This window comes from Curtobacterium sp. MWU13-2055 (assembly GCF_023242305.1).
GTDB lineage: Bacteria > Actinomycetota > Actinomycetes > Actinomycetales > Microbacteriaceae > Curtobacterium.
In genome coordinates, this window is the sequence record NZ_JALLIO010000009.1 from 56,853 (window position 1) to 169,256 (window position 112,404).

A 112,404-nucleotide genomic window follows, 5' to 3' on the forward strand; every position below is an offset into this window, starting at 1 on the left:
TGGAACCCACGTTCACCGCACCCCCTGCTGCTGCAGCCACATCTCGATCAGGCCGAGCTGCCAGAGCGCGTTCGCGCCGATCTCGGTTCGCGTGCTGTTCGGGTCCTGGAGCATCCGCTCGACCGTACCCGGGTCGAACAGGCCGCGCTCACGTGCTTCCGGCGCGTGCAGTGCCGTGCGCACCCGCTCCAGGTACGGGCCCTCGAGCTGCCGGATCGCGGGCACCGGGAACGACCCCTTGCTGCGGTCGATGACGCTGTCGGGGACGATGCCGCGCGACGCCCGCTTCATGACGCCCTTGCCGCCGTCCGACAGCTTGAGCGCGGGCGGGATCGCGCCGGCGAGCTCGACGAACTCGTGGTCCAGGAACGGCACGCGGGCCTCGAGGCCCCACGCCATCGTCATGTTGTCGACGCGCTTGACCGGGTCGTCGACGAGCATCGTCATCGTGTCGCTGCGGAGCGCAGCATCGACGCTCGTCTCCGCGCCCGGAACCGCGAACGCAGCGTCCACGAACGCCGACGGGGTGTCGTCGTCGCTCTTCCAGCGCTCCCCGAGCAGCCCCTGCAGCGCCGGCCACCTGCGGTCCATGAACACGGAGCGGTAGGCCTCGGCCGCCTGGTCGCGGGGGACGTCGGCCAGCGGCGGGTACCAGTCGTAGCCGGCGAGCACCTCGTCGGCACCCTGGCCGGACTGCACGACCTTGACGTGCTGCGAGACCTCCTGCGACAGCAGGTAGAACGCGACGCAGTCGTGACTGACCATCGGCTCGCTCATGGCGGCGACCGCACCGTCGATGCCGTCGAGCAGGCGCGTCGAGGGGATGTGGATGCGGTGGTGGTCGGTGCCGAAGTGCTTCGCGACCTGGTCCGAGTACTCGAACTCGTCGCCGGACTCACCGCCAGCGGCCTCGAAGCCGATGCTGAACGTGGCGAGGTCCTGCTGCCCGGCCTCGGCGAGCAGTCCGACGACCAGGGACGAGTCGATGCCGCCGGACAGCAGCACGCCGACGGGGACGTCGGCCACCATGCGGCGCTCGACCGCGGTGCGGAGCGACCCGATGAACGCCTGCTCCCAGTCCTGGTCGGTCCAGTCGGCCCTGGCGGGGTCGCGTTCGAACCGCGGCTCCCAGTAGACGGTGTCGCGGGACGTACCGTCGCGCTCGATCACCCGGACGGTGGCGGGCGGGAGCTTGCCGACACCGGACAGGATCGTGCGGGGTGCGGGCACGATCGAGTGGAAGCTCATGTAGGAGGCGAAGGCGACGGGGTCGATGGACGTGTCGATGCCGCCACCGGCCAGCACCGCGGGCAGGGACGACGCGAAGCGGAGACCGCCAGGTACCTGTGCCACGTACAACGGCTTGATGCCGAGCCGGTCCCGCGCGAGCACGAGTCGGCCGCTGGCGTGCTCCCAGATCGCGATGGCGAACATGCCGATCAGGTGCTCGACGAAGGCCGTGCCCCACTCGGCGTAGGCGACGGCGATGACCTCGGTGTCCGACGTCGAGAAGAACTCGTGCCCCTTGCCGCGCAGCTCGTCACGCAGCTGCTCGTAGTTGTAGACCATGCCGTTGTAGGCGATCGTCAGTCCGGCCCGGGGCAGCACCATCGGCTGCGCACCGGCGGTGGACAGGTCGACGATCGACAGCCGTCGGTGTCCGAGCGCGACCGGACCGCGCGCCCAGAGCCCGTCACCGTCGGGGCCGCGGTGCACCATGCACCCGGTCATCCGCGCCACTGCTCCGACGTCCGGGGCCGTGCCGTCGAACCGGATCTCGCCCGCGAGTCCACACATCAGCGCTCTCCCTCGGCCGCCGCCTTCGCGGCGGATCCCACGATCCAGGTGTCCTTGGCGCCGCCGCCGCGCGACGAGTTCACGACCATGCTGCCCTCGGGCGCCACCCGGGTCAGCGCGACGTCGGCCAGGTGCGCGTCGTCCGCTCCGGTCCCGGTCAGGTAGACGAACGCGCGCAGGTCGACGTGCCGTGGGTCGAGGCCCGCCGGTCCGATTGTCGGGTGCGACGACAGCTGCACCACTTCCTGTCCGACCCAACCTGCTGGGTCGGCAGCGATCTCGCGCCGTCGTTCGGCGACCTCCGGGGCACTCGCGCTCGGCCCGATCAGGACCCCGCGTCCGCCTTCGCCGTCGACCGGCTTCGTCACGAGTTCGCCGACCCGGTCGAGCACCGACAGGCGTTCGCCCTCGATGCTCGTGCGGTACGTCGGCACCGACTCGAGCAGCGGCTTCTCGTCCAGGTAGTACCAGATCAGGTCCGGCACGTTGACGTACATCGCCTTGTCGTCGACCAGGGCGTTGCCCGGGGCGTTCGACAGGTGGACGTGTCCGGCCTCGGCCACGTCGAGGATGCGGGCGCCCAGCTCCGGCGCGTGGTCCGCGGTCAGGGCCCGCACGTCGCGGTCGATCCGCAGGTACAGCCCGTCGAGCACGTCGCCGGTCGTCGCGTCGACCACACGTCCGTCACGGACGTCCAGGTCGGACCCGGCCAGGAGGCGCAGCCCGGCTCCGTCGGCCAGCCTGCGGTGCTCGAACCACGCGCCGGCGGCGGGGCCGTCACTGACGAGTGCGAGCACCGGGTCCGGGTTGCCGGTCACCGCGGTCGCGTTCGTGCGCAGGGTCTCGCGCAGGCGGTCGGTCACGCCGTGCGGGTCGCGCAACAGCGCCGGACGTGGAGCGTCCGGCACGACGTCGTCCATGAGCTCGCGGAGCGCGATGCCGTACGCGACCCCGGAGGGCGAACGCACGTTGTCCTCGAGCACCCGCCAACCGCCGAACTCGTTCCGCACCAGGTCGAAGCCGAGCACGGGTGCCCGCACCGCGTGACCGGGCAGGCGCGCAGCGTCGGGGTCCCAGCCGTTCGCACCGACGAACTGGTGCTCGTCCATCACCCCGTCGGCCACGATCCGCCGCTCGCCGTACACGTCGCGCAGGAACAGCTCGATCGCCCGTGCGCGCTGCCCGAGGCCGCGCTCCAGCTGCGACCACTCGTACGCGCTGATCGTCCGCGGCACCAGGTCGCACCCGAACGCCTGCACGCCGCCGTCCACGACGAAGCCGACCTCGTGCTCGCGGGTCCAGGCGTCGCGTGCGGCGCAGTGCTCGTTCGTCGTGTCGGCGTCCCAGGCGGTGAAGTACGTCGCCAGGTCGCGGAACGCCGGACGGGGGCGGGCACCGGGGCCGACCGCTTCGTCGCCGGCGCGCACGCGGTACCCGGGGACCGCGACCGCCGGTCCCTCGTCGCGCCCCGACGGGGTGCCGGCCGTGTCCTCGACCACCAGGGTCACGACGTCGTCGAGCTCCCCGCGCTCGGCGTACGCGGTGCGCTGCCGATCGGTGGAGTTGCCGCGGGCCAGGGTGTCCTCGAGCAGGTCCGTGACGGTGCCCCAGTCGCCGAGCTCCTCGAGTTCCGGGCGCAGGCGGGACACCAGTTGCCGGACGGCGACCTCGGCGGGCAGGCGGTCCGGGTGCTGCCCGAGGCCGAGCAGTTCGCCGCTCAGCCCCGTGCGCGCCGCCTGCCACATCGCTGCACGGTGCAGGGGCTCGCTGCGGGGATGCCACTCGGCGCCGGACTCGACGGCGACCTCGGCCTTCCGCACCGCGGCCCGGAACAGGCCGGCGATGAGCACCGCGTCGTCGACGATCGGGGTGGCGTCGCAGACCCGGAGTTCGAGCGTCGGAGCGTGCGACGACGGCCGCACGTCGAAGTACGCCATCTTCTTGTCGGCGATCACCCCCGACGCGATCAGGTCGTCGAGCACCTTGTCGTACTCCGCCGCGTTCGACACCCGCCCGAAGCTGCCGGCCGACGGCCACCGCTGCCAGATGATGCTGCGGAACGACGAGTACCCGGTGTCCTGCCCGTTCCAGAACGGACTCGACGCGCTCAGGGCCAGCAGCACCGGCAGGACCGGGGCGACCCGCTGCGCGATCTGCACCGCCAGGTCACGGTCGCTCACACCGACGTGCACCTGGAGGCCGCAGATGAGCTGCTCGTCGACGAGCATCCGGTACTGCTCCTGCATGCGGCCGTAGCGCCCGCCGCTGGTCAGCTCGAAGTCGGCGTACTCGGACCGCGGCGCCGTACCCACCGACGCGATGGTCACCCCGGCCGGTACGATCGCGGCGCTGAGCTCACGGCGCAGGTCGACGATCACCCGCCGCAGGTCGTCGAGGGTGCGCACCACGGGGGTGTTCGTCTCGATGGTCGTGCGCTGCAGTTCCGCGCCGAAGCGGTCGGCGGGCAGCTTGGGCAGAAGGCGCGGGGCCTTCGCGGAAAGTCGGCCGGACTCGAGGTCGATGAGGTGCAGCTCTTCCTCGGCGCCGAGCGTCAGCTCTGCACTCATGGCTGGAACCTACGCGCGGTGGCTGTGGTGCGCGCCGCGGCACACCGCCCGACGCATGCTCGTAACATATGTCATATATTGGATCGATGACTGCACTCATCGAGTCCACGGCGCTGACGCGTCGGTTCCCCAGTTCCGCAGGCCGTGACGTGACCGTCCTCGACGACGTCACCTTGACCATCGGCCGCGGCGAACTCGTCACGATCGTCGGGCCCAGCGGCTCCGGCAAGTCGACGCTCCTCCAGTGCCTGTCCGGACTGGACGCCCCGACCGCCGGCACCGTGCGCATCGACGGCACCGACCTCGCCACCCTTCGCGGCGATGCCCTCGCGGCGTTCCGCCGAGACCACCTCGGGTTCGTGTTCCAGTCGTACAACCTCATCCCGGCGCTGACGGCGTTCGAGAACGTGGCGCTGCCTCTCCGGCTGTCGACCGGATCCGTCGATCGCGCCGTCGTCCGGAACGCCCTCGACGCGGTGGGACTGACGGCGGTCGCGCGGCACCGTCCCGGACAGCTCTCCGGTGGACAGCAGCAGCGCGTCGCGATCGCCCGCACCATCGTCACGGCACCCGACGTGGTGTTCGCCGACGAACCGACCGGCGCGCTCGACACCGAGTCCGGGGCCCGCGTGCTGGAACTCCTGCGGGCAGCTGCCTCCGGGCGACGCTCCGTGGTGATGGTCACGCACGACCTCGAGGCCGCGGCGCTCGGCGACCGAGTGCTCGTGCTGCGCGATGGTCGACTGCACCGCGAGCTCGTGGCGCCGTCCGTGACCGACGTCCTCGCGGCGGTGTCCCGGTGATCACGCGACTCGTCCTGGCCGAGGTCCTCCGGGCCTGGCGACTCTGGACCTCGACGTTCGTCGTCATGGTCCTCGCAGCCGTCGTCGCGCTCGTCTGCGCGGGCGACGTCGCGACCGCTGCGGGGATCGCCGACCAGGCGGACGCCGACGCCCTCCGCAACCACGCGCTGGTGTTCGGCGCGATGAACGCCATCGTCGTCATCGGGGCGCTCAACGTCCTCGTGACGTTCTCGATCCGGATCCAGCGCCGGAACCACGCGCTCTGGCAGTTCGGTGGCATCGGCCCGGCGCTGATCCGACGCGTGGTCTTCGCGCAGGCCTCGACGGTCTCGCTCGCCGCGTTCGCCGTGGCCCTCGCCGTGATGCCCCTCACGCTGCAGTCCCTGATGGCCTTCCTCTCCGCCCCGATGCGGAGCACGGGCAGCCCGGCCCTGGAACCCCGACTCGGCGTGCCCGAGGGGCTCATCGCCTTCGCAGCCTTCGAGCTCACCGTGCTGCTGAGTGCGATCGGTGCCGCGCGGGCCGCCTCGAGCACTCCGGCGCTGTTCGCCGTCCGTGAGCCCGAGCTCGAACCACCGCGACCGAGCGTCGGCCGCAAGGTGATCGTGTGGGTGTCCGGCGGGGTCGCCGTCGCGCTGTACGCCCTCAACCTCATGGGCGAGCGCGGGATCTCGATGGTCTTCCTCGTGCCGGTCATGGTCTGCGTGATCGCCGTGGCACCGTGGCTCTGCCGAGCGCTGGTATCCGGGTGGACCGCGGCACTGCCAGGGTCACCCGCCGCGTGGTTCCTCGCGCGCGAGTCACTGCGGTACCACCTCACGCGCAGCCACTCCGCGATCGCCCTGCTCTCCGTGGCGATGCTGCTCGGGTCGCTCACCGGCTCGGCGGGCGTGTGGGACTCCCCCGCGTACTACCTCGGCGGCCTCGCGATCTTCGGCGGGCCGGTGCTCATCGTCCTCTTCACCGGCGCTGCCACCGTCGTGATGACCACGCTCAGCCGACGACGCGACGTGGCCCTGCTCGTCGTGACCGGCGGCACGTTCCGGACGGCGCTCGTCGCGGCGGTCCTCGAGGCCGTCGCCGTCGTGGTCACGGCTGTCCTCATCGCGCTTCCGTTGGCGTTGGCGAGTGGGCCCGCCGCACTGACGACCTGGACGGACCCGCTCCGGCCACTGCCGTTCGTGGTCGCGATCGGGCTCGTCATCATGGTCGTCGCGACGGTCTCGCCAGTGCTGCAGGCCCGGCGTCGAGCGCTCGGCCAGCAGCTCGTGGACACGGCGGTCTGAGCCACTTCCCGCGACTGAAATACCACATAGGGTGGGAGCGGGTCGCACACCGCCGGGTGTTGGCCCGGGCAAAGTCGAAGCCCACCACCGCTGCAACGGTGATGGGCTTCGAGTTGCTCTCCGAGTGGAAAGCCGGGACGGGCAAGAGCCGTTCCCGAGTCTGATCGCTCGGGTCCAGTGTAATCGAGCTCCGGCCCGACCGCACGCCCGTCCCGGTCTACCGCTCCTCGTGTCCGCCGGCGCTGACACCGGAGGTGGTCTCGATGTCCAACGACACCGATCCCAAGCCCAGGCGTCAGGTGTTCTGGCTGGGGGTCGCGGGCTTGCTCGTGAACCTCACCAGACTCCTGGTCGACCTGGTCCGGAAGGACTGAGACAAGGACGCCCCGCATCGGTTCCGACCGGTGCGGGGCGTTCTGACGCGTCCGCACCGTGCGCACCTCGTCGCCTCGTCGCCTCGTGCGAGGTTGCACACTCCGTGCGCCGCTACAAGCACGCACCAAGTGGTCAACCTCGCACCAGCCCGCGAAAGCCGCACCGTGCTGTGGACGCACACCACCCGCCGGACGGGAGGCACGGCGCCAGCCCGCCTCGCGCCTCCCGTCCGCACCTCTTCACTCCGTGCGAGGTTCCACGCACCGTGCCCGGTTACAAGCGCGCACCAAGCGGTCAACCCCGCACCAGTCCGCGGAAGCCGCACCGTGCTGTGGACGCACACCACCCGCCGGACGGGAGGCACCACGCCAGCCCGCCAGGCGCCTCCCGTCCGCACCGTGCGCACGTCGTCACCCCGTGCGAGGTTCCGTGCTCGGTGCGAGGCGCGCGGGCTCGCACGGAGTACGGAACCTCGCACCAGCCGACGCACCGCGCACCGTGCGGGCGGTGCGGGCGGTGCGGGCCGGCGCCTACCCGCGCGTCCGGGCCAGGCGCCGGTTCAGCGCACCGTTCAGCAGCGCCACGAGCAGCCCCACCGCGAACACGAGCGTCCCGAAGCACAGCACCTGCGGCGGCATCCCGGCCTTCGCGGCGCCGTACACGAACAGCGGGAAGGTGACGGCGGGCCCGGCGACGAACGAGGTGATGACGTAGTCGTCGATCGACATCGCGAGCGCGAGCAGCCCGGCCGCGAGCATGCCCGGCGCGAGCAACGGCAGCGTCACGAGCCGGAAGGCCTGGAACGGCGTCGCACCGAGGTCGCTCGCGGCCTCTTCGAGCACCCGCGACGTGCCGGAGATCCGAGCGCGGAGCACCACCACGACGTACGCGACGTCGAACGCCACGTGGGTGATGAGCACGGTCAGGAACCCGGTGCCGAGGCCCACCGACAAGAAGAACGACAGCGACGCCGAGCCGACGACGATCGAGGGCGCCGCGATGTCCGCGAAGACGACGGCGTTCACGGCACCGCGGCCGGGGAACCGGTACCGCTCGAGTGCCAGGGCCAGCGGCAGCCCGATCGCGACCGAGATGATCGCGGCCAGGAACGCGACGACGACCGAGGTGACGAACGCGGCTCCGAGCCCGGACACGTTGACCAGGTTCGCGTACCAGTACGTCGTGAAACCGTTCCACGCGAACGACAGCCGGTTCGTCGGAGCGTCGTTGAACGAGTACACGATCATGTAGACGATCGGGACGAGTGTGATCGCGATGGTGACCCAGTAGACGATCGCGAGCCAGGGTCCGCGGCGGTTCACGCCGTGGCGGTGGACGACGGGCGACGAGGTGGTCGCGGTGGACGGACGAGTCGGTGCGACGGCGGTCATACGAGGTCCTCGAGGTCGTCGGTGCCGGAGACGCGGGCGTAGATGAACAGGATGATGCCGAGCACGACCATGAGCACGGTCGACAGTGCCGCGGCGACGTTGTACTGCTGGTTGCCGGAGTACGCGTCCTGGATCGCCTGACCGATCGTGTAGGTGTTCGTGCCGCCGAGCAGCGCCGAGTTCACCGGGTCGCCGACGCTGTCGATGAACACGAGCAGGACGCCGGCGAAGATGCCCGAGCGGGACAGCGGCAGCGTGGTGTGCCAGAACGCCCGGAACTTGCCGGCGTACAGGTCGTTGGCGGCCTCGCCGAGTCGCGGGTCGATGCGTTCGAGTGCGGCGTAGATCGGCAGCACCATGAACGCCAGGTCGTTGTAGGCGTCGCCGAAGATCACCGCGCCGCCGGTACCGAGGATGTGGAAGTCCTTGCCGGCCAGGCCGATCGCCTGCAGGAAGGTGACGACCGGACCCTGCGACGCGAGCACGAACGCCCACATGTCGGTGCGGATGATGAACGACACCAGGAAGCTCACGAACACGAGCATGAGCAGCGGGTTCTTCCACCGCGGCGAGACCCGGAATGCGATGAAGTACGCCACCGGGTACCCGACGATGATGGTCACGACCGTGGCGGCGGCGCCGTACCAGAGGGACCGGAGCAGGAACGTCAGGTAGGGCACCTGCGGGTCGATGAACAGCGAGCCGTAGATCCCCCAGTTCCACGTGAAGGTGTACCCGTCGTCCGGGTTGCCCGACATGAGCGAGACGATGAGCCCCGACACGAGCGGGATGACGAAGAACACGCAGAGGTAGGCGGTCCCCACGAGCGCGAGCAGGAAGGGCGTGCTGCGACGGCGTCCCCGACGGACCGGCGCCGGACCAGCACCCGGTGTCGGTGCGGCCCCCGGGCCGGCGACCCCGACGGCCGTCATGACTGCACCACCGCGTTGAAGATGCCGTTCCACTCCGAGTACTCGTCGTAGTTCTCGAACACCCGGAACTCGTGCGACCGGCCCAGCACGTCGGAGTCCGGGAACACCAGCGGGCTGTCCGCCACCGTCGCGTCGTCGAGCTCGTCACGGACGTAGGCCTCGGCGCTGGGGGCCGGGCAGACGTAGTTGACCCAGTCCTCGACGATGCCCGCGATCTTCGGCGTGTAGTAGAAGTCCATCCACTCGAGGGCGGCCACCGGGTTCGCTGCCTGCCGGGGGATCATGAGGTTGTCGTGCCACATCATCTGGCCCTCCTCCGGCGTGACGAACTTCAGGTCCTCGAACCCGGACTGCTGCGCCTGGAAGACGTCGCCGGACCACGCCTGGGTGATCCAGGTGTCGCCGTTCTCGAGCTTGTTGATGTAGCTCTGGTCGTAGAAGCCGGTCACGCTCGGGCGCAGTTTCCGCAACCACGCCTGCGCTTTCCGCCAGTCCGCCGGGGTCGACGTCTCCGGGGCGATGCCGTTCGCGAGCAGTCCGAGGGAACCGAGCTCGGTGTTGTCGCTCATCAGCCCGACGCGGCCCGCGAACGCCGGGTCGAGCAGGTCCTGGAACGACGTGATCTCGCGGTCGATGTACTTCGGGTTGTAGGCGATCCCGGTGAAGCCGGTCTGCCAGACGACGGAGTGCTTGTTGCCGGGGTCGTACGTCGGGTCCTTCACCGAGTCACCCGCGTTCGCCGCGAAGTTCGGCAGCCGCGAGTGGTCGAGCTCGCACACGAAGCCGTTCTTGATCATCTGGGTCAGCTCGAACCCGTTGGTCATCACGACCAGGTCGTAGCCGGTGGCGCCCTGCGCCCGCAGGATTGGCGAGACGGTCGCGTAGAACGTCGCGTTGTCCTGGATCACCGCCTGGTAGTCGACGCTGATGCCGGTGGCCTTCTGGAACAGTGCGAGCGACTCGGACTTGCCGTGGTCGGAGTCGATGTAGAGCGGCCAGTTCGCGAAGTTCAGCTGCTTCGTCGCCTTGGCGTCCTTCCAGAACGCGGTCCAGTCGACGGCGTTCTCGGCGCCGGAGGCGGCTGAGCCCTTGATGCTGCACCCCGTGAGCAGCGCCGCGAGCGCGGCGGCTCCTCCGCCGGCGAGCAGGCCGCGTCGGCTGACGCGCGCGGACGTCAGTCCGCGCAGCAGGTCCGGGCCGGGTGCCCCGCCGGTCACGCGAGCGATCCTGCCGTGGCGGGTGCGGACTGGAGGCCCGTGGCGGCGTGGGTGGTGACGGTCTGGTCGGACGCGGGGTGCGCCTCCAGGCCGAATCCGTGGTCGACGCCCCACGTGAGCCAGACCTCGGTGCCGGTGGCGATCCGCGGTCCGCCCTTCGAGTTCTGCGCGAAGACGGAGACGCGGCCGGCTCCGGGGACGTCCACCAGGTACTGCGTGCTGACCCCGGAGAACGAGACGTCGACCACGCGGCCGGGCCCGAGGATGTTGCGGCCGGCTTCGGGGGTGGGCTCCGAGGTGCGGATCTTGAGCTTCTCGGGACGGACGCCGACGACGACGCTGCCCGAGGTCCGGACGGCGCGGTCGGCCGGGACGGCGATGGTGCCCGCCGGGGTCGCGACCACGAGCAGCGGGCCGTCGGTGCCGCGGACCTCGCCCTCGAGCAGGTTCGACTGGCCGAGGAAGTTCGCGACGAACGCGGTCCGGGGCAGCTCGTACAGGTCCTGGGGGCTGCCCATCTGCTCGATCCGGCCGCCGTTCATGACGGCGACCGTGTCGGCCATCGTCATCGCTTCTTCCTGGTCGTGGGTGACGTGCAGGAAGGTGAGCCCGACCTCGGCCTGGATCGTCTTGAGTTCGAGCTGCATCTGGTGCCGGAGCTTCAGGTCGAGCGCACCGAGCGGCTCGTCGAGCAGCAGGAGTGCCGGCCGGTTCACGATCGCGCGTGCCAGCGCGACGCGTTGCTGCATGCCGCCGGACAGGGAAGCGGGGCGCTTGTCGGCCGAGGCGTCGAGCTCGACCAGGTGCAGGGCCTCGCGCGCCTTCGTCATCGGGTCCGGGATCCGTCGCCGCTTCAGGCCGAACGCGACGTTGTCGAGCACGCTCATGTGCGGGAACAGCGCGTAGTTCTGGAACACCGTGTTGACGGGCCGCTGGTAGGGCTTCGTGTCGGTGACGTCCTCGCCGCCGATCGTGATGGTGCCGCTCGTGGGCTCCTCGAGCCCGGCGACCAGTCGCAGCGTCGTGGTCTTGCCGCAGCCGGAGGGGCCGAGCAGGGCGAAGAACGAGCCGGCCGGCACCGTCAGGTCCAGCGCGTCGACCGCGGTGTGGCCGGGGAACGACTTGGTGATCTGCTCGAGTCGGAGATCGGCTCCGGATTCGGCGAACGTGCCGGTCATTGCCATGGTGCCTCCTGCTGCTTCGGAAGGATCGGGGTCAGCCGATGTAGGACATGACGTGCTTGATGCGGGTGTAGTCGTCGAACCCGTACTGGGACAGGTCCTTGCCGTAGCCGGAGTGCTTGAAGCCGCCGTGCGGCATCTCGGCGACGATCGGGATGTGGGTGTTGATCCACACGCACCCGAAGTCCAGGTCGCGGGCGAAGCGCATCGCCCGCGAGTGGTCGGTCGTCCACACCGAGCTCGCGAGCCCGTACTCGACGTCGTTCGCGGCGCGCAGTGCTTCGTCCTCGGTCGTGAAGCGCTGCACGGTCTGCACGGGGCCGAAGACCTCCTGCTGCACGATGCGGTCGGTCTGGCGCAGGCCGGACACGATCGTGGCCTGGTGGAAGTAGCCGACGTCGCCCTGCCGCCCGCCGCCGAGCTCGATCGTGGCGTGGTCGGGGAGCGTGTCGACGAAGGACCGGACCTGGGCGAGCTGGTTCGCGTTGTTCACCGGGCCGAAGTACGGGGTGGCCGTGTCGGCGCCGGTGGTCGCGGTCGCACGTGCCGAGGCGGCGAGCGCCGCCACGAACTCGTCGTGGATGCCGTCCTGCACGAGCACCCGGGTGGCGGCGGTGCAGTCCTGCCCGGCGTTGAAGAACCCCGCGGCGACGATGCCGGCGACGGCGGACGGGATGTCGGCGTCGTCGAACACGATCACCGGGGCCTTGCCGCCGAGCTCGAGGTGGGTGCGCTTCAGGTCGCCGGCGGCGGCGCGGGCGACCTCCATGCCGGCGCGGACGGACCCGGTGATGGACACGAGCTGTGGAGTGGGGTGGTCGATCATCGCGGCGCCGGTGGTGCGGTCACCGACCACGACGTTGAGCACGCCGGGCGGCAGGAACTCGGCGGCGACCTCGGCGAGCAGCAGGGTGGAGAGCGGGGTGGTGTCGCTCGGCTTGAGCACGGTGGTGTTCCCCGCGGCGAGCGCCGGGGCGAACTTCCACACCGCCATGTTGAGCGGGTAGTTCCACGGGGTGACCTGGGCGACGACGCCGATGGGCTCGCGCCGGACGAACGAGGTGTGGTCGGCCATGTACTCGCCGGCGCTGCGGCCCTCGAGGTTGCGGGCGGCTCCGGCGAAGAAGCGGATCTGGTCGACGGACAGCAGGATCTCGTCCTCGACCAGGGTGGCCCGGGGCTTGCCGGTGTCGAGGGACTCGAGGTCGGCGAACTCCGATGCCCGCTGCTCCATGGCGTCCGCGATCCGGAACAGCGCGAGCTGTCGTTCGCCGGGGGTCGTGCGGCGCCAGGTCGCGAAGGCGGTGCTCGCGCTCGTGAACGCGGCGTCGACGTCGGCAGCCGTGGACACGGGGGACGTGCCGTAGACCTGCTCGGTGGTGGGGTCGACCAGGTCGAACCGGGTGTCCGCGCCCGACTCGACGAACGACCCACCGACGAAGTTGCGCACCTCGTGCGTCGTGGTCACCGTTTCCGTCGTGTCCAGCATGGCGGTGATCCTGACACGGATTCCGGCGGCGCGGAAGACGGATTCGGAGGTTGTGGAGAACCGTAACAACGGAAATCGTCGCGAAACACGGTGTTCACAACGGAATCCCTTGCGCGACCCGGGCCTCGCTGCCATGCTGTCCGGCATGGCGGCAGCACCACGACGTCCGGGACCGATCGACGACACCTCGAAGCGGATCATCGAACAACTCCAGGCGGACGGCCGCCGTCCGTACGGCGAGATCGGCAAGGCCGTCGGTCTCAGCGAGGCGGCGGTCCGGCAACGAGTCCAGAAGCTCACCGAGACCGGCGTCATGCAGATCGTCGCGGTCACCGACCCGATGCAGCTCGGCTTCCACCGGCAGGCGATGATCGGCATCCGGGTCAGCGGCGACACCCGAACCGTCGCCGATGCCCTCGAACAGCTGCCGGCGGTCGACTACCTCGTCATGACCGCCGGCAGCTTCGACCTGATGGTCGAGGTCGTCTGCGAGGACGACGACGACCTGATCGAACTGCTCAACGGCACGATCCGGGCCATCCCGGGCGTCGCCGGCACCGAGACCTTCGTCTACCTGCAACTCCGCAAACAGCTCTACGACTGGGGAACGCGATGACCATCTCCGAAACGACCAGCGGCCAGGCCACCGGCCGGTCCACCCGCCTCGGGTCCTACGACCCGTTCGCCCCGGTCGACGACGCCGACCTGCAGCGGAAGTCCCGGGACCACCTGTGGATGCACTTCGCCCGGCACGGTGCGAACCAGGCCGGTGCCGACGTGCCGATCATGGTGCGCGGCGAGGGCCACCACGTCTACGACAGCCACGGCAAGGGCTACATCGACGGGCTCTCCGGCCTGTTCGTCGTCGCCGCCGGCCACGGTCGGAAGCGCCTGGCCGAGATGGCCGCGAAGCAGGCGGAGACGCTGAGCTTCTTCCCGATCTGGTCCTACGCGCACCCGGCGGCCATCGAGCTCGCCGACCGCCTGGCCGAGCACGCACCCGGTGACCTCAACAAGGTCTTCTACTCGACCGGTGGCGGCGAAGCGGTGGAGACCGCCTTCAAGCTCGCGAAGTACTACTGGAAGCTCCAGGGCAAGCCCATGAAGCACAAGGTCATCTCGCGCGCGGTGGCCTACCACGGCACCCCGCAGGGTGCCCTGGCGATCACCGGCATCCCGGCGATGAAGCAGATGTTCGAGCCCCTGACGCCCGGTGGCTTCCGGGTGCCGAACACGAACTACTACCGCGCCGAGGAGATGGGCTTCCCGGGCGGCACCGAGGAGCAGTTCGGCTTCTGGGCGGCCGAGCGCATCCGCGAGATGATCGAGTTCGAGGGCCCCGACACCGTCGCGGCGGTGTTCCTCGAACCGGTGCAGAACTCCGGCGGCTGCTTCACCCCGCCGCCCGGGTACTTCCAGCGGGTGCGCGAGATCTGCGACGAGTACGACGTCCTGCTCGTCTCCGACGAGGTGATCTGCGCCTTCGGCCGGATCGGCACCATGTTCGCCTGCGACACCTACGACTTCGTGCCGGACATGATCACGTGCGCGAAGGCGATGACCTCGGGCTACTCCCCCATCGGCGCGACCATCATCAGCGACAAGCTCTTCGAGCCGTTCTCCAAGGGCGACACGACCTTCTACCACGGGTACACGTTCGGCGGGCACCCGGTGTCGGCCGCCGTCGCGATGGAGAACCTCGACATCTTCGAGGAAGAGGGCCTGCTCGCGAACGTGCGGCAGAACGCCCCGCTGTTCAAGGCCGAGCTCGACACCCTGAAGGACCTGCCGATCGTCGGGGACGTCCGCGGTGACGGCTACTTCTACGGCATCGAGCTCGTCAAGGACAAGGCCACCAAGACGACCTTCGACGACGACGAGTCCGAGCGGCTGCTGCGCGGGTTCCTGTCGAAGGCGCTGTTCGACGCCGGCCTGTACTGCCGGGCCGACGACCGTGGCGACCCGGTCGTGCAGCTCGCCCCGCCGCTGACCATCGGGCAGCCGGAGTTCCGCGAGATCACCTCGATCCTGCGGAGCGTCCTGTCCGAGGCCTCGTCGAAGATCTGATCGTGAGCGGCTACCGGGGCGTCTCGTTCTGGCTCGACCAGCTCGCGTCCACCGGACGCGACGACCTGGCGCCCCGGCCGCCGCTCGACGGCGACACGACCGCGGACGTCGCGATCGTCGGCGGTGGACTGACGGGTCTCTGGACCGCCTGGTACCTGCACCAGGCCGACCCGGGCCTCCAGATCGTCGTCCTGGAACGCGAGATCGCCGGGTTCGGCGCCTCCGGTCGCAACGGGGGCTGGTGCTCGGCGCTGTTCCCGCGATCCGCTGAGTCCGTCGCGCGCGAGCACGGCCGCGACGCCGCCCTCGCACTGCGCGCAGCGATGCGCGACACCGTTGACGAGGTCGGCCGCGCAGCGGCCGAAGCCGGGGTCGACTGCGACTACGTGAAGGGCGGCACCGTCCTCTACGCACGGTCCGCCGTGCAGGAACGCGCGGCGCACGACGAGGTCGCCTCGTCGGCCGAGTGGGGCGACGCCATGACCTGGCGCGCGGCCCGGCCCGGCGACGCCGCCGGATCGGCGGGGGTCGCGTGGACCCCGGACTGTGCGCGCGTGCAGCCCGCCGCACTGGTGCGTGGCCTGGCGGCCGCCCTGGAGGCCCGGGGCGTCCGGATCGCGGAGCACACGCCCGCCTCGTCGTGGGACCACGGGCGTGTGGTCACGTCGCGTGGGACCGTCACGGCCGGCGCGGTCGTCATCGCGGTCGAGGGGTACGGCGCACAGCTCGAACAGACGAAGCGGCGGATCCTGCCGCTCTACTCGCTCATGATCGCGACCGCTCCGCTGCCCGCGGCGGTGTGGGACCGCATCGGCCTGGAGCACGGGCAGACGTTCTCCGACTACCGGCACCTGCTCGTGTACGGGCAGCGCACGGCGGACGACCGACTGGCGTTCGGCGGACGCGGAGCCCGCTACCACTGGGGGTCCGCGATCACCCCCGGCTACGACCGGGTGCCACGCGTCTTCGAGCACCTGCGGAAGTCCCTGGTGGAGTTGTTCCCAGCCGTCACCGACGCCCCGATCACCCACACGTGGGGCGGCCCGCTCGGGGTGCCGCGCGACTGGTGCGCGTCCGTCACCTGGGACGGGCACGTCGGCACCGCCGGCGGCTACGTAGGTGACGGACTCTCCACGACGAACCTGGCCGGGCGGACGCTCGCCGACCTCGTGCGCGGGGTCGCGTCGCCGCTCACCGCGCTGCCGTGGGTGAACCACCGCTCGCCCGACTGGGAGCCCGAGCCGCTCCGGTTCCTCGGGGCGAACGCCGGACTCGTGGCGACCGACCTGGCCGACCGCGAAGAAGCCCTGACCGGACGGCCGAGCCTGGCGGCGCGGCTGATGGCACCCCTGACCGGAGGCCACTGATGGCTGCACTCGATGCCGACGTCGTCGTGGTGGGGGCCGGGGTCGCCGGGCTCGCCGCTGCCCGGGCGCTCGCACTCGACGGCCAGCGGGTGGTCGTGCTCGAGGCCCGCGACCGGATCGGCGGCCGCACCTGGACCGACACCGCGCTCGGCGTGCCCGTCGACCTCGGCGCCTCGTGGATCCACGGTGTCGACGGCAACCCGCTCTGGGCCCTGGCTCCCCGCTTCGGCATCGAGACCGTCGAGTTCACCGTCGGGAGCTTCCAGTTCGACGGCCGGCCGATCGCGTGGCACGGCCCCTCCGGCGCACCGCTGTCCGAGGCCTCGGCCTCGGCGTTCGTCGCGGACCTGCACACCGTCGACGCCGCCCTGGACACCGTCGTCGCACACGCTCCACCGCCCTCGACGTACGCGGCCGCCGTCGACACCGTGCTGCGGTCCCTGCAGTGGCAGGGCGACCGGGCCGCGCGGGTCCGCGAGTACATGGCGCACCGCTCCGAGGACCTCTGCGGCGCACCCGTGACCGTCCTCGACGCCCGCGGCCTCGAAGAGGAACACGTCCCCGGCGACGAGGTGGTGTTCCCCGGCGGCTACGCGCAGTACGCCGCCGCCCTGGCCGAGGGGCTCGACGTCCGGCTGTCCGCGGTCGTGCGGTCGGTGACGCAGTCCGCAACGGGTGTCGTGGTCGGACTCGCAGACGGTTCGTCGGTCACGGCGGACGACGTCGTCGTGACCGTCCCGCTCGGGGTGCTGCAGGCCGGCGCCGTGACGTTCGACCCACCGCTCGCCGAGGCGGTCACCGGTGCGATGAGCCGACTCGGGATGGGCGTCTACGACAAGGTGTTCCTGCGGTTCCCGGAGCGGTTCTGGGGCGAGTCGTGGGTGGTCCGCCAGCAAGGGTCGGCCGGTGTCGACTGGCACTCCTGGTACGACATGTCCCGCGTCACCGGAGCGCCCGTGCTGGCCGCCCTGGTCGGCGGGACCGGGGCCCGGCGCCTCGAGACCCTGCCGGACGCCATGATCGTCGAAGAGGGCGTCGGCGGCCTGCGGCGGATGTTCGGCCCGTCGGTCCCCGAACCGGAGGCGTTCCGCATCACCCGGTGGGCCGACGACCCGTTCGCACGCGGCTCGTACTCGTACCTGCACGTCGGGGCGTCACCGGACGACCACGACCTGCTCGGGGCGCCGTCCGGCCGGGTGCAACTCGCCGGCGAGGCCACGTGGGGCGACGACCCGGCGACCGTGCACGGCGCGCTGCTGTCCGGACTGCGGGCGGCCGGGCGGTTGCTCGGCTCCGAGGTCGACCCGCTCGTGCTCGCGACGCCCGTCGGCGGCTGATCGGCTCAGTCGAACGCGGGGGTGTCGACCGAGCACGTCACGGGCTCACCCGCGGCAGCGGTCTCCGTGGCGATCTCGCGCTTGCCGTCGAGCAGGATCCGGCACGTCGCCGTCGCACCCCGCGCCGGGGTCGCCCGGACCGAGGCGCGCTGCTCGGCGAGGACGATCGACTCGTGCTCCCATGCCGAGTCGCTCGTCGTCGCGGTACTCGTCTTCTGCGCCCCGAGCCGGTGCACCTCCGGGGCGTCGCCGCGCTTCTCGGCACCCTCGACGCGCACGTCGGTGAGCGCGGCCCCGCTCGGCTGGTCGACGCTGACCTCGTAGGTCACGGACCAGGCATCGCCCGTCTGCTGCTGGACGAAGCTGCACCCGGTCGCGAGCACCGCGACGGAGCCGGCGACCACGACGGCGGCGAGGAGACGGACGGTGGGACGGTTGCGTTCGGACATGCCACCAGCCTGCGCACCGAGCGCCCGCGGATCGTCCCCCGGGCGACGCGACCCCGTGCGACGACGGATCGATCCCGGGTCCTCCGAGCGGTTGACATCGGCTCCGTGGTCGGCACGCTCCTCGCTCCGCTCGTGGGACTGCTCGCCAGGTCCGGGCGGGCCACCGACGCGGACGCCCCGCGCCGGCAAGAGCGCGGGGCACCCTGGGCGCAACCCTTGCGCCACACGTCGTGCAGGAACCGAGCCAGGGTCACGAACAACGTCGCGATCCCCAACCACGGCACCTGACGGCGTCGTCGCGGTTCGTCGTCGGAGGACATCCGAACCACCTTCCGTGTCAGCGCCGGCGGACACGAAGAGCAGGGGCGGAGGGACGTGCGACCCGACGGTGATCGAGTTACACTGCTTCCGAGTTCAAGCTCGGGACGCGTTCTGTCCCTCGTTCTCCACTCGGAGAGCAAATCGAAGCCCATCGCTGTTTGCCCAGCGGTGGGCTTCATCCTTGCTCGGGCCACGCTCCGGCGGTGACACAGCCCGCCACCAGCCTACTGATGTTCCAGGTGCCGGTGAGAGTGACACGGGTGTCCTACTGACCGTACCCTCACGGGTCGCACGGGCCCGGAACGATGTTCGAGGGCCACACTCGGAGCCGTGACGACGACGCGGACCACACCCCGGCACGAACACCGCGCGCCGGTGGCGATCGCCGTCCTGGTGAACCTCGGGCTCAGCCTGTTCCTGCCGAGCGAGGTGCTGTTCTTCCCGTCATGGGTGGTCCCGGTGCTCGGCGTCCTGCTGCTGATCCCGCTCGTCGTCTTCAACCCGCGACGACTGACCCGCGAGACGACCTGGTCACGGTGGGTGTCCTTCTCGTTGGCGATCCTGCTCACCGTCGCGAACCAGCTGACCGTAGTCCGGACGATCGAGGTGCTCCTCGGTGGCCAGGCCGACGGCGGTGCCGTGCTGCTCACCGCCCTACAGGTGTGGGTGAGCACGATCATCGCGTTCGGGCTCGTGTACTGGGAGCTCGACCGGGGCGGGCCGGTGGCTCGTCGTCGTCCCGAGCTGTGGACGAGTGACGAGGCCGACTTCCAGTTCCCGCAGGAGACCGACCCGAAGACCGCCGCGTGGCGACCGGTGTACCTGGACTACCTCTACGTCGCGATGACGAACATGGTGGCGTTCAGCCCGACCGACACCATGCCGATGACCGTGCGCGCGAAGATGATCATGGCCTACCAGGCACTCGGCGGGTTCATCCTGCTGGCGCTCGTGATCTCTCGCGCGGTGAACATCATCAGCTGACCAGCGCCTCGGACGCGTCCCAGAGCCGTGCTGCGTCCTCGGTCCGGAGCATCGGGGCCCACGGTGCCCGACGTCCGGCCGGGCCTCCGAGCTGGCCGATGCCGGTCGGCCCGGCGAACCCGCTGTCGAGGTCCGGAGCCGTGGCCGCGAGCAGGGCCGGCTCCGCTGCCGTGGCCGGGGTCCCCACGAGGAGTCCGCGCGCCGACAGCCACCGGATCACCCGGACCTGCGGGGTGTCGACGCCACGGCCGATCTCGGAGCGGGCGGCGAGCAGGCTCGTCGGGGCGACGCCCGGGTGGCTGACCGCACTCGTGACACCCCACCCGCCGGAGCGACTCCTCCGACTGAGTTCGAGAGCGAAGAGGGCGCACGCGAGCTTCGACTGCGCGTACGCCCGCATGCCGTCGTATTCACGCTCGGACTGCAGGTCGTCCCAACGGATCGACGCACGCCGCGCCGCCACGCTCGTCTGCATCACGACCCGGCCCCTCGCTGCGCGGAGCAGGGGCAGCACTCCGCCGACGAGCGCCACGTGGCCGAGGTGGTTCGTGCCGAACTGCAGCTCGAAGCCGTCCTCGGTGGTCCCGCGTTCCGGCGGTGTCATCACGCCGGCGTTCCCCACGAGCACGTCGATCGGCGTGCCGTCGGACCGCAACCGGTCGCCGAGCGCCGCGATCGACGTGAGCGAGGACAGGTCGAGGTCCTCGAGCACGACGGACGCCGCCGGGTGCCGCTCGCTGATCCGAGCCGCCGCCGTCGCCCCCTTGCCGCGGTTCCGCACGGGCATGACGACCTCGGCTCCGGCTCCGGCGAACCGGGCGGCGATCTCCAGACCGATGCCGTCGCTCGCGCCGGTCACCAGGACCCTCCGGCCGGTGACGTCCGGGATGGTCAGCTGTTCGGTCCGCGCCATGGTTCGCCTCTTTCGTCGTGAACGCCGGGGACGACGCTCAGGACGATGGTCCCCGCCCTCCGCATCCGCAACCACGGCCCGACGATCCGTGGATACGCCGTCGTGTCCGGGAGAGGATGGGGCCGTGATCGACCGAGCATCCCTGGCGGACTTCCTCCGCGGGCGTCGCGCTGCACTCCAGCCCGAGGACGTCGGCCTCGCGCGCGGGCAACGGCGTCGCACGACCGGACTGCGCCGCGAGGAAGCGGCCCTGCTGAGCAACATGTCCGTCGACTACTACGCGCGGTTGGAGCGGGAGCGCGGCCCGCAGCCGTCCGACCAGATGCTCGCGTCCATCGCGCAGGGACTACGGCTCACGATCGCCGAGCGCGACCACCTCTTCCGCCTCGCCGGACACGAGCCACCAGCGGCCGCCTGCGGAGGGGACCACGTCAGCCCGGGGATGATGCGCATCTTCGACCGGCTCGCCGACAGCCCCGCCGAGATCGTCACCGAGCTGGGCGAGACACTGCAACAGACGCCGCTCGCCGTCGAGCTGACCGGTGACGCGCGCGGCCGCCGGGGCGACGACCGGAGCATCGGCTACCGGTGGTTCGCCGACCCGGGGTCCCGCGACGTGCACCCGGTCGAGGACCACGCGTTCCTGTCTCGGATGTACGCCTCGGGGCTCCGGGGCGTCCTCGCACGCCGAGGCCCTGGATCCCGCGCAGCGCGCCTGGCTGAACACCTGCTCGGGACGAGTGCGGAGTTCCGCGACGTCTGGGCACGTCACGAGGTCGGCGTGCGACCCCGTGACGTGAAGCGGTACCGCCACCCGGAGGTCGGCCTGCTCACGCTGCAGTGTCAGGTGCTCAACGACCCCGAGAGTTCCCAGACGCTGCTGGTCCACACCGCGGAGCCGGGCAGTGTGAGCGCGGAGCGGCTCCGGCTGCTGTCCGTGATCGGCGCGACGAGCACGCGGCTCTGAACGCTGGGCCGTCAGGCGCCGTGTGCTTCCTCCGACACCGGCTGCCACTCGCGCCAGGTCGCCAGACGGGACTCGTAGTCCTTCTCGGCGATGCCGAGCGGCGCCTTGCCGAAGAAGACGCGCAGGGGCGGCTGCTCGGCGTCGACGACCTTCAGGATCGCCGAGCGGGTCGCCTCGGGCTTGCCGGGGTCGGCGGCCGACGGGCGCTTCGACGCGGCCTCGCGGACGTCGGCGTAGGCGGCGATCTCGTCGCTCTTCTTCGACGACGGTCCGGACCAGTCGGTCGAGAAGCCGCCCGGCTCGATGAGCGTCACGTGGATGCCGAAGCCGGCGACCTCCTGCGACAGGGACTGCGACAGCCCCTCGAGCGCCCACTTCGACGCGTGGTAGGCGCCGACCGTCGGGAACGCGCTGATCCCGCCGATGCTCGACACCTGGATGACGTGCCCGGAGCCCTGCTCGCGCATGATCGGCAGCGCGGCCTGGGTCACCCAGAGCGCTCCGAACAGGTTCGTCTCGAGCTGGGCGCGGACCTCGTCCTCGGTGAGTTCCTCGACCATGCCGAAGTGGCCGTAGCCGGCGTTGTTCACGACGACGTCGAGCGAGCCGAAGTGCTCCGCCGCACGCTGCACGGCCGCGAAGTCCGCGGCACGGTCGGTCACGTCGAGCTGCAGTCCGAGGAACGTGTCCGGGTACTGGTCGACGAGTGCTTGCACGTCGTCGGTGTCGCGGGCCGTGCCGGCAACGGAGTCTCCACGTTCGAGGGCGGCTTCCGCCCACTCGCGGCCGAAGCCCTTCGACGCTCCGGTGATGAACCAGGTCTTGCTCATGCTGTCTCCTCCTGAGATCTGACGCGATCAGGCAACGCTCCCCGCTTCCGTGGCACCTGGAGGTCCGGGTGACGGACGCGGCAAGCGGACACCGGCGTACCGTGCTCAGGGCCGCGGTGCCGCGAACTCCAGGTTGACGTCGTCGGGGTCCTGCACGGACAGGATCACCAGGCCGAACGGCTGCAGGTCGGTGACGTCGCCGTGTTCGATGCCGGCCGCGTCCAGCCGCTCGACGGCGGCGTGCAGGTCGTCGACGGACCCGACGCGGAACGACACGTGGTCGAGGCCGACTCGGTCGGGATCGAACCGGTCCTCGGCGGGGGCGACCGGTCGCAGGCCGAGCGTCTGCCCGCCGAACGTGAACGAGCACCCGCCGTAGGTCCGCCACGGGTCGTCGTGGACCGTCGGGTCGTCGATCTGGTCGCTGAAGTCACTGCCGGGCGGCATGCCGAACAGCTGCTCGTAGAAGGCCTTGCTGCGGCGGATGTCCGTGACCGTGAGGCGCACGTGCGAGAAGCCGAGCGGCGTGACGATGGGTTCGCTCATCACCCCACCCAACTCTCGAAGCTTCCGTGCCCCGGGTCCGCCACCGGACGAACAGAAAACCCCCCGCTGAGCGGGGGGTTTTCGAGGTAAGCACGTCAGTCCAAGCCTGACGCTCGTGACCTCGACGCTATGACTTCAGCGGCACGCAGTCAACCGAGCTCCTTCAATCGATTGATGATCGGCGCGGGGCTCGCTCCCGGCGCGTCCCCCGGCCAGCGAGAACGACGACACCCGTCACGCACACGACCACGCCACCCAGCAACCAGTCCCGAACCGACGTCAATCCGGCGTTGGCTGCAACGGTACCGACCATCACGATCGCGAGCAGCGGGAAACACAGGCCGACAAATCTCGGCAGGTACTTTCCTGCCAACCAAGCCATCCCGAAGAATGCCGCGACCGCTGCCGCGATGAAGAAATCGATCATGTTCCTGGCCTTTCTGTGGTGGATGACCGCGGAGAACCGATCGTTCGGCGCAACCGAAGGCTTGTGCGAAGGTCGACCGGCCACACCGTGAGGCGCGCGACATGACGGCCTCGAACGTTGAAGACTTGGACTCCCGCGTGACGGAACACCCCACTCCAACGGGAGAAGTCAATGGCTTCCTCGGGGATCAGCCACACGGATCGGAACGCGACCCCTCGACGCGCTACGAGCCATCGCACGCCGCGCTGATTCGTGGCGACGTCGATCCTTCCGAACCGAGAATCCGCATAACGCCAGATCAGCAGGTACGCCGCTGTCAGTGCGAGGGCTGGTCCGAGGCCGACCGCGACCCAGGACACGACGGTCAACCCGGCGAGGACTCCAGCGCTGCCTCCCGCCATCAACCAGCCATGTTGTGGGCGTCCCAGGGACGAAAACCCGGCGGGATCCACGTCGGTGAGGGCGTGGAGCATGTGCAGTCCGTTCGAAACACTCGTCAACGGGAGCAGCCTGCCCTCTGTTATCTGACCGCCGTCACCACGGATCATCGCGCGGAGCGACGCGCGGCGCAGCGGGATGAGGAGGAGAGGACGGCGGAGTGCGTAGGCCGACACCGCGCTGGCGGCGACCACCCGATGCTCTCGTTGCGCCAAGCCAGCTTGGAAGACGAGCTCCCCCGAGCTCCCGAGCGCTACGACGAAACGACGGTACTTCAGCCACGCGAAGAGCGATCCGTACGCAATGCTGCACACAGCAGAAGCGGTCAGGATGACGGCGAGCCACCACCCCCCGATCCCTCGAAGGTCGTTGAACGTCGGAAGGATTCCTCGTGCCGACCCGAGGAACGATGCCAATTCGGCGACCAGCGAGTAGAGACTCGGGATGAACCACAGGAACGCCCCCGATGCCACACCGATGAGGACGAAGTCCCACCCCCGCAGGACGGGTGAGATCACCGACTGGGCTTCGGCCCCGCGATGCGGCTGATCCGGCTGAGGTTTGCGCCGGACCGGCGATGCTCCTGGCGCCGACCGCGACGCCCGATGGTGAAGGCGTTGTATCCTCGCCGCTTCACGCTCGCTGATGCTGGGGATTACCTCTCCGGCACCATCGGAAGCATTGACCGAGATCCGCACGTCCGAGACGCGAAGGAGACGTTGTGCCAGCGACTGACTCTGCGACACGGACGAAACAGATCGCCAGGGAAGCAGCTTGTCCTGTCGTCCGACGACACCCTCGCTGATCCTGACGCCAGAGACATCCGCTGCGTAACGAAGTGAGATCCAGTCGTGGAAGACGACGACCAACCTGGTGTAGGAGTAGTAGGCACCGAGGATGAGAACGGGCATGCGCCAGCCGTCCGGCGCGAGGGCGAAGATCGTCACGAGGAAACCGAGAACGATCCAGCCGGAGCGAATGGCGGCGAGGCCACGGACGATCAACAGCCGAGCGTGCGGGCGCCGGAGCCTCTGCCGATCAGGCACTTCTGGCCAGACTCGCTGCGACGATGACATGGACGTCCTGTGGCGACATCGGAAGAAGCGTGACCTCCTTCGCCGGTGTGAAGATGACACACCTTGCCAACCCGAGCCTGTGCAGCAGCGGACCAGTCTGCTGACGGATGACCACGACCTTCGGCCAAGGAACGTGCTCCACAGATCGCCACAACGCGCCGCGATGGATCACGAGTCCGGTGGGTGCCAGCTCGACCCGGAACTGACGAACGCCCGCCGGTGCGATGACCGCCGACTCGATGGCCGCACTCAACCCGGCCAACACCGCGCCCACGCGACAGTAGAGCGTCCACTCCGGAGGAAGAAGAAGAGAGAGGAGCACAGCAGCCGATGCGACCAGCACAGCCCCGCCGCACGCCTCGACGCGGGCCACGATCACTGCGCGCGCTGCGGCTCCGATCGAGACCCGATCCATCACCGCGTCTCGTGGATCATCGGACCGCGGTGACCGCGTCACGGTACTGCTCCTCGAGACTCTGGACGTCGACTGCGAGGTGCGTCAGGACCGCCCCGACGTCTCGGGCGAGACAGAACACTTGGGCAGCGTCGAGTCCGTCGACCGTCAGCATGCCGCCATCATCCTCGCGGACCGTCGCCGATACCTCCTCGAGCGCCGCGCACAGCTCGCGCTGCCCTGCCACGGCATGGACACGGACGGTTCGCTCGAGCACTGTGCGGTCTCGCTCCAGCTCGGACACCGAGCCCTCTGCCAGGAGCAGCACTCGGGTAGCAATCCGTTCCATCTCAGCCATGAGGTGAGAGGAGAGCAAGACTGCCCCGCCGTTGCTCGTGAACTCGCGGATGAGGTTTCGCATCCACAAGACGCCGTCAGGGTCGAGCCCGTTGAGTGGCTCGTCGAGAATGAGCGCATCAGGTGATTCGACGAGCGCGAGCGCGAGCGCGAGCCGTTGACGCATCCCGAGCGAGAGGTGCTTCACGCGTCGACGCGCGGCATCGCCGAGGCCGACCTCGACCAACCGAGTTCGGACATCTGATCGAACTGCACGACCGTTCGCGTTGATGAGCGCGATGGCCAGGTGCTGCTGGCAGGTGAGTCGAACGTCCAGCCACCCTGGGTCGAGAAGTGCGCCGACCCGAAGATCCGAGCGTCGCTGACCGGGCTCCGTCGAGACCTGACCCGCAGCCGGCGCGTCGATCCCCGTGACGATCCGCAGCAGTGTGCTCTTCCCTGAACCGTTCGCGCCGAGGAGGCCGAGGACTTCGCCTCGACGGAGTTCGAGGTCGACGCCCGTCAGCACGTCACGGCTCCCGAAGCGCTGACGAATCCCGATCAGCTCGATCATCGCGGTCATCGGATCCTCCATAGGCGCAGCGAAACGAAGCCGACAGCCAGGAGAACGCCGTCCATCAGGCAGAACCTCGCCGCGGCCCCGATCTGAGTGGCTGGGTCGAGCATTGCGGCCGTCAGGGTGACCGGGGCGATCTGAAGGAGTGGACCGCTGATACTCGGTACCCATATGCCCGCGATCGCGACGACGAGCGGAAGCGCCCAGATGAACGCGAGGTACACGAACACCGTCCCGACGACGGACCGTACGATCATCCCGATCGCAGCGCCCAGCAGTGCGAAGAAGGCGTGCAACGCGGGCACCGCGAGCCAGTAGGCGATCGCGACTCGGTCAACGCCTGCTCCGCGATGCACGGCGAACGGCGCGATCAGCAGCATCGCGCCGACGCCGGTGATGACCGCGGTCGAGACGAGCACGCTGATCTTCGCGCAGAACACCAGTACTCGGCCCTTGACCTGGAGGAGCGTGAGTGCGAACTGTCGGGACGACAGATCGGCAGATGCGAACAACGCAGCGCCGAGGCCGACGAAGAAGGGGCTGATGTCACCGCCAGCAGCCACGGCGTTGAGGATCTGTTCATCAGGAGCCCCGAGTCCGAGGGCGAACAAGCGGCCAACGCCGAGGGCGATGGCGCCGGCCGAAGCTACGGCGAGTAGGACGCCTTGCACACGCAGACTCACGAAACGGCAGAATTCTGCCCGCCAAGCGCGCGCCCACCGGCCCCGCCGGTGAACAACCGCCGACGTCTCCGTCATGATCCGCCTCGGGATCGCTGGAAAGGTCTCCATGCGCGGACCTCGACGACAGACGCCTCCATTGCACTCAACCTGTGCCTGAACATGAGCATCGCAGCGCCCCCTCTCGCCGGAAGATTAACTGATCCAGACGGCATCATTTCACTCGCGTCTGCTTTGTAATTTCACATTTGACAGGTGGTGACCAGGGCTGCAAGGTTGTCCTCGCCGCGCCGAAGCGGCCGGACTGCCGAGTGCACGCGGGGGGCCGTTCAATGCCGATCAACATGTGAATTGGGCGCAGCAATGGCTGTGTTCGCACGAATCCTCCAGCTCCTCGCCAAGTACGGAGCTCGCGCCGTCAACTGGGCGAAAGCCAACATCCAGCGGGTTCTCAACTGGATCAACGCCGGGCAGGCGATCGACTGGATCGTCTCGAAGATCAAGCAGATCCTCGGCATCCGCTAGTGACCGACTCCAGCTTGGAGTAACAGCGGAGCCCACCATTGCTGCTGGCAGTGGTGGGCTCCGTCGTTGGAGCTTGCGAACATTGATCACGTGATCAACAATGGCGGGATGGACGTCGTCATCGCTCCCCCGCACCCGTCTCCGCTGCACCAGGGCACCGGCACACCCCGCCGCACGACCCGCGTCGCCCTCGTGCAGGTGCGTTGGCTCGAGGACCCCGCTGCCCACCGCGCACAACTCGCCGACGGCATCGCCACCGCCGCGGCCAACGGCGCCGCGGCGGTGTTCCTGCCCGAGCTCACCCTGCGCCGCTACCCCGGCGACACTCCGGCCAGTGGTGTCCCGAAGGACCTCGCCGAATCGCTCGAGGACGGCCCGACGGTCACCTTCGCCCGCGCACAGGCGATCGAGCACGGGGTGTTCGTCCACGCCTCGCTGTACGAGCGCCCTGCCGACGACGACCAGCCCGACGACCCCCGCGGCTACAACACCGCCGTCCTCGTCGCCCCCGACGGCACCCTGGTCGGTCGGACCCGCAAGACCCACATCCCGATCAGCGCCGGCTACTACGAGGACACGTACTTCCGCCCGGGCACGGACGACGACGCCTTCCCGGTGTACGAGCCGGCGGGACTCGGCGCACGCCTCGGGTTACCGACCTGCTGGGACGAGTGGTTCCCCGAGGTGGCCCGGTCCTACGGCCTCGCCGGGTCCGAGGTCCTGGTGTACCCGACGGCGATCGGCTCCGAGCCGACGTTCCCGGACTTCGACACCGCGCCGATCTGGCGGCAGGTCATCGTCGCGAACGGCATCACCGCCGGCCAGTTCATGGTCGTCCCGAACCGCTGGGGCGACGAGGGCGACATCACCTTCTACGGGTCATCGTTCATCTCGGACCCGTTCGGCCGCGTGCTCGCCGAAGCTCCGCGTGACGCTGACGCGGTGCTCGTGGCGGACCTCGACCTCGAGGCCCGGACGGAGTGGCTCCGACTGTTCCCCTTCTACGTGACCCGTCGCCCCGACCTCTACGCGGGGCTCGTCGCCCCGGTCGACGAGGACCGCCACGCGTACGGCGCACGCGACGCGATCGTCGCGGCCATCGGGGTGGCGGCGACCGACGCCGGACCGGAGGTGCGCGCATGACGTGGGTGATGCCTCCCGAGACGGCTCCGCAGGAACGCACCTGGATGGCGTTCCCGCGCCCCGGCCTGACGCTCGGTGACGACGCGGCGAGCGCTGAGGCGGCGCGACGGACGTGGGCGACCACCGCCAACACGATCAGCGAGCACCAGCCCGTCACGATCGTCGTGGACCCGGTCGCGCGAGCCGACGCTCGTCGCCTGCTGTCGACCGCGGTCGAGGTGCTCGAAGCGCCCCTCGACGACTTCTGGATGCGCGACATCGGGCCGACGTTCGTCGTCGACGACGTGACCGGCGAGCTCGGCGCCGTGGACTGGGTCTTCAACGGCTGGGGCGCGAACTCCTGGTCGACGTGGACCCGTGACGCCGAGGTCGCCGCCACGGTCGCGGCCGCCGCCGGTGCGCGGCGGATCCCGTCGCTGCTCGTGAACGAGGGCGGGGCGATCCACGTCGACGGCACGGGCACGGTCCTGGTGACGGAGACCGTGCAGCTCGATCCGCGACGGAACCCGTACGCCGACCGCGAGCGCGTCGAACTCGAGCTCGCCCGGACGATCGGCGCGACGGACGTGGTCTGGCTGCCCCGCGGCCTGACCCGTGACTACGACGGGTTCGGGACCCGGGGCCACGTCGACATGGTCGCGACCTTCGCCGATCCGGGCACGGTCCTGCTGCACGCGCAGCCCGACGCCGGCCACCCGGACCACCTGGTGATGCCGCAGATCCGTCGGGCGCTCGAGCAGGCCACGGACGCGACCATCGTCGAACTGCCGGCGCCGTCGACCCTGACCGACGACGACGGCCCGGTCGACTGGAACTACGTCAACCACGTGGTGGTGAACGGCGCCGTGATCGCCTGCGCGTTCGGTGACGCCGTTGCCGACGACCGCGCCCGCGGCATCCTCGCCGACGTGTACCCGGGTCGTCAGGTGCGTTCGATCGACGCTCGTCCGGTCTTCGCGCGCGGCGGCGGCCTGCACTGCATCACGCAGCAACAGCCGGCGGTCTGATCCATCGCCGCGGTGTACAGCGGCTGCCCGACGTCTGTACACCGCGGCCGGTCCACCGAGCACTCGCACATCGGTATGTTGCTCCGAACCAGTCCGGGCGACGCTGCCCAGCCCAGCTCCGGCGCTGCCCGTCCCCCGACCCAGCAGGGAAGTCAACGCACATGGCATCACCGACCGCGGTCCCCGTACCGACAGCACCGGCAACACCTGCGCGCGGCGGTTCCCTGAAGCGGAGCCTCGGACTCTGGGCGATCGTCGGCCTGGGCCTCGGCTACATGACCCCGACGGTGGTGTTCGACACCTTCGGCATCGTCTCCGGGCAGACCGACGGCGCCGTGCCGAGCGCGTACCTGATCGCGCTGGTCATCATGGCCCTGACGGCGATCAGCTACGGGAAGATGGTCCGGGTCTACCCGGCGGCCGGTTCGGCCTACACGTACGTGCGGGAGTCCATGCACCCGAACCTCGGGTTCATGGTCGGCTGGGCGTCCCTGCTCGACTACCTGCTGCTGCCGATGGTGAACGCCCTGATCATCCGGCTCTACCTGGAGCAGGTGTTCCCGGCGCTGCCGTCGTGGGTGACGGTCGTCGTCTACACGGTGTTCGTGACGACGGTGATCTGCCTGTCGATGCGCGGCACGTCGAACCTCAACATGGTGCTGCTCATCGGCGCGATCCTGGCGATGATCGCGTTCGTGGTCTTCACGGTCATCGAACTCGTCCACGGTGCCGGGGCCGGCACGATCGCGAGCACCGAGCCGTTCGTGCACGACGGCGTGACGATGTCCGCCCTGCTCACCGGTGCGACGGTGGTCTGCTTCTCGTTCATCGGCTTCGACGCCGTGACGATGTACACGGAAGAGGCGAAGTCGATCCGGATCATGCCGAAGGCGATCATGCTGACGGTGCTGCTCGGCGGCGCGATCTTCCTGGTGTCCGCGTACTTCGCGCAGCTGCGGTTCCCGACGAACACCCCGTTCGGCGAGTTCACCGACGACCCGCTCCCGCAGATCGGCCTGCTCGTCGGTGGCCCGGTGTTCCAGGCGGTCCTGGTGTCGGCCGGGTTCGTCGCCGCGCTGGCATCGGGGCTCGCCTCGCACGCGAGCGTCGCCCGCATGCTCATGGTGATGGGTCGGAACAACGTCCTGCCGAAGCGGGTGTTCGGCTACGTCAACCCGCGCACGCACACCCCGGTGTTCAACGTGGTCTTCGTCGGCGCGGTCACGCTGCTCGCGATGAGCTTCTCGCTCGACACCATCTCGTCGTACATCAACTTCGGCGCCCTCGTCGCCTTCACCTTCGTCAACGCGAGCGTCATCGTGCACTTCGCCGTCCGGCAGGGCCGTCGCCACACCGCGGGTGACCGGTGGAAGTACATCGTCCTGCCCGGCCTCGCGATGGTCCTGACGGGGGTGCTCTGGTCGCAACTCCACGCCGACGCACTGATCGCAGGAGGAGTGTGGGCTGCGATCGGCTTCGCCTACCTGCTCGTCATCACGAAGGGCTTCCGGGTGCTGCCGAAGAGCTTCGACGAGAACCAGCCGGTCACCGGCGTCAACAAGCAGCTGACCGACCAGGCCTGACCCACCACGAGAGGACGCCATGTACGCCGTCACCGACCCCACCACGGGCACGACCCTCGAGACGTTCCCGACCATCACCGACGACGACCTGCGCGCCGCCGTCACCACCGCCCACCACACCCACGGCGAGTGGGGCCGCACCAGCACCGTCGCCGACCGCGCGGCCCTGCTCCACCGCGTCGCGGACCTGTACCGGGAGCGTCACGCCGACCTCGCCGCCACGATCGTGCGCGAGATGGCGAAGCCGATCGACCAGGCCGAGGGCGAGGTGGACTTCTGCGCCGACATCTACGACTACTACGCCGACCACGCCGAGGAGTTCCTCGCCGACCAGCCGATCACGCTGGCCGACGGCTCCGAGGGCAGCGCCTTCATCCGGAAGTCGTCGATCGGCGTGCTGCTCGGCATCATGCCGTGGAACTTCCCCGCCTACCAGATCGCCCGGTTCGCCGGTCCGAACCTGCTCATCGGCAACACGGTCCTGCTCAAGCACGCACCGCAGTGCCCCGAGTCGGCCCTGGCGATCGAGCGGATCTTCCACGACGCCGGGTTCCCCGAGGGCGCGTACACGAACGTCTTCGCGACGAATGACCAGGCCGCCGACGTCATCGCCGACCCGCGCGTGCAGGGCGTCTCGCTGACCGGGTCCGCCCGCGCCGGCGCCGCCGTCGCCGAGATCGCGGGCCGGAACCTCACGAAGGTCGTGCTCGAGCTCGGTGGATCGGACCCGTTCATCGTGCTGTCCACCGACGACCTGGACTCCGTCGTCGAGTCCGCCGTCACGACCCGCCTCGAGGGCAACGGGCAGGTCTGCAACGCCCCGAAGCGCTTCCTGGTGGTGGACGACCTGTACGACGACTTCCTGGCGAAGTTCACGACGGCCATGTCGGCGGTCTCGCCGACGGACCCGTCCGTGCCCGGTGCCGAGCTCGGCCCGTTGTCGTCCCCGACCGCCGCGGACCGGCTGCAGGAGCAGCTCGCGTCCGCCGTCGCGCAGGGTGCGAGCGTCGTCACCGGTGGTGACCGCCAGGGCAACGCCTTCGTGCCGACGATCCTCACCGACGTCACGCCGGACAACGACGCGTACCGCGAGGAGTTCTTCGGCCCGGTCGCCGCCGTGTACCGCGTCGCCGACGAGGACGCCGCCGTCGCACTCGCCAACGACACCCCGTACGGCCTCGGCTCGTACCTGTTCACGACCGACGCCGACCAGGCACTCCGCGTCGCGGACCGGCTCGAGGCCGGCATGGTCTACGTCAACATCGTCGGCGCGGACAGCCCCGAACTGCCGTTCGGCGGCGTCAAGGCGAGCGGCTTCGGCCGCGAACTCGGCCCCCTGGGGGCCGACGAGTTCGTCAACAAGAAGCTGATCCGCATCGGCTGACGGACGCTCTGGACCCAGCTCCACGACGGACGGGAGGCACGGTGCCAGCTGGCACCGTGCCTCCCGTCTGCTCGTCGGTCGCCGCTACTGCTGCGGGTCGGCGGGCTCGCCGCCGGAGTCCGTGTCGCTGTCCTGCGCGGGGTCCTTCGTCGCGTCGCCCGTGGGCGACCCGTCCGGCAGGTCCTCGGTGTACTGCGCTTCGGCCTCGCTGGGGTCGCTGGATCCGTTCGCCGTCGTGTCGCTCATGGTCCGGACGCTACGCGCGGTCGGCGCTGCACCCGTTCAGACGGACGAGGCGGCAGCGCCCGAGCCGGCGGCGACCGGGGTCACGGCCAGGATCTCGTCGGCGACCTCGCGCCCGATCCGCACCGCACCGTCGACGTGCTGGTACCCCTGCCCGGCCAGGTCGCTCGACGCGAACCGGATCGGACCGACGGCTGCACGCTGGTCGGCGCCGTAGCGGACGAGCCCGCCGAGGTCGAAGCTCGCCGCGTAGGCGCCGCGGGTCCACTCCTCGGTGCCCCAGTCGCTCTCGTAGTACACGACCGGGCGCAGGGCCGCGTCGCCGTAGTAGTGCGCGAGCGATGCGAGCACCCGGGCCTTCCGCTCCTCGGCCGACAGCGCGAACAGGTCGTCCGCGTGCTGGTCGGAGACGAACCCGACGAGCGTGCCCTGCTCGGAGCCGTGCTCGGTGTTGTCGTACGCCTCGTGCACGACCTCGTACGGGCTGAACGCGGTGCCGGAGAGCCCGGCGCCGCGCCAGAACGGCCGGTCGTAGACGGCGTGCACCTTGATGACGAAGCCCATCGACAGGTGCTGGTGCAGCTGGTGCTGGCGACGGGGCAGCGGGGGTTCGTACGAGATCCGCGAGTACAGGGGCGGCGGCACGGCGACGAGCGCCTGCCGGGCGTGGACCTCGAGGCCGCCGTCGGTGAACGCGACGACCCCGTCGTCGGTCCAGCGCAGGGTGCGCACCGGCGCGTTCAGGTGCACGGCGTCACCGAGGCGCTCCGCGAGGCGTTCGGACACCTGCTGCATGCCGCCGACGACGCGCTTGTCCAGGATGAAGTCGGCGTCGACCAGGTTCGTGAAACTCCCGGCAGAGGCGGCCATCAGCAGGGCCTGCAGTGCCGAGAACGCGTGTGCCGGCTTCGTGAGCATGGCGCCCGCGATGAACAGTTCGACGTTGTCGGTGGCGACGCGGTCCGGGCTGAGCGCGTGCAGCCAGGCGCGGAAGGAGATCTCGTCGAGTGCCGCTGCGTGCGGGGACTCCCAGGGGCGAGCGGGGTCGACCGCCGCGACGTACTCGTCGACGACCGTCACGAGTCGCTCGATCTCGTTCGCCGTCGCCTCGGGCAGCGGGAAGATGTCGCCGGTGTACTCGGTGCGGGTGCCCGCGGCGTCGACGTAGACGCTGGAGCCCTCGCGGTACCGGTCGTACGTGTCGAGCCCGAGTTCGTCGAGGGTCTCGAGCAGCGCGGTCTGGTCGGGCGAGACCCACTGGCCACCGATCTCGAGCGTGACGCCGTCGATGTCGTTCGTCCAGGTGCGGCCGCCCACGCGGTCGCGCGCCTCGAGCACCGTGACGGTCAGTCCTGCGGCGCGCAGGCGGTTCGCGGCGGTCAGGCCGGTGACACCGGCTCCGATGACGACGACGTCGCTCTCGATCATCGTGCTGCTCCTTCGGTGGTGGTGCTCCGGAACGGGTCCGGGGTCAGCGTGTACATGGTCTCGAGGTACTCGGCGATGCCCTCGCCGCCGCCCTCGCGGCCGAGGCCGGACTGCTTCACCCCGCCGAACGGGGCCGACGCGTTCGAGACGACCCCGGTGTTGAGTCCGAGCATGCCGGTCTCGAGCCGCTCCATCAGGCGCTGGCCGCGGGCCGGGTCCTCCGTGAACGCGTAGCCGACCAGACCGTACTCGGTGTCGTTGGCGGCGGCCACGGCCTCGTCCTCGGTCCGGAAGGTCCGGATCGCCAGGACGGGTCCGAAGATCTCGTCGCGGAGCAGGTCGCTGCCGGGCTGCACGTCGGTCAGGACCGTGGGCGCGTAGAAGGTGCCGGGGCCGTCGACCGGGTGTCCGCCGGAGCGGAGCGTCGCCCCGCGGTCGAGCGCGTCGGTGACCAGGCGGTGCGCCTTGTCGACGGCGCGGTAGTCGATGAGCGGTCCGATGGCGACGCCGTCCTCGGTGCCGCGTCCGACCCGCATGGCCTCGACGCGTTCGGTCACCCGGCGCGTGAACTCGTCGACGAGGTCCTCGTGCACCAGGAACCGGTTCGCGGCGGTGCAGGCCTGCCCGGTGTTGCGGAACTTGGCGGCGAGCGCGCCCTCCACGGCCAGGTCGAGGTCGGCGTCGGCGAACACCAGGAACGGGGCGTTGCCGCCGAGCTCCATGCTCGTCCGGAGCACGTTCTGCGCTGCCTGGGCCAGGAGCGTGCGGCCGACCGGCGTCGAGCCCGTGAACGACAGCTTCCGGAGGCGCGGGTCGGCGATCACGGGCGCGGAGACGTCGGCGGCGCGCGTGGTCTGCACCACGTTGACCACCCCGGCGGGCAGACCGACCTCGCGCAGCAGGTCGACGAACAGCAGGGTGGTCAGCGGCGTCAGTTCGGCCGGCTTCACGACGACGGTGCAGCCGGCGGCGAGCGCCGGTGCGATCTTCCGGGTCGCCATCGCCAGCGGGAAGTTCCACGGTGTGATGAGGAACGCGGGGCCGACGGGCTTGTGCGAGACGGTGGCACGGCCGGTGCCCTCCGGGTTGGTGCCGTACGAGCCGCCGATCCGGACCGCTTCCTCCGAGAACCAGCGCAGGAACTCCCCGCCGTACGCGACCTCGCCGCGAGCCTCGGCGAGCGGCTTGCCCATCTCGAGCGTCATGAGCAGCGCGAACTCCTCGCGGCGTTCCTGCAGCAGGTCGAACGCACGGCGGAGCAGCTCGGCGCGGTGCCGCGGCGGTGTGCTCGCCCAGCCCGTCTTGGCGGCTTCCGCGGCGTCGAGGGCGCGGACACCGTCTTCGGGGGTTGCGTCGGCGATGTCGAGCAGCGTCTCGCCGGTGGCGGGGTCGACGACGGCGAAGGTCCGGCCGTCGGCCGACGGCTGCCATGCGCCGTCGACCAGGAGGCCCGTGGGGACGCGGGCGAGCAGCTCGCGTTCCGCGTCGGTGCGGTCGGCCGCAGGGGCGGTGGTGGTGCCGGTGGTCATGCTGTTGCGAGTCCTTCCAGGACGACGTCGAGTCCCTCGTGGAGCAGGGCGTCGTCGATCGACAGTGGGGGCAGGAACCGGACGACGTTGCCGTACGTGCCGGCGGTCAGCGCGATGACGCCGTGCTCGAACGCGGACCGCACCACCTTCCCGGTCAGTGCGGCGTCCGGCTCGCCGGTCGCGGGGTCCACGAGTTCCATCGCGACCATCGCGCCGCGTCCGCGGACGTCACCGATCCGCGGGTCGGTCGTCTGCGCGGCACGGAGTCGTCCGAGCAGCACGTCCCCGATCTCGCGGGCTCGGTCGATCAGCCCGTCGTGCTCGAACGCGTCGATCGCGACGAGGGCGGCAGCGCAGGCGATCGGGTTGCCGCCGTAGGTGCCGCCGAGCCCGCCGACGTGTGCGGAGTCCATGATCTCGGCGCGCCCGGTCACGGCGGACAGGGGCAGACCGCCGGCCATGCCCTTCGCGGTCGTGACGACGTCCGGCACGATCCCCTCGTGCTCGCTCGCGAACATCGCCCCGGTGCGCGCGAAGCCGGTCTGCACCTCGTCGGCGATGAGCACGACGCCGTTCGCCGTGGTCCACTCGGACAGGGCGGCGAGGAACCCGGGCGCGGGGACGACGAAGCCGCCCTCCCCCTGGATCGGCTCGATGAGCAGCGCCGCGGTGTTCGCCGCGCCGACCTGCTTCTCGATCTGGCTGATCGCGCGCTTCGCCGCCTCGGGCCCGGAGAGCCCGTCGTGGAACGGGTAGGACATCGGCACCCGGTAGACCTCGGGCGCGAACGGGCCGAAGCCGTCCTTGTAGGGCTGGTTCTTCGCGGTGAGCGCCATCGTGAGGTTCGTGCGGCCGTGGTACGCGTGGTCGAACACCACGACGGCCTGCCGACCGGTGTGCTTGCGCGCGATCTTCACGGCGTTCTCGACGGCCTCGGCGCCGGAGTTGAACAGCGCCGTGCGCTTCTCGTGGTCACCGGGGGTCAGCCGGTTGAGTGCCTCGGCGACCGCGACGTACCCGTCGTAGGCGGCGATCGTGAAGCACGTGTGGGTGAAGGCAGCGACCTGCTCGGTGACCGCGGCGACGACGGCGGGGTGCGCGTTGCCGACGCTGGTCACGGCGATCCCGGACCCCAGGTCGACGAACGAGTTGTCGTCCGCGTCCACGACGACCCCGCCACCGGCTGCGACGACGGCGATCGGCACGGCGACACCGACCCCGGCCGCGACGGCTCCGGCCTTCCGCGCCATGAGCTCGCGTGATCGCGGGCCGGGGACGGCCGTGACGAGCCGTCGTTCCTGGGGCAGCGAGGGGCCGCCGGTGGGCGCACTGATCGAGGGTGCTGCGGTGGAGGACATGCGGCGATGGTAGGAGCCTGCGGTGACCACGGCGGCTGTCCACCGTGTACATCGAGCACCGGTCCGATCGCCCCGGTGGATAAGGTGCTCCCATGCCCGCGACGCTGCGTTCCCTGTTGCACCGTGCCGACCTCCGCCTCCGCCCGCTGACCGACGCGGACACGGACGCCCTCGACGCCCCGCTGTCGTGGCTGCACAGCTCCGACCTCGAGGACCCGACACCGTTCCTGGCCGACGGGCAGGGACTGCTGACCACGGGCACCCAGTTCGGTGCCGAGGCCGAGGTCCCGGAGGACATCGCCGGCCCCTACGTCCGCCGACTCGTCGAGCGGGGCGTCGTCGCACTCGGGTTCGGCACCGAGGTCGTCCGCGCCGGCACCCCGGACGCCCTCGTCGCCGCCTGTTCGCAGTACGGACTCCCCTTGTTCGAGGTGCCCTACGAGACCTCGTTCATCGCGGTCGCGCAGGCGAACGCCGAAGCGGTCGCCCGTGACGCGAACGCCCGGAACGCCTGGGCCCTCGCCGCACAGCGGGCAATCTCGCTCGCAGCGATGCGCCCGGACGGGCTCGGCGCCACGATCGCCGAGCTCTCCGGGCAGCTCGACGGCTGGGTCGGGCTCTTCGACGTGTCGGGGCGGCTGGACCGTGGGCACCCGGCGGACGGTGTGCCCGCGCAGGACCTCGAGCTGCTCCGGACCGAGGCGCTGCGCCTGCTGCGCGCGGGACAGCGGGCGAGCCTGCCGGTGACGACCGAGCACCACACCGGGTTCACGCTGCAGACCCTCGGCAGCGGAGGCCACCTGAGCGGCGTGCTCGCGATCGCGAACGGCGGTGCGCTCGACCGCGCCGGTCGTGAGGTGGTGACGTCCGTCATCGCCCTCGCCGGACTCGCGCTGCAGCAGAACCGTGAGCTGGCCCGGGCACGCGGGCTCCTGCGCACCGGCCTGCTCACCATGCTCTCGGTCGGCGATCCGGAGGTGGTCCAGTCGACGTCGCGCGAGGTGTGGGGTCCCCTGCCCGCCGAACCCGTCCGGATCGCGGCCCTCGACGTCGACGACCACGACCTCGACACCGTCGTCGACCTGCTCGAACTGTGGGTGCAGGACCGGCCCGGACAGCTCTTCTTCGCCGTCGACGACGCCCTCTTCCTGTGCGTGAGCGCCGACGACACCGCGATCGTCGAGGAACTGGTCGGGCGCTTCGACCTGCGGGCCGGCCTGTCGGACGGTGCCGCCTACCGGTCGTTCGGCCGCGCTCGCACCGAGGCCGTGCAGGCCCTGGACCGTCGGCGCGAAGGACGACCGGGCACCACCGAGTTCGGCGACCTCGCCCGGGAAGGCGTCCTCGCACACCTGGCCCACGTGGACGTCGACGCCGGAGCCGTCGCCCGCGCGTTCCTCGCTCCCCTGCTCGAACACGACCGGTCGGCGGGCACCGAGCTCACCCGCACCGTCCGCGCCTGGCTCGAGCAGAACTGCGAGTACGACCGCGCCGCCCAGGTACTCGGCATCCACCGCCACACCGCACGCTCCCGGGTCGAGCACGCCGGCCGACTGCTGGACCGCGACCTCACCGTCTTCGCGACCCGGGCCGACCTGTGGGCGGCCTTCGTCGTCGAGGGCGCGTGACCCGCGGATACGGTGGGACGATGCCGTCGACACCGGCCCGCCGGCGCCTCAGCCCGGCCGAACGCGGATCCCAGATCACGTCGGCCGCCGTCGACCTGGCGCGCGCCGAGGGCCTCGCGGCGGTGACGCTCCGCGGGGTCGCCGCCGTGATCGGGGTCGCGCCGTCGCTCGTCGCCCACTACCGCCCGAGCATGGAGGACCTGGTCGGCGAGACGTTCCGCACCGTCGCGGCAGCCGAGGTCGCCGAGGTCCGCGCGATCGTCGGCGCTGCGCCCGAACCCGTCTCCGGCCTCCGCACCCTGCTCGGCTGCATCGCCGATCCCGCGCGCGACGACGTCGCCACCCTGTGGGCCGACGCGTGGAGCATCGGCCGCACGAACGCGGCGCTGGCGACCGCGGCACGGGACGTCATGGACGACTGGCAGCTCCTCGCGACCACGGTCGTCGTCGACGGGGTGCGCGCGGGCGTGCTGCGGACCGACGACCCGGACGGCGTGGGACGCCTGCTCTTCGCGCTCGTCGACGCCACCAACGGGTACGCCCTGGTCGACTACCTCGACCGACCGACCCGCGAGGGCCTGGTCCGCACGACGATCGCCCGAGCGGTGGGCCTGGACGGCTCAGCCCTGTCGGGGTGACACCCGCCGCGGTGCCACTGACCGCAGTGCCACCCACTGCAGCAGCATGATCGTCTTGCCGTCGGCGATCCGGCCGTCCTCGACCATCGCGAGGGCCTCGTCGAGTGCCAGCTCGAGCACCTCGATGTCCTCGCCCTCGTCCTCGACCCCGCCGCCCGCCTCGACCCGGTCCGCCGGTGTGTAGGCACCGACGTAGAAGTGGACACGCTCGGTGACCGAACCGGGGCTCATGAAGACGTCGCCGACGCGCACCAGGTCGCCCAGCCGGATGCCGAGCTCTTCGGCGGCCTCGCGGCGGACGGCGGTCTCGGGGTCGTCCTCGTCGAGCAGCCCCGCCGCTGCCTCGATGAGCATGCCGTCCGGGTGCCCGTTCACGTACGCCGGCCACCGGAACTGCCGGGTGAGCAGGACGGTACGGCGCTCGGCGTCGTACGGCAGCACGGTGGCGCCGTTCCCGCGGTCGTAGGTCTCCCGCTGCTGTCGGTCCCACCGGCCGTCCCGGCGCCGGACGTCGAGCGTGGTGCGACGGAGCACGTGCCAGCCGTCCGACACGACCTCGACGTCCCGCACGACGACGTCGGGGTTGCGGTCGAGGTCACGGCCGACGGCGTCGAGTCCGGTCCGCCCACGGGCATCGGGGACGTCGACACCGGGACGAGGGGCTGCTGCACGATCATCGGTCACCTGGTCACGCTAGCGGGGCGGCTGCTCGCACGACCTGCCCGCCCGGTACCGTGCAGCCATGACCAGGACACCGTTCACCCGTCGCCCGGACCGACCGCAGGTCGTCACCGTGTCGTTCGTGCTCTGGCTCGTCTGGGTCGCGGTCTGCCTGGTGGCGACCGTCCTGCAGTTCGTGGCGGGCACGGGCGGCAACGCCCTCGGCACGGTCCTGACGGTGCTCGTCGCCATCGTGGTCTGGGGACTCGTCGGGTGGGCGGTCGTCCGCACGGCCGCCGGTTCGCGGGTGGCACGCATCGCGCTGGTCGTCATCGCCGCGGCCCGTGCGGTGCTCAGCCTCACGAGCGGCGAACTCGGACTCCTGACGATCGCGCTGTCGGTCGTCGCCGCGGTCCTCCTCTTCCTGCCCAGCGCGCGCCCGTTCTTCGCACCGAGCGATGCGGGAAGAACCGACCACGGGATCTCCGGACCCGGCGTGTCGGGGTCGAGCCGCGCCTCCTGGCCGGATCCCGACCACGCGACGGACGGCGATCGGGCCTGATCCGCCCACCGGCGACGGCCGCTCCGGTACGTCCTGGAAGAACACGAAAGGCCCCGGATTCCTCCGGGGCCTTTCGCTGTTTCGCCTGGTGCGCGAGGGGGGACTTGAACCCCCACGCCGTTTCCAGCACACGGACCTGAACCGTGCGCGTCTACCAATTCCGCCACTCGCGCCAGCCCCAAAACACTACCACGCACAGACTGCCCCCTGCGCCAACCACTACCATGCAGTGGTTGACGACCGACGACTCTGGAGACACATGGGCCTGCTGGACAACTTCGAGCGAGGGCTGGAGCGCGCCGTGAACGGCGCGTTCGCGAAGACCTTCCGCTCCGGTGTGCAGCCGGTCGAGATCTCCAGCGCCCTGCGCCGTGAGCTCGACACGAAGGCCGCCGTGGTGTCGCGAGAGCGCATCCTGGTGCCGAACGAGTTCACCGTGCGCCTCGCGCCGCCGGACTTCACGCGCATGAACGACGTCGGTCGTCCGCTCATCGACGAACTCACGCAGATGGCCCACCAGCACGCCGTCGCGCAGAACTACTCGTTCTCCGGACCGGTCACCATCCGGCTGCAGCAGGACGGCACCCTGTCGACCGGCATCCTGCAGATCGACTCCACCACGGTGCAGCGCGACGTCGCCTGGATCGCCGTGCTCGACATCGGCTCGCAGCGCCACCGCCTGCAGCGCGGACGCACCGTGATCGGCCGCGGCAGCGACGCCGACATCACCATCGCGGACACCGGGACGAGCCGGAAGCACGTCGAGGTCCTGTGGGACGGCAAGCACGCCCAGGCCACGGATCTGGGCTCGACGAACGGCTCGAAGCTGAACGGACAGCACTTCCAACAGGCGATCGTGGAGCCGGACTCCACCATCGAGATCGGTCGTACCCGTATGGTGTTCCGGGTGATCCCGGAGAACGACGGAGGTGCTCGATGACCACAGGCCTGACCCTGCTCGTCCTGCGCTTCGCGTTCCTCGCGGTGCTCTGGCTGTTCGTCTTCGTGATCGTCTTCGCCCTGCGCAGTGATCTCTTCGGCCAGCGCGTGCGCACGATCCCCACGGATTCCAAGTCGGCTCCCTCCGGCCCGACGACCCCGACGATCCCCGCAGCGGCAGCGCCGGCGGCGGCCTCGGGCGGCGCGTTCACCGACCTCATCGGGCAACCCACGGCGGCGACGCAGTCGCCCTCGCCGGCAGCGGTGCGCCTCGTGATCACCGAGGGCGCGCGTGAGGGCATGGAGATGCCACTCGGCGGCGGGCCGATCACGATCGGCCGCTCCAGCGAGTCCAACGTCGTGATCCGCGACGACTACACCTCGACCAACCACGCCCGGCTCGACCTGCGCGCCGACGGCTGGCTCCTCACCGACCTCGAGTCCACGAACGGCACCTTCGTCAACGGTCAGAAGGTGAGCGCTCCCCTGATCGTCGCGGAGCGCACGCCGATCACGATCGGGACGACGACGTTCGAGCTGCGGCGGTAACCCGGCATGACCGCTCGCACGTTGAGCGCCGCTGTGTCCCACGTGGGCCGCATCCGCGCGAACAACCAGGACTCCGGCTACGCCGGGGCGCACCTGTTCGCGGTCGCGGACGGCATGGGTGGGCACGCCGGCGGCGACGTCGCCTCGGCGATCGCGATCCGGCGCATCAGGGAGGTGGACCGCGAGTTCCCCTCGGCCCACGACGCCGAGTTCGCGCTGCAGTCGGCCCTGATCGCCGCGAACCAGCTCATCACCGAGACGGTCTTCGAGCACCAGGAACTGACCGGCATGGGCACCACGGTGTCCGCGATGATCCGGGTCGGTGAGCAGATCGCGATCGCGCACATCGGTGACTCGCGCATCTACCGCCACCGCGACGGCGAGCTGCAGCAGATCACGTCGGACCACACCTTCGTGCAGCGCCTGGTCGACAGCGGCCGGATCACCCCGGAGGAAGCCGCGGTCCACCCCCGTCGCTCGGTGCTCATGCGGGTGCTCGGCGACGTCGATGCCGCACCCGAGGTCGACACCGCGATCATGGACATCCAGCCGGGCGACCGCTGGCTGCTGTGCTCCGACGGCCTGTCGTCGTACCTGGCCGAAGAGCGCATCCGGCACGCCCTGGCGTCGAACATGGACGCCAACCAGGTCACGCAGCGCCTGGTCAAGGAGACCCTCGACCACGGCGCCCCCGACAACGTCACCGTCGTCGTCATGGACGTCACCGCGGACGAGGTCGACGACGACGACGACGCGGCCACCACCGTCGGGTCCGCGGCCGCTCCCCTGACCTTCGAGGCGTCGACCGGTCGCAAGCCGATCCGCCTCCCCACGATCCTGCTGCACCCGCTCAAGGTCACCACCGCCCCGGAGGACTCGCACTTCGAGCCCGAGTCCGACCAGTTCTTCGCGGAGCTGATCGCCGAGGACCGCCGACGCCGCATCCGACGTCGGGTCTCGTGGACGGTCGCGCTCGTGGTGGCGGTCGCTGCCCTGGTCGGGGCCGTGTTCCTCGGCTGGCGGATCACCCAGGACCACTACTACGTCGGCACCGACCGCGGCACGGTCGCGATCTACAAGGGCGTCCAGCAGTCGATCGGACCACTGGCGCTGTCGGACGTCTACGAGGACACCGACATCACCGTGTCGATGCTCCCGGACTACACCCGCGAGAACGTCCGCTCGACGATCAACGCGCAGTCGCTCGACGACGCGCGGGACATCGTCGACCGACTGCGGAAGGCCGCCGAGACCGGGCAGGACCAAGCCGGTACCGGCGGTGACGGCGGATCCACCTCGTCACCCTCGCCGTCACCGACCCGGTCGTCGACGCCCTCCCCGTCCCCGACCCGGGGCTCGCGATGAGCAACGCCACCGCCCAGTCGTTCACGCAGGCGATCACGATCAAGCTCCGTGAACCCGCACGTGCTCGGAACCTCGAGCTCGTGCTGCTCGTCATCGCCTGCGGCATCTGCGCCGGCGCGATGGTGCTCGTGCAGCTCGGCACCAAGGGGCGACTGTTCGACACCTCGGTGCTGTGGGTCGGCGGGGGCATCCTCGGGCTGGGGCTCGTGATGCACGTCGTGCTGCGGGTCGTCGCCAAGAACGCCGACCCGTTCGTCCTGCCGATCGCACTCGTCCTGAACGGCATCGGCATCGCGGAGATCTACCGCATCGACGTCCACAACGGCCTGACCGGCTGGGACGCCATCGGTGTGAAGCAGATCGTCTGGACGATGCTCGCGATGGTCCTGGCGATCATCACGCTGCTGGTCGTCCGGAACCACCGGTTCCTGCAGCGCTACCGCTACATCTTCATGTTCCTGACGATCGCGCTGCTCCTGCTGCCGATGCTCCCCGGCATCGGCTACGCACCCGGCGGAGCACGGGTCTGGATCCGCGTCGGACCGTTCTCGTTCCAGCCGGGCGAACTCGCGAAGATCACCATGGCGCTCTTCTTCGCCGGGTACCTCGTCACCGCGCGCGACTCGCTGTCGATCGTCGGCAAGAGATTCCTCGGCATGACGTTCCCGCGTGCCCGCGACCTCGGCCCGATCCTGGTGATGTGGGGCGCCGCGATGGCGGTCCTCGTCTTCCAGCGCGACCTCGGCACGGCGCTGCTGTACTTCGGCCTGTTCCTCGTGATGATCTACGTCGCGACCGCGCGCATCAGCTGGGTGGCCATCGGCCTCGTGCTGTTCGTCGGCGGCGCCCTGGTCGCGCAGAGCGTCCTCGAGTACGTGCACGGCCGGTTCGAGCAGTGGCTCGACCCGTTCAACCAAGAGGTCTTCAGCCGCGACACCCAGGCGAGCTACCAGCTGGTGCAGGGACTGTTCGGCTTCGCGAACGGCGGCATCACCGGCACCGGCCTCGGCCAGGGGCGCCCGTACATCACGCCCGTCGCCAACGCGGACTACATCATCGCCTCGCTCGGCGAGGAGCTCGGCCTGATCGGCGTCTTCGCGATCCTGGCGCTCTTCATCGTGCTGGCCTCGCGCGGCATCCGCGTCGGGTTCATGGCGCAGGACGACTTCGGCAAGCTGCTCGGCGTCGGCTTCGGCTTCGTGATCGCCCTGCAGGTGTTCGTCGTCGTCGGTGGCATCACCCGCGTGATCCCGGTGACCGGCCTGACCACGCCGTTCATGGCTGCGGGTGGTTCCTCGCTCATCGCCAACTGGATCATCGCCGCGATGCTGCTGCGACTCACCGATTCCATCCCAGCCGAACAACGCGTCCAGCAGGGTGCGATCCCCGCCGCGAGCGGGCGGTCCGCGCGCGCGACCAGGAAGGAGCGTCGTCGATGAACCGACAGCTCCGCGGTGTCTCGACCGTCATCGTGCTCATGTTCGTCGCACTCTTCGTGTCGACGACCTCGATCCAGTTCTTCTCGGCGGACACACTCCGCGCCGACTCCCGCAACTCACGCACCATCTTGGACAGTTACTCGACCAAGCGCGGGGCGATCCTCGTCGACGGCAGCCCGATCGCCGAGTCGACCCCGGTGGACGACCAGTACGAGTACCAGCGCAAGTACACGAACGGCGACCTGTACTCGGCGGTCACCGGGTACTTCACCATCGGCCAGGGCAACACCGGCATCGAGAGCGCGGAGAACACCGTGCTCTCCGGCAACTCCGACGCCTCGTTCTTCCAGAACCTCAACTCGATCCTCACCGGCCAGGACGTCCAGGGCGACAACGTCAACCTGACGATCGACCCCGCCGTGCAGCAGGCCGCGTACGACGCCCTCGGCACGAACAGCGGCGCCGTCGTGGCCATCCAGCCGAAGACCGGCAAGATCCTCGCGATGGTCTCGAAGCCGAGCTACGACCCGAACACCCTCACCTCGCACGACACCGCGAAGGTCAAGGAGCAGTACGACGCACTGCTCGGCGCCTCGTCGTCCCCGCTGCAGAACCGCGCGATCGGCGGCGACCTGTACACGCCCGGGTCCGTCTTCAAGCTCGTCGTGGCATCGGCGGCGCTCGAGGGCGGCAAGTACAACCTCGACTCGACGTTCCCGAACCCGTCGCGCCTGCAGCTCCCCGGCACGAGCTCGTACATCAACAACGCCGAGGGTGGCACGTGCGGCGGCGGCGACAAGGTCAAGCTCCGCACGGCCATCCAGTACTCGTGCAACATCCCGTTCGCCGAGCTCGGACAGAAGCTCGGGTACGACGCGATCAAGAGCATGGCCGACAAGTACGGCTTCGGTGACGCCATCGAGGTCCCGATGTCCGCGACCGCCAGCCAGTACCCCGAGGTCGACTCCACCGCGCAGCTCATGCTCAGCGCGTTCGGCCAGGCGAGCGTCCGGGTGTCCCCGCTGCAGATGGCCATGGTGTCGGCCGGCATCGCGAACGGCGGCAAGGTCATGCAGCCCTCGCTCGTCGACTCGATCACCACGAGCGACCTGAAGACGGTCGAGTCCTTCTCCCCGAGGCAGTACAGTGATCCGCTGTCCTCCTCCGAGTCCGCTGACCTCACCGAGGCCATGCAGAGCGTCGTGAACGCCGGGACCGGAACGAATGCCAAGATCGACGGTGTCGACGTCGCAGGGAAGACGGGCACGGCCGAGGGCGGAACAGGCGATCCCTACACCCTCTGGTTCACCGGGTTCGCGCCCGCGAAGGACCCGGAGGTCGCCGTGGCGGTCGTCGTCGGAGACGGCGGCGGGCTCGGCCAGTCGGGAGTCGGCAACACAGTCGCGGCCCCGGTCGCGAAGAAAGTCATGGAGGCGGTGCTGAACAAATGAGACCCACCAGCGGACTCACCTTCGGTGGGCGGTACCAGCTCTCGTCCCGGGTCGCCATCGGCGGCATGGGAGAGGTGTGGCAGGCCACCGACCTCGTCATCGGCCGAACCGTCGCACTCAAGATCCTCAAGGACGAGTACCTCGGCGACCCCGGGTTCCTCGAGCGCTTCCGCGCCGAGGCTCGCCACGCTGCGCTCGTCAACCACGAGGGCATCGCCAACGTCTTCGACTACGGCGAAGAGGACGGCAGCGCCTACCTCGTGATGGAGCTCGTCCCCGGCGAAGCGCTCTCGACCATGATCGAGCGCGAGCACACGCTGCCGGTCGACAAGGTCCTGGACATCGTCGCGCAGACCGCGAACGCCCTGCAGGCCGCGCACGCGGTCGGTCTCGTGCACCGCGACATCAAGCCCGGCAACCTGCTCATCACCCCGGACGGCCGCGTCAAGATCACCGACTTCGGCATCGCACGCATCGCCGACCAGGTCCCGCTCACCGCGACCGGCCAGGTCATGGGCACCGTGCAGTACCTCTCGCCCGAGCAGGCGAGCGGGCACCCGGCGTCGCCGTCGACCGACATCTACTCGCTCGGCATCGTCGCGTACGAAGCCCTGGCGGGTCGTCGTCCCTTCACGGGCGAGTCGCAGGTCGCGATCGCGATGGCGCACATCAACGAGCAGCCGCCGGCGTTGCCCGGGGACATCCCCGAGCCCGTCGCCGCCCTCGTGATCTCGTGCATCGCGAAGAAGCCCGCCGATCGTCCCGCCACCGCCGCCAACCTGGCGCGCGCCGCACAGGCACTCCGTCGCGGTGACGTCGCAGCGGCCACCGTCGCTGTCCCCGCCATCGCGCAGGGCGGCACCGTCGCGTTCAACCCGCCGCAGGGTCAGGGCAACGACGCTGCCACGGCACTGCTCGGCACCCAGTCCGGTGCAGCCGCCGGCGGTGCCGGTGGACCCGTCGGACCGCGCTCCCCGGCGACCGACGACCCCGAGGAACCGAAGAAGAAGCGCGCCTGGATCTGGTGGGTCGTCGGCATCGTCGTGGTGCTCGTCATCGCCGGTGTCGTCGGAGCGTTCGCGCTGAACGGTGCGGCCGACCCGGACCCGACCCCCTCGAACTCCGCCTCGAAGACCCCGCGTCCGTCGCAGACCCCGTCGGAGACCCCGTCCCAGACGCCGGTCGACACCCGCGTGACGGTGTCGGCAGCCGACTACACGGGCCAGAACGCGGAGCAGGTCGCGAACCAGCTCCGCGGTCGGGGCCTGGTCGCCGAGGTCGTCGCCGGTTCGAACGCGACGTCCTCCGACCAGGTCGGCACCGTCGAGTCGCTCAGCCCCGAGGGCAGCCTCGAGCAGGGTACGACGGTGACGATCAAGGCGTTCGGCGACGTGCTGACCGCCGAGGCACCCGAGCGTGCGACCGGTGGATCCGTGAGCGACTCCGGCCGCGTCACGTTCAGCTGGCCGTCCTACGACAAGTGCCCCGCCGGGTACTCCGACGTGAGCTACACGTACACGATCGACAACGGCACGGTCCCGTCGAACGGCAGCAGCTCGGGCTCGACCTCCGGCACGGCGGTCACCGTCGCGGCCGCGCAGTCCGGCACGGTGACCCTGTCGTACAAGGTGACGTGCAAGTCGCCGCAGTCCGGCACCACGGTCGTCTCCGACTCGTCGCCCGGGGCGCAGGTCACCTGGACCGAGCCCACCGAGGAGCCCACGACCGACCCCAACGACGGCATCGACCCGACCGACGCCCCGATGGACGGCAACTGAACGACCCCCGGACGGGGACTGTCGACACCGTTCGGTAACGGTTCGGTCGACCCCTCCCTGACCAGCGTCTCACCAGGTGGTGCTGCCGTACACTAGCCCGGACGGACAGACGGAGGAGTACGTGCCAGAAGGTGTGACCGCGGGGATCACCCTCCTCGCCAACCGTTACGAGATCGGTGATGTCATCGGCCGAGGCGGCATGGCAACCGTGCACCTCGGCAACGACACCCGTCTCGGTCGCAAGGTCGCGGTGAAGCTCCTGAAGCCGAGCCTGGCCAACGACCCGGCGTTCCGCACCCGGTTCCGGCAGGAAGCCCAGGCCGCCGCACGTATGGCGCACCCCACGGTCGTCCGCGTGTACGACGCCGGCGAAGAGACCGTGACCGAGACCTCGGGCGCCGAGGTGCAGGTCCCCTTCATCGTGATGGAGTACGTCGAGGGCCGCCCGCTCTCCGACATCATCGCCGAGGGCGCCGTCGCTCCGGCCGAGGCCGTCCGCATCACCGAGGGCATCCTCACCGCGCTCGAGTACTCCCACCGCGCCGGCGTCGTGCACCGCGACATCAAGCCCGCCAACGTCATGGTCACGCACAGCGGCCAGGTCAAGGTCATGGACTTCGGCATCGCCCGAGCCATCACCGACACCTCCGCCACGGTCGCGCAGACCACGTCGATCCTCGGCACTGCGTCGTACTTCTCGCCGGAGCAGGCCCGCGGCGAGACCGTCGACGCCCGTACGGACATCTACTCCACCGGTGTCGTGCTGTTCGAGCTGCTCACCGGCCGTGCGCCCTTCCTCGGTGACACCCCGGTGGCGGTGGCCTACCAGCACGTCAGCGAGCAGCCCGTCGCCCCGTCGTCGATCACACCAGAGGTGTCCCCGGCACTCGACGCCGTGACCCTGCACGCCCTGGTCAAGGACCGCACGCGCCGCTTCCAGAACGCCGCCGAGTTCCGCTCGGACCTGCAGCAGGCCGCTGCGGGCCGAGTTCCGGCATCCACCAAGAAGATCCAGCAGAACGCGGCGAACGACGCTTCGACGGTGCTGTTCGGGGTCGACCCGCGCACCACGTCGAACCCCGCCGCGGCGTTCCGCGAGCTCGACGACGACACCGCTGAGCACCGCCCGCAGCGCACGCAGAACCGTCCGCCGGTGGCGTGGATCTGGGTCGGCATCCTGCTGACGGTCGCGGTCATCGTCGGGGTCGTGTTCTTCGTCGCGAACCTGCAGCCGGGCAAGCCACCGGTGTCGTCGTCCGTGAGCGTGCCGAACGTCACCGGGTCGACCTTCAGTGCCGCGTCCACCGCCCTCGAGAAGAGGGACCTGACGGCCGTCAAGGTCGAGGAGAACTCCGACTCGGTCGACAAGGGCACGGTCATCCGCACCGACCCGGGCTCCGGCATCAACGTGGGCCGGAAGTCCAGCGTCAACGTGGTCGTCTCCCTCGGCCCCGAGCGGGTCCCGGTCCCCGAGCTGAACGGGCAGTCCCAGGCCGCGGCACAGCAGGCACTGGACGATGCCGGCTTCCGCGTCGGCGCGATCAGTTCCGACTACTCGTCCGACGTGCCAGAGGGCACCGTGATGAGTTCCGACCCCGAGTCCGGTTCGCTCCACACCAAGGGAATCGTGATCAACCTCACGGTGTCCAACGGCAAGGTGCAGCTGCCGAACGTCACGAACCAGCAGTTCTCCGAGGCGAAGGCGTCGCTCGAGCAGCTCGGCCTCACCGTGACGCCGTCGCCCTCGTACTCGTGCACGGGTGGCCTCGTGACGCAGCAGGACACCCCGCAGGGCGATGTCGCCCAGGGCAGTGCCGTCGCCCTGACCTACTGCGCCGCGTCGAGCCAGCCGACCCACGCCCCGTCGTCCGACAACGGGAACGACAAGGGCGACAACGGGGACACCGGTGGAGACAACGGGGACACCGGCGGCGACAACGGCGACGGTCGCTGACCGTCCCGATCAGGAACGACGCCACCGCGGCCGTCGCGCCGACCACACGCACACGCGTGTGGTCTGACGGACTGGTGACGGGCCTCCCGTCGGCACACTGACGGCCAGGAGGCCCGGCGCACCCCCGCCACGCGTCCGCGGGCCCGTCAGGTCGTCGCGTCCACTGCTCCAAGCGCGTCGACGCGCGACGCCGTCCAGAGCGCTCCGACGAGTCAGGCGCGGTGCGTCGCGATGAGCGGGCCGAGCCCGTCGGCGCGCTCGGCGGCCCCGGAGAGGCCGGTGGTCTCGAGCCAGTTGCCGACCATGCGGTAGCCGCCCTCGGTCAGGACCGACTCGGGGTGGAACTGCACCCCGTACAGCGGGTGGTCGCGGTGCTGGACACCCATGATGACGCCGCCGCCGGTCCGGGCCGTGACGGTGAGTTCGTCGGGCACCGTGCCGTCGACGATCGCGAGGGAGTGGTACCGCGTCGCCGTGAACGGGTGCGGAACGCCCGCGAAGAGCGTGCTGTCGTCGTGGTCGACCTGCGAGGTCTTGCCGTGCATGAGTTCGTCGGCGTGCGTGACCGTGGCCCCGAGGGCTTCTGCGATCGCTTGGTGACCGAGGCAGACCCCGAGCAGCGGGGTGCCGGACGCGATCGCCGCGTGCACCGTGGGGATCGAGACGCCGGCGTCGGCCGGGGTCCCCGGGCCGGGCGAGAGCAGGATGCCGTCGTAGTCGGCGATGCGGTCCGCGATCTCCGACTCGGGGAAGGCGTCGTTGCGCACCACGTCCGTCTGGGCTCCGAGCTGCTGGACGTACCCGTTCAGCGTGTAGACGAAGCTGTCGTAGTTGTCGACGACGAGGATCCTGGTCATGGCGGTTCACCGTACTCGTGGGGGATGTGTGCAGCGGTCTGCGGGCCGATCCACACACGTGGTCACGGTAGGATACCGGCCATGGCCAGTGACAAGGACCGCACCAAGCCCGCCCGGAGGACCCGAGCCGACTCGGTCGACACCGCGGGGGACGCCCCGAACCCGGTGTGGTTCAAGCCGGTCATGTTCGGCTTCATGCTCATCGGCCTCGTCTGGGTGATCGTCTTCTACATCTCGAACGCGACCCTGCCGGTGCCGAGCCTCGGCTCGTGGAACATCCTGGTCGGCTTCGGCATCATGTTCATCGGCTTCCTCATGACCACCCGTTGGCGCTGATCCGCAGCTTCGAGACACTCCGACGCCCGTCGCACCACTTGGTGCGGCGGGCGTTGTCGTTCTCCACAGGACTTGCTGCCGCTGGTCCCCAGATCATCGAGGATCCGGGCGGTTGTCCACACTTCTCCACACTCTCCACATCGTCATCCACACCCCGACCCCGGAGTTATCCACAGCTGAGTCCACAATGGGGATAATCACACGCGTGTAACTCACCGGTTTCTCCACACCTGTGGATAACTCTGCGGACGCCTTGTGGACGGCGGACTGGAGGCCCGTGGCGGCCTGGCACCGTGCTTCCCGTCCGCCGTTCGGTCGCTGAGCCGACAAACGTGCAGCTAGCGGCGCCGTCCTGTCTGCGAAAGCGTCAGACGTCGCCGAAAGGTCGGCGGCAGACTGTCGCTTCCGCGGGAGACTGACCGCTCGACGGGCTGGGCGCAGGGATGTCTCGGAACGACGAACGCCCCGCCGCTGATGCGACGGGGCGTTCGGTGGACGTGTGTCCGGGTCGGGTCAGCCGATGGTGACCGCGTACCCGACGGCGGTGAGCACGATGCCCACCAAGGCGGTGGCGACGAGCAGGCCGATCTGCAGGGGCCGCTGCCGGACGTTCCGGGTCTTGGCGAACACGAAGCCCACCAGGAAGCCGCCGATGATCCCACCGACGTGCGCCTGCCACGAGATGTTGATCCCCGGGAGGAACCCGACGACCAGGTTGAGCCCCATGATCACGAGGAGCTGCACCGCGTTCTGCCCGAGGCTCCGCTGCAGCACGAAGAACGCCGCGAAGAGCCCGAAGATCGCGCCGGACGCGCCCACGACGGTCGTCCCGGGAGCGAGGAACGTCACGAGCATCGAGCCGAAGATCCCCGTGATGAAGTACAGCGCGACGAATCGCCAGGTGCCGAGCATGTTCTCGAGCATCCGGCCGAAGATCCACAGCGCCCACATGTTGAACAGGATGTGGAAGATCCCCGAGTGCACGAACAGAGAGGTGACGACTCGCCATGGCTGTGTGGGCAAGAGGAACGAGTTGTAGGCGAGCAGGCTGGTGAAGAACCGGCCACTCACCTGGTCCAGCAGCCAGATGGCGACCGTGATCGCCACGATGACGACCGTCGCCTTCTGGTCGAGCATCGCGAAGCGCCGTCGCGCGACCGTCAGCCCACTGGGGGCTCCGGACGCGCGACGGTTCGCTGCGAACTGTGCGCGCTGTTCACGCACGCACTCCGGGCAGTGCACCCCGACCGCCGCCGGCGTCTGGCACTCCGGGCAGATCGTCCGCCCACAGCGCTGGCAGAGCACGAAGCTCTGCCGGTCCGGATGCCGGTAGCAGGTGTTGTTCGGGTTGTACGCCTGGTCGGTCACGTGAGGATCAGACGCCTTCGACGTCGATGCTCTGGATGACCACGTCCTCGACGGGCTTGTCACGGCCGTCGGTGGGGACACCCTCGATGGCGTCGACAACGGCACGCGACTCGTCGTCGGCGACCTCACCGAAGATGGTGTGCTTGCCCTGCAGCCACGGCGTCGCCACCGTGGTGATGAAGAACTGCGAGCCGTTGGTGCCACGGCCGCCCTGGATGCCGGCGTTGGCCATGGCGAAGATGTAGGGGTTCTGGAACGTGAGCTCGGGGGAGATCTCGTCGTCGAAGCGGTAGCCCGGGCCGCCGATGCCCTGGCCGAGCGGGTCGCCGCCCTGGATCATGAAGTCCTTGATGATGCGGTGGAAGACGACGCCGTCGTAGAGCTTGTCGGTGGAGACCTTGCCCGTACCCGGGTGGGTCCACTCCTGCTTGCCCGTGGCGAGGTCGACGAAGTTCTTGACGGTCTTCGGTGCGTGGTTGCCGAACAGGTTGACGCGGATGTCGCCCTTGTTGGTGTGGATCGTTGCGACAGCGGTGTGCAGAGACATGTTCCGATTCTCGCATGTACCGGCTGCGTACGGACCGGACCCACAGGTGAGGCTCCGTGACCTGTCAGGGACTCTGGTGGCAGGATGGGGTCACGCCGATCCGATGGAGGTACCAGATGACGACGATCGAGATCCCGCGCAAGCGTCGGAAGCAGATCAAGAAGCTCAAGGGCCAGACCGCCTCGCTCCTCGGAGAGCAGCGCAAGGTCCTCGAGCACGCGAACGCGATCCTGGCGGAAGCCCGGTCGAACGCAGCCGACGCAGCCCGCAAGGACATCGCCCCTCGTGTGCAGAACGCGATCGACAACGGGATCCGTCCCGCGGTCGCGACCGGGGTCCACGCTGCGACGTCCGCAGCACAGAACGCTTCGCACAAGTTCCAGTCCGAGGTCATCCCCGGACTGGTGTCGACCGCTGGCTCCGTGCTGAGCGTCACCGACCTCGCGAAGGACCCCCGGGTCAAGAAGATCGTGAAGAACGCCCAGAAGAAGGGCAAGAAGGCCAAGAAGGCTGCTGTGAAGTACGTGCCGTCACAGCAGAAGAAGGGCATCGGCTTCGGTGGTGTCGCACTCATCATCGTCGGCGTCGTCGCCGTTGCTGGTGCCGCGTACGCCGCGTACCAGACGCTCCGCGCCGACGACGACCTGTGGGTTGCCGACGACGCTGACACGGCGGAGAAGCCTGCCGCCTGACCTCCACGGTTCGTACGAAGGGCCCCGGCACTCCGCCGGGGCCCTTCGTCGTTCCCGGGTGCTGGCTGCGACGAGGCCCCGACTGACTGGCCGGCTGGCCGGCTGACGCCGAGGCCGAGGCCGAGGCCGAGGCCGAGGTTCCACGACATGCCGCACGCCAGCCGCCGAGGTTCCACGGCCGTCCCCAGCCGCGCCCGAGATGCCGAGATTTCGGAACCTCGGCGCACCGGCACCCGTCCGACCCGAGCACGCACGACGACGAACGCACGATGTCGCACGGAGACGGCCATCGCGGAGCGGCCCGTGCCGAAGGCACGAGACCAGCACGGCGAAACGATCCGGCGGAGGAAGGAACGACCGCAGCAGGGTCATCCCGGAGTGGAGTGGAGCCTGGGAGAATCGAACTCCCGACATCCTGCTTGCAAAGCAGGCGCTCTACCAACTGAGCTAAGGCCCCGGGTGCCACCGAGGTGATCGGCGGCGGGATGGAATTGTCGTGTGTTCCGAAGAACTGGTGGGGCTACAAGGACTTGAACCTTGGACCTCTTCGTTATCAGCGAAGCGCTCTAACCGCCTGAGCTATAGCCCCTCAGACCGGATGAAAGCCTACCCCACGGATCTCGCAGAACGAAATCGAGCGGTCGGCTCACCCGGCCCGGGTGTGTCAGTTGTTCGTGAAGCCGACGAGCAAGCCGCCGGTGATGCGAACACTGAGGTTGTAGAGCACGCTCACGATGGCGCCGAGCACGGTGCCGACGACCACGTTGAGGATGCCCACGACGATGGAGAACCCGAGCACCTGACCCAGTGAGAACTGGTCCATGATCGAGTAACTGTTCTGACCGGTGACGTCCTTCAACAAGGCGTCCACCTGCGTGAACACGCCCGTCTGGTTGAGGATGACCCACACCAGCGCCGTGGCGACCACGATCACGATGCTGCCGGCCAGGGCGATGAGGAAGCTGAGCTTCACCATCGACCAGAAGTCGACGTAGACCAGCCGCAGCCGCACTTGGCGGGTGCCGACGGGTCGCTTCGCCTTCTTCTGGAGCTTCTCGGCGACACTACTCATTGCTTGACTGGTCCTCTCCGGCCTCGTCCGCGACGGGCTCGGTATCGATGGGATCAGTGGAGTCCGGGGCCGCTTCGGAAGGGCTGACCGTCTCCACCGGGCCCGCTGGCTCGATCTCGGCGTCGTCCTGGTCGACCAGGTTCCGCTCGGTGTTCTGGGCCACTGCGATGATCTTGTCGTTCGCCGCGAACCTGGCGAAGACGACACCCATGGTGTCACGACCCTTGGCAGGGACCTCGGCCACGGCAGACCTTACCACCTTGCCCGATTGCAGCACGACGAGCACTTCGTCGTCCTCACCGACGATGAGAGCACCCACAAGGTCGCCTCGGTCGGTCGCCAACTTCGCCACCTTGATGCCGAGACCACCGCGCCCCTGGATGCGGTACTGGTCGACGGCGGTGCGCTTGGCGTACCCGCCCTCGGTCATCACCCAGACGAAGCCGTCGTCCGCCACCACGCGTGCGGCCAGGAGCGAGTCGCCGTCGCGGAAGGACATGCCCTTCACACCGGAGGTCGAGCGACCCATCGGCCGCAGGGTGTCGTTCGTCGCGGTGAAGCGGAGCGACATGCCCTGACGTGAGACGAGCAGCAGGTCGTCGTGCTCGTCGAGGAGCAGCGCCTGGCGGAGCTTGTCGCCGTCGCGCAGGTTGATCGCGATGATGCCGCCGGTGCGGTTGGTGTCGTACTCGGTGAGCGCGGTCTTCTTCACCAGCCCGTGCTCGGTCGCGAGGACGAGGTACTGCGCGACCTCGTAGTCACGGATGTCGAGCACCTGCTGGATCTGCTCGTCCGGCTGCATCGCGAGCAGGTTCGCCACGTGCTGGCCCTTGGCGTCGCGGCCGGCTTCCTGCAGCTCGTACGCCTTGGCGCGGTAGACCCGGCCCTGGTCGGTGAGGAACAGCAGCCAGTGGTGCGTCGTCGTGACGAAGAAGTGCTCGACGATGTCGTCCGCGCGGAGCTGGGCGCCACGGACACCCCGGCCACCGCGGTGCTGCGAGCGGTACTGGTCGCTGCGCGTGCGCTTGACGTACCCGCCGCGGGTGATGGTGACGACCATCTCCTCTTCGGGGATGAGGTCTTCCATCGACATGTCGCCGTCGTAGCCGAGCATGATCTCGGTGCGGCGGTCGTCGCCGAAGCGGTCGACGATCTCCTCGAGCTCGTCGCGGATGATCGTGCGCTGCCGGGTCTCCGACGCCAGGATGTCCTGGAAGTCGGCGATCTTCCGCTCGAGCTCTTCGGCCTCGTCGTGGATCTTCTGGCGCTCGAGGGCGGCCAGTCGACGGAGCTGGAGCTCGAGGATCGCGCGCGCCTGGATCTCGTCGACGGACAGCAGGTCCATCAGGCCGGAGCGGGCCTCTTCGACGTCGGGCGACCGACGGATGAGCGCGATGACCTCGTCGAGGGCGTCGAGCGCTGCGAGGTAGCCGCGCAGGATGTGCGCGCGCTTCTCGGCCTCGCGCAGGCGGAACTGGGTGCGGCGGACGATGACGTCGACCTGGTGCGCGACCCACGCCGAGATGAACCCGTCGAGCGGCAGGGTCCGCGGGACACCGTCGACGATCGCGAGCATGTTCGCGCCGAAGTTCTCCTGCAGCTGCGTGTGCTTGTACAGGTTGTTCAGCACGACCTTGGCCACAGCGTCGCGCTTGAGCACGATCACCAGGCGCTGGCCGGTGCGACCCGAGGTCTCGTCGCGGATGTCCGCGACGCCGGCGAGCTTGCCGTCCTTGACCAGGTCGGCGATCTTGATCGCGAGGTTGTCCGGGTTGACCTGGTACGGCAGCTCGGTGACGACGAGGCAGGTGCGACCCTGGATCTCCTCGACGTTGACGACGGCGCGCATCGTGATCGAACCACGACCGGTGAGGTAGGCGTCCTGGATGCCCTTGGTGCCCAGAATCTGCGCACCGGTCGGGAAGTCCGGCCCCTTGATGCGCTGCATGAGCGCGGCGAGGAGCTCTTCGCGCGTCGCCTCGGGGTTGTCGAGGGCCCACTTCGCGCCCTCGGCCACCTCGCGCAGGTTGTGCGGCGGGATGTTCGTCGCCATGCCGACCGCGATGCCGACCGAGCCGTTGACGAGCAGGTTCGGGAACCGTGCCGGCAGGATCGCGGGCTCCTGGGTCCGACCGTCGTAGTTGTCCTGGAAGTCGACGGTGTCCTCGTCGATGTCCCGGACCATCTCCATCGCGAGCGGCGCCATCTTGGTCTCGGTGTACCGCGGGGCTGCTGCGCCGTCGTTGCCCGGCGAGCCAAAGTTGCCCTGACCGAGTGCGAGCGGGTAACGCAGCGACCACGGCTGCACCAGACGGACCAGCGCGTCGTAGATCGCGGAGTCGCCGTGCGGGTGGAACTGCCCCATGACGTCGCCGACGACGCGGGAGCACTTCGAGAACGCGCGGTCCGGACGGTAGCCGCCGTCGAACATCGCGTAGATCACGCGGCGGTGCACCGGCTTCAGGCCGTCGCGGACCTCGGGCAGCGCGCGGCCGACGATGACCGACATCGCGTAGTCGAGGTAGGAACGCTGCATCTCGAGCTGCAGGTCGACCTGCGAGATGCGGTCACCGGAGACGACGATGTCCCCGCTGTCGCCGTGGACGATCTCGGGCTGCTCGTCGGGGGCGTTCTCGTTGTCGTCAGCCATTGGCTTGCGTTACCTTTCTGACGGCCGGGAGGCCGTGGTGACGTTCGTCGCGGTGGACGCGACCACAAGTGGTCCGGACCAGAGCACGCGGCTGGCACCGCGCCTCCAGGCCAGGGTCGAGATGTCGAGTCTGTTCAGATGTCCAAGAAGCGGACGTCCTTGGCGTTCTGCTGGATGAACTGGCGACGTGCGTCGACGTCTTCACCCATCAGCGTCGAGAAGGTGCTGTCCACCGCGGCGGCGTCCTCGAGCGTGACCTGCAGGAGCGTGCGGGTGTCCGGGTTCATCGTGGTGTCCCAGAGCTCCTTGTAGTCCATCTCGCCGAGGCCCTTGTAGCGCTGGATGCCGTTGTCCTTCGGGATCCGCTTGCCGGCGGCGATGCCCGACTGCATCAGGGCGTCGCGCTCCCGGTCGCTGAACACGTACTCGTGTGCGGCGTTCGACCACTTGAGGCGGTACAGCGGCGGCTGCGCGAGGTACACGTAACCGCGCTCGATGAGCGGCCGCATGTAGCGGAACAGCAGGGTCAGCAGCAGCGTGGTGATGTGCTGGCCGTCGACGTCGGCATCGGCCATCAGCACGATCTTGTGGTACCGGGCCTTGTCCGGGTCGAAGTCCTCACCGATGCCGGCGCCGAACGCCGTGATCATCGACTGGATCTCCTGGTTGGCGAGCGCGCGGTCGAGCCGCGCCTTCTCGACGTTCAGGATCTTGCCGCGCAGGGGCAGGATCGCCTGGGTCATCGGGTTGCGGCCCTGCACGGCGGAACCGCCGGCGGAGTCGCCCTCGACCATGAAGATCTCCGACAGGGTCGGGTCCTTGGACTGGCAGTCCTTCAGCTTTCCGGGCATGCCACCCGACTCGAGCAGCCCCTTGCGGCGCGTGGTCTCGCGGGCCTTGCGGGCCGCGAGTCGAGCCTGCGACGCCTGGATCGCCTTGCGGACGACGTCGCGGGCCTGGGTCGGGTTGCTCTCGAACCAGTGCGTGAGCTCGGCGCCGACGACGCGCTGCACGAAGCCCTTCGCCTCGGTGTTGCCGAGCTTCGTCTTCGTCTGGCCCTCGAACTGCGGCTCGCCGAGCTTCACGGAGATGACGGCCGTCAACCCTTCACGGATGTCGTCACCCGTCAGGTTGTCGTCCTTCTCCTTGATGATCTTCGTCTCGCGCGCGTACTTGTTCACCAGGTACGTCAGCGCCGCGCGGAAGCCCTCTTCGTGGGTGCCGCCCTCGTGCGTGTTGATCGTGTTCGCGAAGGTGTGGACGCTCTCCTGGTACGAGGTGTTCCACTGCATCGCGACCTCGAGCGCGATCTTGCGCTCGGTGTCCTCGGACTCGAAGCCGATGACGTCCGGGTGGACGAGGTCGGCCTTCTTCTGCGCGTTGATGTACTCGACGTAGTCGGCCAGACCGCGCTCGTACATGAAGGAGTCGTTCCGCGCCTCTTCCCCTTCTTCCGGGGTGCGCTCGTCGCGCAGGTTGATCCGCAGGCCCTTGTTGAGGAAGGCCATCTGCTGGAACCGGGTGCGCAGGGTCTCGTAGTCGAAGACGACGGTCTCGAAGATCTCGGCGTTCGGCCAGAAGGTGATCGTGGTGCCGTGCTCGTCGGACGGTTCGTCCTTGGTCAGCGGTGCGACCGGGACGCCGTCGGTGTAGCTCTGGCGCCAGACGTGGCCCTGCTGTCGGACCTCGACGTCGAGCTCGGAGCTCAGCGCGTTCACGACGGAGGAACCGACACCGTGCAGACCACCGGACACCGCGTACGCGCCGCCGCCGAACTTGCCGCCGGCGTGCAGGACGGTCAGGACGACCTGGACGGTCGAGACGCCCTCGGCCGCGTGGATGCCGACCGGGATGCCACGGCCGTTGTCGACCACGCGGACGCCGCCGTCTTCACGGATGGTGACGTCGATGGTGTCGCAGTACCCGGCGAGGGCTTCGTCGACGGAGTTGTCGACGATCTCCTGGACCAGGTGGTGCAGGCCGCGGGGCCCCGTCGAACCGATGTACATACCGGGACGCTTGCGGACCGCCTCGAGCCCCTCGAGCACCTGAATCTGGTCTGCTCCGTAGGACGGTTCGCTCTGCGGGGTCTCCGCGTCGAGCGGGTTCTGCGGGTCGTCTTCAGATTCTGATGCCATGTCGAGCGTGCTCCTGCCTGCGCGCGGAACGCCCGCGCACTGCACCTCCCAGTCTACCGCAGAGGCCCCTCTTTCGAGGGCTCATCCGGCCCACAGGCGGGCTTTTTTGGCACCACCGGATGATTTCGTCGACTCAACCGTAGGTGTCGCGAGGACCGCGCCCCTGGACCGTCCTGGGGCCGCGTTTCCAGGTGGGGACGTCCGGCCCCGAAACCCGGATCGACTCCACCCCGGCTTCGGGGTGCCGCTCGGCGATGGTCGTCGTGACGCTGGCCCGCATGAGACGGAGCTGGGTCGCCCAGGCCGTCGAGTCACACCGGATGACCAGCGCACCGTCGTCGATGGTGACCGGGGTGGAGTGCTTCGCGAGTTCCTCACCGACGACGCTCGGCCAGTCCACGAACAGCTCCGAGCGGGCCAGGGGTTCGGTCCACCCGAGCTCGTTGGCCAGGGATCCGACGACGTCACCGAGCCCTCGAGGTTCACGGCCGCGGCCGTACGGGACGGTGTCGGCGTCGAACTCGCGGGAACGACGGCGGCGGGCATCGACCCCGCGCTTCGAGGGGTCGCCGAAGACGGCACGGAGGTGCCGGTACAGCCGCGACGGCTCGGTCGGCTTCCACGGGCGGGGCATCAGGCGTCGACTTCCGGCGGGGTCGCGTCGGTCACGATCGTGCCCGCCTCGATCCGCACCGTGTGCGCGGCCAGCTGCGAGGGGACGTCGCCGAACACCGCGGCCGTGATGAGGACCTGCTCGTAGTCGGCCACCGCGTTCCCGAGGCGTTCGCGCCGGGATTCGTCGAGTTCGGCGAACACGTCGTCAAGGATGATGATCGGGTCACCGAGGTTCGACTCCGCCCGCAGGATCGACGCGCTCGCCAGCTGGATCGCGAGCGCGAAGGACCAGGACTCCCCGTGACTGGCGTACCCGCGGGCAGGTAACCCGTTGAGCTGGAACAGGACGTCGTCCCGGTGCGGCCCGACCAGGGTCAACCCGCGGTCGAGTTCGTCACGACGACGCCGCTCGAGGGCAGCCGCGAACGCCTCGGCTGCGGCGGTCACGCTCACCGGCTCGTCGGGGGTGCCGAGGACCGGGTCCGTCGCGGCGGCGGCCTCCGGGTCACCGCCACGGATCGAGAGCACACCGGCGATCGAGGCATCGTGGTCCTCGCCCGCGACGGTGGCGTACGCCTCGGCGACGAACGGTGCGAGCCGGCGGGTCAGGTGGTCGCGCGCGGCGACGATCTCGGCACCGAGTCCGACGAGGCGGTCGTCCCAGACGTCGAGCGTCGACAGGGCGTTGGCCTTGGCGCCGGTGGCACGGGCCGACTTGAGCAGGGTGTTCCGCTGGCGGAGTGTGCGGTCGTAGTCGGCCAGCACCCCTTGCATCCGCGGTGCGATCTGGCCGAGCAGCTCGTCGAGCATGCGTCGCCGACCGGCCGGTTCGCCACGGACCAGGGCGAGGTCCTCGGGAGCGAAGAGGACGGAGGTGCAGTAGCGCGGGAGTTCACGGGGCTTGATCGCGGACCGGTTCACCTGCGCACGGTTTGCCCCGGTGCGGTTGATCTGCACCTCGGCGAGGATGCTGCGGTCCTCGTGCGCCAGGCGGGCCCGGACGATCGCGGCGTCGCAACCCTGGCGGACGAGCGCGGCATCCGTCGGGACCCGGTGGGAACCGAGTGTCGACAGGTACCCGATGGCCTCGACCAGGTTGGTCTTGCCCTGCCCGTTCCGGCCGACGAACAGGTTCGGCCCGCGTGCGAGGTCGACGTCCGCCTCCCGGTAGTTCCGGAAGTCGGTGAGTTGGAGATGGTCGACGTGCACGCGGGCCGAGTCCGGGTTTCCCCGGGTGGTCCTAGGACTTCTTGACGGCGTGACCGCCGAACTGGTTGCGGAGCGCCGCGACGGCCTTCATCGTCGGGGACGCGCTGCCCTGACGCGAGACGAAGCGCGCGAAGATCGACGCCGACAGCGCCGGCATCGGAACGGCGAGCTCGATGCCCTCTTCCAGCGTCCAGCGGCCCTCGCCCGAGTCCTCGACGTAGCCCTCGAGCTCGTCGAGCTTCGGGTCTTCGTTCAGGGCCAGGACCATGAGGTCGAGCAGCCACGAACGGACGACCGTTCCGCGCTGCCACCCGGCGAACACGGCGGGGACGTCGGTGATCAGGTCCTTGGCCTCGAGGAGCTCGTAGCCCTCGCCGTAGGCCTGCATGATCGCGTACTCGATGCCGTTGTGGACCATCTTGGCGTAGTGACCCGCGCCGATCGGACCGGCGTGCGAGAATCCCTCTTCGCGCGGGCCCTCGGGGCGCAGTGCGTCGAAGACCGGCATGGCGAACTCGACGTCCTTGACGTCACCGCCGACCATGAGGCCGTAGCCGTTGTCCTTGCCCCACACGCCGCCGGAGACACCGGCGTCCATGTAGCGGATGCCGCGCGCACCGAGCTGCTCGGCGTGCGTGGTGTCGTCGAGCCACTTCGAGTTGCCACCGTCGATGACGAGGTCGCCCTCGTTCAGGACGCCGGCGAGCTCGGTGATGACGTCGTCGGTGATCTTGCCGTGCGGCACCATCACCCAGACGAGTCGCTGACCCTCGGGCAGGGCGCCCGCCAGGTCTGCGAGGCTCGCGACGTCGGAGACGGCGGGGTTCGCGTCGTAACCGGTGACCTCGATCCCTGCGTTGCGGAGACGGGCACGCATGTTGTTGCCCATGCGACCAAGGCCGACAAGACCGATGTGCATGATTTCCTCTTCTGTTTCGTCGTCGCGCTGAGGCCGCAGCTGGTGCGTCAGCGCAGTGTTCCTGTTGCGCCTATCGCAGCAGCAGGTTGGGCTGCAGCAGGTACCGGTATCCATCGGTCGCGGCAGCCTCTTGCGAAGTCTGGCCGGTGATCAGCACCGGGCCCGGCTTGTTGGGGTTCTCCGTCTTGGTGAAGGAGATGCGGACGAACTCGGAGTGCACCGCGTTCAGTCCGTCGAGGAGGAAGGCGGGCTTCAGCGAGACCACCGTTTCCTCTCCGGTCAGCAACGCACTGATCGACTCTGACGCCTGCGCTTGTTCGGATCCGATCGCCTCGAGCGTGAGCCCGTCGACCGTGAAGGAGAACCGGAGCGCTGCTTCGCGCTCCAGGACGAGTGAGACCCGTCGGACGGCTTCGACCAGCTCGGCGGTGTTGATCACCGCGTGGTCGTTGACGTTCTCGGGGAAGAGCCGGCGGACCGGCGGGTAGTTGCCCTTGATCAGCAGCGAGGTGACGGTCTTGTCGTCGGCGTGGAACGCGATGAGCTCACGGTCCGAGTTGCCGCTGATCGAGACCGAGACGGTGGACGCCGACCCGAAGGTGCGACCGACCTCCTGCAGCGTGCGGGCGGGGACGAGGGCGTGCAGCGGGTCCGAGCCGACGCGGCCGGAGTCCCACGCGATGGTCCGGACGGCCACGCGGTACCGGTCCGTGGCGATGAGCGACAGGTCGTTGTCACCGACCTCGAGCTGGACACCGGTGATGACGGGGGTGACGTCGTCGCGGCTCGCGGCGACAGCGACCTGCGACACGGCCTCGGAGAAGGAATCGCCGGGGATGACACCGGTCTGCGGACCGATCTCGGGCAGCGTCGGGTACTCCTCGACCGGCATGGACAGCAGCGTGAAGTGCGCCGATCCGCAGGAGACCGAGATCTTGGAGTCCTCGGTCGTGAAGGTCACCGGGGCGTTCGGTAGTCGGCTCGCGATGTCGTTCAGCAGGCGACCGCTGACCAGGACCGTGCCCGGGTCGTCGATCTGCGCCGAGATGGACGTCTGCGCCGAGACCTCGTAGTCGAACGACGAGAGCGTCAGACGATCGCCGTCGGCGTGGATCAGGACGCCCGACAGGATCGGGAGGGTCGTGCGCTGTGGGAGGAGTTTCACCGCGAAGGAGACGGCTTCGGAGAAGACGTCCCGGTTGACCTCGAACTTCACAGCTGGAACCCCTGTCGATCGGCTTGGACTGTCCGGCCGCCCCATTCTGGCACAGGCGGACGTGGGCCGGATTTCTTGTCATCCCGCCGTCCACAAGGTTGTCCCGCGGAGATGGATCGTTAACCAGGAGTAATGGTGTTAACGCCTGTGCACACTGTGGATAACCCTGTGCATGCCGCTCGGCCGTAGGGAACTACACCGTTGTGACTTGTGGGCGAGCTGTGGGCGACGTCGGGATGAATGAATCTCATCTATCCACTTCCATCCCCAGTTTCCACAGGAGGCCCCCTCGCTGTGAACAACCGGGCGGCGTGTCCTCCACAGTTATCCACAGGCTATCCACACTGTGAGAACTCCGGCCCATGGAACCGTCTCAGATGGTGGATGCGCCCGGAAACGTACCGATCTCAGCGGTAGCGGCGGTCCTGTTTGATGCGGCTCGTGAGCTCGGTGACCTGGTTGTAGATCGACCGCCGCTCCTTCATGAGCTCGGTGATCTTCTTGTTCGCGTACATGACCGTGGTGTGGTCGCGGTTGCCGAACAGCTGCCCGATCTTCGGGAGCGACAGGCTCGTGAGCTCGCGGCACAGGTACATCGCGATCTGTCGTGCGGTGGCGATCGCCTGCGAACGGGATGACCCGTACAGGTCGTCGACGGAGAGCTTGAAGTACTCCGCGGTGTGGTTGATGATGTCCGTCGGCGCGACGACGTTGTCCTCGTCGAGGGTGATCAGGTCCTTGAGGACGGTCTGCACCAGGGCCATGTCGACGGCCGTCCGGTTCAGGCTCGCGAACGCCGTGACGCGGATGAGCGTCCCCTCGAGCTCCCGGATGTTGCTCGACACCTTCGAGGCCATGAACTCGAGGATGTCGTCCGGCACCTGCAGGTGGTCGGACTGCGCCTTCTTGCGGAGGATCGCGATGCGCGTCTCGAGCTCCGGCGCCTGGACGTCCGTGATCAGACCCCACTCGAAGCGGGAGCGCATGCGGTCCTCGAAGCCGGTCAGGTGCTTCGGTGCGACGTCCGACGTGATGACGACCTGCTTGTTGTGGTCGTGCAGCGTGTTGAACGTGTGGAAGAAGGCCTCCTGCGTGGAGTCCTTCCCCTGCAGGAACTGGATGTCGTCGATCAGCAGGATGTCGATGTCGCGGTAGCGCTGCTGGAACTGGTTCGAGCGGTTGTTCGCGATCGAGTTGATGAAGTCGTTGGTGAACTCCTCGCTCGACACGTACCGGACGCGGATCCCCGGGTAGAGGCTCTCGGCGTAGTGCCCGATGGCGTGGAGCAGGTGGGTCTTGCCCAGCCCGGAGTCGCCGTAGATGAAGAGCGGGTTGTAGGCCTTCGCCGGAGCCTCGGCCACCGCGACCGCTGCGGCGTGGGCGAAGCGGTTCGACGAGCCGATGACGAAGTTGTCGAAGTTGTACTTCGGGTTCAGCCGCGACTCCGGCCGGCCGCTCGTGCCCGGGGAGTCGATCTGGCTCGGCACGAAGGGTGCCTCGATGTACTGGCGGGGTGCAGCGCTCTGCTCCACTGCTTCCTGGACGGGCTCGGCGTACTCCGGCACGTTCGGGTCAACGCGCGGCTCAGACGCCATGTCGGGGTTCACCGTGATGGCGAAGTTCGCGACCGAGTCGTCACCGATGCGGGCGACGGCCTCGGTGATCGGGATGCGGATCCGCTGCTCGAGCATGCCGCGGGTCAGGTCGTTCGGGACCTCGAGGTACAGGGTGCCGGCGAGGACGCCCTTCGGTTCGACCAGGTTGAGGAACCCGTGGAGCTGCGGCGTGATGCGGGGGTCTTCGCTGAGGATTCCGAGTACGGATGACCAGAGGTCCTCGACGGGGTCGGCCGGCATCGTCATGTCGCGCTCGTCTCCAGGTGTGTGTCGTGCGTTCGGTGCCGGACCGGGGTGCGTCCTGCTGGGTCGGACGTGCCGGAGTGCCGCGGGGTGTGGCACTCAGCGGACCGTGTCGTGCGCCGGCGGTTCGTCGGGGTCTCGGGGGCTTCGTCGACGCCTCGTACCGCGCGTGTTCCCACAGGGTTGTCCACAGTGTTGTCCACGACCGCCCGGATCCGTCGGACAGGAGTACTTCCCTGTCGTACCGGGGCGCGGGGCCGATCGATGACCCCACTGTAAAGGACCGGGCAGGGTGGCACCGAACGGAAGTTGTCCCCAATGTGGAGAATGGACCGCAGCGGTGTCCTCGACGCCTCCGGCACCGAGGCCGGCCCGATCGGCGTTTGACCTGCTCGCTGCTGTCACGTACCGTTAACCAGTTGACTGCGGCCGATTGGTCGCGCCCATCTGCGTCGTTCGACACCGAGCGATGACACATACATACGTGACGGCTCGCCGCGAGCAGCCGTGTGGAGAGATCATGAGCAAGCGCACCTTCCAGCCGAACAACCGTCGCCGCGCCAAGAAGCACGGCTTCCGCCTCCGCATGCGGACGCGTGCCGGCCGCGCCATCCTGTCGGCGCGTCGCGCCAAGGGCCGCACCGAGCTCTCGGCCTGATCAGGCTCACCGCCTGATCCGGTCCTCGGTCTGACCCCGGCATCGCAGTGTTGGCCAGCGCCAACCGCATCGTCCGCGGGGACGACTACCGGAACGTCGTGCGTCGTGGTCGCAAGAGCGCCACGGCGCACGTCGTCGTGTCCGTGGTCCGTCGCTCGACGGACCCCACCGGACCGTCGCGGTTCGGGTTCATCGTCGCCAAGACGGTGGGCAACGCCGTGACCCGGAACCTGATCAGGCGGCGGCTCAAGGCGATCGCGCACGGCATCCTCGCCGACTCCCCCGTGGGGTACGACGTGGTGGTGCGCGCACTGCCAGCCGCATCGCAGGCCGGATGGCCTACCCTGCTCGAAGACGTCGTGCGCTCCTTCGCGCGCGGGGTGGAGAAGGCAGCATGAACCGCACCCTGTGGACCCGGCTGGCCTGGGTCGCCGCGTTGCTCCCACGCAACGCGTGCGTCGTCGTGCTCCGGGCCTACCGTGCCGTGATCTCGCCGCTGTACGGCAACGTCTGCCGGTACCACCCGTCGTGCTCCCGGTACGCCCTCGAAGCGATCCAGCAGTACGGCGTCGTCCGCGGATCCGCGATGGGCGCCTGGCGTATCGCTCGCTGCAACCCCTGGGCTGCAGGCGGCATCGACGACGTCACGGAACGTCGTCGCCCGTTCGTCGTCAACCGGTTCGGGTTCGTCCTCGCGCCGATCCCGCAGCAGCCGCACCCCGCGGTCGGAACGGCCCGGCCGGTCCTGCTCCCCCAGCGCACTCGAAAGGCGTAGCCGTCCCCATGGACATCATCGGATTCGTCCTCTGGCCGCTCAAATGGGTGGTCTCCGCCATCCTCGTCGGCTTCCACTGGATCTTCGAGAGCATCGGCATGGACCCGGGCGCGGGTATCACCTGGGTCCTCTCCATCATCTTCCTGACCTTCGTGGTCCGCGCCGCGCTGATCCCGATCTTCGTGCGGCAGATCAAGTCGCAGCGCCGCATGCTCGAGGTCGCGCCGCAGCTGAAGAAGATCCAGGACAAGTACAAGGGCAAGAAGGACCAGTTCTCGCGTGAGGCCATGAGCCGCGAGACCATGGCCCTGTACAAGGAGACGGGCACCAACCCGCTGAGCTCCTGCCTGCCGCTGCTGCTGCAGATGCCGATCTTCTTCTCGCTGTACTCGGTGCTGCACGAAGCCCAGATCAACAAGACGGGCATCGGCCTGCTCACGAACGACCTCGCGGCGTCGTTCGGCAACGCGGCCCTGTTCGGTGCTCCCCTGCACGAGACGTTCACGAACGCCTCCGGGTGGGAGGTCCGTGCGATCGCCGGTTTCATGATCGTGGTCATGACGGCCTCGCAGTTCATCACGCAGCTGCAGCTCGTCGCCAAGAACATGTCGCCGGAGACCAAGGCGTCGCCGATGTACCGCCAGCAGAAGATGATGCTGTACATCCTCCCGCTGGTCTTCGTGATCTCGGGTCTGAGCTTCCCCCTCGGCGTCATGTTCTACTGGCTGGCCTCGAACGTCTGGACGATGGCGCAGCAGTACTTCGTCATCCGCAGCATGCCGACGCCCGGTTCCGAGGCGGCCCTGGCGCGTGAGGCGCGTCTGGCCAAGAAGGCCCAGCGTCGCGGGATCGCCAACCCGGTCCTCGCCGAGGCCGGTGCCGGTGCTGGCGCCGCCGAGATCGAAGCCGTGCGAGTCACCACGCAGCGTTCGCAGCCGGTCGGCAAGCAGCGCTCGAAGAAGAACGGGAAGAAGTAAGTGACCGAGCAGGACACCGCCGCAGCTGTCGACACCACCGAGGTCCCGGACGAGGACGCCCGTGACGAGGCCGACATCGCTGCGGACTACATCGAGGAACTCCTCGACATCTGCGACCTCGACGGAGACATCGAGATCGAGGAGCGCGCCGGTCGCGTCTACCTGTCGGTCACCGACGACGGCGAGGCGCTCCGCGTCCTCTCGAAGCCGGACACCGTGACCGCCCTGCAGGAGCTCACCCGAATCGCGGTGCAGGCCGAGACGGGCGAGTTCAGCCGGCTCATCCTCGACGTGGGCGGCTCCCGTGACGCTCGTGCCGACGAGCTGCAGCGACTGGTCGACACCGCCGTCGAGCGCATCGAAGCCGGATCGTCGTCCGCAGCACTCCCCCCGATGTCGTCGTACGAGCGCAAGCTGGTCCACGACCTCGTCGCTGAGAAGGGCTTCCACTCGGAGTCCGAGGGTGAGGGTCGGGACCGCCACACGGTCGTCACCCGATGACGGACGAGTCGGTGTCAGCCGACACCGCTCCCGCGCCTTCGGACGCTGCTCCGGTGCTCGAGGCTGAGCCTGCGGCTGCGTCCGTGCTCTTCGGCGATCAGATCGAGACGGCTCGGTCGTTCACGAACGAGCTGGCTCGCCGGGGTGAGGAGCTGGGCCTGATCGGCCCGCTCGAGCTCCCTCGGCTCTGGACGCGACACATCCTCAACTCTGCCTTGTTGGCACCCCTCCTGGAGGCCCGTGGCCGGGTTGCCGACGTCGGCTCGGGTGCGGGATTGCCCGGTCTCGTGCTCGCGATCGCCCGTCCCGACGTGCACTTCACGCTCATCGAGCCGATGGAGCGTCGCGTGGACTGGCTCACCAGCGAGGCGAGCCGGCTTGGTCTGTCGAACGTGGCGGTGGTCCGCGGCCGCGCCGAGGACGTCTCCGACGACATCGTGGTCGACCAGGTGACTGCGCGTGCAGTCAGTGCGTTGTCCAAGCTCATCCCGATGACGGTTCCACTCGTCCGCTCGGGCGGCCAGCTCATCCTGATGAAGGGTGCGCGGGTCGACGACGAGATCGAGAAGGCACGCAAGGTCATCTTGCGCCAGCACCTCTCGGACGTTGAGGTCCTCGAGCTCGGGGACGGTGTGGTCGCAGAGACCACGCGGGTCTTCCGGGCTACAGTTGACTGACCCTGCGGCTTGGATCGGCACGACTGATCCCTTGCTGCTCCACGTTTCACGTGAAACATCGAACCGGGGAAGAGGCATTCGTTGAGCTCATCGACCGATTACGACGCGTCGACTCCGCTTGCTCGCGAGATCGCCGACCTGAACCGCCGACGCCGGGCGATCGCGACGCAGCAGTTCCCGTTGCCCCCGAAGACGCGGATCATCACCGTGTCGAACCAGAAGGGTGGCGTCGGGAAGACCACGACGACCGTCAACTTGGCCGCCGGCCTCGCGCACGGTGGCGCACGGGTGCTCGTGATCGACCTCGATCCGCAGGGCAACGCGTCGACGGCCTTGGGCGTCGACCACCAGGCTGAGGTCGCCAGCATCTACGACGTCATCGTCGATGAGGCCGCGATGGCCGACACCGTGCAGCGGTCCCCCGAGTCCGACACCCTCTGGTGCGTCCCGGCGACGATCCACCTCGCGGGTGCTGAGATCGAGCTCGTCTCCTTGGTCGCTCGAGAGCAGCGGCTGCGCACGGCGCTCGAGCTGTACCTCCAGTCGCTGGACGAGCCGTACCACTACGTCTTCATCGACTGCCCGCCGTCGCTCGGTCTCCTCACGATCAACGCGTTCGTGGCGGCGCAGGAAGTCCTGATCCCGATCCAGTGTGAGTACTACGCGCTCGAGGGACTCAGCCAGCTGCTGCGCAACATCGAGCTCATCGAGCGGCACCTCAACCCGAACCTCCGGGTCTCGACGATCCTGCTCACCATGTACGACGGTCGGACCAACCTGGCGAACCAGGTGGCGAACGACGTCCGCGAGCACTTCGGTGACCAGGTCTTGAAGGCGATGATCCCCCGATCCGTCCGGGTGAGTGAAGCGCCGAGTTACGGACAGAGCGTCGTCGCGTACGACGTGAACTCCACCGGGTCGCTCTCCTACTTGGAAGCGGCCGCCGAGATCGCAGCACGAGGAGCGTAAGACTGATGGCACCCAAGCGAACCGGACTCGGCCGCGGCATCGGCGCGCTCATCCCGACGGCAACGGACCAGCAGGACCGCCCCGTCGACGTGTTCTTCCCGACCGGTGGGTCGCCGGCGTCGGCACCCACCGCGGACGAACTCGTCGCTGTTCCGGGTGCCCGACTCGCGAACCTCAACCCGCTGGACGTGATCCCGAACGGGCAGCAGCCGCGCAAGGAGTTCCGCGAAGAGGAGTTGCAGGAGCTCGTCTACTCCATCCGTGAGATCGGCGTGCTGCAGCCCATCGTGGTCCGTCCGATTCCCGGGGCTGCGGGGACGGATCCGCAGTACGAGCTGATCATGGGTGAGCGGCGCCTCCGCGCCACCAAGGAACTCGGGCTCACGACCATCCCGGCGATCGTCAAGGAGACGCCGGACGACGCGATGCTCCGGGACGCCCTGCTCGAGAACCTGCACCGAGCGCAGCTCAACCCGCTCGAAGAGGCTTCGGCGTACCAGCAGCTCCTGGCGGACTTCGGGATCACGCAGGAACAGCTCGGCCAGCGCATCGGCCGCTCCCGTCCGCAGATCACCAACACCATTCGTCTGCTGCGGCTCCCCTCCCCCGTGCAGCGTCGGGTTGCTGCCGGCGTGCTGTCGGCCGGTCACGCCCGCGCGATCCTTGGTGCCCCGGACGCGGAGGCGATGGAGTACCTCGCCGAGAAGATCGTCAACGAGGACCTGTCGGTGCGCGCTGCCGAAGCGATCGCGCAGCAGTTGGCGACGAAGACCCCTCCGAAGACCACGCCGCAGCCCTCCAAGAACCAGGCGCACTTCAACGACCTTGCTGAGCGCATCGGTGACCGGCTGAACACACGGGTCAAGATCGCCGTCGGTGCCCGGAAGAGCTCCGTGACGATCGACTTCGCGAACGGCGACGACCTCAATCGCATCCTGTCGGAGCTGGGGATCAGCGACGTCTCGTCCTGACGGCTTGTCAACGGCGCTGAGCGCCCCGTAGCGGGCCTCGCATGCCTGGGCCGGGTGGCCTGGAGCAGTAAGGGGGCGTTCGGCCCTGTACGGGGCGAGGAGCCGTTCCGCTGGTTCGAGTTCACGAGCAGCGAACGGGAAGCCCGTACGTTTCACGTGGAACACTGCCAGGCTCGCATCATGAGATCCCGCAATCCCGAGCCGCTCTGGCGTGATGTCGTCGGTCAAGAACTCCGTGCTCGTCGCCGCGTCCGCGGGGACACCCTGCAGGATGTCGCTCGTCGCGCAGGGGTGTCGCCGCAGTACCTGTCGGAGATGGAACGGGGGCGGAAGGAGCCCTCGAGCGAGATGCTGGCAGCAGTGGCCGGTGCACTCGAGAGCTCCTTGCTGGACTTGACGGCGGCGGCGGCAGAACAGCTCCGCGAGCGAGCACGCTCCGCAGGTACTGGTGGCGAACAGCTGCGGAGTAGTTTCCTCCTCGCAGCCTGAGGCGTCCGGGAGCGCCGTCGGTCAGCGTCGAGTGATCACGTGGTCCACGAGCCCGTACTGCTGGGCCTGACGGGCCGTGAAGACCCGATCGTGATCCGTGTCGGCCCGGAGTTGGTCGACACTCTGGCCGCTGTGCTCGGCGAGCAGGCACTCGATCTCGGCCCGGATCCGAACGACCTCGTCCGCCTGCAGGATGAGCTCGGGAATGGCCCCCTGTCCCTGCGCCGCGGGTTGGTGGAGCACGACCCGAGCATGCGGCAGGGCCGACCGCTTTCCTTCGGCGCCCGCGGCGAGCAGGACGGCTCCGACACCGATTGCCTGCCCAACGCAGGTAGTCGCGACGGCGGGGCGGATGAACCGCATGGTGTCGTAGACGGCGAGCATGGCACTCGGATCGCCGCCGTCGCAGTTGACGTAGAGCTGCACGTCCGAGTCCGGGTTGTCCGACTCGAGGAAGAGGAGCTGCGCGATGAGGGCATTGGCGACGCCAGCATCGATCGCGGTCCCGATGTAGATGATGCGCTCGGTGAGCAGGTGCGAGTAGACGTCCAAGACCCGGTCGCCGCGAGCGTCCCGCGCGATGACGTTCGGGATCGTGTACGCGCTCATCGGTCAGCCTCCCCTGCCGCAGGTCCGCCGAAGCCTGTCATCGTGGAACGGGGCTGCTGGGGCCGGATCACCGAGAAGTCGTCGACGATCAGGTCGACGAACCCGTAGTCGAGGGCCTCCTGCGCGGAGTACCAGTGGTCGTGCAGCGAGTCCTCGAAGATGCGGTCGACCGTCTGACCGGTGTCCGCCGCGATGAGTCCGAGCACGGTGTCGCGGGTGTCACGGAGGTGGTCCGCCTGCAGCGCCACGTCCACCGCACTCCCCCCGATCCCTGCGGATCCCTGGTGCATCAGGATCCGGCTGTGCGGCAGCGCTCGTCGCTTGCCTGGAGTACCCGAGGACAGCAGGAACTGCCCCGCGCTGCAGGCGATCCCGAGTGCGAGCGTGCTGACGTCGTTGGGGATCACCCGCATGAGGTCCCGGAGTGCGAGCATCGCCGGAACCGAGCCTCCGGGCGAATGGATCCAGAGCGCGATGTCGTTCCAGGGGTCCGCCGTCGCGAGCTCTACAAACTGCGTCATCAAGACCGTGCCGTTGTCGTCGTCGAGGGCGCCGTCGAGTACGAGCACGCGTTGGTCGAAGAGGGCACGCCGGTACTCGGTCGTGAAGGCTGCGGGGGTGGTGAATCGGTCATGCGTCCACCGTGCGCCCGCAGATGACCCGAGGCGCCCGTTGCTGCTCAGAGCGGATCAGCTCTCAGCAGCGAACCACGAGTGCCGACGTTCCACGTGGAACATCGACCCTCACGCACTCCGATGTTCCACGTGGAACGTCAAGCTGCGGATCAGGCGTGGTGGTCGCGGATCGCCTGTTCCGCGAGCTCCGCGTACGTCCACCCGAGATCGAACCCCGATGCGGAGAGTGCCTGCGGCAGCAGGGATGTCTCGGTCAGACCCGGGAGCACGTTGGCTTCGAGGAACCACGGCGTTCCGGCGCCGTCGATGATGAGGTCCACACGGGACAGGTGGCGGAGGCCGAGGGCTGTGTGCGCCGCGACGGCGGCATCGGCTGCAGCGGTCGCGAACTCGTCAGACAGTCGGGCGGGGGTGTAGAACGTCGTCTCCCCCGCGTTGTACCGCGCCTCGAAGCCGTAGATGCCGTTCCGCGGGACGATCTCCACCGCGGAGAGTGCCACCGGCCCGTCGCCCGTGTCGATGATGCCGACCGCGACCTCGGTACCGCGGATGAGCTGCTCGACCACGACGTCGTCGCAGTACGTGTAGGCCGTGACCATGGCACGCGGCAGGTCGTTGACGTCGTCGACGAGGGTCACTCCCTGCGCGCTGCCACCACGCGCCGGCTTCACGGCGAGCGGTACCGGGTGCTCCCCCGCGATGGCCTTGAGCACCCCGACGGCGCCGAGCTCGCGGAACACGTCGTGGGACAGCGTGACGGAGCGAGGGGTGCGGACGCCCGCCCGCGCGACCAGCGCTGACGCCGTGGGCTTGTCCCATGCCAACCGGGCCGACGTGGAACGTGAGCCGACGAACGGGATGTCCACCGCCTCCAGGATGCCCCGCAGGGCCCCGTCCTCACCGGAGGCGCCGTGCAGAGCCGGCCACACGACATCCGGGCGGGACTCGGCGAGAGCCGGCAGCAGCAGCGCGTCGGCGTCGCGGAGATCGACCTGCCAGCCGTACCCGGTCAGCGAGTCGGCGACGCGCCGACCGGAGCGCAGGGAGACGTCACGTTCGTGCGAGATCCCTCCGGCGACGACGACGACGTGACGACGAGTGAGCTCAGCCATGGGGATCCTCCGGTGTGGAACGACGGTGCTGGTGGGCCACGCACCGCAGAAAAGCGCTGATCAGGAGATGTTCGGCGGCGGAGCGCTCACCGAGGACGTCTCGCGGACGACGCTGTTCGGCCGAGTCGTCGGACCGAACGTCTCGATCAGCTCGAGCTCGTCGTTGACGACGTTGGCGAGCCGCTTCACGCCGACGCGGATCTGCTCGGGGGTCGGGTAGCAGAACGACAAACGGATGTGCCCGCCGCCACGACCGTCGGCGTAGAAGGCCGTCCCCGGCGTGTAGGCGACGAGCTCCTTCACGGCGCGCGGCAGCATGCCCTTCGAATCGAGGGACTCGGGGAGCGTCAGCCAGACGAAGAAGCCACCGTTCGGCTTCGTCCAGGACAGGTCCGGCAGGAACTCCCCCAGAGCGGACAGCATGGCATCACGGCGCTCTGCGTAGATGCCCCGGAAGGTGTCAACCTGACCCTTCCAGTCCGCGGCGTCCAGGTAGGCGTTCACGACGTACTGCCCGAAGGAGTTCGGGGCGAGGACGGCGGACTCGTTGGCGAGCACGAGCTTCTCGCGGATGGCGTGCGGTGCGAGCGCCCAGCCGACGCGGAAACCGGGTGCGAGGGTCTTCGAGAAGGACCCCAGGTACACGACGCCCTCTTCGTCGATGGAACGGATCGCCTGCGGTGCCGGCTCGTCGAACCAGAGGAGTCCGTAGGGGTTGTCCTCGAGCACCAGGATGTTGTTCGACCGGCAGATGTCGAGCACCTCGATGCGGCGCTCCCGGCTCATGGTGACGCCGGCCGGGTTGTGGAAGTTGGGGATCGTGTAGAGGAACTTGATCCGCTTGCCCTGCGTCCGGAGGTTCGCGATCGCCTCGCGCAGCGCCTCGGGCACCAGCCCGAGCTCGTCGGTGGTCACGTGGACGGTCTCGGCCTGGTACGACCGGAACACACCAATCGCGCCGACGTAGGACGGGGACTCGGCGAGGACGACGTCGCCCGGATCGATGAAGAGCCGCGTGACGAGGTCGAGCGCGTGCTGCGAGCCCGTCGTCACGACGACGTCCTCGGCACTGGCACGGATGCCCTCGAGGCTCATGACGTCCACGATGTGCTCGCGGAGGGACCGCAGACCCTGTCCGCCGCCGTACTGCAGTGCCATGGCTGCGTGCTCGTTCATCACGCGGTCCAGGGAGCCCGTGACGAGCTCCCTCGGCAGCGCGGAGACGAACGGCATGCCGCCGGCCAGCGAGACCACCTCGGGGCGCGAGGCGACGGCGAACAGGGCTCGGACCTCGGAGGCGCTCAGCCCGGCGGTGCGCTGGGCGTAGGAGTCGTACCAGGGGTCGAGGCTGTTGCCGTTCGTCATACCGTGCTCCGATCAGTGAGACATTCCCGCCACACTACGACATCGACCCCGGAAAACCGGGCTCCGCGGCGGGGGCCGATCCGCAACGGGTGGCATGCGAACGCCCCGCCCGCGCCTGCTGAGCAGGACGAGGGCGGGGCGTTCGTGGTGCGGGTGCGACCTACGCGAGGAACTCGGCGAGGTCGGCCTCGAGCGCGGGCTTCGGCTTGGCGCCGATGACGGTCTTGACGACCTCGCCACCCTTGAAGACCTTCATCGCCGGGATCGACGTGATCTGGTAGTTCATGGCCGACTGGGGGTTGTCGTCCACGTTGAGCTTCACGATCTCGATCTTGCCGGCGTGCTCTTCGGCGATCTGGTCGAGGATCGGCGAGACGGCGCGACACGGGCCGCACCACTCGGCCCAGAAGTCGACGAGGATCGTCTTGTCGGACTTGAGGACCTCGTCCGAGAAGGTGGCGTCGGTGACAGCCTTTGCGTTGGACATGGGTGTCCTTTCGTGAGAAGTCGGTACTGGATGTGGAACCGCGGACGCTCCCCCGGCATTCCGGGGGCCGTACGGGTCAGGCGGAGATGGTGACCGGCTCGACCGGGGTCTCGCCCGCAGCAGCGTCGGTCAGCGTGTCCTCGAGGTCGGCGAGGTACTTCTCGGCGTCGAGCGCAGCGACGGCACCGGACCCAGCAGCCGTGATGGCCTGGCGGTAGGTGTGGTCGAGCACGTCGCCCGCGACGAAGACCCCGGGGACGCCGACGGCCTTGGACGTGCGGCCCTCGACGGCGATGGTGCCCTCGGGAGCGAGCTCGAGCTGACCGTGCACGAGGTGCACGCGGGGGTCGTTGCCGATCGCGATGAACAGACCGTCGAGGGCGAGTTCGCTCTCGGTGCCGTCCACGGTGTCCTTGAGCGTCACGCCGGTCACGGCGGAGTCACCCTGGATGCCGATGACCTCCTTGTTCCACGCGAACTCGATCTTCGGGTCGTTGTGGGCGCGGTCCTGCATGATCTTCGACGCGCGGAGGGTGTCCTTGCGGTGGATCACGGTGACCTTGTCGGCGAAGCGCGTGAGGAACGTCGCCTCTTCCATCGCGGAGTCGCCACCGCCGACCACGGCGATGTTCTTCTGGCGGAAGAAGAAGCCGTCGCAGGTCGCGCACCACGAGACACCGTGGCCCGAGAGGCGCTCTTCGTCGGCGATGCCGAGGTGGCGGTACGCCGAACCGGTCGCGTAGATGACCGCGAGGGCTTCGTACGTCTCGCCGGAGCCGACGGTGACCTTCTTCACGTCGCCGGTGAGGTCGACGGAGACGGCGTCGTCGTACAGGACCTCAGCGCCGAACTTCTCGGCCTGTTCCTGCATCTTGATCATGAGGTCGGGGCCCTGGATCCCCTCGGGGAAGCCCGGGAAGTTCTCGACCTCGGTCGTCTTGGTGAGTTCCCCGCCCGTCTCGACGCTGGACGCGACGATGAGCGGCTTGAGCTCTGCGCGCGCGGCGTAGATGCCGGCGGTGAACCCGGCCGGACCGGAACCGATGATGATGAGCTGGCGCATGCCTGACTGCCCTTCCGTTGCGTGCTGACCGGGTCAACACATGGTACCGGCGCGGCATTCCGCGACGTCCGGGAAGCGTGCGGTCAGCGACCGAGCTTGCTCTTCACCATGCCGACGGCGTTCTTGATCTCGCCGTTCTTGGCGACGACGAGCGCCCCGAAGTACACGAGGACCATGACGGCGCCGGTCAGGACGATGGTGATGAGTGCCCCGGTGCGGTCCGACATCGCGAACCCGGCCGCGGAGAACGCCCCGAAGAAGTTCACGACCAGCAGGCCGACCACCCCGGCGATCAGCGCGGCGATGACGAACTGCACGTGCGAGCGGGTCACGACCGGTCCTTCGATGCTGCCGAGCTTGCGACGCACCAGGACGAGCGCGACGATCGTCTGCGCGGTGCCGGCGAGCGTCGTGCACGCGGCCACACCGATGCCGATCACGGAGGTCGGGAACGTCGACACCGCGAGGGCACCGATGACGAACAGGACGGACTGGATGCACTGCATCAGGAACGGGGTCCGGTGGTCGTGCATGGCCCAGAACACGCGCTGGATGATGAACAACATGCTGAACAGCACCAGGCCCGGCATGTAGGCGACCAGGACGGCACCGACCTGCAGGGCGCTCTCGAACGTGCCCTCGTAGAGCCGGCCGAACGGCACCGCGACGACGACCAGCGCCACGGACGCGAAGACCGTGAAGAGTCCGACGATGCGCAGGGACAGCGACAGGTTCCGTCGGACTGATGCCAGGTCGCCGCGTGCAGCATCGTGGCTCATCCGGGTGAAGTACGCCGTCGCGATGGAGACCGTGATGATCGAGTGCGGCAGCATGAAGATGAGCCACGCGTTGCCGAGTACCGCGTTGCCGGGTCCGTCGCCCTGACCCTTCCACGCGACCGCGGACTGCACGATGCCGGCGACCTGGGTCACCAGGATCATCGCGAAGAGCCAGCCGGCAGCGGTTCCCGTCGACTTCAGGCCGACGCCGCGCCACCGGAAGTCCGGCCGGAAGGACAGCCCTGCTCGCCGCCAGAACAACGGGAGGAACGCCGCCTGGGCGAACACACCGAACGAGGCGCTGCCGGCGAGGAGCGCGATCTTCGCCGGCGTCCAATCGTCGAGGGCGCTGCCGCTCGTGCCGTACAGGGCGATGAACACCACGAGCCCGGCGATCGCGATGACGTTGTTGAGCAGCGGTGCCCAGGTGAACGGACCGAACACCTGCTTGGCGTTGAGGACCTCACCGAGCAGCGAGTACATCGCGTAGAACAGGATCTGCGGCAGGCACCAGAACGCGAAGGCGATGGCGAGGTCGGTCGCAGCGGGACTCCGGGTGTCCGAGGACGTCGTGTACAGGCGGACCAGGAGCGGTGCCAGTGCCGTCGCGACGATCGTGATGACGATGAAGACCGACCCGCCGAGCGTCACGATCTTGTTGACGTACGCCTGCCCGCCGTCCGTGCCGTTCTTCATGGCGCGGACGATCTGCGGGATGAGCACGGCCGACAGCAGGCCACCCGCGATGAGCGCGTAGATGTTGTTCGGCAGCTGGTTCGCGACGGCGAACGCGTTCGCCGAGGGGCTCTTGTTCTGCCCGATGGCGTACGCGAGCACGAAGGTCTTCGCGAAGCCGAGGATGCGGCTCACCATCGTCCCCGCCGCGAGCATCGCACTCGCACGCCCCAGGCTGCGCTCCGCGACCGGTTCCGCGTCGACGTCGGGCTGGGGCTGGGTGGCGCTGATGGTCGGCTCCTCGGGGTCGCGGGCGTCCGCGACGCGGCTGGTACGGGCGTCGGACGGGAGGCCCGGCTCGGCCCCGGCACGGGCGATCGCGTCCTGCAGGCGGTCGCCCCCAGGAGCCGCGACAGCGGCCGTTCCGGAGCCGGCCACGGCGAACGCGGTGGGCGCCTCGGCGCGGTGATCCGGGCCTCCCGGTCCGGCGACCGATCCCGCGGACGGAGCAGCCGCGCCGGGCGCACCCGGCTGCACGGCGAGCGGGCGGTTGGGGTCGTCGTCGTCCTCGTCGTCGAGTTCGCCGTTGCGACGACGGATGCGCTTCCGGATGCTGCGGAAGATGCCGAAGCCGAAGATCGCGATCAGGGCGACCGCTGCGGCGGCGGTGATGACCGTCTCCCACTGCGCCTGGACGTTGAGTTCGACGGTGGCCGGTTGCGCGATGGCGACGCCGGTCGGGCTCGACAGGGACATGGTCAGCTCGACCTTGCCGTTCGCGACGGACTGCACGGGGACGGTCGCTCGGGTCGAGGAGTCCGGTTGGATCTCGACGACGATGTCGTTGCGGACGATCCGGAGGGCGGAGTTCGACGGCTGGACGGCCAGGTGCACCGTCACCGGGTAGTCCGAGCTGTTGCGGATGGACACCGGCAGCGAGGACCGGTCGCCGAGCAGGGTCAGGCTGCTCGAGTCGACGATCCCGACCTCGGTGGTCTGCTTCGCCCAGGCTGCGGTGCGGACGTCGACCGCGGCCTGGAGCCCGTCGTCGTCCCCGCGCCACGCGTTCGAGGCGATGGCGAGCAGCCGGAGGCGTGCGGGTGCCGTCAGTTCAGCGGGGGTGTCGAGGATGGTGGCGAACGCGGAGAGCCCCTGTTCGCCCTGCACGAGGCGCTTGAGCTGCGCGATGCGGTCGGCCCCGGTGGACGCACTGTTCAGCGTGAGCGAACCCGCTGTGGCGTCCGACGCCGTGGAGAGGTCGGCCGGTGCCACCCAGGCGGTGCTTTCGAGGGCGTCGAGGGTCTGGCTGAGGCGTGTGGAGTCCGAGGGCCAGTCGCGACCGAGGGTCAGCAGGATCGGCCCCGTGGCGGTGCCGTCGCGCGCCGAGGTGGCGAGCGTCGCCGTGAGCTCGGACATCGCCGAGGACCAGCTCTGGCGGTCCGGTGCGGTCGCGGCGTCGCGCAGCAGCGAAGACATCGACTGGTCCGACACGAGGACGTGGTCGTCGCCGATCTTCTCCGATGCCGAGACCGTGGCGTTCGCGCCGGCGGAGGTGTTCCCGCTCGAGACGATGGTGGTGTCCTTGTCGGCCCGCTGCAGTGCCGTGAGGTCGGCCGCGGTCACGGTGCCGTCCGCCGGCCACGCGATGGAGTCCATCGAGTACGGGAAGTCCAGCAGCTGCTCGGTGGTCGGCAGCGTCTCCGTGGTCTCGCCCGAGCCGGCGTCGGTGGTGGCGTCGTCGCTCGGGGACGCGGTGCTGCTCGGGGTGGTCGTCTGCCCGGGCGTCGCGGTCGGGGTCGGTGCGGGGGTCTCGGCGCCGGGGAAGTTCTCGGTCTTCACGGACTGGTCGAGCGAGATCGGGGCGAGGATGCCGTCCGACCCGGCCTGGCGCAGCCCGGTGACGTCGGCGTCGGCGTAGGACAACGCGAAGGTCTCGTTGCGCAGGGACTCGAGGCGCTGGAGCCACGCGGTCGCCGCGGACGGCGCGTTCTCGCCGAGGATCCGGATCGAGGCGATGATGCGGGGGTCGACCGCGACGGCGACGTTGTGGTCCTCGGCGGCGTCGAGCTGCTGGGTGAGGGTGCCGTCCACCGAGGTCGCGGCGGCGAGGACGGCCGCGCTGAGGATGCCGTCGGTGGACTTCGGGACCGTCACCGGCATCGCGACGGAGACGCTGACCGGCACCTGCTCGAAGTCCGGGTACCAGGTGATCGCGGAGCGGGCGACGGCGAAGGTCTCACCGGCCGTGTACTCCGCCGCGATGCGCCGCGCACCGAACGAGGAGTACCCGCCGAGTGCCACGTTGCCCGAGACGATCTCGACCGAGTCGATGGTGACCGATCGGTGCGCCGGGACCTCCGGGATGTCCACGGAGTCCATCGGGGCGCCGAGGTAACCGGTCGTGGTGGTGTCGGCAAGCCAGTCGGCGAGGACGTCCCGCGTGCTCACGGAGCGGAAGATGTCGAACTCCGCGGTGCCGGCGGGCAGCGCGGCGTCGGTGTCGTTCGTGACGGTCACCGAGAGGGTGAGGTCCTGGTCGCGCTGGACGATCCCACGGTGCGCGGGGGCGACCGAGATCGTGGCCTTGCCCGCATCGGCAGCAGCCGGATCGGCGAGGTGGGTCTTGGCCGACGACACCGTCGCAGCATCGGCGTGCGGGGCGCTGACGGGCGCGACGACCAGGCCGAGCGCGACGAGGGTCGACGCGGCTGCGGCGAGCGTGGTGCGGAGGATGTGCATACGGAAGCGGGCCACGGGGTCGGTTCGGGCCGAGCACGAGTGTATGAGGCGTGACCATGAACAGGTCCCGTGCGCGCGGGGTTGTGGAGAACTCGGGGCCTCGATCTGGGAGGATGAGCACCGTCATGCAGTCCGTTGCCCAGGCCGTCGAACGACTCGACGCACTCGCCACCACCGAGCCCGTCGACCTCCTCGCTCGGGCCTTCGCCGACGCCGGACACGAGCTGGCCCTGGTCGGTGGACCCGTGCGGGACGCCTTCCTCGGTCGTCCCGTCACCGACCTCGACTTCACGACGAGCGCTCGTCCGGACGACATCCTGCGCATCGTCGAACCGATCGCCAGCGCCACGTGGGACGTCGGGCGGCAGTTCGGCACGATCGCCGCTCTGGTCCGCGGCGAACAGGTCGAGATCACCACCTACCGCAGCGACGTGTACGACGGCGAGACCCGCAAGCCCGAGGTCGCGTTCGGCGACACCATCGAGGACGACCTGCTCCGCCGCGACTTCACCGTCAACGCGATGGCGCTCCGGCTGCCGGCGCGCGAGCTCGTCGACGTCCACGGCGGCGTCGAGGACCTGCTGGCCGCACGACTCCGCACCCCGCAGGCCGCCGTGGTGTCGTTCCGCGACGACCCGCTCCGGATGATGCGGGCAGCGCGGTTCACGTCGCAGCTCGGGTTCACCGTCGACGACGACGTCCGTGCCGCCATGCAGGACCTGGTCGACTCCATCGACATCGTGTCCGCCGAGCGGGTACGCGACGAACTCGTCAAGCTGCTCGGCACGGGCGACCCCGTGCGCGGCATCCGCCTGCTCGTGGACACCGGGCTGGCGCAGCGGTTCCTGCCCGAGCTGCCCGAGATGCAGCTCGAGATCGACGAGCACCACCACCACAAGGACGTCTACGAGCACTCCCTGACCGTGCTCGAACAGGCGATCGGCTACGAGGCCGAGCGGCACGCGGGCGACCCCCCGGACACCGTGCTGCGGCTCGCGGCGCTGCTGCACGACATCGGCAAGCCCGCCACCCGCAAGCTCGAGCCGGGCGGCGCCGTCAGCTTCCACCACCACGACCTGGTCGGCTCGAAGCTCGCGAAGAAGCGGCTCCGGGCCCTGCGCTTCGACAACGACACCATCGCCGCGGTCGCACGGCTGATCGAACTGCACCTGCGGTTCTTCGGGTACACCGACGGTGCCTGGACCGACTCGGCCGTCCGGCGCTACGTCCGCGACGCCGGCCCGCAGCTCGAGCGGCTGCACGAGCTCACCCGCTCGGACGTCACCACGCGGAACCGTCGAAAGGCCGATCGCCTGGCGTTCGCGTACGACGACCTCGAGGAGCGGATCCGCGTCCTGGCCGACCAAGAAGAGCTGGACTCGATCCGGCCCGACCTGACCGGCGACGACATCATGCGGATCCTCGACATCCCGCCGGGGCGTGCCGTGGGCGACGCCTACCGCTTCCTGCTCGAGGCGCGGATGGACGACGGGCCGCTCGGCGCCGACGCTGCCGAGGCGCGCCTGCGCGACTGGTGGGCCGCTCGGGACGCGACCGCCTGACGGACGCGACGGTTCTCCACAGACCGGTGGCGCGCCTCCAGGCCGTCGGGTAGTCTGTGCAGGTTGCCCGGCGCGTGTCTGCGTGCCGTGGCACATGCATCAACCCTCCTGCCCCGGGAACTGCCCGGGGCCGCTGAGACCAGAGGAGGTGGGTTCCGCATGCACCAGTACGAACTGATGGCGATCCTCGACCCCGAGATCGATGAGCGCACCGTCGCTCCCAGCCTGGACAAGTTCCTCGCTGTCATCCGCAACGACGGTGGCACCGTCGACAACGTGGACGTCTGGGGCCGTCGCCGGCTCGCTTACGAGATCGCCAAGAAGTCCGAGGGCATCTACGCCGTCGTCGACTTCACGTCCTCGCCCGAGGCCGCCAAGGAGCTCGACCGTCAGCTCGGTCTCTCCGAGGCCGTGCTCCGCACGAAGGTCCTCCGCGCCGAAGAGGGCATCGCGCAGGTCGCCGCCCAGAAGCAGCGCGACGAGGCACGCGCAGCCCGCAAGGCTGCCAACGCCTCCGCAACCGCGACCGCGAGCGCCGAGTAACCCGTGGCCGGCGAAACCGTCATCACGGTGGTGGGCAACCTCACCGCGGACCCCGAGCTGCGCTACACGCAGAACGGGCTCGCAGTGGCGAACTTCACCATCGCCTCCACGCCTCGCACGTTCGACCGTCAGGCGAACGAGTGGAAGGACGGCGACGCGCTGTTCCTCCGCGCGAGTGTGTGGCGGGAGTTCGCCGAGCACGTGGCGGGGTCGCTGACGAAGGGCTCGCGCGTCATCGCGCAGGGTCGTCTGCGTCAGCGTTCCTACCAGGACCGTGAGGGTCAGCAGCGCATGAGCATCGAGCTCGAGGTCGACGAGATCGGCCCGTCGCTCCGGTACGCGACCGCACAGATCACCCGCGCAGCGGGTGGCGGCGGCGGTCGTGGCCAGGTCGGCGGCGGCAACAGCGGCGGCGGTCAGCAGGGCGGCGGCAACGGCGGCTGGAACAACAACGGTGGCGGCAACGCCCCCGCTGGCGGCCAGTCGGACGAGCCGTGGTCCCCGCAGGGTGGCCAGCAGGGCGGCGGCAACGCACAGTCGAACGACGTGTGGAGTACCCCCGGCGGCAACTTCGACGACGAGACCCCGTTCTGATCCTCCGCGTTCCGACGGACACACAACTTTTCTTCTAAGGACAAATCACTATGGCTGGAAAGAGCACCGGCGACCGCCGGAAGCCTCGCGGCAAGGGCGGCAAGAACGCCGCTCCCGCGAAGTCGATCAAGGTCGGCGTCATCGACTACAAGGACGTTGCGACCCTTCGCAAGTTCATCTCGGAGCGTGGAAAGATCCGCGCCCGTCGCATCACCGGCGTCTCCGTCCAGGAGCAGCGCCTCATCGCCCGTGCCGTGAAGAACGCCCGTGAGATGGCGCTCCTCCCCTACGCCGGCTCCGGCCGCTGATCGGAGGTCGACACATGTCGAAGCTCATCCTCACCCACGAGGTCTCCGGCCTCGGTTCCGCTGGTGACGTCGTCGACGTCAAGAACGGCTACGCCCGCAACTACCTCATCCCCCAGGGCTTCGCTGTCGCGTGGTCCAAGGGCGGCGAGAAGCAGGTCGAGTCGATCCGGGCCGCGCGCACCGCGCGTGAGCTCGCCACCATCGAAGAGGCACAGGACCTCAAGATGAAGCTCGAGAACGCGACCATCTCCCTGGCGGTCAAGGCCGGCAAGGACGGTCGTCTGTTCGGCTCCGTCCGTCCGGGCGACGTCGCTGACGCCGTCCAGGCGCAGGGAGTCGGCTCGCTCGACAAGCGCAAGGTCGAGGTCCCCGCGACCATCAAGACCGTCGGTGACCACGAGGCCACCGTGCGTCTGCGCGAGGACATCACTGCCGTGATCTCGCTCAAGGTCGTCGCTGCCAAGTAGCACTGACGTTCCGCTCCACGACGGGCGGGTCTCCTCCGGGAGGCCCGCCCGTCGTTGCGTTGGCGGGTTCTCCGCGTGGTGCGGGGCGTGCGTGCTTTCACTTGGTGAGCAGAAAAGGTCGGGTCCCGATCCCCCACTCGACATCTTCTGCTCACCATCAACGCACGGTCGTCCAGAACGGCCGGGAGGCCCGGCTCGGCTTGCACGGGCGGGTTCGGCTTGGCTGGCTGGTTACCTCTCAGGCACGGCCCGACTTGCTGGGAACGGCCCGAGAACACTTCCCACAGGAGGGGTGCTTGTCAAGTCGTTTTACACAGCAGAAACGTGTCAAATCGGAACCTTCAAGGCGTACTTGAACCCCACTTTTCCACACACCGTGTGAGAATGAAAACCCCTGGTCAAGTGGTCGAAAGTGTGTTCCCATAGCCATGTTTCCACAGGCCCGTCCACAGTTCTCCACACAGCATTCCGGCGTGTTCCGCAATCCCTCCACAGAGTTATCCACAGGGCCGTTTGTTGGGGATAACTCTGCGGCCGTAGCTTGGCCCAGCGACTCGGGGATGTCGGTCGCTGGGGGTAGAAAGTCGTTGCAGGTGTCGGACCACCGTGTCCAGCCCTGCGTCGTTCAACAGAGGAGAGAGTGTGTCGATCGCGCATCTTGAGCCCGCACCGCAGGAGTACGCGGAGCGCGGCATGGAACGCACCCCGCCGCACGACCTGTTGGCCGAACAGTCGACCATCGGCGGCATGCTCCTGTCGAAGGACGCCGTCGCCGACGTCATCGAGACCGCTCGTGGCGTGGACTTCTACGTCCCCAAGCACGAGGTCATCTTCGACGCGATCCTGTCGCTCTACTCGCACGGCGAGCCCACCGACGTCATCGCCGTCACCGACGAGCTGACCAAGACCGGTCTGCTGTCCCGTGGTGGTGGCGCCGAGTACCTGCACAGCGTGACGAGCATGGTGCCGACCGCGGCCAACGCGGGGTACTACGCCGGGATCGTCGCCGAGAAGGCCGTCCTCCGTCGCCTCGTCGACGCCGGCACCCGCATCGTGCAGATGGGCTACGCGTCCGAAGGCGAGGTCACCGACCTCGTCAACAGCGCGCAGGCCGAGGTCTACAACGTCGCCGGTGGCGTGCAGACCGAGGACTACGTCCCCCTGACCGACGCCATCTCCGCCGCCCTCGACGAGATCGAGGCCGCCAAGGGCCGTGACGGCCAGATGACCGGCGTACCGACCGGTTTCGCGCAGCTCGACGGCCTGACGAACGGCTTCCACCCCGGACAGCTCATCATCGTCGCCGCTCGACCCGCCCTCGGTAAGTCGACGCTCGCGCTCGACCTGTGCCGCGCTGCCGCGATCAAGCACGACCAGACCGCCGCCTTCTTCTCGCTCGAGATGGGTCGCGCCGAGATCGCGATGCGTCTGCTGTCCGCCGAGACCAGCGTGCCGCTGCAGAACATGCGCAAGGGCACCGTGGACTCCCGCGACTGGACCACCATCGCCCAGACCCGTGGCCGCATCAACGACGCCCCGTTCTTCATCGACGACTCCCCCAACATGACGCTGGTCGAGATCCGCGCCAAGTGCCGTCGACTCAAGCAGCAGCACAACCTCAAGCTCGTCGTCATCGACTACCTGCAGCTGATGACCTCGGGCAAGAAGGTCGAGAGCCGCCAGCAAGAGGTCTCCGAGTTCTCGCGTGCGCTGAAGCTGATGGCGAAGGAGCTCCAGGTCCCCGTCATCGCGCTGTCCCAGCTGAACCGTGGTCCCGAGCAGCGTGCCGACAAGAAGCCGGCGATCTCCGACCTGCGTGAGTCCGGCTCGATCGAGCAGGACGCCGACATGGTCATCCTGCTGCACCGCGAGTCGGCGTACGAGAAGGACAACCCGCGGCAGGGTGAGGCCGACCTGATCGTGGCGAAGCACCGTAACGGGCCGACGGACACGATCACCGTGGCGTTCCACGGGATGTTCTCGCGGTTCGTGGACATGCCGCAGTAAGGCGGGTGCCTGTGATCGTCGTCGCAATGTGTCGCAATGAAGTGGGAACCGTCGCAAACGGCTCACGCGACAAGTTGCGGCGACAGGAAGACCAGCCAGGCGACAAGATGCACTGCGGGACCGTGCCGACGCGACACTTTGCGCTGCGAAACCAGGCCACGCGACAAGCTGCGCCGCAGCAGGCTGCTGATGCCTAAGCCACCGCAACGCCCACTCCGGATCGGCGACGCGCCACAACCACCACGAGCGATCCGCCGACTCGCGATGCACGTGACCCCCGAGCCCGGAGAGTGGCTACAAACCGCCATCAGCCGCTGGGCCTTCGACGTCTACAAGTGCTCCCGCCGCGATTTCCTGGAAACCATCGGCATGGGCGCCCTCCACCCGATCGAGATCCAGGGGCTCGGAGTCGCACTTCGCCCAGAAACTGCGGACACGATCAGCGCAGCTACCGGGATTCCCTTCGCCCGGCTCTACGCGATGACCCAGTCGATGCGCGACCACGCGACGTGGTCAACCTTCGCCGAACACATGCGCGACGGCGACACCTTCCCGTACCGCGAACGAGATCTTGGCAACGATCCCCTGTTCCGTGAAGTCATCCACAAGTGGTGTCCGGACTGCCTCAAGGAACGACCGGGCGTGCACGAGATGATCTGGCGCCACCCATGGCTGCACATTTGTCTGAAGCACCCTCGCGTCCTCGCCACCAGATGCTCGGGGTGCGGTGAGCACCCACGGATCCCGCTCGGCCGGACCGCCCAAGAGTGGGACCCCAACACCTGCCCCAACATGGTCCTCGGTGCCCGCTGCGCCGAACCCTTCCACCAAGCCGTCTCTCCACCCGTGGACGAGCGTGGAATTCTCTATGCGGCGCAGGTACGCATCATTGCGCTCACCCGATGCCACGACCCACAACAGCGCGAACGCCTCTACGATCTCGCCTACCGAATAAGAACGGTGCAGGAGAAGGATGACGAGGCCCTCGCGGATCTGACTGGCCTCGACACGAGCGTCGTCCGAGACCTCCACCCCCGTCGCCTTGACGCAGGCCACTACGTCGAACACCTCGAAACGTTCACCGTCCTCGCGGCAGCCGCGTTCGTCATGCAGACGAAGAGCGAGGCGCTCCGCTCTCTAGGGTGAAACACTCATAGCGCAAAATCACACGTCTCGGCTGTTCGGATCCCAGGTTCCCGGAACACGCTCGGCCCAGACGAATCGTCCGCTGTCGTCGTCTCGACGCAGATACCGCTCCAAGGACGGTGACTCAACCGTGGGCCTTGCCGCGACCCGATCACTCCAGCTCGGGTAGAGCTCCCTCTGCACGGCCTCCTCCAGCCGAACCAACGTGCGCATGTCGGGCCAAATAGCCCCGTCGAGGATCCGCAGGATCGTTGCGTGGGGAAGTCCTACATGGTGCGCAAGAGCCCGCACGCTCGATCCTCCCAGCGCATCGCGAACTCGTAACGCGAGCTGGCGGGCAGCCTCTGCAGCGGCGTCGTCAGACTCCACCTCTGGCCACGGCGCCGGCGTGCTCTCCGCCGGAGTCAAACGTTTTTCGCGCGCCATACAACCTCGCTCTTGCTAACCGTCAGCTTCGTGGATATTCTAGTAACCACGTAGTGGTTCCTTCGACAATTAGGTTGGCGTGTCGCATGATCGAAGTCCAGACAGCGCGAAGACTGCAAGCCTGGGAAAACTGGGACGAAGGCGCCTGGGGAGCCTTCGCAAACCGTTCCGACCCACCCTTGCTCACGGCTCTCGAAGCCCTGCGTTCCGAATCAGCGCCGGCCGCACGGGCACGACAGTTCCGGCCAGTGCGAGGTGTTCGGCACCTCGACTTCATCCGGCAAACCGACGCCGAGAAGACAACCGTTCGCGCCTGGTTCAGTTCTGATGGGCGCACCACCTACTCCCGCGACCTCATGGAGATCGCTGTCGAAGACTTCGTGCTCGGCCACCCGACCCGCGACTACTCCCGTCGCAAGAGTCAGCGGCACAAGCCCGTCGCGGTCTGGACCCACACGACGCACGGCCACGTGCACTGCGAATCCCGGCTCGAACGCGAGTTCGTCCTGCTCGCGGACTTCGATCCACGTGTCGCGCACATCAGTGCGCAGCCATTCACTGCGCTATGGCCAAATGGCTTCCCACTCAAGAAGCACACTCCAGACTTCGGAGTCCTCTCCCCCGGCCTTCCCGCTATCGCAGTCGACGTCAAGACGCCCGCCGCTGCCGCGAAGCCCGCCAATATCGCGCGGCACGCTCTCATCCGCGAGACCCTCGCCGCGGCCGGCATCATTCACATCGTCTGGACCGGCCTACCGGAGTCCGTGACAAGGAATCTCAGCAGCTTCTCGAAGGCTCGACCCGACTCAGACCTGGCCCTGACGTACGGGCTCGAGCTGCTCCGCTACTGGCACCCCAAAATCACCGTCCAGGAACTCGTCCGCAACGCCGCGCAGTTCGGCGCCCTCGACCGGCCCCTCGCACTGCAGGTCGTCCGCCACCTGCTCTGGACCGGTGCACTCCGCACCGACCTCCACAACCCCTACACCTCAGCATCCGTCCTGGAGAAGCCATGACTCCCGAAGAATTCACCAGTTTCGAAGACCGACTCACGGCCGTCGGTCTGTCAGCAGTTCGCATCGACCAGATGACGGACAGGACAAAGGTCGAGCGTGCCTTCCGTTCCGTGGACGACACCTTCGCTCCCCTCGTGCCGGGGTATGCCATGACTGACCCGAGATACATGAAGGCGCCACGTCAGCGCCATGATGAACTGCAGGACGAGATCGACAAATTCCTTCACGAGAACCCTGACCTTGTCGTGCGCGCACGGTACGTCAGCACGCTCGTCCAATGGTTCAGCGACTACCACCACTACAAGAGCGGCAACCTCGAGCCGCTCCCGTCCGTATTGACACTCCGACGACGGCTTACCCGTGCTCTCGCAGGCCGGTGCGCCACCGGTCTCGATGCCGCCGCCATCCGGATGGCTCGCTTCCGCGCACGCGCGTTCGCGCGGCCACCTCGCTCCGCGGTTCGTATTCCCGTTGACGACCCCGCGAGGAGCTTCCGACGGCCGCACGCGGGAGCGGTCCTGTACATGGACCTGTACACCGGCGCGATCATCTTCGCCTCCTGAACCGATCCCGCGTCGGCCCCGACCGCGGCACCTCCTTCATCAACTGTGCTCGCGTGATTCGGCGCGGCCGAAAACCACACAGAACGGAACCACCATGACCACCCAGACACGGCTCGTCCGCCGCGGCACGACCATCGTGATGGACGACCAGAGCTACGTCATCAGCGAGGTACGCGGCACGACCGTCTCCCTCGTCGACGGCACCGGACGACCGGCCGGCGACATCCCTCTCAGCGACGCGGTCACTGCAGCCCAGCAAGAGACCGCTCCACCCAACAACGTCGTCGAACTCCACCACTACTTGGAGCGGCTCCCGGAAAAGCAACGCAAGCGCGGAATCGAAGATGAGCGGATCCTGCACCTCCTCCGCACCGGTCGCGAACCTGAGGACCACCCGAACCAGCCACCAATCCCCGAGCTCGACCCGAAACTGCTGACCCTCGCGACCCGCGTAACGAACCTGGCCGCCATCCGTGTGAAGAAGCTCCGGAAGAACGGGCCGTCCGCCGGAACGCACGTCAAGCTTCGGTCCGAACGTCGACACATCGAGCGCGTGCTCCAACGCTCCCGCGAGCGAGGCTACGTCCACGACGCACGCATGGCGAAGCCGCGACGTGATCGGCAGCCGGACGCGCTCTGGGACGAGCTCTACGAGTACCTCCTCGCCGAAGCCAGCCGTTCCACGCGCACTATCGCGTCACTCGTCCGCGGGTTCGTCGCCGCCCGCAAGGCTGCGCGGCGAATGACGGACCTCCCATCGGAGCGGACGCTGCGGAACATGATCGCTGCACTTCGTGACCAGAACCCGGAAGGTCTCGCCGGCATCGCAGCGTCACGGCGATCGGCGAACAACAGGCCGCCCGCATCAATGCGTCGGCGCACCACGAGCCGTCCCGGCGAGCTTGTCCTGTTCGACACCACGAAAGCCAACGTCTTCATCAAGGACCCGAGGACCGGGAAGAAGCTCCGCCCCGAGATCACCATCGCGCTCGATCACTACACGCGTGCGATCGTCGGGATGTCGATCTCCGTGCTCACCTCTGGCATCGGCGTTGGGCTGTGCCTCGCCGATGTCCTCAGGCCGAAGACGAAGGACGATCTCCGCGAATGGACGCTCCCGGGTGACGCCCTCTACGAGCAGCCCTATGTCGGGGTCCCAGCAACCTGGGGGCACGTCGCCGGCTTTACTCCCGAGGCGATCGTCTCCGACAACGGGAAGCCGTTCGTCTCCGCGTTCACCTCCAACCAGATCGCCCGTCTCGGCATTGATTTTGAACCGCAACGCTCCTACACCCCGACCGACAAGCCCCAGGTTGAACGAGCATTCGGGACCATCAAGTCGCTCTTCGAAGAAGCGATGCAGGGATTCAGCGGAGGCGGTGTGCACGACAAGGGCGCTGACCCTGCTGGTGAACGGCTGATGTCCGGAACGCTGCTGGAGCGGCGTCTCCGACAGTGCATCGACCTCTACAACAACGCGCCGCACCGCGGACTCGTCCTCGAGGACGACCCCTTCGCCCGCCTCAGCCCCTTCATGATGTGGAAGATCTCCATCGAACGCGACGGAGCAATCCGCACCACCAGCTGGAAGCACGACTGGATCCGATTCCTTCCCAGCAAGTCCGTCGTCATCGGTGCCGGAGGCGTACGTCTGAACCGCCTCCAGTACCAAAACGCGCCGTTGCTCGATGAGCTGCGGAAGGACCGGCGGCTCGGACAGCGCAACCTGCAGGTGTTCTACGACCCGACCGACCTGCGGAGCGTCTATTGCTTCGACGCTGACGGCAACGCTCACGAGCTGAAGTGGAAGTACTGGCGGGAAGGACTGCCCCGCTTCGGAGAAGTCGCCACGAACGCGACCGCGCTCGCCCTCGGCGGACGATCCTTCACCGACGCCGAGTTCTTCGACCGGCTCACCAGCCTCTTCGCCGACTTCGCAATCGAAGACGCCGCCGAAGCGCAGGCCGGGCATGAAGACCTCGAACCGACGTTCACCGTCCTTGACCAAGACGAACAACGCGTGCAGTTCGGCGAGGACCTGCTGGCCCTCAACATCGCCCGCGCCCGCACCGCCGCGTCAGAGCCGGCCGCTCCTGCGCCTATGCCGCTTCCCGTCGACCGACCCGATCCTCGACCGAAGACGCAGGACGACTCCCCCGCCTCGCTGCCAGCTGAGATCGACGTCGTCGACCTCTCCACGAAGCGTCACGGTCTCCGGAGCTACCGCCCCGGCGAGGACTGGAAGCAAGCGCAGTAACGCCCTCCAAAGCAGTCCCGGCCAGACCTCAGCGTCCAGCCCAGACTGCCCCTCCCAACAGCCGACCCTCACATGGAGGCGTAGCAATGCCAACCGCCGAACTCGTCAAGCAGCCTACCGTCAAGGATCCCACATTCCTGCTTTGCCCTGACGATCAACTGTTCATCCGCGACACATTGAACGAACGACCCGACCCGGGCTTTCGCACCGTCACGCAGCTCCAACAGATGACCACGCGCGACCGGATGCTGTACGACCACGACCGCGCGATGTGGCACGCGACCGTCCCGCTCCTGCGCACCTCGCAAGCGAGCGCAGTGCTCGACCAGCTGACGACGATCGGGACGGCCGCAAGCAACCTCTCCATGCACCAGCAAGGCGTGCCGCTCATCAACGGTGAACCCGGTGTCGGCAAGTCGATGATCGCCCGCAGCTACGCCGCCGACGAGATGATCCGCCTCACCGTTCTGCGCGAACTCGAGATCGAACGAGGTCACAGGGAACCCGCACACGACGGAGCGCTGATCCGCCCCGTCATCTACGCCTCCCTGCCCGCTGCGATGAGCCGCATCGAGCTCGAACGGCACCTCTGCGAACTGCTCGGATGGCCGGTCTCAAGGAACTCCTCCGCCTCCCTTGCCGCCGCTCTGCAGGCGTGCGAGACCAAGCTCATCGTGATCGACGAGATCCAGTTCATCGGCTTCCACGGCGCGACAGGACGGCAGGTGCACAACCTCATCAGAGGCATCACGAACCAGGGAGTCCGCGTCCTGCTGTGCGGCAACGACATCGCGTGGGTCATCGGCGAACGGAGCGCGCCGGACCAGGAAAACTCCCGCCGACAGTCCCGCGGACGCTGGATCCCCCTCGAGGTGCCCAAGATGCCCTACGGCGAAGCCGACGCCAAGGCCGAGTGGGCTGAGGTCCTCGAGGAGTACGAGCAGCGCCTCCGCCTGAGCAATCTTCTCCCGCAAGGATGGCTCTCGCGGGACCTCGCGGCATACACGTGGGTCAGCACCCTGGGGTACTTGAACTCCCTCGCGACGCTCATCCGACACGCGAGCGCGGCGGCGATGCTCAGCGGCACCGAGCGCATCGACCGAGCGCTCCTCGACACCGTGCCTCTCGAGGAAGCCGTTGAGGACGGAAGGCACAGCCGGCTCGCACTCCTCGACGCTGGCAAGTACGTCTTCCCGAAGCTGTGACGTTCGAGTGCTCCCATGCCGTCTCGACCCCTCGCAATCGCTCCGTCCCTCGCCCCCGATGAGTGGCTTTCGAGCGCGATCAGTCGCTGGGCGTGGGAGCACTTCCACACCACGCGGCAAGCGCTTCTTGAGCGCCTGCGCCTGCACGAACTCCCCCCGCCCATCCTCCACAACCTCGGAATCGAAGCTCCGGTACCCGTTCTCGCCGAGTTGTCGGCCACGACCGGGATCACCACCGAACGACTCCACGCCGCAACCCTCGCACCCTTCGACGGCCGAGCAATCCGCATCGCGAACGGCCGGATCATGACCCACACGGGATGGGTCCGCCGAGCAGGGACGCGGTACTGCCCCGAGTGCCTCGCGGAGCAACCCGGCGTGTACCAACGGCACTGGCGACTCGTCTGGGCCTTCCTCTGCCTCCGGCACAGTCGAATCCTTGAGGACAGCTGTCTAGGCTGCAATCAGCCGCCATGTGACGTTGTCGGAGCGACCACCGAACTGTGGAACCCGACCACCTGCCGAAACAACACATCCAACGGTAAACCGGCTCTCCCCTGCCAGACACGACTGGATGACGCGGCCGAATCGGTCACATTTGACACCCTGTCGCCAATCGCAGCGGCGCAGCGGCGCATCTACCGAATCATCAGCGACGACGACCTCCCGCTCGATGTCCTCCGCACGATCGCCGGGATCATCGGCAACCTTCGAGCCAGCGGCGACCTCCAACTCATCAGCGGCCTCGCTGAGGTACCGCCCGAGACACTGCTCGGTCTCATCGAGGCGGAAGCACGCGTCGGATCCGCACCACCACACGATGCGTACGCACTCGCGGCCCTTGCCGCAGGCGCCGTCCTCCTCCTCGAAGGGTCAGAACTCGCCGTCCGTCCAATCATCCGACAAATCACCTTCTCCCGCAGGCCAGCGCACGTGCCGCGAGGTGTCGGTTTCGGACCGGGAAGCGCTGCTGAACTGCTCTCCTACTGGGGGCATCCCAACCCGTCGATGCGGGGCCGTGTCCTCCGTGCCATCGGGGCAGACATCACCCCGCGCGCGCGACTTCGCAGCGCAACCACCGAGAACGCCTCCACATCACCGGCTGCCCCTCCTCGCGCCGCACCAGGGCTCCTTTGGGCGAACTGGGCCGTGCCGCTGCACAACGCGCCCGGAACAACGATGCGAGCAATGAGGATTGCCTACGCGCACGTCATCAACGATCCTGCCCGACACTTCCCTACCCGTATCGTCGCGCTCGGCGACGAACGCGCACGAGCGACGACGATCGAAGCCCTCACACGGCTATGGAACGCAGCCCGTGAAGATCCGACACCGATCAATTACGACCGCCGCCGACTCCTCCTCGACGGCAGCACCATCATCAGTGCGGAGCACTGGCGTGCGCTCTGCGACGCGGCGAACACGGACCCAGGTGAACACCGCCGCCTCACCCTCGCCCGATGGCATCTCTACCTTCGGGCGACAGGCGATGACGCTGCAACGCTTCCAGCATCCATCCGGGGAGTCAGGCGAAAGCATGACGCAGCAGACCTCACTTCCTTCGGCATCCGTTTGACCGCGGAGCTCGTTGACGGAATCGACGCGTACCTCGCCGGACTGCTGCACTTGCTTGCCTCCTCCGACGCCCAGGCTGCCCGTTCTGCGCAGGCCCCCGAACCGATCGTGTGGGCCCCTCAGCGGCTATCGACGGACCCCGTTGTCGGGCCTGAGATCGACGACATCGATCACGACACGATTCACGCCATGCTCAGCGAAGGAACCCACTCCCTCGGGTCGATCGCCCGAGCCGTCGACCGCACGCCGGAGCACGTGAGGCTCGCGATCGACGCCAAGCCACCGTCATCCGGGCGCGTCACAGCGCATATCGCTTGGTGCGACGAGCTGGAACGCTCAGGGCCGCCGGCGGTTCGCGCCATACCGTGAGGCATCGGCCTTCCCCAGCGAGGCGCGCAAAATGCAGCCCCCACGGCTACGGACGGCGTAGATGCTGATTCCCTGAGCAGTCCAAGCTCCGCGACCGCCACTCAAACCCCTCAACCTGGCGCACGACGTCCGGAACAGCGTGGAGTGCCGGAGCGACCTGTACTAGCGCATCGGTGACCGTTTCGACCTGCGCTTCGAACACGCAAGCGCGGTACCAGGAAGGGCCGACCCAAGCGACGCGCCCCATACGGGTCCACGATTCATCCGGCCAGCTTGACCACAGCCAGCGAGCCCCGGAGCGAGCCGTATCGCCGCAGACATACACGCGATCCGCCCACCCAAGCATTTCGAAGGCGTTCACCACGCCGTCGCTGTCATCGTCGCCGGCATGCTCACGAATGACGGTTATCCACGGGTTCTCCTCATCCCTCGATGCGATCAGCTCGCGAGCCTGCGAGATCGTCTCCAACCGCTCCCAGTGTCCAAGTGTCTTCTGATCCCGGTACCACAGCCGCGCACTCGGCTCCGATGCCGAAGCGCTCCTGAACGCTTCCACTGGCACAATGAAGTTCCGAGGCGCGGTTTGCAGCAACCGACCGGGCGTCCTCGTCCTCTGAAAACACTTAGCGGGCAGGAGGACGCTCTCGCGAACCGTTGCCCGCTGAGCCTGTGTTGCTGTCATTCGAGTCCACGTCAGCTGGGCAGGTTCCATCGGAGGTCGTACCCGGTGTCGGCGAGGAACCACAGCCGGTTGCGAACTTCTTCCAGCGCTATGGTGTCGTCGTCGGTGCGGGTGTCGGCGCGGAGGAGCGTGTTGGCGGTGATGATGTCGTCGGTGCGGTCCCGGTAGCCGGCGGCTGTCGCGGTGGTGAAGATGGTTGGGTCGGCCGGGAGGATGAGCTCGGTCCCGGAAAGGTCTTCGTCCGCGGGCTCGAATCCGAGGCCCTTCATATCGATTTCGTTCGCTGCGAAGGCGACGAGCCGGTACGGCGTCGTCTTGCCGACCGTGATCGCCGGGTAACCAGAACGACTCGAGATCCCACGCCCGGAGATCAAACAGCCGGCGCCAATGAGCCGGTCCGCCTGCTCCGGAAGCGGTAGGTCCGACCGCCATCGAGATCGAATTCCCCCCGGTCCCGGATAGCACGCGATGCAAAAGTCCACGAGCCCGCCCACTTCCCGGGATTCCCATCCGATGCTGGTGCGGTGCACGCGTTTCCCGAGCCGGGCGAGGGCGTCGTCCACCTGCCCAGGGGTCAGTCTTCCGCGGCGGACGAGGTCGTCGAAGGTGTCGCCGTTGACGGCGAGCATCCGTGCGACGGCGAAGGTGATGTAGATCGGTGCGGCGTCCTTCCACCGGTCGTGGACGCCGAGGACCTGTTTCCCGTTGACCCAGACGCGTCGGCGGTCGACGTCGACGAGCAGGACCGTCTCGGTTTGTTCCGCGAGCGCGATCTGCATCTGCATCACCGTGCGCGGTGCGAGCAAGAGCAGCTCTACGGGTGTGCCCGGTTCGCCGTGCGGGTTTCGGGTCGATGTTGGGAGGCGGGCGCGGCGTCCGTCGGCGAGGCGGATCGTGTCGTGGGACTCGACGACTGCGCGGAGGCCGGCGAGTTTGAGGACGGCGAGGACGTCGGTGAGGTCCGCGGTGTCCCCGAGCCCATACGGGAGCGTGATCTGCGGCCGTCCCGCGTAGGCGTCGGCGACCCATTGCAGTGCTGGCCCCATCAGCAGCGCTCGTCCGGGGTGTCGGGTCGGATGAGCGCCATGAGCCAGCTTGCCTCGGTGAGGAACGGCTCCCACCCGTCGCGGGTGTCGCCCCGGGCGGGTTCGAGCCGGTAGGTGGCGGCGTCGCCGGTGCCGTGGACGATGACCTGGCGGAGTTCGGTGTCGTGTGGGTTGCGGAAGAACATGTGTCCGTGGACGCCGTGTGTGTCGAAGGCGACGTTGATGAGGAACAGGTCCGGGCGCTCGGTCATCACCGCCACTGCCGTCCGCGGAACAGGGCGACGATCGTCGCGAGCGGCCGGTCCTGCCGGACCCAGTCGGACGGAGTGAGCGGTTCGTCGTCAACGGTGAGAAACGTGCGGGGTGTGGTCATGAATTCGGTCATTGCTGCCGCATCGAGTAGCGGTTGCGGTGCTGCCGCGTAGAGCACGTCTAGGCCGGGCAGCAGACTGGACGGGTCACCGAACTCAGGTAGGGCTGGCCGGACGAGTTGCCAGTCGGGGATGCGTTCTTCGCCGTCGAGGTCGAAGCTCAGTAGTCGGTTCGACCCGAACAGCTCACCGACGTCATCGATGCTGATCTGCAGGGCCGCGGCGGCTTCCGCTTCGGTCAGAGTCGACTCGAGCAGGCGCCGGCGGATGCGGGCCTGCGTGGCTTGCCACCAGTCGTCAGGCACGTCCGCTCCGTCAGCCGGGGCGACGCCGGGCGCGCGGGGGATCTGCCGCCCCTGGTCCGTGTAGGCGCGGAGTTGGTCGCGGGTGATCTCACCCCGGGCGAACATCCACAACTGCGACTGCCACGACAAGTCGTCGGGAACCCCTTCGAGGTACCCGGAGTGGATGACCGCCCGGACGGCCTTCTCCCTGCGTGCGATCTCAGAGGCGGGGATGAGGAGGGTCTGCACGATGCGCTTCGCTTCCCTGGTTGCGGGGACGGTCAGGTCGGTGAGGCGCCGCCGGTTCTGGTCAACGAGCTGGTAGCCGGGCTCTTTGTCGCTGTGTTCGATCACGATCCGCGCCATCGACGCTTCCGGGTCATCGGTGTCCTCGAGGAGCACATGTCCCCACAGGATCCGGTCGTTCGAGAGGTGCAGGGAAACCAGCCGCATCATCAGCAGTACCTCCAAGAAGACGTGAACAAGCGAGCGACGGGGTCGGGGTGCAGGTCAGCTCGCCGGTGGGGTTGGTCGGGTTCGTCCGATGCGTTCCGGGTGCTCAGTGAGGATGAACCGCATTAGGCGGTCCGTTTCTGCCATCGCCGCTTCCGACGCGTCGCTTCCGGTCGGGTCGGTGGTGGTGAGGCGGAACCATGGCTCCTCGGCCGCATGGTCGATTAGTACCGTCGCCCACGGCCCGTCGGGGTCGACCGCGTCGGTGAAGATGGTGGCGCCGAAGAACCGGGCGTCGTCGAACGCCAGGGTCAGAGACACCAACTGCAACGCCACGGGACGGGCCGCGTTCGCTTCGTCGGTCATTGGACGTGTATCCAGCGGAGGTCGTAGGCGGTGTCGGCGCGGAAGTGCAGCAGCTGCCGCAGCCCGTTCACCGCATCCGTGTGCGCGTCCGTGTAGCCGTCCTGCCAGATCACGGACGCGGTGATGAACTCGTCCGTGCAGCAGCCGAGGTTCGGCGGCGCGAGGATCGTTGTGTCCTGTGGGATGAGGACCTTCACCGTTGCTTCGTCCGCGCTGGCGGGTTCGTAGCCGAGTGCGGTCATGTCGGGATGGGTGGCGAAGAACGCCGTCAACCGGTTCGGCGGCACCTCAGCCCACGACTGGTGGGCGGCCCACCGGTCCGACATCACCCCGCCGAGTCCGATGAGTTCATCCGCCTGCTCGTCGAGGGTTGCGTCTCGCTTCCAGCAGGTGCGGATCCCGCCAGGACCCGGATAGGCCGCGAGGATCCAGTCCGCGAGAGCGGACCGGTTTCGGGCTTCCCACCCGAGGGGCGTGTGGAACACGTGCTCGCCGAGCGCCAGCAGGGCTGCGCGAACCTGCTCGACCGGGAGCCCGGTGCGGCCTGCGACTTCGTGGGTCCCACCGCCGTTGACGGTGATGGTGCGGGCGATGGCGAACACGTTCCGCCAGCCCGGTGTCGCGTCCCGCTGCATCGACGACCCGGACACCTGCCGGCCGTCCGCCCACACGCGTTGCCGTTTCCCGTTCACCACCACCAGGTCCGGGTACCGCCGGGCCAAGGACACCACGCCTCCTTCTGATCCGCCGGGCAGGACGATCAGATCCGCGTCGCGACTGTCCGGTACGCCGTCGGTGATGGTGGTAGTGGGGTCTGGTGTCGACAGGAACCCGGTCCGGCCGTCCTCGAACCGGAGCCGGTCGAACGCCTCAACCTTGGCGGGCATGCCGGCCGCGGCCAGTGCGGTCAGAGTCTGAGTGATGTCGATCGTCCACCCGAGCCCAAACGGCAACGACATGACCGTCTGCTGCTGCCGGATGTCTTGAACCCAGAGCCGGTCACTCACGAGCAGTCCCGTGGAGACGGTGGATTGCGCGTCGGGGTGAGGTCAGTCACGATCTACTGCCCGCGAAATGTCCTCTGACAGGCGCTCCAGTCCGAGACCGGACGCTTCGAGGATCGCGTTCTCGGACTCTTCGGTGGCGACGAACGACCCGATCTCAGCGTTGACCGCGACCAGCGTCCCGATGCGGCTCCGCGCGTCGAGGGTGACGGCGGCGACTTCTTCGTCCGTGCAGTCAGAGCTCAGTTCCGGCTTCGACGGGTGGAGTGCCGGGAACTCGAGCTGCTGCACCGGCGGGTGCCATTTCACGCCGACTCGAAGGACGCGGCCATCGATGTCGTTGCGGTAGAACATCGACCCGAATGGATGCCCCATGTTGAGGGTGAGGTCGGCGCCGTAGAGCGTCCAGCCGGCGACAGCGTATGACGGGTCCCAGTGCTGCACGATGAGGGCACCAACGCCCATCGTCAAACCCGGGATGAGTGCTTGGCCCTCCTGGACGTCGGCGTAGAGAGCTTGCAGGCCAGCGAGCGGCGCATCTCGGAGGTCTGCGAGAGGAATTCTTGTCATGCCGCTCACTGCAGCGTCCTGGCGCCTTCGGATACCAGCGTGATCTGTCAGATGTGCGTCGTCGTCGCTCACGAACACTCCCTTCGCTTCATCCTGCAGTGATGCGCCCGGAGAGATCACGTGCTGATCCCCTATCGCGCCGGGACGGAATAGCCCGCCCTCGAACTGGAGCCACTCCCACCGCATCACCTGTGGTACATATAAGTACCATGAAGACGCCGGGCGCAGCAAGAGTCACGATCGTGGGGATTGACGGCACCGAGCTTGACCTCAGCTGGCTGCAGGGGAGTCGGATCCCCGCGGGGGTCCGAATCGAGATCGCGGATGCCGGCGAGCGGTTAGATCTCGTTGTCTCACGAGGAGACGAGCACGTTGCGCTGGTCATCGACGATGTGACCGGTGAAACCCTTGCTGAGGAGCGTCGCTCCCCCGCTATAGATCTGATCAAGCTCGCGCACAGCCTCGCCACTGCGCGCAAGAGCTACCGCGGGACTAAGGCAAGTTCGCGGGGTCCCGAGGACCCTTCGGCGCGGATCCTGTTTGGAAGCGTCAACTGGCCGTTCGGGAACGGACGTGACTAAAGGTCAACGGATGGTGGCGCTTTACGCACGGCTCGAGACGAGTGCAGATCGGCGTCGAGGGCGATCTCCAGTCGCGTGATCGTGGCCAGATCCGGCCACACTTGCCCGTTCAACACCCGCAGGAGTGTCACGTGACTTACACCGGCTTCCGAGGCCACCGCTCGAACGCTCAAGTCGCCCATGGCGTGGCGAAGACGAAGGACGAAAGTGCGCGCTACTTCCGCGAGCGGGTCAGCCGACGCCACGTCAGGCCATGGCGCTGGAGCGCGATCCGCTGGTCGACCACGCGCGGGATCTGGCATGGGGTACAGGCTATGCCAGGTCATCCGCCCGGCGTTGGTCTCGTACTCTTCCGGCTACCGACTCATCGATAGTTCGACGGGCACCACAGCCACCTGTCATGACGTCGAGAGACGCCGGCGCACACCGCTCAACAGCCTCGTCTCCCACCAAGGCGATGCTGTGGCTTCCACACCCCCAGACCAAGGTGTCTACGAAGACTTCCTCACCTCTAGACTGAACGGCGTACTGCTCTTGAGGGGGATCGTGCTTCCGGCTATGGATGATCGCGGCTTGCTGCCGCCCGCGACCCACCCCTACGAGACGACACTCGACGAACTGCATCAGCGGTTCGTCGTTGAAGCGCCGTTCCGCGAGCAGCGCCAACGCGTGTTCGATGCGCTCTCGCTATACGCGTCACTCGTTTGGGACTCTCTGCCCACAGCGCGGTTGCGAATCGACGGAGGCTTCATCACCCATAAGACTTGGGCGGCTCCCGAGGACGCCGACGTAGTCGTTGTGTACGACCGCCCGACTCCTTCGGGTGGTCTGAGCGCTGTTGTTCGGGCACCGCTGTTCACGATGTCGAACCTCACAGCGGTCGTGTCCGACCAGAGTGTCACCTTGGACAAGGCGCCCGTGATGGGTGGGCTCATCGACGCCTACCCCGCGCCAGCCGACAAGCCAGCCGGTCTCGCGTACTGGGATCGTTTGTGGTCAAACGTCACCGGTCCAGGGAAGACTCTCCTCGACGGGGAGCGCAAGGGGTACGTGGAGGTGACGAATCCGAATGCCGAGCAGTGATGAGATGTCGCTCGAAGAGCTCTTCCGGGCAGCCCTACGTGAGGCGCGCAACGACGCTGACAGCGAGCTCCTTGTCAGTGCGCTCCTGTCGTCAGCAGTCGTTTCCCCGTCGCTTCAGCTCGTCGCAGAAGAGGAACTAGCACCCGAAGCGGCCGAACTAGAACTGCATCTGAACGAGGGTGACGTTCGAGAGCATGCGACGAACGCGAAGTCCTTCGGCGTGTTCATCAGTGCCATGGCCGATGCGTCGAAGGAGTACGTCAAGAGCATGCTCCGCCTCGGAGCAATGAGTGCTCCGCTGAGGATCGCACCAGGGCCTGGGTCAGTGCGCGCGACCTTCATCGCGCCGACGCCGCATGAGCGCGCGGACGGTCGCCACACCCCACTCACCGCTCAACCGACCGAAGATCGCGTGTGGACCGAGAGTGACGTGTATTCCGACTCGCTCTGGGCCATCGCGACCGTCTTCAGTAACGCGGAACCGGATCCGGACAACGTTGCGCTCGACGGCATCATCCAATCGATCCCCTTCCGAGCGCGGACGCAGCTGCGAAAGGTTGCCGAACAAGTGGCCGCACGCGACTGGCAGATTACCGGCGAGTTCCGGAAGCAGGGTCTCCGAACTCACGGCGTATCGCTGACGAGCCGTGGCGCGAAGCATCTGGCCGAACAGCTCGCGGTCCAAGACGTTCAACGGACGCAGTGGAACACGTCGGGAGCGATCACGGGTCACCGGTGGGACAAGGGGCTCATGTTCTTCTCCGCAGACGATCGCACGCGGACGTTCGCCGCCAGCTTCGAGTCGTCGGACTTGGAGAGACGTGTCGCACAGCTAGCGACCGTTGAGGACCGGCGGGTGGAGGCTCGCTTCACCATCTACACTGCCGTCGGCCGAGGCGCAGACGAGGGCCGCCGCAGTTACGTCCTCGAAGCGATCTACCCTTCCGCTGTGGAAACCGAGCTCGATCTTCCCTCGGGTAGCTGACGGTCGGCGAAGATGCAGCGATCGCAGACTTACGTCTGCACGCGCGGTCCGGCTAGGACGGCAGGTCTGATTTAGCCCTAGATCGGACTCCGTTGAGGGGGGCGGCGGGCCAGCCATCGAGAAGCAACAGGGCCTTTTTGCGCTGACCACAGCAGCGCCGGATGGGCTGTGGATTCGGGAAACCGCCGCTGATCCGCGAACGTTGCTTGCCTGGTGTCTCACCAGCTCGATCGCGAAGCCCAACGCATAAGAGCGGGTCGCCGCTGCTCTGACTTGATCGTTCCGATTGCGCATCTGTCGCGCATCCCTAGGGTTGCGAGACGTCTCGTCTACGTCGTAGTCGTGCTTGTGAGCAGCCTCGCTCTGTGTCGTCGTTTTCGCTGCGATCGGTGTCGGGTCAGGTGGTGCCGATGACCAGGGTGCTGCGGGCGGCCTCGACGACGTCGTTGGTGATGACGTCGAGCTCGTTGATCTTCAGGACGCGTTGGATCTGAGGGAGGAGGCGCTCAAGGAGCCGGAAGTTGCCGCGGGTGATGCGTTCGACGGCGGCGATGGCTTGCGCGTCGGTGAAGTCGTCGGGGTCGAGCGTCTTGCCGAGCTTGCGCCATTGACGTTCGAGGACGAAGAGCAGCTCGTCGTGGCCGAGCGGACGGTACTGGTGGGCGAAACCGAGGCGGCTGTAGAGCTGCGGGTAGTGGCTGAACTGCTTCTCGATGCCGGGCATGCCGATGAGGATCATCGCTATGCCGGTGCGGTCGTACTGGTCGCGGAGCCACTCGATCGCGTTGCCGGTGAGGCGTTCGGACTCGTCGATGATGATCAGCTCGAGCAGGGACGGGTTGGGGCCGTGTGCGTGGTCGAAGTGGCGACCCTGGAGCAGGAGGTGTTCCTCGATGCAGCGTTCGGTGCGGAGCATGTCGTGCCGGAGGTCGTCCTGCAGGGCGCGCATCGTGGCGGAGACCTCGGGCGTGTAGAAGACGGTGCGGGCTCGGTGGGCGGCGGCGTAGATCTTCGTGTCGTCTTCGCTGCGTGCGGCCCATCTGGCGATGAACGGGCCGATGCTGTCCCAGTGGGCGTAGCGGCGTGCGGAGAGGGTCTTGCCGACGCCAGCGGGGCCGAAGCAGACGCCGATGGTGTTCTGCTTCCGGACGGCGTCGGCGAACTCCGCGAACCGACGGTGTTCCTTCGTGATGATGAACTGGCTCGTCATGACCGGTCCTCCTCGTAGGTCATCAGTCGCGGTTGATCCGGTGCCGGTGCGGGTGCTGGTGGGGTGTGATCATCGGGTGTGGGGCGGACGATCGCGATGCGTTCGCGGATCTGCCCGCGCAGGGCTCTTCGTTGCGCGTTCCGGGCGGCCTGGATCTGCTTGAGACTGATGGTCTCGGTCTGATGCGCGGTACTGATCGCGGTGCACAGGAACGCGTCGCGGTGAAAGACACGGATCTCGGTGACGTCGCGGGGGTCGTACCGGACGCTGACGGTGCTGCCCACGAAGGGTGCGAGAGTGGTTGCGGTGTAGCGGAGCCCTTCGAAGTGGATGCCGTCTCGTTGCACGACACGCGTGGTCGGGACGGTGAGCAGGAACCCGTCGAGCTGCTCGAGGGAGTCCGGCATTCGTGGCAGCCACCCGTCTGCGATCCACGCTTCCAGTGGGCTCTTCCGGAGCTCGCGGTGGATGCGGGCGTTGTAGCGGCGGATGAACGTGTTGATGGCACTGTCGACACCGGCGAGATCCAGCGCCGGCGTCGGCGCCGGCGCCGAGGATCCGGGTGCGAGGTGGCCGGGGAGCGTTGGGAGCAGCTCGGTGTTGATGGTGCCGAAGAACCGCTCGATCTTCCCGCGGCCCTGGGGGCGAGCGACCTGCGAGTGGATGATGCGGAGGTGCAGCACGGCGGCGGTGTCGCCGATTCGGTGGCTGGTGAAGTCGGACCCGTGGTCTGTGTAGAGCACGTCTGGGATCCCGCAGACAGGCCAGTCCGGTTCCGGCTTGTGCCAGATCGCTTGCCGGAGCGCGAGCGCGGTGTTCGCGGCGGATGGGGCGCCGAGGAACACCATGTACCCGCAGACCGCGCGGGAGTAGTCGTCGAGGATCACCGTCAACCACGGCCGTTCGGGCTTGCCGTCGGGTCCGACGATGAGCAGATCGAGCATCGTGTGGTCCGCCTGCCAGATCGCGTTGGGGCGATCCGCACGACGTCGGAGCAGCAGTTCGTGCTTGTCCCGATATGACGCGGGCCCCTCAAGCGCGAGCGTCACCATCCCGGGATCAAGCCCGTTCACGATCGACCGCACAACGGAGTACGACGGCGCTGAGAGACCTCGTTTGGTGCAGTAATTGTCGACCTGGCGGTGAATCGTGGCGATCGAAGGTCGTGGCTTGGTGAGTGCGAGCCCCTCAATCAGGCGCACCAGTTCCGGTGCCGTCCGTCGGGCGCCGTGATCGGTGCGGGTGCCGTCGGCGAGAGCCGGGTATCCGCCGGTTCGGTAGCGGGCCAACCAGCGTTGCAGGGTGCGCTCAGCGACGCCCGTGGTGCGGGCCAGGGTGGCGAGCGGGATGGCGTCCTCGACGTGCAGTCGAAGGATGCCCCACCGCTCGCTCGCGTCCATAGCCAGCTACATCGTTGGGGAAGGCTTGGTTCGTCGCGCCGCGACGGGCTCGGCGTGCTTCGCGAGTGCACGGTAGATGGTGGTGCGGCTAACGCCGAGCACGTCGCCGATCTGCGCGACGGTCATGTCCTGCTGTTCGTAGAGCCGGCGTGCGGTGCGCACCTGGTCCGCGGAGAGCCGAGATGGTCGGCCGCCGGTGCGGCCGCGGGCTCGAGCGGCGGCGAGGCCGGCGTTGGTGCGTTCCTTGATGAGGTCCCGTTCGAACTCCGCCAACGCGGCGAAGACGTGGAACACGAGCCGGCCGCCGGGCGAGGTGGTGTCGATGGTCTCCTGCAGGGACCGGAACCCGATGCCGCGCTCGGCGAGAGCGTGCAGCTGATCGATGAGGTGCCGGATGGACCGGCCGAGCCGGTCGAGTCGCCAGACGACGAGAGTGTCGCCGGGGCGGAGCTGGTCGAGGAGCTTGTCGAGCTCGGGCCGGTGTTGGAGCGACCCGGACATGGTGTCGACGAACACGCGGTAGCAGCCAGCGGCGTTGAGCGCGTCGATCTGCAGCGACGCGTCCTGGTCTGTGGTGGACACGCGCGCATACCCGAGAAGGTGACCCATGAAGAGAACGTAGCGAAACTCGACCAGGAGGGGTAGTGGCGGCACGTAGATTCTGGGACTGGGTTCCGCTACAAGACACGGCGCCTCGCACCCGGACTGAGCGCCGGTACGGATAGTTGTAGCGGAATCGTTCGTATTTGTTACGTCTGCCGCGCTCGCGCGGCGAGCCGGAGTGCTTGCACGGAACGGAGGTGTTGTTCCGATCGGTGGCGGCCGTTGGCGGGAGACGGATGTGGTGCTGCGATGACCGGAAGGAGTCGGGGGTGCTCGTCCAGGGTGAAGTGTCGCATGACGCCGTCGAGGGCAACGGCCCCGTACGTGACGATCGCAGTGAGAGCGGGGAGGGCCGCGAGCAGTGTGGCGAGGGCATGCCGCCCCTCGTCGATGTCCTCGAGTCGCACGCGGTCGGGCAGTTCCCATGGGACAAGGTTCCAGCGGACGTACTCGCCGCGTGCGAGTCCGGACTCGATACGGGCTGCTCGGAACGCGGCCGCGGTCGGGCCCGGGTTGTCCTCGCTGCAGATCGCTGCGTGCGCTGCGGCGATGGTCTGGGGGCCAGGCGACTGCATCAGGACCAGGACACGGCTGAATCTGCCGCCGGATCGTGGGTCGAAGCTCGGGACGAACCGTCGGCTGCCGTCGGGCGCGGTCCGCCACGTCTCCGCGAGACCGTTCAGCGATCGAACGTCAGCGAGTTCCTCGGGGGTACTCATGCCGGCTGTGGCGGTGCCAGCAGGGTGCCACGGATGACGGATCCGTGAAAGGTGCGAAGGGCAACGGTGATCCATGCGGCGACGAGGCCGGCGTAGTAGATGACGGCGAGGACGGCAACGACGGTCAGGCCTGAGTGCAGGGCGAGCCCGTTCAGGCCGGTGACGCAGGTCCCGACGGGGAACGTGAAGGACCACCAAGTCAGGCTGAACGGCAAGTGTTCGCGGGCAGTGCGGATGGTGATCGCGAGGGCGATGACGGTCCACAGCAGCGCGAAGCCGAGCATCGCGAACCCGTACACCAGCGCCACGACCAGCAGGGCATGCGCGGTACTCGCATCGACAACGGTGGGGGCGTTCGATGCGAGGAGGTTAACCGCGGTGATCGACTGTCCGACCGGCCCGAGGACGATCCACAGAGTCGGGACCATGCCGGCGGCCCCGACCTTGTGCTGCGCGAGACGGTTCCAGATCAGCGTGATCACGACCAGCGACGTGATGAGGCTGAGGCCGAAGAAGCCGTAGCAGGACCACAGCAGCGTCTCCCGCGCCTGCCCGGCGGGGGCGTACGGCAGCAGGAGCGCACCGGTGGAGGCGGACACCATCGGCGGGACGATCGGCATCAGCCAGCCGCCGAACGCGGAGTCGGGCTTGTTCTCGTGGCGGGTGAACGCCAGGTACGGCACGAGCACTGCCGTGAGCAGTCCTCCGATGGTGCCGATGGTCCACAGGACCCAGTCGATGGTGACGGCGGCGGGCAGGCCGACCCAGTCCTTGCCGAGCAGGAGTGTCCCGGCGCCGACGGTGAGGAACGCCATCGGTGGTGCGCCGTAGAAGTGCGAGATCACCGGGTTGAGCTGGTGCCCGGCTGCAGTGCTCCGGTAGCGGATCCAGTGCAGCACCGTCGCGGTCGTGAGGGCGACGAGGAGCACCGCGGCGATCGCCCACACGACCGTCGCCGCGAGGCGCAGCCCGGGGAACTGCAGCGGCAGTGACGCAGCTGCGACAGCGACGATCCCCGTGCCCATGATCGACGCGAACCAGTTCGGTGTGAGATTCGACACGATCAGGCCTGGCCGCTCCAGGTCACGGAACAACGCCGTCTGCGGCCGTTGGGGCAGCTGGCTACCGTTCGCGGGTGCAGGGTCCGTGCGGAGCGTTGTCATGGGCCAAGCCTGCGCGAATCCTGCCTCTGGCGGTACCCGGAACCTCTTGGCAGGGCACAATCAATGATTGTGGCACTACGGCGACTCACGGACCGAACCCTCGACCTCGACACACTCGACGTGCTCGCACGCGTCGCCGAGACCGGCTCCCTCTCCGCTGCCGCTGGAGCGCTCGGCGTCACGCAACAGGCAGTGTCTGCTCGGATCCGGGTCGCCGAGCGCATGGTCGGTCACTTGTTGGTGCACCGCTCGACCACAGGGTCGGTGCTGACCGAGACCGGCAGGCTCGTCGTCGGGCTGGCCGGACCGGTCCTCGACGCGTCTCGCCACCTCGAAGCAGGAGTGGCTGCGCTGCGGACTCCCACGGGTTCGCTCGTCGTCGCAGCGTCACAGACGATCGCGGAGCTGCTGCTGCCGGGCTGGCTGCTCGAATTCCGCCGCCGCGAACCCGACGTGCGGGTGCGCCTGATCGCGGGCAACTCCGCCGCGGTGACGGACCTCGTGCAGTCGGGTGGCGCGAACCTCGGGTTCACGGAGACCCCGGTGACGGCGGCAGGTGTGTCCGCGCAGGTGATCGCGGACGATGAGCTCGCGGTCGTCGTTGCGCCGGAACATCCCTGGGCTCGGTCGACCGGGATCACTGCGGAGGTCCTGGCGGCGACGGCTCTGCTCCTGCGGGAAGAAGGTTCCGGAACTCGCGCGACCCTCGCCGCATGGCTCAGGGAGGCCGGTTTGAGCATGTCGGTTCCGGCCGCGGTGCTGGAGACCACGAGCATCATCCGGGCGAACGCGCAGGCTGGAATTGCACCGGCGGTGATGAGCCTTCGCACGGTCGCCGCCGACATCAACGACGGGTCGCTGGTGCGGGTCCCGCTCGCTGGGCCGCCACTTGCCCGGCCGTTGCGGGCGATCTGGTCGGGAGAGCCTCAGCCAGCTGGTTCTGCTTTCCTGCGCGTCGCCCACGAGGTGACCGGTCGGGGTCAGCGCAGCCCGTAGGGCAGCTCCGGATTGTTCTCCGCGATCTCGGTGAGCCGGTTGTACTTGGCGACGCGTTCTCCGCGGGCGGGTGCGCCGGACTTGATCTGTCCGGTTCCGGTGCCGACGACGAGGTCCGCGATGAACGTGTCGGTGGTCTCGCCGGACCGGTGCGACACCATGCTCCGCATCCCGAGCGAGCGTGCGACGCCGATCGCGTCGAGGGTCTGGGAGACGGTGCCGATCTGGTTCGGCTTGATGAGCGCCGCGTTCGAGAGCCCGTCCTTCCCACCGTCGCGGATGCGCTGCGGATCGGTGACGTAGAGATCATCGCCGACGATCTGGAGCATGTCGCCGAGCGCGAACGACATCGCCTTCCAGCCGCCGTGGTCATCTTCGGAGAAGCCGTCTTCGATGCTCCGGATCGGATACCGGCTGATGAGGTCGCGGTAGTAGTCGACCATGCCTGCGCGGTCGAGCCGGCGGTCCACGACCCGGTAGCTACCGTCACCGAGCGCGAACTCGTTCGCCGCCGGGTCGAGTGCGATCGCGACGGTGTCCACGCCGGGCTCGTAACCGGCGGCACTGATCGCGGCGACGAGGAGGTCGAGGGCCTCCTCGGGCGCGGCGATCGACGGGGCGAAGCCGCCTTCGTCCCCGAGACCGAGACTGCCGAACCGTTCCCGGACCAGTGCCGCCAGCGCGTGGTAGACGTCCGATCCGATCCGAACCGCGTCGGTCATGGTCTCGGCGTTCACCGGGGCGATCATGAACTCCTGGAAGTCGAGCGCGTTCGCTGCGTGCGCTCCGCCGTTGAGCACGTTGAAGTGCGGGACGGGCAGGCGGGGCGTGCTGCCGGTGACGTCTGCGATCCAACGCCAGAGCGGCAGCTCCGCTGCGGCGGCGAGAGCGCGTGCCATCGCGATCGAGGTCGCGACGACACTGTTCGCGCCGAGCCGGCGGTGGTTCGGGGTGCCGTCGAGGGCAGCGAGGGCGGCGTCGGCCTGCCCGATCGAGGTCCACGACTGGCCGGTGATCATCGGTGCGACGTCCGTCGTGATGAGGTGCAGTGCCTGGCTCACGTCGCGGCCGCCGTAGCTGCTGCCGCCGTCGCGACGCTCGACAGCCTCATGCGCGCCAGTGGATGCGCCTGCGGGGGCGTCACCGGTGACGACGGTGCCGTCCTCGAGCTCGAGACGCACCTGGATCGTCGGGTAGCCGCGGGAGTCGAGGATCCGGGAGCCGTGCAGGCTGCTGATGGTGACGGGGCGGCTGGTGTGGGTCACGTACTCGCCCTGATGGTGGGTGGTGTGGTGGACGTTGCTGATGTAGTCGTTCACGGCGGTTGTCGCCTTTCGGGTTGGTCGTGCGGGTGTGGGCCGCGGGGAGGCGGAGGGACGACCTCCTGGCGATCACTGGGCGCCAGTTGCCTCCCCACGGCGGTTCAGGGCGCGCACTGGATGGTGTCGGGTGCGCGGGTGCCGGTCAGGGGTGCGGGGTGAACCGTTCCTGTGCGGCGCGGATGATGGCTTCGGCGTCGACACGGTTCGCCCACCCGTTGGTGGTGACGTGCTTGCCGTGCTCGATCTCCTTGTAGTGGGCGAAGAAGTGCTCGATCTCCGCCAGGACCGGCTCGGCGACGTCGGAGATGTCCTGGACGTGGTCGAAGCGGACGTCTCCGGCGGGGACGGTGAGGATCTTGTCATCGCCGCCGTTCTCGTCGACCATGCGGAGCATCCCGACCGGGCGGACGTCGATGACGACGCCGGGGAACGTGGGCCGGGGCAGCAGCACGAGCGCGTCGAGGGGGTCGCCGTCATCGCCGAGAGTGTCGTCGATCGAGCCGTAGTCCTGCGGGAACACCATGCTGGTGAACACCGCCCGGTCCAGGCGGATCCGTCCGGTGGCGTGGTCGACCTCGTACTTGTTGCCGCTGCCGCGGGGGATCTCGATCGTGATGTCGAAGTGCATGAGCTGTTCGTCTCCCAGTCGGATGGTCAAGTGAGGGTGCCGAGGGTGACGCCCCCGGCGGCTGCGGCGACGGAGACGACGAGCATCCCGAGCCCGTTCACGGCAGCCGCGGTGGTGCGGCCAGTGCGTGCGAGGCGGACGGTCTCGAAGCTGGCGGTGCTGAACGTGGTGTAGCCACCCATGAGCCCTGTTCCGAGCACCGCGACGGGGGTGGCGCCGAGGTGACCGGCGGCGCCGGTGATCAAGCCCAGCAGGAACGAGCCGGTGATGTTGATCGTCAGCGTCCCGACCGGGAGCCGGAACTGCCGACCCCGGTTGATCGCACCATCCACGAAGAACCGTGCGGCCGCGCCGACACCGCCAGCGACCGCGACGCTGAGGAAGGCCAGGGCGCTCATGATGTGGCCCCGTTCGGTCGGACCAAACCCGCGATCGCGAGGCCGCTACCGGTGGCGATCGCGCCGGCGAGGACCGTCAGGAGCGCGTACCCGGTGCCGGCCAACCCGCGGCCAGCGAGGAACAACACCGCGGTGCTGGTCGCGAGGGTGCTGTAGGTGGTGAACCCGCCGAGGACACCGGTTCCCAGAAGCAGGCGCAGTGTCCGGCGGCGACCCTCGTCAGGTCCGCGATGCGCGAGGTGTTCCAGCAGCACACCCAGTAGGAGCGCGCCGGCGATGTTGATCCAGAAGATCGCCCAGGACACCTCCTGCTGAGCGGGGAACGCGGTGCTGAGTCCGTCGCGTGCGGCGGTACCGATGGCGCCGCCGAGTGCGACGACACCGAGGTACCGCCACCGCAGATGCACTGGCCGGTCGATACGTTCCGGGTCGTTGGCGTCGATGTCTGGGTCGGGCGGGAGCTGCCCATCGGGCAGGTGCGTGTCCGTTCGGGAGGTCATGTTCCACCTTCCGCAGCGACCGCTGCCGCTGCTGCTCGTGCTGCCGGATGCAGGTACTCCCCACCCCGCGGACAGAACCCACCGTCGCCGTCGAACCGGTAGATCAGGGGTTCGCCCGTGGGGAGGTTCAGGTCCGCGAGCTCACCGTCAGTTAGGCCGTCCATGCAGGCACACAGTGCCCGCAGTGAGTTGCCGTGCGCGACGACGAGCACTGTCTGCCCGTCGCGGAGTGCCGGGGTGATGCTGTGCGACAGGACGGGTTGGACCCGGCGGATGACGTCGGAGAGTGTTTCGGTTCGACGAAGTGCCGCCCACGGCAGTCCACGAAGCGCCGGCGTCCGCCGGAGCGCCAGCCACGCGCGGATCGACATGCGTGGTGGCCGTCCCGTGCGGGTCCGACGAACAGCGAAGAACTGCTCCGCCCCCAACGCCGCTTGCGCATTCTGCTTGGACATGCCGGTGAGGGCGCCGTAGTTCCGCTCGTTCAACCGCCACGTCGACTCGATCGGCGCATCACGTCCGAGGACGTCGGTGACGAGCTCCGCCGTGTGGAGCGCCCGCTCGAGCGTCGACGTGAGCACGAGGTCCGGTCGGATGCCGGCATGCAGAAGTAGCAACCCAGCCCGATTCGCTTCGGCGCTGCCCTGTTCGGTCAGCGCGACGTCTCGCAAGCCGGTGAAGGTACCGGCAGCGTTCGCAGTGCTCTGTCCGTGGCGGAGCAGAACAAGCTGGCCGGTCACGGGGTGTCCCACGGCAGTGGGGCATCGAACCCGACCGGATCAACGGGCACTACGAGCACTGAACGGTGCTGCTGATGGGTCAGCCGTACCGCGACCGACCCCGTGAAGAACTCCGCGATTCGACCCGCTCCCGTCCTGGCCCCGACGACCAGCATCGCCGCGTCGCGGTCTTCGGCCACCTGCGACAGTGCCCGGCTCGGATCCCCGACACCCGGGACGAACGTGACGTCGACGCCGTAGGTCGTTGCGGCAGCACGTACTGCCGCCTTGTCACTGTCCGACAAGCCCTGCGGTGTCGTGTCAGCGGTGTCAGGGTCGATCGGTTCCACCATCACCGACCCGTCCGAGCGCGTACCGGCATCGAAGAGCGATGCATCCACGCTGACGCACACC

The 112,404-nt window shown here is 68.5% G+C and carries 108 protein-coding genes and 3 tRNA genes (2 of these 111 running past the window's edge); 50 read left to right on the plus strand and 61 right to left on the minus strand.

Translation table 11 applies throughout. From position 1 onward, the window contains the following. The 3 genes in view from M4960_RS16300 to M4960_RS16310 are tightly spaced (each overlapping or abutting the next) and all read right to left on the minus strand, a layout consistent with a single transcriptional unit that may run on beyond the window. Positions 1 to 16: the 5' end (the start) of a prolyl oligopeptidase family serine peptidase gene (locus tag M4960_RS16300; protein ID WP_248704829.1), read on the minus strand. Its footprint begins 1,934 nt before the window's first position; only the first 16 of its 1,950 coding nucleotides appear in the window; its start codon is at positions 14 to 16; its stop codon lies off the left edge, out of view. Then, positions 13 to 1,797, minus strand: a complete 1,785-nt coding sequence (locus M4960_RS16305) for an N-acetylglutaminylglutamine amidotransferase (protein ID WP_123937153.1) — start codon at positions 1,795 to 1,797, stop codon at positions 13 to 15. The genes M4960_RS16300 and M4960_RS16305 overlap by 4 nt, the downstream gene beginning before the upstream one ends. Beyond that, positions 1,797 to 4,364, minus strand: coding sequence for a carboxylate--amine ligase/circularly permuted type 2 ATP-grasp protein (locus M4960_RS16310; protein WP_248704830.1), 2,568 nt, complete (start codon positions 4,362 to 4,364; stop codon positions 1,797 to 1,799). The genes M4960_RS16305 and M4960_RS16310 overlap by 1 nt, the downstream gene beginning before the upstream one ends. 86 nt (positions 4,365 to 4,450) lie before the next feature. Between M4960_RS16310 and M4960_RS16315 the strand changes: the two genes are divergently transcribed. Then, on the plus strand, positions 4,451 to 5,167 hold the full coding sequence (locus M4960_RS16315; RefSeq protein WP_173169083.1) for an ABC transporter ATP-binding protein: 717 nt from the start codon (positions 4,451 to 4,453) through the stop codon (positions 5,165 to 5,167). Further along, positions 5,164 to 6,453, plus strand: coding sequence for a hypothetical protein (locus M4960_RS16320; protein WP_248704831.1), 1,290 nt, complete (start codon positions 5,164 to 5,166; stop codon positions 6,451 to 6,453). The genes M4960_RS16315 and M4960_RS16320 overlap by 4 nt, the downstream gene beginning before the upstream one ends. Positions 6,454 to 7,358: 905 nt before the next feature. Here the strand turns inward: M4960_RS16320 and M4960_RS16325 are convergent. The 5 genes from M4960_RS16325 to M4960_RS16345 are packed head-to-tail and all read right to left on the minus strand — an operon-like array spanning position 7,359 to position 13,038. Next, entirely contained in the window at positions 7,359 to 8,219 is an 861-nt protein-coding gene (locus M4960_RS16325) for an ABC transporter permease (protein ID WP_248704832.1), read from the minus strand. Further along, positions 8,216 to 9,151 (minus strand): ABC transporter permease, encoded by a 936-nt coding sequence (locus M4960_RS16330; protein WP_123339295.1) that lies wholly within the window; start codon positions 9,149 to 9,151, stop codon positions 8,216 to 8,218. Before M4960_RS16330 ends, M4960_RS16325 begins: the two co-directional genes overlap by 4 nt. Beyond that, positions 9,148 to 10,368 (minus strand): PotD/PotF family extracellular solute-binding protein, encoded by a 1,221-nt coding sequence (locus tag M4960_RS16335; protein ID WP_248704833.1) that lies wholly within the window; start codon positions 10,366 to 10,368, stop codon positions 9,148 to 9,150. Before M4960_RS16335 ends, M4960_RS16330 begins: the two co-directional genes overlap by 4 nt. Continuing rightward, on the minus strand, positions 10,365 to 11,552 hold the full coding sequence (locus tag M4960_RS16340; protein WP_123292904.1) for an ABC transporter ATP-binding protein: 1,188 nt from the start codon (positions 11,550 to 11,552) through the stop codon (positions 10,365 to 10,367). Before M4960_RS16340 ends, M4960_RS16335 begins: the two co-directional genes overlap by 4 nt. 31 nt (positions 11,553 to 11,583) lie before the next feature. Beyond that, a complete protein-coding gene (locus M4960_RS16345) occupies positions 11,584 to 13,038 on the minus strand; it encodes a gamma-aminobutyraldehyde dehydrogenase (protein WP_131877978.1) in 1,455 nt (484 codons plus the stop codon). Positions 13,039 to 13,171: 133 nt separating this feature from the next. Here M4960_RS16345 and M4960_RS16350 point away from each other — a divergent pair, with 133 nt between their 5' ends. The 4 genes from M4960_RS16350 (at position 13,172) to M4960_RS16365 (ending at position 17,809) form a co-directional block, all read left to right on the plus strand. Next, positions 13,172 to 13,654, plus strand: a complete 483-nt coding sequence (locus tag M4960_RS16350; protein WP_035809531.1) for an Lrp/AsnC family transcriptional regulator — start codon at positions 13,172 to 13,174, stop codon at positions 13,652 to 13,654. A 119-nt stretch (positions 13,655 to 13,773) separates the two neighbouring features. Next, a complete protein-coding gene (locus M4960_RS16355) occupies positions 13,774 to 15,105 on the plus strand; it encodes an aspartate aminotransferase family protein (RefSeq protein WP_248704888.1) in 1,332 nt (443 codons plus the stop codon). A gap of 2 nt (positions 15,106 to 15,107) precedes the next feature. Continuing rightward, positions 15,108 to 16,472 (plus strand): FAD-binding oxidoreductase, encoded by a 1,365-nt coding sequence (locus tag M4960_RS16360; RefSeq protein ID WP_123292907.1) that lies wholly within the window; start codon positions 15,108 to 15,110, stop codon positions 16,470 to 16,472. Further along, entirely contained in the window at positions 16,472 to 17,809 is a 1,338-nt protein-coding gene (locus M4960_RS16365) for an NAD(P)/FAD-dependent oxidoreductase (RefSeq protein ID WP_248704834.1), read from the plus strand. The genes M4960_RS16360 and M4960_RS16365 overlap by 1 nt, the downstream gene beginning before the upstream one ends. Before the next feature lie 5 nt (positions 17,810 to 17,814). Here M4960_RS16365 and M4960_RS16370 read toward each other — a convergent pair whose 3' ends face one another. Next, positions 17,815 to 18,258: a hypothetical protein gene (locus tag M4960_RS16370; RefSeq protein ID WP_248704835.1), complete on the minus strand. Its 444-nt coding sequence runs from the start codon at positions 18,256 to 18,258 to the stop codon at positions 17,815 to 17,817. Positions 18,259 to 18,909: 651 nt separating this feature from the next. Here M4960_RS16370 and M4960_RS16375 point away from each other — a divergent pair. After that, the gene (locus M4960_RS16375; RefSeq protein WP_248704836.1) at positions 18,910 to 19,563 is read left to right on the plus strand and encodes a DUF1345 domain-containing protein; all 654 of its coding nucleotides are present in this window, start codon (positions 18,910 to 18,912) and stop codon (positions 19,561 to 19,563) included. Here the strand turns inward: M4960_RS16375 and M4960_RS16380 are convergent. Further along, complete coding sequence (locus tag M4960_RS16380; RefSeq protein ID WP_248704837.1) at positions 19,556 to 20,476, minus strand: SDR family oxidoreductase; 921 nt, start codon at positions 20,474 to 20,476, stop codon at positions 19,556 to 19,558. The genes M4960_RS16375 and M4960_RS16380 overlap by 8 nt on opposite strands. Positions 20,477 to 20,600: 124 nt before the next feature. On the opposite strand from M4960_RS16380, the gene M4960_RS16385 reads away from it, so the two are divergent. Beyond that, positions 20,601 to 21,443, plus strand: a complete 843-nt coding sequence (locus M4960_RS16385; protein WP_248704838.1) for a helix-turn-helix transcriptional regulator — start codon at positions 20,601 to 20,603, stop codon at positions 21,441 to 21,443. Positions 21,444 to 21,454: 11 nt separating this feature from the next. Here M4960_RS16385 and M4960_RS16390 read toward each other — a convergent pair whose 3' ends face one another. The 7 genes from M4960_RS16390 to M4960_RS16420 all read right to left on the minus strand — a co-directional run bounded on the left by M4960_RS16390 (position 21,455) and on the right by M4960_RS16420 (position 26,825). Continuing rightward, positions 21,455 to 22,273: an SDR family oxidoreductase gene (locus tag M4960_RS16390; RefSeq protein WP_248704839.1), complete on the minus strand. Its 819-nt coding sequence runs from the start codon at positions 22,271 to 22,273 to the stop codon at positions 21,455 to 21,457. 105 nt (positions 22,274 to 22,378) lie between these two features. Beyond that, positions 22,379 to 22,819 (minus strand): VOC family protein, encoded by a 441-nt coding sequence (locus M4960_RS16395; RefSeq protein ID WP_131845048.1) that lies wholly within the window; start codon positions 22,817 to 22,819, stop codon positions 22,379 to 22,381. A 163-nt stretch (positions 22,820 to 22,982) separates the two neighbouring features. Further along, positions 22,983 to 23,246, minus strand: coding sequence for a hypothetical protein (locus tag M4960_RS16400; protein ID WP_123311226.1), 264 nt, complete (start codon positions 23,244 to 23,246; stop codon positions 22,983 to 22,985). Beyond that, positions 23,243 to 24,688 carry a PH domain-containing protein gene (locus M4960_RS16405; RefSeq protein ID WP_185021271.1) on the minus strand — a complete coding sequence of 482 codons (1,446 nt, stop codon included), beginning with the start codon at positions 24,686 to 24,688 and terminating at the stop codon, positions 23,243 to 23,245. The genes M4960_RS16400 and M4960_RS16405 overlap by 4 nt, the downstream gene beginning before the upstream one ends. 34 nt (positions 24,689 to 24,722) lie before the next feature. Continuing rightward, entirely contained in the window at positions 24,723 to 25,175 is a 453-nt protein-coding gene (locus tag M4960_RS16410; protein WP_131973732.1) for a PH domain-containing protein, read from the minus strand. A 16-nt stretch (positions 25,176 to 25,191) separates the two neighbouring features. Continuing rightward, positions 25,192 to 26,073, minus strand: a complete 882-nt coding sequence (locus M4960_RS16415) for an ABC transporter ATP-binding protein (protein ID WP_248704840.1) — start codon at positions 26,071 to 26,073, stop codon at positions 25,192 to 25,194. After that, the gene (locus M4960_RS16420) at positions 26,070 to 26,825 is read right to left on the minus strand and encodes a hypothetical protein (protein WP_131973731.1); all 756 of its coding nucleotides are present in this window, start codon (positions 26,823 to 26,825) and stop codon (positions 26,070 to 26,072) included. The genes M4960_RS16415 and M4960_RS16420 overlap by 4 nt, the downstream gene beginning before the upstream one ends. A gap of 285 nt (positions 26,826 to 27,110) precedes the next feature. Between M4960_RS16420 and M4960_RS16425 the strand changes: the two genes are divergently transcribed. The 5 genes from M4960_RS16425 to M4960_RS16445 all read left to right on the plus strand — a co-directional run bounded on the left by M4960_RS16425 (position 27,111) and on the right by M4960_RS16445 (position 32,389). Further along, positions 27,111 to 27,272, plus strand: coding sequence for an aureocin A53 family class IId bacteriocin (locus M4960_RS16425; RefSeq protein ID WP_123311236.1), 162 nt, complete (start codon positions 27,111 to 27,113; stop codon positions 27,270 to 27,272). Between the two features lie 108 nt (positions 27,273 to 27,380). Beyond that, positions 27,381 to 28,415 carry a nitrilase-related carbon-nitrogen hydrolase gene (locus M4960_RS16430; protein ID WP_248704841.1) on the plus strand — a complete coding sequence of 345 codons (1,035 nt, stop codon included), beginning with the start codon at positions 27,381 to 27,383 and terminating at the stop codon, positions 28,413 to 28,415. Beyond that, entirely contained in the window at positions 28,412 to 29,422 is a 1,011-nt protein-coding gene (locus M4960_RS16435) for an agmatine/peptidylarginine deiminase (RefSeq protein WP_248704842.1), read from the plus strand. Before M4960_RS16430 ends, M4960_RS16435 begins: the two co-directional genes overlap by 4 nt. Before the next feature lie 161 nt (positions 29,423 to 29,583). After that, positions 29,584 to 31,005, plus strand: a complete 1,422-nt coding sequence (locus M4960_RS16440; RefSeq protein ID WP_248704843.1) for an APC family permease — start codon at positions 29,584 to 29,586, stop codon at positions 31,003 to 31,005. 19 nt (positions 31,006 to 31,024) lie between these two features. After that, positions 31,025 to 32,389, plus strand: coding sequence for an NAD-dependent succinate-semialdehyde dehydrogenase (locus M4960_RS16445; protein WP_248704844.1), 1,365 nt, complete (start codon positions 31,025 to 31,027; stop codon positions 32,387 to 32,389). Positions 32,390 to 32,473: 84 nt separating this feature from the next. Here the strand turns inward: M4960_RS16445 and M4960_RS16450 are convergent, their stop codons facing one another. The 4 genes from M4960_RS16450 to gabT are packed head-to-tail and all read right to left on the minus strand — an operon-like array spanning position 32,474 to position 36,947. Further along, positions 32,474 to 32,635, minus strand: coding sequence for a hypothetical protein (locus M4960_RS16450; RefSeq protein WP_159572952.1), 162 nt, complete (start codon positions 32,633 to 32,635; stop codon positions 32,474 to 32,476). A 36-nt stretch (positions 32,636 to 32,671) separates the two neighbouring features. Further along, complete coding sequence (locus M4960_RS16455) at positions 32,672 to 34,060, minus strand: NAD(P)/FAD-dependent oxidoreductase (protein WP_248704845.1); 1,389 nt, start codon at positions 34,058 to 34,060, stop codon at positions 32,672 to 32,674. Then, a complete protein-coding gene (locus M4960_RS16460) occupies positions 34,057 to 35,589 on the minus strand; it encodes an NAD-dependent succinate-semialdehyde dehydrogenase (protein WP_248704846.1) in 1,533 nt (510 codons plus the stop codon). Before M4960_RS16460 ends, M4960_RS16455 begins: the two co-directional genes overlap by 4 nt. Continuing rightward, positions 35,586 to 36,947: a 4-aminobutyrate--2-oxoglutarate transaminase gene (gene gabT / locus M4960_RS16465; protein ID WP_248704847.1), complete on the minus strand. Its 1,362-nt coding sequence runs from the start codon at positions 36,945 to 36,947 to the stop codon at positions 35,586 to 35,588. The genes M4960_RS16460 and gabT overlap by 4 nt, the downstream gene beginning before the upstream one ends. 92 nt (positions 36,948 to 37,039) lie before the next feature. Here gabT and M4960_RS16470 point away from each other — a divergent pair, with 92 nt between their 5' ends. After that, on the plus strand, positions 37,040 to 38,575 hold the full coding sequence (locus tag M4960_RS16470) for a PucR family transcriptional regulator (RefSeq protein WP_248704848.1): 1,536 nt from the start codon (positions 37,040 to 37,042) through the stop codon (positions 38,573 to 38,575). A 20-nt stretch (positions 38,576 to 38,595) separates the two neighbouring features. Beyond that, positions 38,596 to 39,213, plus strand: coding sequence for a TetR/AcrR family transcriptional regulator (locus M4960_RS16475; RefSeq protein ID WP_159572934.1), 618 nt, complete (start codon positions 38,596 to 38,598; stop codon positions 39,211 to 39,213). On the opposite strand, the gene M4960_RS16480 is transcribed toward M4960_RS16475, so the two are convergent. Next, positions 39,196 to 39,897: an NUDIX domain-containing protein gene (locus M4960_RS16480; RefSeq protein WP_131920786.1), complete on the minus strand. Its 702-nt coding sequence runs from the start codon at positions 39,895 to 39,897 to the stop codon at positions 39,196 to 39,198. The two genes, M4960_RS16475 and M4960_RS16480, sit on opposite strands and share 18 nt — an antisense overlap. A gap of 58 nt (positions 39,898 to 39,955) precedes the next feature. On the opposite strand from M4960_RS16480, the gene M4960_RS16485 reads away from it, so the two are divergent. Beyond that, the gene (locus M4960_RS16485) at positions 39,956 to 40,435 is read left to right on the plus strand and encodes a hypothetical protein (protein ID WP_248704849.1); all 480 of its coding nucleotides are present in this window, start codon (positions 39,956 to 39,958) and stop codon (positions 40,433 to 40,435) included. Between the two features lie 86 nt (positions 40,436 to 40,521). On the opposite strand, the gene M4960_RS16490 is transcribed toward M4960_RS16485, so the two are convergent. Continuing rightward, positions 40,522 to 40,608 (minus strand) — tRNA-Leu (locus M4960_RS16490). An 86-nt stretch (positions 40,609 to 40,694) separates the two neighbouring features. Between M4960_RS16490 and M4960_RS16495 the strand changes: the two genes are divergently transcribed. The 7 genes from M4960_RS16495 (at position 40,695) to pknB (ending at position 49,910) form a co-directional block, all read left to right on the plus strand. After that, a complete protein-coding gene (locus M4960_RS16495; protein WP_123292929.1) occupies positions 40,695 to 41,375 on the plus strand; it encodes a DUF3662 and FHA domain-containing protein in 681 nt (226 codons plus the stop codon). Next, complete coding sequence (locus tag M4960_RS16500) at positions 41,372 to 41,923, plus strand: FHA domain-containing protein (RefSeq protein ID WP_111083697.1); 552 nt, start codon at positions 41,372 to 41,374, stop codon at positions 41,921 to 41,923. Before M4960_RS16495 ends, M4960_RS16500 begins: the two co-directional genes overlap by 4 nt. A gap of 6 nt (positions 41,924 to 41,929) precedes the next feature. Then, entirely contained in the window at positions 41,930 to 43,288 is a 1,359-nt protein-coding gene (locus M4960_RS16505; protein ID WP_111083696.1) for a Stp1/IreP family PP2C-type Ser/Thr phosphatase, read from the plus strand. Further along, positions 43,285 to 44,727: an FtsW/RodA/SpoVE family cell cycle protein gene (locus tag M4960_RS16510; RefSeq protein ID WP_123292931.1), complete on the plus strand. Its 1,443-nt coding sequence runs from the start codon at positions 43,285 to 43,287 to the stop codon at positions 44,725 to 44,727. Before M4960_RS16505 ends, M4960_RS16510 begins: the two co-directional genes overlap by 4 nt. Next, positions 44,724 to 46,178, plus strand: a complete 1,455-nt coding sequence (locus M4960_RS16515; RefSeq protein WP_111083694.1) for a penicillin-binding protein 2 — start codon at positions 44,724 to 44,726, stop codon at positions 46,176 to 46,178. Before M4960_RS16510 ends, M4960_RS16515 begins: the two co-directional genes overlap by 4 nt. Next, complete coding sequence (locus M4960_RS16520; protein ID WP_248704850.1) at positions 46,175 to 47,956, plus strand: serine/threonine-protein kinase; 1,782 nt, start codon at positions 46,175 to 46,177, stop codon at positions 47,954 to 47,956. The genes M4960_RS16515 and M4960_RS16520 overlap by 4 nt, the downstream gene beginning before the upstream one ends. Before the next feature lie 133 nt (positions 47,957 to 48,089). Continuing rightward, positions 48,090 to 49,910, plus strand: a complete 1,821-nt coding sequence (pknB, locus tag M4960_RS16525; RefSeq protein ID WP_308222025.1) for a Stk1 family PASTA domain-containing Ser/Thr kinase — start codon at positions 48,090 to 48,092, stop codon at positions 49,908 to 49,910. A 212-nt stretch (positions 49,911 to 50,122) separates the two neighbouring features. On the opposite strand, the gene M4960_RS16530 is transcribed toward pknB, so the two are convergent. Then, positions 50,123 to 50,767: an aminodeoxychorismate/anthranilate synthase component II gene (locus M4960_RS16530; protein ID WP_248704852.1), complete on the minus strand. Its 645-nt coding sequence runs from the start codon at positions 50,765 to 50,767 to the stop codon at positions 50,123 to 50,125. An 81-nt stretch (positions 50,768 to 50,848) separates the two neighbouring features. On the opposite strand from M4960_RS16530, the gene M4960_RS16535 reads away from it, so the two are divergent. Beyond that, on the plus strand, positions 50,849 to 51,103 hold the full coding sequence (locus M4960_RS16535; protein WP_123292935.1) for a cell division protein CrgA: 255 nt from the start codon (positions 50,849 to 50,851) through the stop codon (positions 51,101 to 51,103). 513 nt (positions 51,104 to 51,616) lie between these two features. On the opposite strand, the gene M4960_RS16540 is transcribed toward M4960_RS16535, so the two are convergent. Together M4960_RS16540 and M4960_RS16545 are read right to left on the minus strand one after the other, a co-directional pair. Then, on the minus strand, positions 51,617 to 52,471 hold the full coding sequence (locus tag M4960_RS16540) for a rhomboid family intramembrane serine protease (RefSeq protein ID WP_123937124.1): 855 nt from the start codon (positions 52,469 to 52,471) through the stop codon (positions 51,617 to 51,619). A gap of 7 nt (positions 52,472 to 52,478) precedes the next feature. Then, positions 52,479 to 53,018, minus strand: coding sequence for a peptidylprolyl isomerase (locus tag M4960_RS16545; RefSeq protein ID WP_111083688.1), 540 nt, complete (start codon positions 53,016 to 53,018; stop codon positions 52,479 to 52,481). A 116-nt stretch (positions 53,019 to 53,134) separates the two neighbouring features. Here M4960_RS16545 and M4960_RS16550 point away from each other — a divergent pair, with 116 nt between their 5' ends. Next, complete coding sequence (locus tag M4960_RS16550) at positions 53,135 to 53,710, plus strand: hypothetical protein (RefSeq protein WP_111083687.1); 576 nt, start codon at positions 53,135 to 53,137, stop codon at positions 53,708 to 53,710. Positions 53,711 to 54,094: 384 nt separating this feature from the next. On the opposite strand, the gene M4960_RS16555 is transcribed toward M4960_RS16550, so the two are convergent. From M4960_RS16555 to dnaA, 10 genes are all read right to left on the minus strand, one after another. Continuing rightward, a tRNA-Ala gene (locus M4960_RS16555) sits at positions 54,095 to 54,167 on the minus strand. A 55-nt stretch (positions 54,168 to 54,222) separates the two neighbouring features. Continuing rightward, a tRNA-Ile gene (locus tag M4960_RS16560) sits at positions 54,223 to 54,299 on the minus strand. Between the two features lie 75 nt (positions 54,300 to 54,374). Beyond that, the gene (locus tag M4960_RS16565) at positions 54,375 to 54,782 is read right to left on the minus strand and encodes a DUF3566 domain-containing protein (RefSeq protein WP_027466922.1); all 408 of its coding nucleotides are present in this window, start codon (positions 54,780 to 54,782) and stop codon (positions 54,375 to 54,377) included. Then, positions 54,775 to 57,432 (minus strand): DNA gyrase subunit A, encoded by a 2,658-nt coding sequence (gyrA, locus tag M4960_RS16570; RefSeq protein WP_248704853.1) that lies wholly within the window; start codon positions 57,430 to 57,432, stop codon positions 54,775 to 54,777. Before gyrA ends, M4960_RS16565 begins: the two co-directional genes overlap by 8 nt. Positions 57,433 to 57,566: 134 nt before the next feature. Next, the gene (gene gyrB, locus M4960_RS16575) at positions 57,567 to 59,570 is read right to left on the minus strand and encodes a DNA topoisomerase (ATP-hydrolyzing) subunit B (protein ID WP_123292937.1); all 2,004 of its coding nucleotides are present in this window, start codon (positions 59,568 to 59,570) and stop codon (positions 57,567 to 57,569) included. Positions 59,571 to 59,703: 133 nt separating this feature from the next. Next, positions 59,704 to 60,204, minus strand: a complete 501-nt coding sequence (locus tag M4960_RS16580; protein WP_111083686.1) for a DUF721 domain-containing protein — start codon at positions 60,202 to 60,204, stop codon at positions 59,704 to 59,706. Then, positions 60,204 to 61,394 (minus strand): DNA replication/repair protein RecF, encoded by a 1,191-nt coding sequence (recF, locus tag M4960_RS16585; RefSeq protein ID WP_248704854.1) that lies wholly within the window; start codon positions 61,392 to 61,394, stop codon positions 60,204 to 60,206. The genes M4960_RS16580 and recF overlap by 1 nt, the downstream gene beginning before the upstream one ends. Before the next feature lie 31 nt (positions 61,395 to 61,425). After that, positions 61,426 to 62,313 carry a phosphogluconate dehydrogenase (NAD(+)-dependent, decarboxylating) gene (gene gnd, locus M4960_RS16590; protein ID WP_123292939.1) on the minus strand — a complete coding sequence of 296 codons (888 nt, stop codon included), beginning with the start codon at positions 62,311 to 62,313 and terminating at the stop codon, positions 61,426 to 61,428. Between the two features lie 70 nt (positions 62,314 to 62,383). Next, positions 62,384 to 63,529: a DNA polymerase III subunit beta gene (gene dnaN / locus M4960_RS16595; RefSeq protein ID WP_248704855.1), complete on the minus strand. Its 1,146-nt coding sequence runs from the start codon at positions 63,527 to 63,529 to the stop codon at positions 62,384 to 62,386. Between the two features lie 407 nt (positions 63,530 to 63,936). Next, positions 63,937 to 65,391, minus strand: coding sequence for a chromosomal replication initiator protein DnaA (gene dnaA / locus M4960_RS16600; RefSeq protein WP_111083682.1), 1,455 nt, complete (start codon positions 65,389 to 65,391; stop codon positions 63,937 to 63,939). Positions 65,392 to 65,908: 517 nt separating this feature from the next. Here dnaA and rpmH point away from each other — a divergent pair. The 9 genes from rpmH (at position 65,909) to M4960_RS16645 (ending at position 71,405) form a co-directional block, all read left to right on the plus strand. Continuing rightward, the gene (gene rpmH / locus M4960_RS16605; RefSeq protein WP_022889115.1) at positions 65,909 to 66,046 is read left to right on the plus strand and encodes a 50S ribosomal protein L34; all 138 of its coding nucleotides are present in this window, start codon (positions 65,909 to 65,911) and stop codon (positions 66,044 to 66,046) included. A gap of 47 nt (positions 66,047 to 66,093) precedes the next feature. Beyond that, positions 66,094 to 66,444 (plus strand): ribonuclease P protein component, encoded by a 351-nt coding sequence (rnpA, locus tag M4960_RS16610; protein WP_123937122.1) that lies wholly within the window; start codon positions 66,094 to 66,096, stop codon positions 66,442 to 66,444. Next, the gene (yidD, locus tag M4960_RS16615; RefSeq protein WP_165901008.1) at positions 66,441 to 66,821 is read left to right on the plus strand and encodes a membrane protein insertion efficiency factor YidD; all 381 of its coding nucleotides are present in this window, start codon (positions 66,441 to 66,443) and stop codon (positions 66,819 to 66,821) included. The genes rnpA and yidD overlap by 4 nt, the downstream gene beginning before the upstream one ends. A gap of 8 nt (positions 66,822 to 66,829) precedes the next feature. Next, the gene (gene yidC / locus M4960_RS16620; protein WP_131845074.1) at positions 66,830 to 67,798 is read left to right on the plus strand and encodes a membrane protein insertase YidC; all 969 of its coding nucleotides are present in this window, start codon (positions 66,830 to 66,832) and stop codon (positions 67,796 to 67,798) included. Next, entirely contained in the window at positions 67,799 to 68,299 is a 501-nt protein-coding gene (locus M4960_RS16625; protein ID WP_111083678.1) for a R3H domain-containing nucleic acid-binding protein, read from the plus strand. Beyond that, positions 68,296 to 68,976: a 16S rRNA (guanine(527)-N(7))-methyltransferase RsmG gene (gene rsmG / locus M4960_RS16630; protein ID WP_248704856.1), complete on the plus strand. Its 681-nt coding sequence runs from the start codon at positions 68,296 to 68,298 to the stop codon at positions 68,974 to 68,976. Before M4960_RS16625 ends, rsmG begins: the two co-directional genes overlap by 4 nt. Before the next feature lie 81 nt (positions 68,977 to 69,057). Further along, positions 69,058 to 69,945: a ParA family protein gene (locus M4960_RS16635; protein WP_308222024.1), complete on the plus strand. Its 888-nt coding sequence runs from the start codon at positions 69,058 to 69,060 to the stop codon at positions 69,943 to 69,945. Positions 69,946 to 69,950: 5 nt separating this feature from the next. Next, positions 69,951 to 70,916 carry a ParB/RepB/Spo0J family partition protein gene (locus M4960_RS16640; RefSeq protein ID WP_248704857.1) on the plus strand — a complete coding sequence of 322 codons (966 nt, stop codon included), beginning with the start codon at positions 69,951 to 69,953 and terminating at the stop codon, positions 70,914 to 70,916. Positions 70,917 to 71,096: 180 nt separating this feature from the next. Beyond that, positions 71,097 to 71,405 carry a helix-turn-helix domain-containing protein gene (locus M4960_RS16645; RefSeq protein WP_131877923.1) on the plus strand — a complete coding sequence of 103 codons (309 nt, stop codon included), beginning with the start codon at positions 71,097 to 71,099 and terminating at the stop codon, positions 71,403 to 71,405. Between the two features lie 21 nt (positions 71,406 to 71,426). Here the strand turns inward: M4960_RS16645 and M4960_RS16650 are convergent, their stop codons facing one another. The 7 genes from M4960_RS16650 to M4960_RS16680 form a co-directional block, all read right to left on the minus strand. Beyond that, positions 71,427 to 72,014 (minus strand): ClpP family protease, encoded by a 588-nt coding sequence (locus tag M4960_RS16650; RefSeq protein ID WP_248704858.1) that lies wholly within the window; start codon positions 72,012 to 72,014, stop codon positions 71,427 to 71,429. Next, a complete protein-coding gene (locus M4960_RS16655) occupies positions 72,011 to 72,583 on the minus strand; it encodes a ClpP family protease (RefSeq protein WP_248704859.1) in 573 nt (190 codons plus the stop codon). Before M4960_RS16655 ends, M4960_RS16650 begins: the two co-directional genes overlap by 4 nt. 215 nt (positions 72,584 to 72,798) lie before the next feature. After that, complete coding sequence (locus M4960_RS16660; RefSeq protein ID WP_123937115.1) at positions 72,799 to 73,761, minus strand: D-alanine--D-alanine ligase; 963 nt, start codon at positions 73,759 to 73,761, stop codon at positions 72,799 to 72,801. 60 nt (positions 73,762 to 73,821) lie between these two features. Next, entirely contained in the window at positions 73,822 to 75,126 is a 1,305-nt protein-coding gene (locus tag M4960_RS16665) for a PLP-dependent aminotransferase family protein (protein WP_123339332.1), read from the minus strand. 160 nt (positions 75,127 to 75,286) lie between these two features. Further along, positions 75,287 to 75,613 carry a thioredoxin gene (gene trxA / locus M4960_RS16670; RefSeq protein ID WP_017887828.1) on the minus strand — a complete coding sequence of 109 codons (327 nt, stop codon included), beginning with the start codon at positions 75,611 to 75,613 and terminating at the stop codon, positions 75,287 to 75,289. A gap of 76 nt (positions 75,614 to 75,689) precedes the next feature. Next, on the minus strand, positions 75,690 to 76,676 hold the full coding sequence (trxB, locus tag M4960_RS16675; protein ID WP_111083668.1) for a thioredoxin-disulfide reductase: 987 nt from the start codon (positions 76,674 to 76,676) through the stop codon (positions 75,690 to 75,692). 83 nt (positions 76,677 to 76,759) lie between these two features. Next, positions 76,760 to 80,884, minus strand: a complete 4,125-nt coding sequence (locus M4960_RS16680; protein WP_248704860.1) for a DUF6049 family protein — start codon at positions 80,882 to 80,884, stop codon at positions 76,760 to 76,762. Positions 80,885 to 80,994: 110 nt separating this feature from the next. Here M4960_RS16680 and M4960_RS16685 point away from each other — a divergent pair, with 110 nt between their 5' ends. The 12 genes from M4960_RS16685 to M4960_RS16740 all read left to right on the plus strand — a co-directional run bounded on the left by M4960_RS16685 (position 80,995) and on the right by M4960_RS16740 (position 94,907). Continuing rightward, positions 80,995 to 82,431, plus strand: a complete 1,437-nt coding sequence (locus M4960_RS16685) for a CCA tRNA nucleotidyltransferase (protein ID WP_248704861.1) — start codon at positions 80,995 to 80,997, stop codon at positions 82,429 to 82,431. A gap of 159 nt (positions 82,432 to 82,590) precedes the next feature. Beyond that, positions 82,591 to 82,974: a 30S ribosomal protein S6 gene (gene rpsF, locus M4960_RS16690; protein ID WP_111083667.1), complete on the plus strand. Its 384-nt coding sequence runs from the start codon at positions 82,591 to 82,593 to the stop codon at positions 82,972 to 82,974. A 3-nt stretch (positions 82,975 to 82,977) separates the two neighbouring features. Beyond that, on the plus strand, positions 82,978 to 83,568 hold the full coding sequence (locus M4960_RS16695; protein WP_248704862.1) for a single-stranded DNA-binding protein: 591 nt from the start codon (positions 82,978 to 82,980) through the stop codon (positions 83,566 to 83,568). 50 nt (positions 83,569 to 83,618) lie between these two features. Next, on the plus strand, positions 83,619 to 83,876 hold the full coding sequence (gene rpsR, locus M4960_RS16700) for a 30S ribosomal protein S18 (RefSeq protein ID WP_017887834.1): 258 nt from the start codon (positions 83,619 to 83,621) through the stop codon (positions 83,874 to 83,876). Positions 83,877 to 83,890: 14 nt separating this feature from the next. Next, on the plus strand, positions 83,891 to 84,343 hold the full coding sequence (gene rplI / locus M4960_RS16705) for a 50S ribosomal protein L9 (RefSeq protein ID WP_111083665.1): 453 nt from the start codon (positions 83,891 to 83,893) through the stop codon (positions 84,341 to 84,343). 642 nt (positions 84,344 to 84,985) lie between these two features. Beyond that, positions 84,986 to 86,350 carry a replicative DNA helicase gene (dnaB, locus tag M4960_RS16710; RefSeq protein ID WP_111083664.1) on the plus strand — a complete coding sequence of 455 codons (1,365 nt, stop codon included), beginning with the start codon at positions 84,986 to 84,988 and terminating at the stop codon, positions 86,348 to 86,350. 270 nt (positions 86,351 to 86,620) lie between these two features. Beyond that, positions 86,621 to 87,496 carry a TniQ family protein gene (locus tag M4960_RS16715; protein WP_248704863.1) on the plus strand — a complete coding sequence of 292 codons (876 nt, stop codon included), beginning with the start codon at positions 86,621 to 86,623 and terminating at the stop codon, positions 87,494 to 87,496. Between the two features lie 512 nt (positions 87,497 to 88,008). Beyond that, complete coding sequence (locus M4960_RS16720; RefSeq protein WP_248704864.1) at positions 88,009 to 88,938, plus strand: hypothetical protein; 930 nt, start codon at positions 88,009 to 88,011, stop codon at positions 88,936 to 88,938. Continuing rightward, positions 88,935 to 89,501, plus strand: a complete 567-nt coding sequence (locus tag M4960_RS16725) for a hypothetical protein (RefSeq protein WP_248704865.1) — start codon at positions 88,935 to 88,937, stop codon at positions 89,499 to 89,501. The genes M4960_RS16720 and M4960_RS16725 overlap by 4 nt, the downstream gene beginning before the upstream one ends. Positions 89,502 to 89,595: 94 nt before the next feature. Then, the gene (locus M4960_RS16730) at positions 89,596 to 91,758 is read left to right on the plus strand and encodes a Mu transposase C-terminal domain-containing protein (RefSeq protein WP_248704866.1); all 2,163 of its coding nucleotides are present in this window, start codon (positions 89,596 to 89,598) and stop codon (positions 91,756 to 91,758) included. Positions 91,759 to 91,985: 227 nt separating this feature from the next. Then, entirely contained in the window at positions 91,986 to 92,963 is a 978-nt protein-coding gene (locus M4960_RS16735; protein ID WP_248704867.1) for an ATP-binding protein, read from the plus strand. A gap of 15 nt (positions 92,964 to 92,978) precedes the next feature. Further along, positions 92,979 to 94,907 (plus strand): TniQ family protein, encoded by a 1,929-nt coding sequence (locus M4960_RS16740; RefSeq protein WP_248704868.1) that lies wholly within the window; start codon positions 92,979 to 92,981, stop codon positions 94,905 to 94,907. Positions 94,908 to 95,600: 693 nt separating this feature from the next. Here M4960_RS16740 and M4960_RS16745 read toward each other — a convergent pair. From M4960_RS16745 to M4960_RS16770, 6 genes are all read right to left on the minus strand, one after another. Next, positions 95,601 to 96,368: a hypothetical protein gene (locus tag M4960_RS16745; protein ID WP_248704869.1), complete on the minus strand. Its 768-nt coding sequence runs from the start codon at positions 96,366 to 96,368 to the stop codon at positions 95,601 to 95,603. Positions 96,369 to 96,634: 266 nt separating this feature from the next. Continuing rightward, the gene (locus M4960_RS16750; RefSeq protein WP_248704870.1) at positions 96,635 to 96,886 is read right to left on the minus strand and encodes a hypothetical protein; all 252 of its coding nucleotides are present in this window, start codon (positions 96,884 to 96,886) and stop codon (positions 96,635 to 96,637) included. Continuing rightward, positions 96,886 to 97,746: an antitoxin VbhA family protein gene (locus M4960_RS16755; protein WP_248704871.1), complete on the minus strand. Its 861-nt coding sequence runs from the start codon at positions 97,744 to 97,746 to the stop codon at positions 96,886 to 96,888. Before M4960_RS16755 ends, M4960_RS16750 begins: the two co-directional genes overlap by 1 nt. A 54-nt stretch (positions 97,747 to 97,800) precedes the next feature. Further along, positions 97,801 to 98,109: a hypothetical protein gene (locus tag M4960_RS16760; protein ID WP_248704872.1), complete on the minus strand. Its 309-nt coding sequence runs from the start codon at positions 98,107 to 98,109 to the stop codon at positions 97,801 to 97,803. Further along, the gene (locus M4960_RS16765) at positions 98,106 to 99,068 is read right to left on the minus strand and encodes a hypothetical protein (protein WP_248704873.1); all 963 of its coding nucleotides are present in this window, start codon (positions 99,066 to 99,068) and stop codon (positions 98,106 to 98,108) included. Before M4960_RS16765 ends, M4960_RS16760 begins: the two co-directional genes overlap by 4 nt. Before the next feature lie 90 nt (positions 99,069 to 99,158). Continuing rightward, the gene (locus tag M4960_RS16770) at positions 99,159 to 99,755 is read right to left on the minus strand and encodes a hypothetical protein (RefSeq protein ID WP_248704874.1); all 597 of its coding nucleotides are present in this window, start codon (positions 99,753 to 99,755) and stop codon (positions 99,159 to 99,161) included. A gap of 137 nt (positions 99,756 to 99,892) precedes the next feature. Between M4960_RS16770 and M4960_RS16775 the strand changes: the two genes are divergently transcribed. Continuing rightward, entirely contained in the window at positions 99,893 to 100,264 is a 372-nt protein-coding gene (locus tag M4960_RS16775; protein ID WP_248704875.1) for a hypothetical protein, read from the plus strand. Here M4960_RS16775 and M4960_RS19890 read toward each other — a convergent pair. Further along, positions 100,261 to 100,590, minus strand: coding sequence for a helix-turn-helix domain-containing protein (locus tag M4960_RS19890; protein WP_374203001.1), 330 nt, complete (start codon positions 100,588 to 100,590; stop codon positions 100,261 to 100,263). The two genes, M4960_RS16775 and M4960_RS19890, sit on opposite strands and share 4 nt — an antisense overlap. A gap of 136 nt (positions 100,591 to 100,726) precedes the next feature. Between M4960_RS19890 and M4960_RS16780 the strand changes: the two genes are divergently transcribed. Together M4960_RS16780 and M4960_RS16785 are read left to right on the plus strand one after the other, a co-directional pair. Then, positions 100,727 to 101,347 (plus strand): hypothetical protein, encoded by a 621-nt coding sequence (locus tag M4960_RS16780; RefSeq protein WP_248704876.1) that lies wholly within the window; start codon positions 100,727 to 100,729, stop codon positions 101,345 to 101,347. A gap of 4 nt (positions 101,348 to 101,351) precedes the next feature. After that, positions 101,352 to 102,332, plus strand: coding sequence for a hypothetical protein (locus M4960_RS16785; protein WP_248704877.1), 981 nt, complete (start codon positions 101,352 to 101,354; stop codon positions 102,330 to 102,332). 397 nt (positions 102,333 to 102,729) lie between these two features. Here M4960_RS16785 and M4960_RS16790 read toward each other — a convergent pair whose 3' ends face one another. From M4960_RS16790 to M4960_RS16810, 5 genes are all read right to left on the minus strand, one after another. Further along, the gene (locus M4960_RS16790; protein ID WP_055960810.1) at positions 102,730 to 103,542 is read right to left on the minus strand and encodes an AAA family ATPase; all 813 of its coding nucleotides are present in this window, start codon (positions 103,540 to 103,542) and stop codon (positions 102,730 to 102,732) included. After that, positions 103,539 to 104,942 carry a Mu transposase C-terminal domain-containing protein gene (locus M4960_RS16795; RefSeq protein ID WP_071301383.1) on the minus strand — a complete coding sequence of 468 codons (1,404 nt, stop codon included), beginning with the start codon at positions 104,940 to 104,942 and terminating at the stop codon, positions 103,539 to 103,541. Before M4960_RS16795 ends, M4960_RS16790 begins: the two co-directional genes overlap by 4 nt. A gap of 6 nt (positions 104,943 to 104,948) precedes the next feature. Further along, positions 104,949 to 105,551 carry a recombinase family protein gene (locus tag M4960_RS16800; protein WP_055960814.1) on the minus strand — a complete coding sequence of 201 codons (603 nt, stop codon included), beginning with the start codon at positions 105,549 to 105,551 and terminating at the stop codon, positions 104,949 to 104,951. 140 nt (positions 105,552 to 105,691) lie between these two features. Then, the gene (locus M4960_RS16805; protein ID WP_228506156.1) at positions 105,692 to 106,120 is read right to left on the minus strand and encodes a uracil-DNA glycosylase; all 429 of its coding nucleotides are present in this window, start codon (positions 106,118 to 106,120) and stop codon (positions 105,692 to 105,694) included. Positions 106,121 to 106,260: 140 nt separating this feature from the next. Then, positions 106,261 to 107,325, minus strand: a complete 1,065-nt coding sequence (locus M4960_RS16810) for a TDT family transporter (RefSeq protein WP_240614499.1) — start codon at positions 107,323 to 107,325, stop codon at positions 106,261 to 106,263. 165 nt (positions 107,326 to 107,490) lie between these two features. On the opposite strand from M4960_RS16810, the gene M4960_RS16815 reads away from it, so the two are divergent. Further along, the gene (locus tag M4960_RS16815; RefSeq protein ID WP_208385475.1) at positions 107,491 to 108,423 is read left to right on the plus strand and encodes a LysR family transcriptional regulator; all 933 of its coding nucleotides are present in this window, start codon (positions 107,491 to 107,493) and stop codon (positions 108,421 to 108,423) included. On the opposite strand, the gene eno is transcribed toward M4960_RS16815, so the two are convergent. The 6 genes from eno to M4960_RS16845 all read right to left on the minus strand — a co-directional run. Beyond that, on the minus strand, positions 108,408 to 109,742 hold the full coding sequence (gene eno / locus M4960_RS16820; protein WP_248704879.1) for a phosphopyruvate hydratase: 1,335 nt from the start codon (positions 109,740 to 109,742) through the stop codon (positions 108,408 to 108,410). The two genes, M4960_RS16815 and eno, sit on opposite strands and share 16 nt — an antisense overlap. Before the next feature lie 145 nt (positions 109,743 to 109,887). Continuing rightward, on the minus strand, positions 109,888 to 110,373 hold the full coding sequence (locus M4960_RS16825; protein ID WP_055960822.1) for an inorganic diphosphatase: 486 nt from the start codon (positions 110,371 to 110,373) through the stop codon (positions 109,888 to 109,890). A gap of 26 nt (positions 110,374 to 110,399) precedes the next feature. Further along, the gene (locus M4960_RS16830; protein WP_055960823.1) at positions 110,400 to 110,771 is read right to left on the minus strand and encodes a CrcB family protein; all 372 of its coding nucleotides are present in this window, start codon (positions 110,769 to 110,771) and stop codon (positions 110,400 to 110,402) included. Next, positions 110,768 to 111,271 carry a CrcB family protein gene (locus M4960_RS16835; protein ID WP_228506157.1) on the minus strand — a complete coding sequence of 168 codons (504 nt, stop codon included), beginning with the start codon at positions 111,269 to 111,271 and terminating at the stop codon, positions 110,768 to 110,770. The genes M4960_RS16830 and M4960_RS16835 overlap by 4 nt, the downstream gene beginning before the upstream one ends. Next, positions 111,268 to 112,023 carry a 2,3-diphosphoglycerate-dependent phosphoglycerate mutase gene (locus tag M4960_RS16840; RefSeq protein WP_171907745.1) on the minus strand — a complete coding sequence of 252 codons (756 nt, stop codon included), beginning with the start codon at positions 112,021 to 112,023 and terminating at the stop codon, positions 111,268 to 111,270. The genes M4960_RS16835 and M4960_RS16840 overlap by 4 nt, the downstream gene beginning before the upstream one ends. After that, a protein-coding gene (locus tag M4960_RS16845) for a universal stress protein (RefSeq protein WP_228506158.1) crosses the window boundary here: on the minus strand, positions 112,008 to 112,404 show its 3' portion. 194 nt of this gene lie beyond the right edge of the window; 397 of the gene's 591 nt are visible here — the last part of the coding sequence; the start codon falls outside the window, past its right edge; the stop codon is at positions 112,008 to 112,010. Before M4960_RS16845 ends, M4960_RS16840 begins: the two co-directional genes overlap by 16 nt.

What these genes read in the sequence shown, in the direction of transcription:
- M4960_RS16440 (WP_248704843.1), top strand. Translation starts at nt 29,584, where the DNA reads ATGGCATCACCGACCGCGGTCCCCGTACCGACAGCACCGGCAACACCT.
- gnd (WP_123292939.1), bottom strand. Translation starts at nt 62,313, where the DNA reads ATGCACATCGGTCTTGTCGGCCTTGGTCGCATGGGCAACAACATGCGT.
- M4960_RS16800 (WP_055960814.1), bottom strand. Translation starts at nt 105,551, where the DNA reads ATGGGTCACCTTCTCGGGTATGCGCGCGTGTCCACCACAGACCAGGAC.
- M4960_RS16580 (WP_111083686.1), bottom strand. Translation starts at nt 60,204, where the DNA reads ATGCCCCGCCCGTGGAAGCCGACCGAGCCGTCGCGGCTGTACCGGCAC.
- M4960_RS16435 (WP_248704842.1), top strand. Translation starts at nt 28,412, where the DNA reads ATGACGTGGGTGATGCCTCCCGAGACGGCTCCGCAGGAACGCACCTGG.
- M4960_RS16565 (WP_027466922.1), bottom strand. Translation starts at nt 54,782, where the DNA reads ATGAGTAGTGTCGCCGAGAAGCTCCAGAAGAAGGCGAAGCGACCCGTC.
- trxB (WP_111083668.1), bottom strand. Translation starts at nt 76,676, where the DNA reads ATGCGCCAGCTCATCATCATCGGTTCCGGTCCGGCCGGGTTCACCGCC.
- M4960_RS16355 (WP_248704888.1), top strand. Translation starts at nt 13,774, where the DNA reads ATGCACTTCGCCCGGCACGGTGCGAACCAGGCCGGTGCCGACGTGCCG.
- M4960_RS16745 (WP_248704869.1), bottom strand. Translation starts at nt 96,368, where the DNA reads ATGCAGATCGCGCTCGCGGAACAAACCGAGACGGTCCTGCTCGTCGAC.
- M4960_RS16775 (WP_248704875.1), top strand. Translation starts at nt 99,893, where the DNA reads ATGAAGACGCCGGGCGCAGCAAGAGTCACGATCGTGGGGATTGACGGC.
- M4960_RS16390 (WP_248704839.1), bottom strand. Translation starts at nt 22,273, where the DNA reads ATGAGCAAGACCTGGTTCATCACCGGAGCGTCGAAGGGCTTCGGCCGC.
- M4960_RS16730 (WP_248704866.1), top strand. Translation starts at nt 89,596, where the DNA reads ATGACCACCCAGACACGGCTCGTCCGCCGCGGCACGACCATCGTGATG.
- M4960_RS16410 (WP_131973732.1), bottom strand. Translation starts at nt 25,175, where the DNA reads ATGGATCGGGTCTCGATCGGAGCCGCAGCGCGCGCAGTGATCGTGGCC.
- M4960_RS16420 (WP_131973731.1), bottom strand. Translation starts at nt 26,825, where the DNA reads ATGACGGAGACGTCGGCGGTTGTTCACCGGCGGGGCCGGTGGGCGCGC.
- M4960_RS16755 (WP_248704871.1), bottom strand. Translation starts at nt 97,746, where the DNA reads ATGATGCGGCTGGTTTCCCTGCACCTCTCGAACGACCGGATCCTGTGG.
- M4960_RS16400 (WP_123311226.1), bottom strand. Translation starts at nt 23,246, where the DNA reads ATGATCGATTTCTTCATCGCGGCAGCGGTCGCGGCATTCTTCGGGATG.
- M4960_RS16805 (WP_228506156.1), bottom strand. Translation starts at nt 106,120, where the DNA reads ATGCAGTCGCCTGGCCCCCAGACCATCGCCGCAGCGCACGCAGCGATC.
- M4960_RS16550 (WP_111083687.1), top strand. Translation starts at nt 53,135, where the DNA reads ATGACGACGATCGAGATCCCGCGCAAGCGTCGGAAGCAGATCAAGAAG.
- M4960_RS16815 (WP_208385475.1), top strand. Translation starts at nt 107,491, where the DNA reads ATGATTGTGGCACTACGGCGACTCACGGACCGAACCCTCGACCTCGAC.
- M4960_RS16450 (WP_159572952.1), bottom strand. Translation starts at nt 32,635, where the DNA reads ATGAGCGACACGACGGCGAACGGATCCAGCGACCCCAGCGAGGCCGAA.
- M4960_RS16325 (WP_248704832.1), bottom strand. Translation starts at nt 8,219, where the DNA reads ATGACCGCCGTCGCACCGACTCGTCCGTCCACCGCGACCACCTCGTCG.
- M4960_RS16505 (WP_111083696.1), top strand. Translation starts at nt 41,930, where the DNA reads ATGACCGCTCGCACGTTGAGCGCCGCTGTGTCCCACGTGGGCCGCATC.
- M4960_RS16640 (WP_248704857.1), top strand. Translation starts at nt 69,951, where the DNA reads ATGGCACCCAAGCGAACCGGACTCGGCCGCGGCATCGGCGCGCTCATC.
- M4960_RS16645 (WP_131877923.1), top strand. Translation starts at nt 71,097, where the DNA reads ATGAGATCCCGCAATCCCGAGCCGCTCTGGCGTGATGTCGTCGGTCAA.
- M4960_RS16370 (WP_248704835.1), bottom strand. Translation starts at nt 18,258, where the DNA reads ATGTCCGAACGCAACCGTCCCACCGTCCGTCTCCTCGCCGCCGTCGTG.
- M4960_RS16305 (WP_123937153.1), bottom strand. Translation starts at nt 1,797, where the DNA reads ATGTGTGGACTCGCGGGCGAGATCCGGTTCGACGGCACGGCCCCGGAC.
- M4960_RS16530 (WP_248704852.1), bottom strand. Translation starts at nt 50,767, where the DNA reads ATGACCAGGATCCTCGTCGTCGACAACTACGACAGCTTCGTCTACACG.
- M4960_RS16455 (WP_248704845.1), bottom strand. Translation starts at nt 34,060, where the DNA reads ATGATCGAGAGCGACGTCGTCGTCATCGGAGCCGGTGTCACCGGCCTG.
- M4960_RS16475 (WP_159572934.1), top strand. Translation starts at nt 38,596, where the DNA reads ATGCCGTCGACACCGGCCCGCCGGCGCCTCAGCCCGGCCGAACGCGGA.
- rsmG (WP_248704856.1), top strand. Translation starts at nt 68,296, where the DNA reads ATGACGGACGAGTCGGTGTCAGCCGACACCGCTCCCGCGCCTTCGGAC.
- M4960_RS16665 (WP_123339332.1), bottom strand. Translation starts at nt 75,126, where the DNA reads ATGACGAACGGCAACAGCCTCGACCCCTGGTACGACTCCTACGCCCAG.
- M4960_RS16835 (WP_228506157.1), bottom strand. Translation starts at nt 111,271, where the DNA reads ATGACCTCCCGAACGGACACGCACCTGCCCGATGGGCAGCTCCCGCCC.
- M4960_RS16395 (WP_131845048.1), bottom strand. Translation starts at nt 22,819, where the DNA reads ATGAGCGAACCCATCGTCACGCCGCTCGGCTTCTCGCACGTGCGCCTC.
- trxA (WP_017887828.1), bottom strand. Translation starts at nt 75,613, where the DNA reads ATGTCCAACGCAAAGGCTGTCACCGACGCCACCTTCTCGGACGAGGTC.
- M4960_RS16345 (WP_131877978.1), bottom strand. Translation starts at nt 13,038, where the DNA reads ATGCTGGACACGACGGAAACGGTGACCACGACGCACGAGGTGCGCAAC.
- M4960_RS16515 (WP_111083694.1), top strand. Translation starts at nt 44,724, where the DNA reads ATGAACCGACAGCTCCGCGGTGTCTCGACCGTCATCGTGCTCATGTTC.
- M4960_RS16340 (WP_123292904.1), bottom strand. Translation starts at nt 11,552, where the DNA reads ATGGCAATGACCGGCACGTTCGCCGAATCCGGAGCCGATCTCCGACTC.
- M4960_RS16735 (WP_248704867.1), top strand. Translation starts at nt 91,986, where the DNA reads ATGACCACGCGCGACCGGATGCTGTACGACCACGACCGCGCGATGTGG.
- M4960_RS16720 (WP_248704864.1), top strand. Translation starts at nt 88,009, where the DNA reads ATGATCGAAGTCCAGACAGCGCGAAGACTGCAAGCCTGGGAAAACTGG.
- M4960_RS16790 (WP_055960810.1), bottom strand. Translation starts at nt 103,542, where the DNA reads ATGACGAGCCAGTTCATCATCACGAAGGAACACCGTCGGTTCGCGGAG.
- dnaA (WP_111083682.1), bottom strand. Translation starts at nt 65,391, where the DNA reads ATGACGATGCCGGCCGACCCCGTCGAGGACCTCTGGTCATCCGTACTC.
- M4960_RS16725 (WP_248704865.1), top strand. Translation starts at nt 88,935, where the DNA reads ATGACTCCCGAAGAATTCACCAGTTTCGAAGACCGACTCACGGCCGTC.
- M4960_RS19890 (WP_374203001.1), bottom strand. Translation starts at nt 100,590, where the DNA reads ATGACCTGGCATAGCCTGTACCCCATGCCAGATCCCGCGCGTGGTCGA.
- M4960_RS16545 (WP_111083688.1), bottom strand. Translation starts at nt 53,018, where the DNA reads ATGTCTCTGCACACCGCTGTCGCAACGATCCACACCAACAAGGGCGAC.
- M4960_RS16425 (WP_123311236.1), top strand. Translation starts at nt 27,111, where the DNA reads ATGGCTGTGTTCGCACGAATCCTCCAGCTCCTCGCCAAGTACGGAGCT.
- M4960_RS16785 (WP_248704877.1), top strand. Translation starts at nt 101,352, where the DNA reads ATGTCGCTCGAAGAGCTCTTCCGGGCAGCCCTACGTGAGGCGCGCAAC.
- M4960_RS16830 (WP_055960823.1), bottom strand. Translation starts at nt 110,771, where the DNA reads ATGAGCGCCCTGGCCTTCCTCAGCGTCGCGGTCGCTGGCGGTGTCGGC.
- M4960_RS16415 (WP_248704840.1), bottom strand. Translation starts at nt 26,073, where the DNA reads ATGACCGCGATGATCGAGCTGATCGGGATTCGTCAGCGCTTCGGGAGC.
- rplI (WP_111083665.1), top strand. Translation starts at nt 83,891, where the DNA reads ATGTCGAAGCTCATCCTCACCCACGAGGTCTCCGGCCTCGGTTCCGCT.
- yidC (WP_131845074.1), top strand. Translation starts at nt 66,830, where the DNA reads ATGGACATCATCGGATTCGTCCTCTGGCCGCTCAAATGGGTGGTCTCC.
- rpmH (WP_022889115.1), top strand. Translation starts at nt 65,909, where the DNA reads ATGAGCAAGCGCACCTTCCAGCCGAACAACCGTCGCCGCGCCAAGAAG.
- gyrB (WP_123292937.1), bottom strand. Translation starts at nt 59,570, where the DNA reads ATGGCATCAGAATCTGAAGACGACCCGCAGAACCCGCTCGACGCGGAG.
- M4960_RS16495 (WP_123292929.1), top strand. Translation starts at nt 40,695, where the DNA reads ATGGGCCTGCTGGACAACTTCGAGCGAGGGCTGGAGCGCGCCGTGAAC.
- M4960_RS16380 (WP_248704837.1), bottom strand. Translation starts at nt 20,476, where the DNA reads ATGGCGCGGACCGAACAGCTGACCATCCCGGACGTCACCGGCCGGAGG.
- M4960_RS16470 (WP_248704848.1), top strand. Translation starts at nt 37,040, where the DNA reads ATGCCCGCGACGCTGCGTTCCCTGTTGCACCGTGCCGACCTCCGCCTC.
- rpsF (WP_111083667.1), top strand. Translation starts at nt 82,591, where the DNA reads ATGCACCAGTACGAACTGATGGCGATCCTCGACCCCGAGATCGATGAG.
- M4960_RS16765 (WP_248704873.1), bottom strand. Translation starts at nt 99,068, where the DNA reads ATGTCGTTGCCGTTTGGGCTCGGGTGGACGATCGACATCACTCAGACT.
- rpsR (WP_017887834.1), top strand. Translation starts at nt 83,619, where the DNA reads ATGGCTGGAAAGAGCACCGGCGACCGCCGGAAGCCTCGCGGCAAGGGC.
- M4960_RS16365 (WP_248704834.1), top strand. Translation starts at nt 16,472, where the DNA reads ATGGCTGCACTCGATGCCGACGTCGTCGTGGTGGGGGCCGGGGTCGCC.
- M4960_RS16460 (WP_248704846.1), bottom strand. Translation starts at nt 35,589, where the DNA reads ATGACCACCGGCACCACCACCGCCCCTGCGGCCGACCGCACCGACGCG.
- M4960_RS16445 (WP_248704844.1), top strand. Translation starts at nt 31,025, where the DNA reads ATGTACGCCGTCACCGACCCCACCACGGGCACGACCCTCGAGACGTTC.
- gyrA (WP_248704853.1), bottom strand. Translation starts at nt 57,432, where the DNA reads ATGGCTGACGACAACGAGAACGCCCCCGACGAGCAGCCCGAGATCGTC.
- M4960_RS16500 (WP_111083697.1), top strand. Translation starts at nt 41,372, where the DNA reads ATGACCACAGGCCTGACCCTGCTCGTCCTGCGCTTCGCGTTCCTCGCG.
- M4960_RS16330 (WP_123339295.1), bottom strand. Translation starts at nt 9,151, where the DNA reads ATGACGGCCGTCGGGGTCGCCGGCCCGGGGGCCGCACCGACACCGGGT.
- M4960_RS16535 (WP_123292935.1), top strand. Translation starts at nt 50,849, where the DNA reads ATGGCCAGTGACAAGGACCGCACCAAGCCCGCCCGGAGGACCCGAGCC.
- M4960_RS16795 (WP_071301383.1), bottom strand. Translation starts at nt 104,942, where the DNA reads ATGGACGCGAGCGAGCGGTGGGGCATCCTTCGACTGCACGTCGAGGAC.
- M4960_RS16685 (WP_248704861.1), top strand. Translation starts at nt 80,995, where the DNA reads ATGCAGTCCGTTGCCCAGGCCGTCGAACGACTCGACGCACTCGCCACC.
- M4960_RS16750 (WP_248704870.1), bottom strand. Translation starts at nt 96,886, where the DNA reads ATGACCGAGCGCCCGGACCTGTTCCTCATCAACGTCGCCTTCGACACA.
- yidD (WP_165901008.1), top strand. Translation starts at nt 66,441, where the DNA reads ATGAACCGCACCCTGTGGACCCGGCTGGCCTGGGTCGCCGCGTTGCTC.
- M4960_RS16740 (WP_248704868.1), top strand. Translation starts at nt 92,979, where the DNA reads ATGCCGTCTCGACCCCTCGCAATCGCTCCGTCCCTCGCCCCCGATGAG.
- M4960_RS16510 (WP_123292931.1), top strand. Translation starts at nt 43,285, where the DNA reads ATGAGCAACGCCACCGCCCAGTCGTTCACGCAGGCGATCACGATCAAG.
- M4960_RS16430 (WP_248704841.1), top strand. Translation starts at nt 27,381, where the DNA reads ATGGACGTCGTCATCGCTCCCCCGCACCCGTCTCCGCTGCACCAGGGC.
- M4960_RS16660 (WP_123937115.1), bottom strand. Translation starts at nt 73,761, where the DNA reads ATGGCTGAGCTCACTCGTCGTCACGTCGTCGTCGTCGCCGGAGGGATC.
- M4960_RS16350 (WP_035809531.1), top strand. Translation starts at nt 13,172, where the DNA reads ATGCTGTCCGGCATGGCGGCAGCACCACGACGTCCGGGACCGATCGAC.
- M4960_RS16760 (WP_248704872.1), bottom strand. Translation starts at nt 98,109, where the DNA reads ATGACCGACGAAGCGAACGCGGCCCGTCCCGTGGCGTTGCAGTTGGTG.
- M4960_RS16315 (WP_173169083.1), top strand. Translation starts at nt 4,451, where the DNA reads ATGACTGCACTCATCGAGTCCACGGCGCTGACGCGTCGGTTCCCCAGT.
- M4960_RS16310 (WP_248704830.1), bottom strand. Translation starts at nt 4,364, where the DNA reads ATGAGTGCAGAGCTGACGCTCGGCGCCGAGGAAGAGCTGCACCTCATC.
- M4960_RS16650 (WP_248704858.1), bottom strand. Translation starts at nt 72,014, where the DNA reads ATGAGCGCGTACACGATCCCGAACGTCATCGCGCGGGACGCTCGCGGC.
- M4960_RS16485 (WP_248704849.1), top strand. Translation starts at nt 39,956, where the DNA reads ATGACCAGGACACCGTTCACCCGTCGCCCGGACCGACCGCAGGTCGTC.
- gabT (WP_248704847.1), bottom strand. Translation starts at nt 36,947, where the DNA reads ATGTCCTCCACCGCAGCACCCTCGATCAGTGCGCCCACCGGCGGCCCC.
- M4960_RS16825 (WP_055960822.1), bottom strand. Translation starts at nt 110,373, where the DNA reads ATGCACTTCGACATCACGATCGAGATCCCCCGCGGCAGCGGCAACAAG.
- M4960_RS16520 (WP_248704850.1), top strand. Translation starts at nt 46,175, where the DNA reads ATGAGACCCACCAGCGGACTCACCTTCGGTGGGCGGTACCAGCTCTCG.